Origin of the sequence: Bacillus sp. FJAT-26390, assembly GCF_001682865.1 — a bacterium.
Lineage (GTDB): Bacteria > Bacillota > Bacilli > Paenibacillales > Paenibacillaceae > Pristimantibacillus.
The window spans coordinates 286,273-401,615 of record NZ_MAQX01000011.1 but is presented as its reverse complement, the minus strand read 5'-3'; the positions used below and the strand labels follow the sequence as shown (position 1 = coordinate 401,615).

At 46.7% G+C, this 115,343-nt stretch carries 98 protein-coding genes (2 of these 98 only partly in view); 79 read left to right on the top strand and 19 right to left on the bottom strand.

The window, feature by feature from the left end; all coding sequences use genetic code 11:
• Positions 1–929: the 5' end (the start) of an MMPL family transporter gene (locus A7975_RS13450; RefSeq protein WP_065385422.1), read on the bottom strand. It extends 1,411 nt beyond the left edge of the window; only the first 929 of its 2,340 coding nucleotides appear in the window; the start codon lies at positions 927–929; its stop codon lies off the left edge, out of view.
• A gap of 47 nt (positions 930–976) precedes the next feature.
• Entirely contained in the window at positions 977–1,594 is a 618-nt protein-coding gene (locus tag A7975_RS13445) for a TetR/AcrR family transcriptional regulator (protein ID WP_255314271.1), read from the bottom strand.
• A gap of 505 nt (positions 1,595–2,099) precedes the next feature.
• On the opposite strand from A7975_RS13445, the gene A7975_RS13440 reads away from it, so the two are divergent.
• The 11 genes from A7975_RS13440 (at position 2,100) to A7975_RS13390 (ending at position 15,691) form a co-directional block, all read left to right on the top strand.
• Positions 2,100–2,852, top strand: coding sequence for a response regulator transcription factor (locus tag A7975_RS13440; RefSeq protein WP_053377201.1), 753 nt, complete (start codon positions 2,100–2,102; stop codon positions 2,850–2,852).
• Positions 2,821–4,467, top strand: a complete 1,647-nt coding sequence (locus A7975_RS13435; protein WP_053377200.1) for a sensor histidine kinase — start codon at positions 2,821–2,823, stop codon at positions 4,465–4,467. The genes A7975_RS13440 and A7975_RS13435 overlap by 32 nt, the downstream gene beginning before the upstream one ends.
• A gap of 176 nt (positions 4,468–4,643) precedes the next feature.
• Complete coding sequence (locus tag A7975_RS13430; RefSeq protein ID WP_053377199.1) at positions 4,644–6,278, top strand: extracellular solute-binding protein; 1,635 nt, start codon at positions 4,644–4,646, stop codon at positions 6,276–6,278.
• Between the two features lie 96 nt (positions 6,279–6,374).
• On the top strand, positions 6,375–7,325 hold the full coding sequence (locus A7975_RS13425; RefSeq protein WP_141680292.1) for an ABC transporter permease: 951 nt from the start codon (positions 6,375–6,377) through the stop codon (positions 7,323–7,325).
• A gap of 9 nt (positions 7,326–7,334) precedes the next feature.
• Complete coding sequence (locus tag A7975_RS13420) at positions 7,335–8,222, top strand: carbohydrate ABC transporter permease (RefSeq protein ID WP_065385421.1); 888 nt, start codon at positions 7,335–7,337, stop codon at positions 8,220–8,222.
• Positions 8,223–8,273: 51 nt separating this feature from the next.
• A complete protein-coding gene (locus A7975_RS13415) occupies positions 8,274–9,563 on the top strand; it encodes a glycoside hydrolase family 125 protein (protein WP_082198180.1) in 1,290 nt (429 codons plus the stop codon).
• A 98-nt stretch (positions 9,564–9,661) separates the two neighbouring features.
• A complete protein-coding gene (locus A7975_RS13410) occupies positions 9,662–12,979 on the top strand; it encodes a carbohydrate-binding protein (protein WP_369688921.1) in 3,318 nt (1,105 codons plus the stop codon).
• A 141-nt stretch (positions 12,980–13,120) separates the two neighbouring features.
• Positions 13,121–13,777, top strand: a complete 657-nt coding sequence (locus A7975_RS13405) for a TetR/AcrR family transcriptional regulator (RefSeq protein ID WP_065385418.1) — start codon at positions 13,121–13,123, stop codon at positions 13,775–13,777.
• 87 nt (positions 13,778–13,864) lie between these two features.
• Positions 13,865–14,233: a DUF4180 domain-containing protein gene (locus tag A7975_RS13400; protein WP_065385417.1), complete on the top strand. Its 369-nt coding sequence runs from the start codon at positions 13,865–13,867 to the stop codon at positions 14,231–14,233.
• A 59-nt stretch (positions 14,234–14,292) separates the two neighbouring features.
• Positions 14,293–14,943: a formylglycine-generating enzyme family protein gene (locus A7975_RS13395; protein ID WP_065385888.1), complete on the top strand. Its 651-nt coding sequence runs from the start codon at positions 14,293–14,295 to the stop codon at positions 14,941–14,943.
• 118 nt (positions 14,944–15,061) lie between these two features.
• Positions 15,062–15,691, top strand: coding sequence for a hypothetical protein (locus A7975_RS13390; RefSeq protein ID WP_231637561.1), 630 nt, complete (start codon positions 15,062–15,064; stop codon positions 15,689–15,691).
• Between the two features lie 85 nt (positions 15,692–15,776).
• Here A7975_RS13390 and A7975_RS13385 read toward each other — a convergent pair whose 3' ends face one another.
• A complete protein-coding gene (locus A7975_RS13385; RefSeq protein WP_065385416.1) occupies positions 15,777–17,237 on the bottom strand; it encodes an MFS transporter in 1,461 nt (486 codons plus the stop codon).
• Between the two features lie 277 nt (positions 17,238–17,514).
• On the opposite strand from A7975_RS13385, the gene A7975_RS13380 reads away from it, so the two are divergent.
• From A7975_RS13380 to A7975_RS13350, 7 genes are all read left to right on the top strand, one after another.
• Positions 17,515–18,453, top strand: coding sequence for a carbohydrate ABC transporter permease (locus A7975_RS13380; protein WP_065385415.1), 939 nt, complete (start codon positions 17,515–17,517; stop codon positions 18,451–18,453).
• An 18-nt stretch (positions 18,454–18,471) separates the two neighbouring features.
• Positions 18,472–19,308 (top strand): carbohydrate ABC transporter permease, encoded by an 837-nt coding sequence (locus A7975_RS13375; protein ID WP_065385414.1) that lies wholly within the window; start codon positions 18,472–18,474, stop codon positions 19,306–19,308.
• A gap of 122 nt (positions 19,309–19,430) precedes the next feature.
• A complete protein-coding gene (locus tag A7975_RS13370) occupies positions 19,431–20,825 on the top strand; it encodes an ABC transporter substrate-binding protein (protein WP_065385413.1) in 1,395 nt (464 codons plus the stop codon).
• A 210-nt stretch (positions 20,826–21,035) separates the two neighbouring features.
• Positions 21,036–22,787, top strand: coding sequence for a cache domain-containing sensor histidine kinase (locus A7975_RS13365; RefSeq protein WP_053377189.1), 1,752 nt, complete (start codon positions 21,036–21,038; stop codon positions 22,785–22,787).
• Positions 22,780–24,369, top strand: a complete 1,590-nt coding sequence (locus tag A7975_RS13360; protein WP_065385412.1) for a response regulator transcription factor — start codon at positions 22,780–22,782, stop codon at positions 24,367–24,369. The genes A7975_RS13365 and A7975_RS13360 overlap by 8 nt, the downstream gene beginning before the upstream one ends.
• Before the next feature lie 106 nt (positions 24,370–24,475).
• Entirely contained in the window at positions 24,476–25,597 is a 1,122-nt protein-coding gene (locus tag A7975_RS13355; RefSeq protein WP_065385411.1) for a glycoside hydrolase family 88 protein, read from the top strand.
• A gap of 115 nt (positions 25,598–25,712) precedes the next feature.
• Entirely contained in the window at positions 25,713–25,967 is a 255-nt protein-coding gene (locus A7975_RS13350) for a glycoside hydrolase family protein (protein ID WP_065385410.1), read from the top strand.
• Between the two features lie 275 nt (positions 25,968–26,242).
• Here A7975_RS13350 and A7975_RS13345 read toward each other — a convergent pair whose 3' ends face one another.
• Positions 26,243–27,262, bottom strand: a complete 1,020-nt coding sequence (locus A7975_RS13345) for an oxidoreductase (protein WP_065385409.1) — start codon at positions 27,260–27,262, stop codon at positions 26,243–26,245.
• 147 nt (positions 27,263–27,409) lie between these two features.
• Here A7975_RS13345 and A7975_RS13340 point away from each other — a divergent pair, with 147 nt between their 5' ends.
• From A7975_RS13340 to A7975_RS13305, 9 genes are all read left to right on the top strand, one after another.
• Complete coding sequence (locus A7975_RS13340) at positions 27,410–27,850, top strand: Lrp/AsnC family transcriptional regulator (RefSeq protein ID WP_053377184.1); 441 nt, start codon at positions 27,410–27,412, stop codon at positions 27,848–27,850.
• 263 nt (positions 27,851–28,113) lie between these two features.
• Positions 28,114–29,034, top strand: coding sequence for a poly(ethylene terephthalate) hydrolase family protein (locus A7975_RS13335; RefSeq protein ID WP_065385408.1), 921 nt, complete (start codon positions 28,114–28,116; stop codon positions 29,032–29,034).
• Between the two features lie 66 nt (positions 29,035–29,100).
• Positions 29,101–30,567, top strand: a complete 1,467-nt coding sequence (locus A7975_RS35410; RefSeq protein ID WP_369688920.1) for a winged helix-turn-helix domain-containing protein — start codon at positions 29,101–29,103, stop codon at positions 30,565–30,567.
• Between the two features lie 6 nt (positions 30,568–30,573).
• Complete coding sequence (locus A7975_RS35405) at positions 30,574–31,809, top strand: LuxR C-terminal-related transcriptional regulator (RefSeq protein ID WP_369688928.1); 1,236 nt, start codon at positions 30,574–30,576, stop codon at positions 31,807–31,809.
• Between the two features lie 131 nt (positions 31,810–31,940).
• Positions 31,941–32,918, top strand: coding sequence for an NAD(P)-dependent alcohol dehydrogenase (locus tag A7975_RS13325; RefSeq protein WP_065385407.1), 978 nt, complete (start codon positions 31,941–31,943; stop codon positions 32,916–32,918).
• Between the two features lie 165 nt (positions 32,919–33,083).
• Positions 33,084–33,452 carry a hypothetical protein gene (locus A7975_RS13320; protein ID WP_065385406.1) on the top strand — a complete coding sequence of 123 codons (369 nt, stop codon included), beginning with the start codon at positions 33,084–33,086 and terminating at the stop codon, positions 33,450–33,452.
• A 155-nt stretch (positions 33,453–33,607) separates the two neighbouring features.
• Positions 33,608–34,603, top strand: a complete 996-nt coding sequence (locus A7975_RS13315) for a cell wall hydrolase (RefSeq protein WP_065385405.1) — start codon at positions 33,608–33,610, stop codon at positions 34,601–34,603.
• Between the two features lie 122 nt (positions 34,604–34,725).
• A complete protein-coding gene (locus A7975_RS13310) occupies positions 34,726–35,820 on the top strand; it encodes a glycosyltransferase family 2 protein (RefSeq protein ID WP_053377178.1) in 1,095 nt (364 codons plus the stop codon).
• Positions 35,817–36,431: a glycerol-3-phosphate acyltransferase gene (locus A7975_RS13305; protein ID WP_065385404.1), complete on the top strand. Its 615-nt coding sequence runs from the start codon at positions 35,817–35,819 to the stop codon at positions 36,429–36,431. Before A7975_RS13310 ends, A7975_RS13305 begins: the two co-directional genes overlap by 4 nt.
• 100 nt (positions 36,432–36,531) lie before the next feature.
• Here the strand turns inward: A7975_RS13305 and A7975_RS13300 are convergent, their stop codons facing one another.
• A complete protein-coding gene (locus A7975_RS13300) occupies positions 36,532–37,164 on the bottom strand; it encodes a transmembrane-type terpene cyclase (protein WP_065385403.1) in 633 nt (210 codons plus the stop codon).
• 211 nt (positions 37,165–37,375) lie between these two features.
• Between A7975_RS13300 and A7975_RS13295 the strand changes: the two genes are divergently transcribed.
• Both A7975_RS13295 and A7975_RS13290 read left to right on the top strand, forming a co-directional pair.
• Positions 37,376–37,954, top strand: a complete 579-nt coding sequence (locus A7975_RS13295) for a TetR/AcrR family transcriptional regulator (RefSeq protein WP_065385402.1) — start codon at positions 37,376–37,378, stop codon at positions 37,952–37,954.
• A gap of 116 nt (positions 37,955–38,070) precedes the next feature.
• On the top strand, positions 38,071–38,835 hold the full coding sequence (locus A7975_RS13290) for an SDR family oxidoreductase (RefSeq protein ID WP_053377174.1): 765 nt from the start codon (positions 38,071–38,073) through the stop codon (positions 38,833–38,835).
• Between the two features lie 87 nt (positions 38,836–38,922).
• Here A7975_RS13290 and A7975_RS13285 read toward each other — a convergent pair whose 3' ends face one another.
• The gene (locus A7975_RS13285; RefSeq protein ID WP_053377173.1) at positions 38,923–39,804 is read right to left on the bottom strand and encodes a LysR family transcriptional regulator; all 882 of its coding nucleotides are present in this window, start codon (positions 39,802–39,804) and stop codon (positions 38,923–38,925) included.
• A 178-nt stretch (positions 39,805–39,982) separates the two neighbouring features.
• Here A7975_RS13285 and zwf point away from each other — a divergent pair, with 178 nt between their 5' ends.
• The 6 genes from zwf to A7975_RS13255 all read left to right on the top strand — a co-directional run bounded on the left by zwf (position 39,983) and on the right by A7975_RS13255 (position 49,091).
• Positions 39,983–41,506 (top strand): glucose-6-phosphate dehydrogenase, encoded by a 1,524-nt coding sequence (zwf, locus tag A7975_RS13280; RefSeq protein ID WP_053377915.1) that lies wholly within the window; start codon positions 39,983–39,985, stop codon positions 41,504–41,506.
• Positions 41,490–43,484: a transketolase gene (tkt, locus tag A7975_RS13275; RefSeq protein WP_065385887.1), complete on the top strand. Its 1,995-nt coding sequence runs from the start codon at positions 41,490–41,492 to the stop codon at positions 43,482–43,484. The genes zwf and tkt overlap by 17 nt, the downstream gene beginning before the upstream one ends.
• Before the next feature lie 20 nt (positions 43,485–43,504).
• A complete protein-coding gene (gene fsa / locus A7975_RS13270; protein ID WP_053377172.1) occupies positions 43,505–44,173 on the top strand; it encodes a fructose-6-phosphate aldolase in 669 nt (222 codons plus the stop codon).
• 45 nt (positions 44,174–44,218) lie between these two features.
• Complete coding sequence (gndA, locus tag A7975_RS13265; protein WP_065385401.1) at positions 44,219–45,628, top strand: NADP-dependent phosphogluconate dehydrogenase; 1,410 nt, start codon at positions 44,219–44,221, stop codon at positions 45,626–45,628.
• 422 nt (positions 45,629–46,050) lie between these two features.
• Complete coding sequence (locus tag A7975_RS13260; protein ID WP_065385400.1) at positions 46,051–47,745, top strand: M3 family oligoendopeptidase; 1,695 nt, start codon at positions 46,051–46,053, stop codon at positions 47,743–47,745.
• A gap of 302 nt (positions 47,746–48,047) precedes the next feature.
• Positions 48,048–49,091 carry an alpha/beta fold hydrolase gene (locus A7975_RS13255; protein WP_065385399.1) on the top strand — a complete coding sequence of 348 codons (1,044 nt, stop codon included), beginning with the start codon at positions 48,048–48,050 and terminating at the stop codon, positions 49,089–49,091.
• Between the two features lie 88 nt (positions 49,092–49,179).
• On the opposite strand, the gene A7975_RS13250 is transcribed toward A7975_RS13255, so the two are convergent.
• Complete coding sequence (locus tag A7975_RS13250) at positions 49,180–49,761, bottom strand: NAD(P)H-dependent oxidoreductase (protein WP_053377168.1); 582 nt, start codon at positions 49,759–49,761, stop codon at positions 49,180–49,182.
• 175 nt (positions 49,762–49,936) lie between these two features.
• Between A7975_RS13250 and A7975_RS13245 the strand changes: the two genes are divergently transcribed.
• The gene (locus A7975_RS13245; protein ID WP_065385398.1) at positions 49,937–50,965 is read left to right on the top strand and encodes an AraC family transcriptional regulator; all 1,029 of its coding nucleotides are present in this window, start codon (positions 49,937–49,939) and stop codon (positions 50,963–50,965) included.
• 59 nt (positions 50,966–51,024) lie between these two features.
• Here A7975_RS13245 and A7975_RS13240 read toward each other — a convergent pair whose 3' ends face one another.
• A complete protein-coding gene (locus tag A7975_RS13240; protein WP_065385397.1) occupies positions 51,025–51,249 on the bottom strand; it encodes a hypothetical protein in 225 nt (74 codons plus the stop codon).
• Positions 51,250–51,517: 268 nt separating this feature from the next.
• Here A7975_RS13240 and A7975_RS13235 point away from each other — a divergent pair, with 268 nt between their 5' ends.
• From A7975_RS13235 to A7975_RS13225, 3 genes are all read left to right on the top strand, one after another.
• On the top strand, positions 51,518–51,961 hold the full coding sequence (locus A7975_RS13235; protein ID WP_065385396.1) for a VOC family protein: 444 nt from the start codon (positions 51,518–51,520) through the stop codon (positions 51,959–51,961).
• Between the two features lie 29 nt (positions 51,962–51,990).
• The gene (locus tag A7975_RS13230) at positions 51,991–52,581 is read left to right on the top strand and encodes a TetR/AcrR family transcriptional regulator (RefSeq protein ID WP_065385395.1); all 591 of its coding nucleotides are present in this window, start codon (positions 51,991–51,993) and stop codon (positions 52,579–52,581) included.
• Positions 52,582–52,927: 346 nt separating this feature from the next.
• On the top strand, positions 52,928–53,956 hold the full coding sequence (locus A7975_RS13225) for a glycoside hydrolase family protein (RefSeq protein ID WP_082198179.1): 1,029 nt from the start codon (positions 52,928–52,930) through the stop codon (positions 53,954–53,956).
• A gap of 75 nt (positions 53,957–54,031) precedes the next feature.
• Here A7975_RS13225 and A7975_RS13220 read toward each other — a convergent pair whose 3' ends face one another.
• Positions 54,032–54,931: an SDR family oxidoreductase gene (locus A7975_RS13220; protein WP_065385394.1), complete on the bottom strand. Its 900-nt coding sequence runs from the start codon at positions 54,929–54,931 to the stop codon at positions 54,032–54,034.
• A 172-nt stretch (positions 54,932–55,103) separates the two neighbouring features.
• On the opposite strand from A7975_RS13220, the gene A7975_RS13215 reads away from it, so the two are divergent.
• The 6 genes from A7975_RS13215 to A7975_RS13190 all read left to right on the top strand — a co-directional run bounded on the left by A7975_RS13215 (position 55,104) and on the right by A7975_RS13190 (position 59,646).
• Positions 55,104–55,466: a DUF1304 domain-containing protein gene (locus A7975_RS13215; RefSeq protein ID WP_065385393.1), complete on the top strand. Its 363-nt coding sequence runs from the start codon at positions 55,104–55,106 to the stop codon at positions 55,464–55,466.
• A 164-nt stretch (positions 55,467–55,630) separates the two neighbouring features.
• Complete coding sequence (locus A7975_RS13210) at positions 55,631–56,572, top strand: AraC family transcriptional regulator (RefSeq protein ID WP_065385392.1); 942 nt, start codon at positions 55,631–55,633, stop codon at positions 56,570–56,572.
• A 16-nt stretch (positions 56,573–56,588) separates the two neighbouring features.
• The gene (locus A7975_RS13205; RefSeq protein ID WP_065385391.1) at positions 56,589–56,993 is read left to right on the top strand and encodes a DUF1761 domain-containing protein; all 405 of its coding nucleotides are present in this window, start codon (positions 56,589–56,591) and stop codon (positions 56,991–56,993) included.
• A 32-nt stretch (positions 56,994–57,025) separates the two neighbouring features.
• Positions 57,026–57,898, top strand: coding sequence for a LysR family transcriptional regulator (locus A7975_RS13200; RefSeq protein ID WP_053377158.1), 873 nt, complete (start codon positions 57,026–57,028; stop codon positions 57,896–57,898).
• Positions 57,899–58,052: 154 nt separating this feature from the next.
• The gene (locus A7975_RS13195; RefSeq protein WP_053377157.1) at positions 58,053–58,712 is read left to right on the top strand and encodes a type 1 glutamine amidotransferase domain-containing protein; all 660 of its coding nucleotides are present in this window, start codon (positions 58,053–58,055) and stop codon (positions 58,710–58,712) included.
• 34 nt (positions 58,713–58,746) lie between these two features.
• Positions 58,747–59,646 (top strand): NAD-dependent epimerase/dehydratase family protein, encoded by a 900-nt coding sequence (locus A7975_RS13190; protein WP_065385390.1) that lies wholly within the window; start codon positions 58,747–58,749, stop codon positions 59,644–59,646.
• Positions 59,647–59,786: 140 nt separating this feature from the next.
• Here the strand turns inward: A7975_RS13190 and A7975_RS13185 are convergent, their stop codons facing one another.
• Together A7975_RS13185 and A7975_RS13180 are read right to left on the bottom strand one after the other, a co-directional pair.
• A complete protein-coding gene (locus A7975_RS13185; protein ID WP_065385389.1) occupies positions 59,787–60,599 on the bottom strand; it encodes an alpha/beta fold hydrolase in 813 nt (270 codons plus the stop codon).
• Positions 60,589–61,131: a PadR family transcriptional regulator gene (locus A7975_RS13180; protein ID WP_065385388.1), complete on the bottom strand. Its 543-nt coding sequence runs from the start codon at positions 61,129–61,131 to the stop codon at positions 60,589–60,591. Before A7975_RS13180 ends, A7975_RS13185 begins: the two co-directional genes overlap by 11 nt.
• A 190-nt stretch (positions 61,132–61,321) precedes the next feature.
• Here A7975_RS13180 and A7975_RS13175 point away from each other — a divergent pair, with 190 nt between their 5' ends.
• A complete protein-coding gene (locus A7975_RS13175; RefSeq protein ID WP_053377153.1) occupies positions 61,322–62,590 on the top strand; it encodes a hypothetical protein in 1,269 nt (422 codons plus the stop codon).
• Positions 62,590–63,264: a DUF6320 domain-containing protein gene (locus A7975_RS13170; RefSeq protein ID WP_065385387.1), complete on the top strand. Its 675-nt coding sequence runs from the start codon at positions 62,590–62,592 to the stop codon at positions 63,262–63,264. Before A7975_RS13175 ends, A7975_RS13170 begins: the two co-directional genes overlap by 1 nt.
• A gap of 12 nt (positions 63,265–63,276) precedes the next feature.
• On the opposite strand, the gene A7975_RS13165 is transcribed toward A7975_RS13170, so the two are convergent.
• The gene (locus A7975_RS13165) at positions 63,277–63,873 is read right to left on the bottom strand and encodes a TetR/AcrR family transcriptional regulator (RefSeq protein WP_065385386.1); all 597 of its coding nucleotides are present in this window, start codon (positions 63,871–63,873) and stop codon (positions 63,277–63,279) included.
• 312 nt (positions 63,874–64,185) lie between these two features.
• Between A7975_RS13165 and A7975_RS13160 the strand changes: the two genes are divergently transcribed.
• The 13 genes from A7975_RS13160 (at position 64,186) to A7975_RS34875 (ending at position 79,235) form a co-directional block, all read left to right on the top strand.
• Positions 64,186–65,334 carry an MFS transporter gene (locus A7975_RS13160; RefSeq protein ID WP_255314310.1) on the top strand — a complete coding sequence of 383 codons (1,149 nt, stop codon included), beginning with the start codon at positions 64,186–64,188 and terminating at the stop codon, positions 65,332–65,334.
• Positions 65,335–65,483: 149 nt separating this feature from the next.
• Positions 65,484–65,900, top strand: a complete 417-nt coding sequence (locus A7975_RS13155; RefSeq protein WP_053377150.1) for a VOC family protein — start codon at positions 65,484–65,486, stop codon at positions 65,898–65,900.
• Between the two features lie 378 nt (positions 65,901–66,278).
• Positions 66,279–66,464, top strand: a complete 186-nt coding sequence (locus tag A7975_RS13150) for a tautomerase family protein (protein WP_065385385.1) — start codon at positions 66,279–66,281, stop codon at positions 66,462–66,464.
• Between the two features lie 5 nt (positions 66,465–66,469).
• Complete coding sequence (locus tag A7975_RS13145) at positions 66,470–67,372, top strand: ABC transporter permease (RefSeq protein ID WP_065385884.1); 903 nt, start codon at positions 66,470–66,472, stop codon at positions 67,370–67,372.
• A gap of 13 nt (positions 67,373–67,385) precedes the next feature.
• Positions 67,386–68,261 carry a carbohydrate ABC transporter permease gene (locus A7975_RS13140; protein ID WP_442950637.1) on the top strand — a complete coding sequence of 292 codons (876 nt, stop codon included), beginning with the start codon at positions 67,386–67,388 and terminating at the stop codon, positions 68,259–68,261.
• A gap of 150 nt (positions 68,262–68,411) precedes the next feature.
• Entirely contained in the window at positions 68,412–70,007 is a 1,596-nt protein-coding gene (locus tag A7975_RS13135) for an extracellular solute-binding protein (RefSeq protein ID WP_065385384.1), read from the top strand.
• 106 nt (positions 70,008–70,113) lie between these two features.
• Positions 70,114–71,148 (top strand): response regulator, encoded by a 1,035-nt coding sequence (locus tag A7975_RS13130; RefSeq protein WP_065385383.1) that lies wholly within the window; start codon positions 70,114–70,116, stop codon positions 71,146–71,148.
• Complete coding sequence (locus tag A7975_RS13125) at positions 71,145–73,004, top strand: cache domain-containing sensor histidine kinase (protein WP_065385382.1); 1,860 nt, start codon at positions 71,145–71,147, stop codon at positions 73,002–73,004. Before A7975_RS13130 ends, A7975_RS13125 begins: the two co-directional genes overlap by 4 nt.
• Positions 73,005–73,006: 2 nt before the next feature.
• Entirely contained in the window at positions 73,007–73,774 is a 768-nt protein-coding gene (locus tag A7975_RS13120; RefSeq protein WP_065385381.1) for an SDR family NAD(P)-dependent oxidoreductase, read from the top strand.
• Positions 73,771–75,849, top strand: a complete 2,079-nt coding sequence (locus A7975_RS13115) for a heparinase II/III domain-containing protein (RefSeq protein WP_065385380.1) — start codon at positions 73,771–73,773, stop codon at positions 75,847–75,849. Before A7975_RS13120 ends, A7975_RS13115 begins: the two co-directional genes overlap by 4 nt.
• Entirely contained in the window at positions 75,846–78,158 is a 2,313-nt protein-coding gene (locus A7975_RS13110; protein ID WP_065385379.1) for a DUF4962 domain-containing protein, read from the top strand. The genes A7975_RS13115 and A7975_RS13110 overlap by 4 nt, the downstream gene beginning before the upstream one ends.
• A 291-nt stretch (positions 78,159–78,449) precedes the next feature.
• Positions 78,450–78,854 (top strand): hypothetical protein, encoded by a 405-nt coding sequence (locus tag A7975_RS13105; RefSeq protein WP_065385378.1) that lies wholly within the window; start codon positions 78,450–78,452, stop codon positions 78,852–78,854.
• A 33-nt stretch (positions 78,855–78,887) separates the two neighbouring features.
• Positions 78,888–79,235 carry a hypothetical protein gene (locus tag A7975_RS34875; RefSeq protein WP_065385377.1) on the top strand — a complete coding sequence of 116 codons (348 nt, stop codon included), beginning with the start codon at positions 78,888–78,890 and terminating at the stop codon, positions 79,233–79,235.
• 3 nt (positions 79,236–79,238) lie between these two features.
• Here the strand turns inward: A7975_RS34875 and A7975_RS13095 are convergent, their stop codons facing one another.
• On the bottom strand, positions 79,239–80,585 hold the full coding sequence (locus A7975_RS13095) for a lytic polysaccharide monooxygenase (RefSeq protein ID WP_065385376.1): 1,347 nt from the start codon (positions 80,583–80,585) through the stop codon (positions 79,239–79,241).
• A gap of 821 nt (positions 80,586–81,406) precedes the next feature.
• Here A7975_RS13095 and A7975_RS13085 point away from each other — a divergent pair.
• The 3 genes from A7975_RS13085 (at position 81,407) to A7975_RS13075 (ending at position 84,610) form a co-directional block, all read left to right on the top strand.
• Positions 81,407–82,750, top strand: coding sequence for an ABC transporter substrate-binding protein (locus A7975_RS13085; protein ID WP_065385374.1), 1,344 nt, complete (start codon positions 81,407–81,409; stop codon positions 82,748–82,750).
• Between the two features lie 105 nt (positions 82,751–82,855).
• Positions 82,856–83,713: a carbohydrate ABC transporter permease gene (locus tag A7975_RS13080; RefSeq protein ID WP_053377136.1), complete on the top strand. Its 858-nt coding sequence runs from the start codon at positions 82,856–82,858 to the stop codon at positions 83,711–83,713.
• A gap of 21 nt (positions 83,714–83,734) precedes the next feature.
• Positions 83,735–84,610, top strand: coding sequence for a carbohydrate ABC transporter permease (locus A7975_RS13075; protein WP_231637560.1), 876 nt, complete (start codon positions 83,735–83,737; stop codon positions 84,608–84,610).
• Between the two features lie 74 nt (positions 84,611–84,684).
• On the opposite strand, the gene A7975_RS13070 is transcribed toward A7975_RS13075, so the two are convergent.
• Both A7975_RS13070 and A7975_RS13065 read right to left on the bottom strand, forming a co-directional pair.
• Positions 84,685–86,178 (bottom strand): response regulator transcription factor, encoded by a 1,494-nt coding sequence (locus A7975_RS13070; RefSeq protein ID WP_065385373.1) that lies wholly within the window; start codon positions 86,176–86,178, stop codon positions 84,685–84,687.
• Positions 86,175–87,917 (bottom strand): cache domain-containing sensor histidine kinase, encoded by a 1,743-nt coding sequence (locus A7975_RS13065; RefSeq protein ID WP_176707726.1) that lies wholly within the window; start codon positions 87,915–87,917, stop codon positions 86,175–86,177. The genes A7975_RS13070 and A7975_RS13065 overlap by 4 nt, the downstream gene beginning before the upstream one ends.
• A gap of 210 nt (positions 87,918–88,127) precedes the next feature.
• Between A7975_RS13065 and A7975_RS13060 the strand changes: the two genes are divergently transcribed.
• From A7975_RS13060 to A7975_RS13010, 11 genes are all read left to right on the top strand, one after another.
• The gene (locus A7975_RS13060; protein ID WP_176707725.1) at positions 88,128–89,465 is read left to right on the top strand and encodes an ABC transporter substrate-binding protein; all 1,338 of its coding nucleotides are present in this window, start codon (positions 88,128–88,130) and stop codon (positions 89,463–89,465) included.
• A gap of 255 nt (positions 89,466–89,720) precedes the next feature.
• Entirely contained in the window at positions 89,721–90,560 is an 840-nt protein-coding gene (locus tag A7975_RS13055) for a carbohydrate ABC transporter permease (RefSeq protein ID WP_141680325.1), read from the top strand.
• On the top strand, positions 90,557–91,366 hold the full coding sequence (locus A7975_RS13050; protein WP_065385372.1) for a carbohydrate ABC transporter permease: 810 nt from the start codon (positions 90,557–90,559) through the stop codon (positions 91,364–91,366). Before A7975_RS13055 ends, A7975_RS13050 begins: the two co-directional genes overlap by 4 nt.
• A 182-nt stretch (positions 91,367–91,548) precedes the next feature.
• A complete protein-coding gene (locus tag A7975_RS13045) occupies positions 91,549–96,936 on the top strand; it encodes an NPCBM/NEW2 domain-containing protein (protein WP_065385371.1) in 5,388 nt (1,795 codons plus the stop codon).
• Between the two features lie 294 nt (positions 96,937–97,230).
• Complete coding sequence (locus tag A7975_RS13040) at positions 97,231–98,592, top strand: ABC transporter substrate-binding protein (RefSeq protein WP_053377909.1); 1,362 nt, start codon at positions 97,231–97,233, stop codon at positions 98,590–98,592.
• A 92-nt stretch (positions 98,593–98,684) separates the two neighbouring features.
• Entirely contained in the window at positions 98,685–99,575 is an 891-nt protein-coding gene (locus tag A7975_RS13035; RefSeq protein WP_053377130.1) for a carbohydrate ABC transporter permease, read from the top strand.
• Between the two features lie 19 nt (positions 99,576–99,594).
• Positions 99,595–100,428 carry a carbohydrate ABC transporter permease gene (locus A7975_RS13030; protein WP_053377129.1) on the top strand — a complete coding sequence of 278 codons (834 nt, stop codon included), beginning with the start codon at positions 99,595–99,597 and terminating at the stop codon, positions 100,426–100,428.
• A gap of 298 nt (positions 100,429–100,726) precedes the next feature.
• Complete coding sequence (locus tag A7975_RS13025; RefSeq protein WP_053377128.1) at positions 100,727–101,209, top strand: tetratricopeptide repeat protein; 483 nt, start codon at positions 100,727–100,729, stop codon at positions 101,207–101,209.
• 103 nt (positions 101,210–101,312) lie between these two features.
• Entirely contained in the window at positions 101,313–101,762 is a 450-nt protein-coding gene (locus A7975_RS13020; protein ID WP_082198175.1) for a GNAT family N-acetyltransferase, read from the top strand.
• Between the two features lie 179 nt (positions 101,763–101,941).
• A complete protein-coding gene (locus tag A7975_RS13015) occupies positions 101,942–102,286 on the top strand; it encodes a DUF3243 domain-containing protein (protein WP_053377127.1) in 345 nt (114 codons plus the stop codon).
• 435 nt (positions 102,287–102,721) lie between these two features.
• Positions 102,722–103,291, top strand: coding sequence for a hypothetical protein (locus tag A7975_RS13010; protein ID WP_053377126.1), 570 nt, complete (start codon positions 102,722–102,724; stop codon positions 103,289–103,291).
• Positions 103,292–103,448: 157 nt separating this feature from the next.
• On the opposite strand, the gene A7975_RS13005 is transcribed toward A7975_RS13010, so the two are convergent.
• Positions 103,449–104,321, bottom strand: coding sequence for a carbohydrate ABC transporter permease (locus A7975_RS13005; RefSeq protein WP_053377125.1), 873 nt, complete (start codon positions 104,319–104,321; stop codon positions 103,449–103,451).
• Between the two features lie 15 nt (positions 104,322–104,336).
• Positions 104,337–105,287 carry an ABC transporter permease gene (locus tag A7975_RS13000; protein WP_053377124.1) on the bottom strand — a complete coding sequence of 317 codons (951 nt, stop codon included), beginning with the start codon at positions 105,285–105,287 and terminating at the stop codon, positions 104,337–104,339.
• 144 nt (positions 105,288–105,431) lie between these two features.
• On the opposite strand from A7975_RS13000, the gene A7975_RS12995 reads away from it, so the two are divergent.
• The 4 genes from A7975_RS12995 to A7975_RS34140 all read left to right on the top strand — a co-directional run bounded on the left by A7975_RS12995 (position 105,432) and on the right by A7975_RS34140 (position 112,003).
• The gene (locus A7975_RS12995) at positions 105,432–107,243 is read left to right on the top strand and encodes a sensor histidine kinase (RefSeq protein WP_053377123.1); all 1,812 of its coding nucleotides are present in this window, start codon (positions 105,432–105,434) and stop codon (positions 107,241–107,243) included.
• Between the two features lies 1 nt (position 107,244).
• Positions 107,245–108,879, top strand: coding sequence for a response regulator (locus A7975_RS12990; RefSeq protein ID WP_065385370.1), 1,635 nt, complete (start codon positions 107,245–107,247; stop codon positions 108,877–108,879).
• An 80-nt stretch (positions 108,880–108,959) separates the two neighbouring features.
• Positions 108,960–110,648, top strand: a complete 1,689-nt coding sequence (locus tag A7975_RS12985; RefSeq protein WP_053377121.1) for a type 2 periplasmic-binding domain-containing protein — start codon at positions 108,960–108,962, stop codon at positions 110,646–110,648.
• A 125-nt stretch (positions 110,649–110,773) separates the two neighbouring features.
• On the top strand, positions 110,774–112,003 hold the full coding sequence (locus tag A7975_RS34140; protein WP_218061014.1) for an eCIS core domain-containing protein: 1,230 nt from the start codon (positions 110,774–110,776) through the stop codon (positions 112,001–112,003).
• 606 nt (positions 112,004–112,609) lie between these two features.
• On the opposite strand, the gene A7975_RS12975 is transcribed toward A7975_RS34140, so the two are convergent.
• The gene (locus A7975_RS12975) at positions 112,610–113,215 is read right to left on the bottom strand and encodes a DUF1349 domain-containing protein (protein ID WP_141680288.1); all 606 of its coding nucleotides are present in this window, start codon (positions 113,213–113,215) and stop codon (positions 112,610–112,612) included.
• Between the two features lie 464 nt (positions 113,216–113,679).
• On the opposite strand from A7975_RS12975, the gene A7975_RS12970 reads away from it, so the two are divergent.
• Positions 113,680–114,459 (top strand): squalene/phytoene synthase family protein, encoded by a 780-nt coding sequence (locus A7975_RS12970; RefSeq protein ID WP_053377907.1) that lies wholly within the window; start codon positions 113,680–113,682, stop codon positions 114,457–114,459.
• Positions 114,460–114,515: 56 nt separating this feature from the next.
• On the opposite strand, the gene mprF is transcribed toward A7975_RS12970, so the two are convergent.
• Positions 114,516–115,343, bottom strand: partial view of a bifunctional lysylphosphatidylglycerol flippase/synthetase MprF gene (gene mprF / locus A7975_RS12965; protein WP_065385368.1) — the 3' end only. It continues 1,821 nt past the right edge of the window; 828 of the gene's 2,649 nt are visible here — the last part of the coding sequence; its start codon lies beyond the right edge, outside the window; its stop codon occupies positions 114,516–114,518.

Here is a 115,343-nt window from a genome sequence, read left to right as displayed (position 1 = left end):
CTGCTAGCAGCTTCCCGCGCGTTCAGCCCTTGATCGAGAATCATGCGTCGCTGACGGTTCACGATGAACAGCGAGTAGTCGATACCGACGGCAAGCCCGACCATAAGCGCCAGAACTGGCGTGAGATCGGTCATATGAATGAATTTCGAGAAGGCATATGCCCCTCCTACGCTTATGCCTACTCCCATTAGAGCGGTCAGAAGCGGCAAGCCCGCAGCAACAACCGAACCGAGCGTCATGAAAAGCACAACGGCGGCGACGGCAATGCCGATGGCTTCAGTCGAGCCAATGGAAGGCTTGGTCGAAAGCGAGTCGCTAGGCAATGCGGCAATGCCAGTCTGCTCTACTGCCATGACAGCATGGATTACGGAATCGGGGACCGATTCGGGAAGCGACATTTGCTGATCGGTGAATTGGAATTGGAACAAAGCGACGCTGCCGTCAGAGGCAAGCATAACGCCAGGTACCGGAACTCCATTTACCATCAGTGGGCCGTAGGGAGGCATCTCGCCTGCGGCTGCTTGCGCATTTTCGTTCCCTCGCGCAGTTTCATTGCCTTGCGTGTTTCCAGAAGCGGAAGCGCCGGCTTCCGCGGCCAATTTGGCGGGATTAATGACATAGTCAAGGTTGTATACATCATTAACAGCATTGCTAATGGAGCTCAAACGCTCCGGCGTGTCGAGACGTTCGCCCTTTGGTGCCGTAAATACGATGCTGGCTTGTCCGCCAGAAGCTTCCGGCAGCTCTGCCGACAGCTGGTCTAACACCTTTTGCGATTCCGTGCCCTCAATTTTCATATCGGAAGTGACATGTATTCCGTTGACCCCGAGTATGGCAAGCACAATTCCGAGGATCGCGATCCAACTGATAATGAAATACCAGGGTCTGGTATAGGCTGACTTGCCCAATCTGTACAGAAAAGTTGACATACGTTAATGTTTCTCCTTTGCATGTAGAAATAACGTGAGGTAAGGAACTAGAAGCCGTTTCGCAAGAAACTGAACATGGTGTCTAAATAATGATCGAACGTAATGGCTTCAGGGTTTTCGTCGGCCGATTGACCTGGAAGCAGCACGTTCAGGCTGCCGTCCAGTATGGGCAGCACAGCCCCGTAAACAGCGCCGGCGAGAAGGTGGGTGTACCCCTCGGGATAACGTCCATAGGATAACTCGCTCAATGTCTCTTGGGCGGATATTTGCAAACGGTGCAGTCCGCTGAGGATGTACGGCTCAAGAGACGGATACTGCTTCGAAAGCGATACAAGCTGCCGCAGCTTATAAATATGCTCTGCTGTCAGCTGCATCTTCATCAAATGGTAAAGGACGTCGGGCGGGGCAATGTCCTCGTTTAACTTCGTGATCCAATCCTCGACCTCTTCGGCGCCAATAAAAATAACAGCTGCTGCCGCTGCCGCTTCCTCCTTGCAGGAGTAATGGTTCGCGAACGTTCTTCTGGAGTAACCGGCGCGCTGAACGACATCCTCGACGACGAAGCCGTCCATTCCCCTTTCCAGAGCAAGAGCGAACGCTGCATCGGCAAGCGCATTCGCGGTTGCTTCCCTTTTGATATGGCGTAGGCTTTGTTTATTCATCATATAACGCCTAAGCGTTCACCTCTTTTCAGGTAGACTGACAGTTTTTATCAAAAATAATTCTATATCTATATTATTGCCCAATGGGCAATGATGCACAATGGGCAAGTTGTTACGGAATTGTGGCGTTGACGCGGCAGCTTATCAATAGCTTGGTGAAGGGAAGCTCCAATACGGAGAGACAACGTCATTCCGGATCAACCCATTGTGATGGACCGTAAGGCCATTACTTCTTTTAACCCGTCAACCGCCTTCGATGTAGCCTTTACCCTTCTTGCATGGCTTACTTCGACAGAAAATGCAAACGACGTAAAAAGGCTTTTGGGGTTTCTCGCATAATTTCTGTACGAACTGCCGCAGCTCAATAGTCTAGTCAACCGCGTCCTCTGGATGTGGTTTTCTGTTTTATTGGGGACAAAATGAAGCTTTTTACCATTGAAAGCCCTTTCCTATATTGTGATATAATGAAATCCGCTTTATAAATCGTTTCTATAGAGGAGATGAAATCATGTTTAATGTTCTCATTGTTGACGATGAACAAATAGAACGGGAAGGCATAAAAAATATAATCGCTCAGTATAAATTTCCTTTCAACGTGCTGGAAGCAGAGAATGGATTAATTGCCGAAGGCATTCTAAATAGGAAATCGATAGATATCCTCATTACGGATGTAAAGATGCCTATGATGAACGGTTTGGAATTAAGCAAGATTGCGAGGAAAACGCAGGAGGACCTGAAAATCGTAATTTGCAGCGGTTATGACGAGTTTGAGTATGCTAAAAGCGCGATCAAATTAGGGGTTGTGAATTACTTATTGAAGCCATTAGCCGTTGATGAGTTTCTGGAGGCGATGGAAGAAATTACGCAATTCAGCCCTATTCGGGACAATCCAGAGCACGAAACGCAGGAATCGAAGGTCATTAAGCAAGTGAAGGAAATCGTGAAGGATAACTTTCAGAGAGATCTCTCGCTATCGGATGTATCTAAGGAAGTTTACCTTTCTCCGGGTTATTTAAGCATATTGTTTAAGAAAGAAACGGGTGTGAATTTCTCCAAGTATTTGACGGATTACCGGCTGCGCAAGGCAAACTATATGTTAATCCATTCCAATATGAAAATTAATGATATCGCGGTTTTTGTAGGCATTGAAAATACCTCTTATTTCTGCAGATTGTTCAAAGCGAAATACAATGTCAGCCCATTACAATATAGAGAGAGCGGTATCCCTTATGATCAATCTGATAAAGAAAAAGTTCAATGATATCAGATTCCGCAACAAGCTATTGCTTTCTCACCTTATTATCGCTTTAATTCCGATCATTCTATTAGGTCTGTTTTCACTTATTCAATCGTATCGAACGCAGGTCAAAGAATTAAAAAGTGAAGCGGCTTCAAGCTTGAACCAGATTTCCAACATCCTTGATTACAAAATTAATAGATATAACACGTTATGCGAGTTTATGGTGCTTAATCGAGAGTTTTCGAACGTATTTATTAACAATTACGAAGAGAACTATTTTGCTATGTATCTCGATTTCAGGGACAAGGTCGATCCGATGATTTCGCATATCAAAATGATGGATGATAATATCGAGGAAATTACCTTTTATACGTCGGGGGATTTGCTAGGCATCCGCGAAAATATTTTGCCGCTAAGCGAGTTGAAAAATAAGCCCTGGTATGACGGGTTTAGGGGAAGACAATGGGTCGTATATGACGAAAATGTATATTTGGTCCAAGAGCTGATCAGCAATTTCAAAGACAGCAATTTTATGGTGATCTCGATTAATTATGATAGTATTTTTTCGGACCTGGACAAGCTGTCGGAATACATTTTTGTAAAGATTGAGAACGAAAAAGAGCAAATTGTTTTTAGCGAAAAAAAACCAGAGGAACGCTCATCCCCGGCCGCTATATCCGATTATCCCTTTAAAATAAGCGGCCATTTGAAAAATATCGAATGGACGATCCATTATTATCTCTCGAACGCCAACGCTTATATTAATGCTTTTGCCATTTTTAAAATTACCGTATTTGTTATTTTGCTCAGTCTAGCAATCACCTTCTTTCTTATATACATATTTTCAAACAATTTCACGAGACGGATTATCCATTTGAAAAATAAAGTCGATAAAGTGGAACAAAACAATCTAGACGTCATTATTCAAAGTACGTCCATGGATGAATTTGGCGGACTCACAAATGGAATCGGGAAAATGCTGGAGCGGATTAACAGTCTTATTTTTCAAGTGTACCAGGCCGAAATCGCCAAAAAGGAAAGTGATTATAACAAGCTCATAAGCCAGATCAATCCTCACTTTTTATACAATACCCTCTCTTTTATCCATTGGCGGGCGTTGAAGAAGAAAGATATCGAAACGAGTTATATGGTCACCACGTTGGCGAAGTTTTATCGATCAACCTTAAATAAAGGGAAAAATATGGTTACGGTTGAAAATGAAATTAAGCATATTCATGCGTATCTCGATTTGCAGTCCATCATGAATGACGGATCATTCGAAGTGGACTACCGAGTAGACGAATCGATTCTAAATCAATCGATCATTCATTTTATCTTACAGCCGATCGTGGAAAATGCCATTATACACGGATTCACCGAACCGAATCCTCAGGGCAATCAGATTATCATTTCGGTGTATCCACAGAATGAGGAAATCAAAATGATTGTAAGCGATAATGGCGTGGGGATGTCCTTGCAGCAGCAAAAGCTGCAATTAGCAGGGGATGGCGGCGGCTGCGGCGTAAGAAACGTAAATGACCGTATCAAGCTGTACTATGGCAACGAATACGGGTTGGAAATTGAAAGTGAGCCTAATAAAGGAACAACAGTTACGTTAACGATTCCGCTTTCTTGATGCAGGATATTGCTCATCTTCGAAAACCGAGGTACTTCGCGTACAGCGGTTTTTTTATTGTCGATAAAGGAAGATAGAACACTAAAAAGTGCTACAGAAAAGAAAAATGTTGCATATACGCTTTTTCTGATAGCGCATACAATTTAAATATAAATAAGCAAAGGAGCTAATAAATAATGGGGAAAAGCAGGAGATTCGCAGTAATCATGGCCGTTTGTATAAGTTTGCTGGTTGCGAGCGGTTGCAGCAGTACTAAGAATGGCGGAAATGAAGCAGCAAGTCCGGTCAACGAAAACGATTATAATCCCTACGGAAAATATGAAACGCCTGTCGAATTTACGATTGGCCGAAATACAAATCATGTAAATAATTTGCCGGAAGGGGATACGATCGAAAATAACCTTGCTACACGATATGTGGAAGACAGGGTAAACGTAAAAGCGAAGGTTGCTTGGGAGACAGATGATATGGCCCAGAAATTATCCCTTTCGATGACCACCGGTGATTTGCCTGATGTTATGCTGGTCAACCGGGAAATTTTCAATCAATTGGTCGATAATGATCTGATTGCCGATATGACGGAGGTTTATGAAAAAACAGCATCCGAGGGAATTAAGAAAATTTACGATTCTTATGGCAATTTATTATTGGATCAAGTGAAGGTAGACGGCAAAATTATGGGACTTCCAATGACGAATATTGGAAATCAGCACCAGCTATTGTGGATAAGAAAAGATTGGATTGATAAAGTTGGAGCTGAAATACCAAAAAGCTTGGATGATGTCTGGAATTTGGCTAAAACCTTTATGGAAAAAGACGCTTCCGGTACGGGGAAAACGGTAGGATTTGTCATGGATCAGAATGCTATGAATTTTTCGCCTGTTTTTGCAGCGCATCAAGCGTTTCCGGCTCAATGGATTACAGGTAAAGATGGACAAGTCGTATACGGGTCCGTTCAGCCTGAAATGAAAGAAGCGTTAGCAGATTTGAGTGAGCGCTACAAAGAGGGACTTATCGATAAACAATTCGCAGTCAGATCAAACGAAGAAAAAGAAGCTTTGGTAATTAACGGCCAAGTAGGCATGCTATTTAATCCTTGGTGGATCGGATATACGAACTATAAGGATTCCATTAAGAAAAATCCGGAAGCCGAGTGGATAGCGGTATCTGCACCAGTGGATGACAACGGGAAATTTAAGACGATTCGCCAAGATCCAATCGGCGGCGGGATCGTCGTTGTGAAAAAAGGGTTTAAGCATCCAGAAGCGATTATGAAATCTATTAATCTAACAACAGACTTTTTATATTCGATGACCGATGATGCCGTGCAATACAAAAAAGAGCATTCGGATGAATTGTTGACGGACGCAAGCAGATGGAATAATGACCCTACCCAAATTCCGATGCAAGTGGATTATGACGATGTATTAAAGCGTTACTATGAAGACATTATGGCAACAGACAAATCTGGAGACGAGTCCACGATCCAGGAAGATCGGATTGTGTCCTATCGTGCCTATCAGGCGTTTAAAGAAAAGGGAAATGATATTGACGCCAATACCTATGGTGAATATTTATCCCGGATTGAAGGCCAGCGGGAAGCGAACAATGAGAACCTTGAAGTGATTCCTGGCGGTTTTTATGGAACAACCGAAACGATGAAGATGAAATGGGCTAATCTCAAAAAAATGGAAGAAGAAGTGATTCTGAAAATTATTATGGGTGAAGCCAAGATTGACGAGTTTGATAAGTTTGTTGATACGTGGCATCGTACGGGCGGAGATGAAATCGCCAAAGAGATCAATCAATAGGCAGCAGCATCAGGTGGAGGATGACTCCACCTGAACATTTTCGTGTAGCGGAAGCGAGCGAGTTCACTAATTTAGATAAAAGGATGTGATGCGAAAATGGCGCAAGTGGATATGCCTGTAACCAGCGGGGAAAAGCCCCTCAATCACATACATAAAAAACGGAACTGGTCAAACGGTATCGTTTATCATTTCATGCTGTTGCCCGGAATGATCATGCTGTTTATTTTCTCGATCATTCCCATGTTTGGAGCCGTGATGGCGTTTCAACGATTTATCCCTGCGAAAGGGATAGGGGGTTCCGACTGGGTAGGCCTCGCCAATTTCACTTATATGTTTCAACTGCCCGACAGCAAGCAAATCTTCATCAATACGATTGTAATCGCGATAGGGAAAATTTTACTCGGCTTACTGGTACCCATTGTTTTTGCCCTGCTATTAAATGAAGTAAGGCTTAAAGTCTTTAAGAGTACGGTTCAAACCATTGTATATTTACCGCATTTTATGTCATGGGTTGTCTTGGGCAGCATGCTTTCCATGATTTTTTCATACGACGGCATGGTAAACGGTTTGTTTGAATTTTTGGGTCTGGAACGAGTTATGTTTTTGGCAAGCAACACCTGGTTTAGACCTCTGCTTATTTTAACGGATACGTGGAAGGAATTTGGTTACGGGACCATTATTTATTTGGCTGCGTTGACAGCAATTAATCCGGCATTATATGAATCGGCTGCGCTTGATGGCGCTAATCGCTGGAAGCAGATCAGAAGCATAACGCTGCCAGGAATCTTTCCAACCATCGTTTTACTAGGCACCTTGAGTCTGGGAAATGTATTGAATGCAGGGTTTGACCAAGTATTCAATCTCTATAATCCGTTGGTATATGAAACAGGCGATATCATCGATACTTTTGTGTACCGCATGGGTCTGATCAATATGCAGTATTCGTTTGCCACAGCCATAGGTTTAATGAAATCTGTCATCAGTTTTGTTTTAATCATTCTCTCCTATAGGTTAGCTGCAAAATACGCCGGGTATAAGATTTTTTAGGAGGTAAACATGGTACAATCCAAAGCCCTGGGGTCCAGGTTTGTAAGCATATTGATCATAACGGCATTGTTAATGATCACTTTTGTATCTATCGTTCCGATGGTTAATACGATCGCCATTTCGATTAGCAGCAGTACGGCTGTAAATGCAGGAGAGGTTTATTTTATCCCCGTAGATATTAATTTCTCCTCCTACGAAAAGATATTAAATGATACGAAATTTTGGAAGGCATTTCTTGTCTCGGTGGAGCGTGTCGTTCTTGGTGTCAGCCTGAATATGGTTTTGACCATATTAATGGCCTACCCGCTGTCTAGAAGCATCAAGCAGTTTAAATCAAGAAACGTTTATATGTGGGTTATCATATTTACGATGTTATTTAGCGGCGGCATTGTCCCTTGGTTTATGGTCATTAGCAATCTGGGGCTGATCAATTCCATCTGGGCTCTCGTATTACCCGGAGCGGTCCCGGTATTTAATGTCATCTTGCTGATGAATTTTTTCAAAGGGATTCCTAAGGAGCTGGAGGAAGCTGCATTTATGGATGGAGCGGGACCACTGAAAATATTGTTTCATATTTTTCTTCCTGTTTCATTGCCAAGCTTGGCTACCATTGCCTTGTTTTCCATCGTAGGCCACTGGAACAATTTTTTTGACGGGATTGTTTTAATCAACGACAGCAACAAAATTCCTTTGCAGACCTATCTTCAGCAGCTTAGCCTGACGCGGGATCAAATCCAGAATCTTACGGTTGAGCAGCTTAAGGAGTTCAACAAGATATCCAATGTCACCTTGAATTCGGCAAAAATCTTAGTATCCATGATTCCTATTTTATTAATCTATCCCTTCCTGCAGCGGTACCTTATTCACGGAATCGTCTTGGGATCGGTAAAGGAATAGGTAAACACGAAGTTCGCTGCGGATAAAATGGATAATTAACAGTACAGGAGAATGATAATGCATAACCATACGGAAGAACAGATCATTCAATATATTACCGATAAAATGTCCGATCGCCCTAAAATCATTCAAATGTTCAAAAGCTGCTATCAGAATACACTGGAAACAACCATTCACAGGCATGAAGATGATGGAACGGTATTCATGCTGACCGGAGATATTCCAGCCATGTGGCTGAGAGATTCCGTGAATCAGCTCAGGCCTTATTTAATGCTGGCGGCACAGGATGCCGACCTTAAGAAAATAATAGAAGGGGTTTTAAAAACCCAATATCAATCCATTTTAAGAGATCCGTATGCCAATGCGTTTAATGAGTTTGATAATGGCAAAGGGCACCAAAATGATAAGACTGAGATGTCGGGATGGATCTGGGAAAGAAAATATGAAATAGATTCCTTGTGTTATCCTATTCAATTAGCTTATTTATATTGGAAAAACACAGGTGAAACGGGACACTTTACTCCCGATTTTGAAAAAGCGGTGCGGTTAGTTTTGAAAGTTTGGCGGACCGAGCAATACCATATGGAGCAATCGAATTACACCTTTGAACGAGAAAATTGTCCTGCCACAGATACTTTGGAAAGAAGCGGAAAAGGCAGCGAAGTAGCATATACAGGGATGACATGGTCAGGGTTCCGGCCAAGTGATGATGCCTGCAAGTATGGTTATTTGGTGCCTTCGAATATGTTCGCCGTGGTCGTGTTGAAGTACTTGGAGGAAATAAATGATTTGTTCATTCACGATCAGAGCCTGGGTCAGGAGATTGTGTCCATTCGGAATGAAATCGAGCAAGGCATTGAGCAATTCGCAGTCCTAAATGATGAACAATTCGGCCCGGTTTATGCCTACGAGGTCGATGGTTTAGGGCAGGTCAACATCATGGACGATGCGAATGTACCGAGCTTGCTCTCCCTTCCCTATCTGGATTACTGCAAAAAAGATGATCCTGTTTATCTAAATACAAGAAGGATGATTCTAAGCCAAAGAAACCCTTATTACTATGAAGGCAAGTATGCCAAGGGGATCGGAAGTCCGCACACACCGGAGCATTACATTTGGCATATCGCTTTGTCCATTCAAGGAATGACCGCTATCGATGAATCGGAGCAGAACGAAATACTGGACATGTTTGAACGAACAGACGCTGGAACCCATTTGGTCCATGAAGGATTTCACAAGGACAATCCCGATGCATTTACGAGAGAATGGTTTTCTTGGTCAAATGCCATGTTTGTTGAGTTTATATTAAGCGTATGCGGGCTGGAAATCAGCAAATCATAATTAAATAGTATATTGACATACTAATCTAATTAATATTATATATTGACATTAGATTAGTATGAATATTATAGTATTTATGAAAGCGCTTTATATCATATATGCCCGCTGCGGTCATGCGGAGCCGAAATGGAGGCAATATTACGATTATGGCACTGAAAAAAACGAAACCATCTACGTTATTAGTGTTATGTTTGGCATTTTCACTCATTTTCGCTTCAATGTCTGCCACTGGAAGTACAAAAGCATATGCATTTACTTCATCCGATGCAGACACCGCTATGGAGGCATTTAACGCCAAGTTTTGGGATAGCAACGCAAAATATTTTTGGACGAATTCCAACCATGGTGACAGCTACCAGGGCTTCTGGGTGGAAGCGGAGCTTTGGGAGATGGTAATGGATGCGTATGTTCATACTTCTAATCCTGCTTTGAAAGCTAAGCTTAGAACGCAGATTGACGATATATTCGATGGCACAGTAGTTAAGTATGGAGATGATTGGACAAACAATCATTTTAATGATGACATCATGTGGTGGGCGATGGCGTCCGCAAGGGCTTACGAAATAACGAAGGATCCGAAATATTTGGATAAGGCCAAGTATTATTTTGACTTTGTATACGATACGCAATGGGATGACAACTTTGCAAACGGCGGCATCTGGTGGATGAATAGCGAGCATAACACAAAAAATTCATGCATTAATTTCCCAGCGGCCCAAGCAGCTGTTTTCATGTATAACATTACTCAGGATGATCATTATCTAGATGCAGCTAACCGTATCTACAAATGGGGCAAGACCATGCTTACGGACGGCAATGGCAAAGTATTTGACCGCATTGAGCTTGAAAGAGGCGCTGTTCCTGATGCAACTCATTACAACCAGGGCACATTCATTGGCGCGGCAGTAGGATTGTATCAAATAACGGGAAGCACCGTATATTTGGATGATGCAGTGAAAGCTGCTAACTTTACCAAAGATCATTTAGTTGACGCAAACCAGTTGTTGAACTATGAAGGACCGAATGGGGACTTAAAGGGCGGTAAAACGATATTAATTCGCAATTTGGCCTATCTTCAAGCTGCTTTAATGGAGAGAAGCGAAAGTGCATACAAGCAGGTTAGGAGCGAATTGAAATATTGGCTTGCGTTCAATGCGCAAATGGCATGGAACAATCGAAATGCTGACAATATTATTGATGGTAACTGGGCAGGGCAGCTGCTTGCCGGAACTTATGAATCTTGGTCATCATCCAGTGCGGTTGAAGCGCTGACTGTTCTAGAATCACAGGATGTGGCTTTACAATATGCGGTTAAAGACCCTTACAAAAAAATAGAAGCGGAAAAGTATAATATCGGTACTGGATTTGTTATGGAGGACAGCAAGGAAGGATCCATGCAGCTGGGAGGAATTCAGCCCGGAATGTATGCCGCATATAAAAATGTGGATTTTGGATCTACCGGTGCAACTGGATTTATTGCAAGAGCGGCAAGCGGAACAGGCGGGGGAAATATCGAAGTAAGGCTTGATTCCCTGAATGGACCTAAAGTCGGCACTTTAAACGTACAAGGAACTGGCGGGTGGAATAATTATTCGGATGCCGTTACTGTTCTTAAGGATGATCAAGGAAATCCAAGTGCTATAACAGGAACACATGATGTATTTCTGGTCTTCACCAAAACGAATGATCAATATTTGTTTAACTTAAACTGGTTTAAATTCACCGCGACCGATCCAACGAGAACAGATGCATACACAAGGCTTAAGGCTGGAAATTTCGACAGCAGCTCCGGTCTAAGTAAAAATGCGGACGGAGGATTTTTAGAAGGCATTCATAACAACGCTTATGCCTCTTATACAGGAATTGACTTTGGAACAGGCGCCGCTGGCATTACCGTTCATGTATCAAGCGGCAATCAAGGCGGCACGATTGAAGTTAAGCTGGACAGCCTGGACGGCCCAACCGTAGGTGAAATCAGGATTCCGGCATTAGGAGATTGGGATAACTGGGTGGACATCATGTCTAATATTGACGATACCAAAGCGGTAGGTATTCATGATCTATATCTCGTGTTCCATGGGACAGATGGAAGCGACTTCCCTAGTAATTTGGATTGGTTCTCCTTTTCAACGGTGAAAGGGCAAGCTAAGGACGCATATGGCAAGCTGGAGGCTGAAAAATATACGAGCGGCGTAGGATTCGGTACAGAAAATGGCGGAGGCCAAACCTACCTAGCTGGAATATATGGCCCTAATCAACCCTATGCCATGTATAATTACATTGATTTTGGAAGCACAAGCCCGTCTAAGTTTACCGTTAATGCAGCAACCGACACAGGCGGAGGAACGATAGAAGTAAGAGTGGACAGCATGAATGGCCCTGTTATAGCTACAAGTACGGTTTCAGGAACAGGCGGTTGGCAGAACTTCAAGGTGGTCTCTGCGGATATTACAGCTCCTGTAACGGGGAAACATATTGTTTTCCTATTATTTAAAGGAGATGACTGGTTATACAACCTTGATAAATTCACTTTCGGCGATCCTGCCGTATTTACAGAACCAACTCCCCCTATTGAACCTGTGGAGGACCATATTGCTCCGGGAGAAGTGGAAAATGTTCAGATCATTCGTGGCGATGACCAGATGAAATTGTATTGGGATGGTCCATATGATATCGATGGTCAAAAGGTGAAAATCTCTTTATTAAACAAAGGACAACAGGCTGGAGCGGCAATAGAGGTTAATAGAGGCATACAAACGGCGGTTATATCTGGAATTGAAAAGGGCGAAAGCTACACAATCTTTATAAAGACTGTAGATAAGTCAGGAAATGAATCACAGGGAATCAGGATAAATGAAAAGGATGTGCTTTCATTTTCACTTTCTGCAAACGAAAAGGTGTTAAAAGAGGGCGAATCTTTTGAAGATTATAAGGCTTTAACCTTCAAAATAGGAGGCAGCATATCCGTTATCAAATCAGCAATCATTACAATTGATGGCAAACCATACACGATTAATGCGCAGGCAAAGGACAAAATAGCCATCGATATGGCCGGAAATTTAGGAAATAAGACGGCTGCAGTTGCAATAGAGGATTACTCAGGCAACAAGCTTCAGCAAACATTTAAATTTAATGTTGCAACGAGTATAAATTCCATGCAAAAATTAATAACTCGTTTCAAGGACTCAGGCGAATTAAGTGGAGCGATGATCCCGCAGCTTACGAATGCACTTGCGCAGGCTCAGCATCAACTGGATAAAGGGAAACAGAAAAATGCGATTAAACATATGCAGGATTTTATAAAGCACTTAAATAAAAAAGCTTTAAATCATAACGTTAAAGAACATGCCAAAGCGATTCTGAATTCGGATGCTCAAGCACTAATCGCGCTCTGGGACAATATCCGTTCAAATTAGATTAAGTCTAATGAAAGAACCTCACTGTTTTCATACACAGTGAGGTTCTTCTTTGTAATTGACAACAGTGGTAATCATTTCGTATACTCTTTTTATTCCGACTGTACAGTATAAATAAAATAAGGAAAAAGGTGAACTCTTTTGCCCAAGCTAGGAATGGAACCGAAGCGCCGAGCCGATGTCATTAACGCCACGTTAACTTGCATAAGCATTCACGGGATAGATGGCATGACACTCGATAAGGTTGCAGAGTATGCCGACTGTTCAAAGGGCGTTGTCACTTATTATTTTAAGAATAAGGATAATTTGACGATTGAAGCGTTCAAGTCGTTTATGGCCTATTATGGCCTTAAGATAGAATCTGAAATTGAACATACAATGAATGCCGTGGAAATGATGGACGTTACTTTGAATCATATACTACCGCCATATAGCGACGACTCGGGAAAGCGGATTAATGTTTCGCAGCTTGATGGAATCGATAAGATGTTTATCCCGCATGAAGATCAAGCAAAGCTATTCCTGCAGTTTTTCTCAAAAGCCGTGTTGGATCGCAATTTGCAGGAAGTTGTATCCAAGAGCTATTTGGCTGATCTCCAGGGCATAGCCAAGATTTTTGATTACGGCAAAATGACAGGGCATATGCGTGTAGAAGATTCACAAAGCGCGGCATATGGTCTGTTAGCGATGGTGGTAGGTCTAAGCTTCTTTAGAGTAGCGAACATACCGCCAATAAATGGCGAGGATAACCGCTATATTTGTGATGATTATGTGAGAAGGTTTACTGATGGACGCTGACAATAAGCAAAGCGCATGCTGACGAAGCCGGATTTTGATCGAAAGGATAGTGCTTGTCTCATGTCCAAAACATAGAGGAGGATATTTATGAATATTAAGAGTATTGAAGCTGGCGGGGCAAATATTGCGATCGTGAGCAGCGGCGAGGTTTTAATAGAAGATGTGCAGTCAGCATTGGATTTTATGGCAACCGTGCATTATGAAGCAGGCACAGATCGTATTGTGATAAACAAATCGCTGCTAAGCGAGAGCTTTTTTGATTTGAAAACACGTCTTGCAGGCGATATTTTGCAGAAGTTTACCAATTATCACGTGAAGATCGCCATTGTTGGAGATTTTTCGATGTATTCCAGCAAAAGCTTGCGTGATTTCATCTATGAATGTAATAACGGAACCGATTTCTTTTTCCTGCCGACCGAACGACAAGCGATTGAAAAGTTAAGCATGTTGAAGTAGAAGACAGAACGGGAGGAAGCTAGGTGCCAAACTTGCAGCATATTCATGCTGAGTATCCCATGATCAAGATTTGTGCAGGTGAAATTGAATTAAGGGACGATCGGAAAAAGACGACATGGAAGGTCCATTTGGATTCTTTTTTGCTTGCTCCGGTTCCGGTTACGAAAGCGTTATATTTCTCGATATTGGAAAAGACGGTTGAGCCTAATGAACATCCTCAGACTCCGGCTGTGGATGTCTCATGGCGGGATGCGATTTCCTTTTGTAATACGCTATCTCAGCGTGCAGGTCTAGCGGAATGTTACTCCATAAGCGATGATGGCGAGAAGGTCATCTGTAACGAAGGGGCAAATGGCTATCGACTTCCTACGGAAGCGGAATGGCAGTATGCGTGTAAAGCAGGAACGAATGCTTATCAATACGGCGAGCTTGATGCAATAGCTTGGTATCAGGGAAACTCAGGAGGCTTGATCCATGAGGTAGGTAAAAAGCTGCCGAATGCGTGGGGTCTCTATGATATGCTGGGAAATGTGTGGGAATGGTGCTGGGATTTATACGATGTGAAAGTATACGATTCCTATAGAATTTTCCGCGGCGGCAGCTGGGCGGAAGAGGCAAGAGGCTGCGGAGCAACGTGCCGCCGCCGCAGTCACCCGACGTTTCGCATTGATGATCTTGGCTTTCGCCTTGCCAGATCGCTGTCATTATAGCCATTCAAAAATGAATAAATTTGCTAGAGTATGGTGATTGCTAGTCAGACGGACACATGCCTATAATAGATGTAAGCAATTGTGGTAATCCATAATAGATTTGCAGAAGGCGGGGACTATGAAAATGAACAATGAGACAACAAATGAAGAAGCAAACAGCAAGGAAGCTGTCATGTCCGAGGAGCAATGGACGGAGCTTCTAAAGGCTGTTCATCATAACGGTCTCGTAGCTTTAAAAATGCACTTTAACGATGTTGAAGGACAAGCGCTGAATTTGGATCCTTATGGCCCGGTTTTTATATTCCATGTGAAGGATGAACAGGATAGCGTATATTCATGCGGCTTTTTTCTGCGCGAGTTGGTCGCCAGATTCCAATCGGGCAATGATCCTGCACTCTGGATGTCTTCCTTCTTCGTCGATCTTATGGAGGTAGAGGGTGGAAAAGTACTTCCGCAACCGGCTACAAACGAAGATGAAGCTAAAGCGATCATTGACAAAATACTCGTTCCGCAGTGTATAAAAGCAGTAACGGAAGAGTTTGCACCAGAGCAGGTACATGCGGGACTTGCTTGGAACGAAGAACATGGCCCGGTTTTTGAAGCTGGATTTCCAACGATTACAGATGGAAATAATGTATGCGCGATCCCTTTGCACCTATTGTTGACCTATTTGCAGTTGAACCGCGACCCTGGAGAGCTGCTCATTCAAGGATTGTATGACATCCGAAGCGAACATGGCTTGGAATAACAGGCACGGTCAATTTTAACTAGTGAAACGGAAACAGCCACGTCCTCGGGACGTGGCTGTTTCCGTTTCCGTTTCAAATACAGCACTAGTGATTCAAAGCATGCTCTCTTTGCTTGTTATAAACAACGAAAGCAGCGAAGAGCAGCAGAATGATTCCTGTGAACATAAATCCTTCAACGATCGTAAAATTCAGCCAGCCCAGCACGGAAGATCCGGCAACAACGCCTAGCGAGAAGAAGGCGTAGAAGTAACCATAAGCTTTGCCGCGCAGCGCAGGCGGCGTGGATTTGATGAGCATCGTATTAATAGAAGGGAACAAAAAAGCAAAACCTACGCCATATAGTCCTAACACGAAGTAAAGAGCCAATGTCGTCGTTGATTGGCTGATCAGCAGCTGGCTTATTCCCATTAAACCAATGCCTAAAGCCAGCGTTTTGGACGGTTTGATCCGATCGAAAATTCGATTTGTAGGAAGTACGAATAGGAGTACGGCAATGATCCCAAAGGTGCTCATTAAGGTGCCGCTTAATCTCGAATCATAACCGAGCGTTTGAACATGCAAAGGAAGCAAATAAGCGATAACGCCTTGTGAGAACATTAAGAAAAAAGCGCCGGCGTAAGCTTTTAAAACACCGCCATTGAAGAGCGAGCCTGCTGGTTGAACGCCGGTATCGTCCTTTTCTTTTTTCGATATTTTATATTTGCCAAGAAAAATAGCGGACAGGATGGCAAGTGCAAAACCCATTATTGCAACGCATGTAAAAACGAATGGAACGGAGGTTTTGCTGGCCATAATTCCGCTGAAGGCCGGTCCGATAATGGCGGCTAGTCCTACAAATGTACCGGTGAAAGCGACTTTTTTGCCTTGCTGTTCATTTATCGTCGTATTCGCAGAAAAGGTAAAAGCAGCTGGAACAATCAAGCCGGCCACAAAACCATGGATGATTCGAACAGCGATCAAAAATAAAGGCTGATCGACGAAATGATAAAGCAGCAGGGCGCCGCTTGATAAGAGCAATCCGGCCATCAGTATTTTGAAAGGACCGATCTTGTCCGTCAGAATGCCGGATAAAATATTGCCAACCGTATTGGCTAACGAGTATAGCCCAATGACAAAACCTACAATAAACGAGCTGGCACCGACGGAAGCCGCAAATGTACTCATGACGGGCAGCTGCGAGAATAAATCAAAAAAGGAAAAAAACACGATGCTGTACACAAGCAGGGCATAGTTAAAAGGCCGAATAGGATATTGGACTTGCGCCTTCTTCAGCTTCCAGTCCAGCAAAAAGTTGCCAAACGGTACAAAAGCCGCGATTACCGCCGCAGCAGGCCAAAGAAGATTCCACTTTACCCGAATGGCCGCATAAAGGATGGTTAGCGCATATGCACTGAAAATCCCGCCGTGGATGCTGCCTACAATCGTTACGGCTTTGTCTATTCCCCAAATATATTTCAAGGGCATAGCGATACCTAGCAATACTAATAATGAAATACCATCTAAAAGACCAGTAATACGTAAAATGTAAATGGGATGTGCCTTCACTTATTATGCTCCTAAATTGTATTTTGATTGGATTGCTCTATTCTAACATGTTATGAGGCGAGTAAAGAAGGTCAGAATGGAACAAGGTTTGAACATTTCGCTCGAATCCTTCCAGCATGCACCATAAACGTATAAGAAAGCGGCAGAGATGCCGTTTTTTTTATTTTCAATGGCCAAGGTCAAAATATTACTCCTTCGATGTCATAATCGATCCTTTGAAAACACGGCAATTCCATTATGATTATGCCAACATAACAGATTGCTGAGGTGATTCGAGGTGGATGCTACAAGATCTGCTGGATTGGATGAACGGCTGAAAAGTCCAAAAAAGTTTTGGACACCGGGTCGAAAGGAAGCGCTGGTTGGCTGGCTGTTCCTCTTGCCCGAAATCGTGGGCATGCTGCTGCTCAACGTGTTTGCGCTTGTATTTTCATTGTATTTGAGTTTCTCCTCCTGGGATTTACTATCAGGACTATCCGGCATTAAATTTATCGGCATAGACAACTACGTCAAGATGTTCCAAGACATTACGATAGGCAAGGCGCTCATGAACAACCTGCTGTTCACCGTGCTGACGGTTCCCCTTTCCATAGGGATAGCGCTGGTGCTCGCCGTGCTCATTCATTCCAAGGTGTATGGCAAGGATTATTTCAAAGTCGTTTTTTTTCTGCCGTACATTTCATCTATCATTGCCATTGCGGCGGTTTGGAGCGCCCTTCTGCATCCGTCGCTGGGGCCGATTAACCAGTTCTTGATGGATATAGGCATCAACAATCCGCCGAAGTGGCTCGTCGATCCGAAGACATCGTTAGTATCAATCGCCATTATCAGCACTTGGGCAGGCATAGGCTATACGATCATTATTTACTTGGCAGGACTGACGAATATCTCCGCCGACTTATATGAAGCTGCAGATATTGACGGGGCATCCTCGTTGCAGAAGTTTTTCAAAATAACGGTACCGCTGCTGCGTCCTACGACCTTCTTCTTGTTCATAACGATGCTGATCGGCTCATTCAAAGTATTCGATCTTATTGCCTTCCTGACGGAAGGAGGCCCGCATAATTCATCGACCGTTGTCGTATTCCGAATCTATGAAGAGGGCTTCCGAAATTACAACATGGGCTATGCTTCCGCCATTTCCTGGCTGCTGTTCGCCATTATTGGCTTGATCACGGCAGCAACATGGAAAATGCGAAAAGAAGACACGGCCTAACTAAGGGGAGGGAATAAGATGCTCGTTCTGAAAAAAAACGTATCGAAGATTATTGTAACCATCCTAATGGGAGCTCTTTCTATTTTCTTCCTCGTGCCGTTCATCTGGATGCTGTCATCCGCTTTCAAATTTGAGAAAGACGTGATGCGCTTCCCGATTCAATGGATACCGGAATCGATCAATGTAGTGTACAATTTCAAAACGGTGTGGATGGGGAATGTGCCATTCTACCATTTCTACTTCAACTCGATTAAAATTGCATTGACCGTAACGCTGATTACACTCGTATTCTCATCCATGGCTGCGTATGCTTTCACGAAGCTGCGCTTCAAGGGAAGAGACATGGTTTTCCTGATGCTAATCTCTTATATGATCATACCCGCCCAAGCGACATTGATTCCGCGGTTTATGCTTATTCGCTGGATGGGGCTATATGATACGCATGCGGCGCTTATTCTTATGGACATGTTTTCCATCTATTTCACGTTCCTGCTAAGGCAGTTCATGATTAGCGTTAACAATGATTTTATTGAAGCGGCGAAAATTGACGGTGCGGGCTATTTCCGAATCTTCTGGTCGATTATGCTTCCGCTCTGTAAGCCGGTGCTTGCGACGGTCGCGATCATCAAGTTCATCTGGACTTGGAATGATTACCAGAATCCGCTTATTTTCCTGCTCGACAAGGATCTGTATACCATTCCGCTGGGCATGGCGCTATTCCGGGACGATTACACGAACAATTACGCCATTATGATGATGGCTTCGCTATCCGCGATCATACCGCTGCTCATCGTATTTATTATTTTGCAGAAGCAGGTCATTAACGGGATCGCATTAGGCGGCGTGAAAGGTTAAGCGAAAAAGTCAAATATTTTCTCCAACCACCTAAAAATTGTACACGCCGGCATCTGCGCTAAAACCTATAATTCATTTTAAGGACAGCAGTTATTACAAATGTCTACAAGGGGGAATAGCAAGTGAAGAAGAGAAGCGCCATGTTACTACTGAGCATCATGCTGGCTATCGTTACCGTATTGAGCGCCTGCGGCAATTCCGATTCCGGCAATTCGAACAAAGGTGGTTCCGCATCGCCAAATGCATCATCAGACAAGAAAGCTCCATCCGATGAGAAGGTTACGATCAAATATTACAACTGGGATAATGAATCGACATCGCCGAATACAAGGGCGCTGCTTGATCAGTTTGAGAAAGAGAATCCGAACATCAAGGTTGAGCATATCGTTCTTGTTCCCGGCAACTCGGTAGAGATGCTGAAGAAGCTGGACTTCCTCATTTCCTCCGGGGAAGCGATCGACGTAATCGGCGTCCCTAGTCTTGATGCTGTTATAGAGAGAGCCTCAAGAGGGGCGCTAGCTCCGCTGAACGATTATTATAAAGCGGAAGGACTTGTCCCTGAAGACGAATATTTCGTGAATCCGAAAATCGACGACAATTATTATGGCATGCAGAACACGACCAGCTATCAATTCATTTTGATGAACAAAAATGCGCTGGATGAGGCTGGCCTGCCGGTTCCAACTTACGGATGGACGTGGGATGATTTCCGTGAATATGCGAAAAAACTTAACAAGGGAGAAGGCGTGGACAAGCGTTACGGCAGCTACTTCCACACATGGGAGCTGTACATGAATCCGCCTGCGCAGACCGTTGTAAGAAATCCTTTCCGATACGAGGACGGCACGACGAATTATTCCGATCCAACGTACAAATATTTTTTCCAGCTTCGCAAAGACATGGAAGCGGTCGACAAGTCGGCGAAGCCATATGCTGACGTGCTTGCAGCTAAGCTGAACTATCGTACGGAGTTTTTCAACGAAGATGCGGCAATGATTTTGTCAGGCAGCTGGATGGTTCCTGATCCAGGAAACCTGGAGCAATATCCGCATGACTTTGTGACGGCATTCGCGCCGGTTCCTCTGCCGCCGGCTTCTGCAGAGCCCAAGGATTACGAGGGCGGCAAATATTTCGTTGGAGGCTCCCACTTGGCAATTGGAGCTACATCCAAAAACAAAGAAGCTTCCTTCAAGCTCATGCGTTTCTTGACGACGGTGGAATCCGAGTTTAAAACGGAATTCTCCGGCTGGAAAAAATCCGATCCGAAACCGCTGATTGATCGCTTGATCGGAGGCAATGCGAAGATGTACGATGTGGATTCGCTCAAAAACTCGTTGTTCAGCGATAAGATTGAATATTTGGAGGCCTCTCAGGTCGTAACGACTTTCGGCTCCCAGCTCGCGAAAGTACAAGCGGACTCATTCAGTAAATTTATGCTTGGAAATGAATCCATCGATGATATTCAGAAGCAAATGGTTGACGAAGCAACGAAGATCATTAAAGAGAATACGAAGTAAGAGGAACGAGAGAAAAGTGTTCAGGAGGGGTGTTTCTGCCCATCCGGAACGCTTTTTTTTTATTTTTGATAGGCGGCTTCGGAAGGAGAAGGTCAAAATATTACCCTTCAAGTCAAAAATCGTACTAACGGTAAAGGAGCTAGGTCCTTATAATGGGAGATATAGCGAGCGATAAGCGGAAATGAAATATAACCATAGACGGTGATCATCATGAAGAAGCTGCTTCGCAGCACTTATTATCGAAAGATTCAGCTTTCGTTTATTATTCTTATTTTGCTTCCTATTGTTACCGTATCCATTATTTCTTACCTGCTGAATAGAAATGCCAGCATGGAGAACATCGAGCTGACGAATAAGAGCATTTTGCAGCTTATGGAGAAGGACATTGAGGGGACGATTAGCGATTTGGCTTACGCTTCCCTTATTTTTGTTGAAAATGATCTATTAAAGCCCTATTACAAGCATTACGCGGAGCTAAGCCATATTAACAACTATGAGGATTATAAGGTTTACAACGGGATAGAAAGCCTCCTCAAGTTGGTATCCTTTAAGGCTTCTCCTAATCATATCCATCTATTTATCGCCAATGAGCAAGGAATGATCATCGCGACGCCGGGCTTTTTTGACCAAGGGAAGGACATTGGGCAGCTCAAAGAGCACTGGAGACAAATACGCTCCAATGAGAACCTGACAAATTCCGGGCATTTTCAGTGGCTTGGCGCGGTTTCGTCGGATAGGTATCCTGAAAAATTCTTTTATGGGACAAGGGCGATTCGCGAGTCGGGCACCGGACGTACGCTGGCTGTTCTCAACATCGGCATTTCGGAAAATTATTTCAGCGAGCTGTTTAAACCGTTTCCCAACGGGAAATTTGGCCTTTTTAACAGTGACGGTGAGCTGTTCGCGGGGTCGGAGGAAGTGAAGCTTCAGCCAGCGGCCGATGCCGCGACATCGATTCGGAGCAAAGCCTCCATTCCGATCGTGGATTGGGATCTTGTTTTCGAGACGCCTAAGCAGGACGTAGTCGGTCAGCTTACGAGAACGTTTTATATTAGCGGAATGATTATTGGGATCTCGATGCTGCTGTTTTTACTGTTATCCATGGTACTGGCAAGAAGACTGCATAAACCGATTCATAAGCTGCAGCGGATTGCCTTTCAGTTCGGAAGCGGCAATCGCTCGATGCGCTTTCTTGTTTCCGGCGATGACGAGATCAATGATCTGGGACGGACGCTCAACCAGATGCTGGACCAGATCGAAGAGCTGATCGCCAATATTAACCGGGAGCAGGACGAGAAGCGAAGAATGGAACTTCATACGCTGGCAAACCAGATTAGGCCCCATTTTTTGCTCAATACGCTCAACGCGATCAAGATCAGCCTCATTATGCAGTCGGATTCCCTCCATAGCGAGAAAATCAATTCGCTCATCACGCTGCTGCGGAATTACTTGAGGATGGATGAGCCTTCTACCCTGCGGGAGGAATGCGAGGTGCTCCGGCACTACGTCAGCCTTATGGAGATGAGGAGCGATATGAGCATCGGTCTCAATATGGATTATTCAGAGGATGCAGGCAGCGTCCTTATTCCGAAGCTCCTGCTGCAGCCGCTGGTCGAGAACGCGATCGTACACGGCTTTGTCGAGCGGGACAACCATTCAGCAATTGCGCTGGATGCCCAGATCCTCAGTCAGCACCTGATCATCGCCATCACGGATAACGGCGCGGGAATGACGGAGGAGTCGCTCGCCATGATGAACGACAGACTGCATGAGGAAACCATCGAGGAGAGCGAGGGCTTCGATCAAATCGGACTGCGCAATATTTTGAAACGAACGAGACTTATATACGGCCCTGAAGCGGCTATGTGGCTCGTCTCGAACAAGGATGCAGGCATTACCGTCTATCTTAGCTTTCCTATCTTAGAATCGGATAAGCTGCCGGAGGTCGAGAACGATGTATAAGGTCTTGATAATTGATGATGATGCGCTCATGCTCAAATATTTGCGTCAGCTTATTGATTGGAACGCTTTAGGCTTCAGTTCGCTGCTGGAATCGTACTCCAGCGTTAAAGCACTAGAGCTGTTCAAGCAAGAAAAGCCAGATATCGTGGTGACGGATATCGGTCTTCCGCAAATGAACGGCCTTCAGCTCGCGGATCAATTCAAAAGGCTGAAGCCGGATGTGAGAATCGTATTCTTGACCTGCTACGAGGAGTTCGAATTCGTGAAGCAGGCGCTTCATATGAATGCGGACGATTATTTGATCAAGGACAAGCTGGTGGCCGCGCAGCTTGAGCAAACGTTGAACAAGTCCATTGCGGCGATGAAGCAGCAAGCGGTTTCGGAAGCTACGGAATCGTACCAGGAGGATTTCATTCGCAACCTGGATGTACTTAAGAGCGCTTTCTTCGAGCAGTTGGCAAGCGGAGTAAGCAATGAAGAAGCTATGGTGAGGTACGCACGCAGGCTCGGCATTAAGTGGACCTATTCCTCTTTCAAGCTTGCGCTTGGATTTATTCCTTATTCTAGTCTGCGGATGCGTTACGCTCATAAGGACATTGAGCTGCTTCGGTATTCCGTATACAACATGGCTTCCGAGATTTCCAGCCGCTATGAAGGAATCAGTACATTCAAATACAAGGGTTATTTAATGGTGCTGCTCAATTATCGAAGCAGCGTTACGACGACGCCGCAAAGCTATTTGCAGAGTTACTTGATCGACGTGCAGCGGCATGTGGAACAATTTTTGAAGGTAGACCTCCATTTCATTAACTGCACGGCAGAGCTGGCTCTTAAAGACATACCGGATATGTATAAAAAGATAAATAGCAATAGGCACCAGGTTTTCTATGAAGGAGCGAGCCTGATCGAATGGCGTCCAGACCGGAACCGCCTCGTATTTTATCCTGCCAATAATAGCTTTGAAACGTTTAAAAAGTCATTGGATAGAGCTGTGCAGGATGGCGATGTAGTCGCCGTGCAAGAACGGCTTGCAGCTATGAAGGTGGAAGCTTCGGATAAGCGGTTTCAGCCGCTGGATTGGATACAAGCATGTACCGAATTGGTGCGTTCCTTAGAGATGAAGCTGAATATACGGACAAAGGACGATGCTTTCTATCAAGCGCTGGAGTCCGTCATGAACGGCGATGATCTGGTTAGTCTGATGGGCGGGAAGCTTGACGAGCTTATTGCGGGAGACAAAATACCGCTGCAATCACCCTTGCAGGAGCTGAAGCTTCAAGCAATCGATCGCTATATTGTCGACAACCTTTCGGAGAATATCAGCTCCATCGATATGGCACAGTTTTTAGAGTTGAATCCGAGCTACTTCTCGCGATTTTTCAAAAGGCTCACGGGGATCAACTTCACGGATTATGCCCACCGCTATAAGGTTGGGATCGCGGAGCAGCTCCTAAAAAACTCGGACGAGAGCGTCGAGATCGTGGCTGCCAAGCTGGGTTATTATGAGCGAAGCTATTTCTCGAAGGTATTCAAGAAATATACAGGACTTACTCCGACAGAGCTGCGGGGAAAATCGGAGTAGGGGACGAGCTTTGTTAATGAGGAAGCACAGAAGGACTAGAAACAATGCCCAAAAACCCATGCTTGCCATAAGGATTGGACGACATATAATACGGGGAGTGAATGACATGCTGCAAGAGGCGCTTAGGGATGCTGTGGCAAAAACGAAACAAAATATCGCGAGGTTCAATGGGAGATTTCCGCATGTCAGCGAGAATGGCGTCTATCACCTCAATGATAATACGGATTGGACGAATGGCTTCTGGACCGGCATGTTATGGCTATGCTACGAGAATACAAAGGATGGGGAGTTCCGGGATGCGGCGGTTGCCAATGTGGAGAGTTTTCGCCAGCGGCTGGAAGCACATACGGTATTGGACCATCATGACATCGGCTTTCTCTACTCTCTCTCCGCCAAGGCTCAGTGGATGATCGAGAAGGATGAGACGGCTAAGAAGCTAGCGCTTGCTTCCGCTGATGTGCTTATGAAACGCTGGAGACCGAATGCCGGCATCATTCAGGCTTGGGGGCCGGAAGGAGACGAGAAGAACGGCGGCCGAATTATTATCGACTGCCTAATGAATTTGCCCCTTCTGTTCTGGGCGGCCCGGCACACGGGAGATCAACGCTACGCTGAAGTGGCTGTGCAGCAAGCTGATATGAGCAGACGTTATCTCGTGCGCGGCGACGACTCCTCTTACCATACGTTCTACTTCGATCAGAGCAACGGAGTGGCCATTCGCGGCGGGACGGAGCAGGGGTATGCCGATAGCTCAACGTGGACGAGAGGACAAGCATGGGGAATCTACGGATTCGCGCTTGCTTACCACTACACGGGCAATCCGCTCTATCAGGAAACCTCGCTTCGTATGTCGCGTCACTTTCTGGAAAGATTACCGGGTGATGGCGTTGTTTACTGGGACTTCTCTGCTCCAATTCATGCAGAGACAAAGAGAGATAGCTCCGCGTCTGCTATCACGGTATGCGGCATCCATCAATTGCTGCTGTCCTTGCCAGCGGATCACCCCGACAGGGCGTTTTTGGAGAATGGCATGAAGCGATCAATGGATGGCTTGATCCATCACTATGCCACGATCGGCAAGCCGGATGCGGAGGGGCTTCTGGAGAGGGGATCATACAGCGTACGCGGCGGAGCTTCACCGGATGATTATATGATTTGGGGCGATTACTATTATATCGAGGCGCTTATGCGGATTTTGCATGGTCATAAAGGCTACTGGTATGAATAGAGTTTGTAAACATGCAGTTGATGGTTAATAGAGTCTCTGAAACGGTTTGAGATTCAAGGAGGGGATATCCATTCTTCACACGAAATTGCCGGCGTCCGTTCATGGAGGTTTCCGGATGGATGGCTACTGGGTATGGTGCGGGTCGGTCGCAAAAGGCGAGGATGGGCGATTTCATATGTTTGCGTCTCGCTGGCCTAAATCATTGCCCATGCATCCGGGCTGGATCATAGCTTCAGAAATCGTTAGAGCCGTTTCAGATACGCCTGAGGGTCCATATGATTTCCAAGAGGTTGTATTCCCTGCAAGAGGCGCGGAATACTGGGATGGCCGCAGCACGCACAACCCGCATATTGTGAAACACGAACGGTAATTTCGAACGGCCATCTTTACTGTTCCAGGACGGCAGGCCGACTCATTTATTTGGAGCCGTATCGGATGGGAAAACGGGTTTTGGCGATGCACGGCATACATGGAACATGGTGATTCCACTCGGTAATTAAATGAAAGAAACGACAGCTGCTTGGCAGGGGCTCCCTCGTTACGGTGCTGAACGAGTAAAAATGCACGGTGACGTGATAGCTGATCTGGACTGCCGAGCCGCTGCCGGCTGAAAATAGAGCTAAAAACCCGAACGGGGTTAGGGATTTAATTTGAAACAGCCTTCCTTTCACCCTTACTGCTTTGCTCCTGATTCGTCAATAATTGTTCCGCATAATCCGGGTCCTCTAAGAGAGGGCGGCCGATCGCGATGCCGTCGGCTAATTGATCCTCGAGGATGCGGTTGGCGAGGTTTCGGGTATAAATTTTGCCGACTGCAATGATTGGAATGCTGAAATGTTGTTTAAGCGCTGCCGCATGTGGCAGTTGATAAGCGGTGTATGCGTCGCTTGGCTGCACGGGAAGATTCCCGCCTGTTGAGACGTGGATAGCATCGAGTTCAGACTCGAGCGGCAGCAGCATGCGCGCCAATTCTTCAGGCGTTAGTCCTCCATCGGAATAATCAGTCGCAGATACCCGTACGATAACCGGATAATTTCTTCCGACTTCTGCCCTAATCGCGAGAAGAACTTCTTTCAAGAACCTGGCTCTGTTATCGGAAGCGCCGCCATAGGCATCCGACCGTCTATTGGATAGCGGCGATAAAAATTGATGAATTAAAAAACCATGCGCCGCATGAATTTCTATGCCATCAAACCCGGCTGCTATGCTCCTTTTTGCCGCAAGACGATATTCCTTCATAATTCCTTCAATGCCAGCAATAGACAGAGACTCGGGAGTGCCGTAATGATCGTCGAACGCAATTGCGCTCGGCGCGACTAAACGATTTGTTACTTCGGGAGAAGATTTCCGTCCCCCATGCGACAACTGGATAAAGACAGGCGTTTCGTGCGCGTGGATGGCGTCTGTAATTTTTTTTAAGGGCTCCACGTGGCGATCCGTAAATATTCCGATATCATTTGCCCACAGCCGTCCATTAGAAGAGATAGCGGTAGATTCCAAAATAACGAGGCCCACATGCTTTGCCCTTCGGCCGTAATGTTTAATGTGATGATCCGTGGCAAAAGCCTCGGAAGTTCCCTTGTACTGCTGCATTGGCGCCATAATTAGCCGGTTTTTTAAAGTTAACCCGCCCATAGCGAGGGGATCGTTTAAGGTCCATGTCATCTTATATTCTCCTTTGCGATTGAATAGTGATATTTTATGATGGATAACATATAAATTACATAGTATTCTTAAGGAAGATTGCATCTGATAACTAAATTATTTAGTTATTTTAAGTCTATAACCTTTAATATTGAGGCGGCGATGATTATGGATCAAATTGATTCCAAAATCTTATCTTTGTTGCATGAAAATGCCCGAATGCCTATTTCTGAGATGAGCAGAATGATCGCGATGTCGCAGCCTGCGGTAACGGAAAGATTGCGAAAGCTGGAAGAGCAAGGCATTATAACTGCCTATCGCGCGCAGTTTTCCCCTTCAAAATTAGGCAAGCATACTACCGCATTTGTACTGTTTAAAACAAATAGCTGCCAGGATTTTGTTGCTTTCAGTGAAACGGCTCCTGAGATTGTTGATCTTTACAGAATTAGCGGAGAATATAATTTTTTATTGAAGGTGTTAACCGAAACGACGGAATCATTGGCGAACTTTCTTGACGGCTGCAGCGCCTACGGATTTTCTACGACCTTGATTGTTCTCTCGACGGCATTTGAGGATAAAAGCCTTGCAGCAACCGCGACCAAGGTGTAATTGCGCAATGATGGAATCAAACAAATCAACCACGCCCAATGGACGTGGTTGATTTGTTTGACATGGTACGGAGTCGAACAGGGTGCCGGTTTTTTATTTTTAACTGAATTAAATAAATATGTAAATTACAAGCTATCCATTGTTATCAGCAAGTAAAGACCAGGAGCTTATAGTATAATAAATCTACTAAACAACTATGAAAATTAACAAGGCTTATCATCATGATCATCCGGCATGTAAGTGACATAGTGAGAGGAGATTGTATGCCGCAAATTAAGAGAGTTCTCAGAAGCAAATGGTTATTATGGACGACCGGTATTCTTTTAATTATGATAATCGTATTCTCCACGGTTTCCTTTCTGCTGGTGAACTCGGTTTCTGCTACTTTTAAGACGGGCAGCGTGGAAGAGAAATATGCGTCACGAGGACAATATGAAGTAGCAGTGAAGGAAATCTCGGACGTGCAAGGAAAAAAACGGTACAAAGTCTACTCTCCAGTATCGCAAGAGTCGATGCATCCGTTAATTGCTTGGGGCAACGGGACGGGCGCTCTGCCTGAGCAATACGACGAGCTATTTCGCCATTTGGCGGGCTGGGGATTTGTAGTTATCGATACGTATAGCACGACAACTGGTACGGGGAAAGAAATTGTTGCGGCCATTGATTATATGCTGGCTCAAAACGATACGTCCGGCAGCCCGTTCCATCAACGCATTCAAACTGATCAAATAGGGGCTGCGGGCCATTCTCAAGGCTCCACCGGCGTAATTAACGCCCATACTAATTTTGAGCGCGGCGCTGCTATCAAGACGGTTGTCTCGATCGCGCTCCCGGCGCTTAAATATTGCGATCCAGAGGATGTGTATGACACGTCAGCTTTGAAGGTTCCTTTTTTTGTGATGAGTGGAACCCGTGATTTTATCATATCTCCTTCAGCCTCGAACAAGCTGGCGATCAGCAGCGCAAATCCGGATATTCCGGCGATGATGGCGATGGCCAAAGGGGCAGCGCATACGGCGATCGAACAGGATGGCGGCAAGCATAGAGGGTATCTGACAGCTTGGATGAGATATCAGTTAATGGGCGATTCGGAAGCGATGTCCGCCTTTAAGGGCGAGGACGCGGAAATTTTGACGAACGATAACTGGAAAGATATCTTCTCAGCAAACATGCAGCAACAATAGCCGGCGTATAACGAAACGGTTCGATTGACGGCTTGAAGACGCGGTCCTTATAATTGAGCTATGATTATGCCAATATTATCAACTAAACTATACATCCCCCCGAACCGGCCGGAAATGGTCCTTCGTTCTCGGCTGATTGATCGCTTGAATGAAGGCAAACAACGCAAACTGACATTGATCTCTGCCTCGCCTGGCTTTGGCAAAACGACATTGGTCAGCGAATGGCTTGCCGGATGCGGTAGGCCTGCCGCATGGCTGTCGCTGGACGAAGGCGATAACGATGCTGCACGTTTTCTGACGTATCTCTTCGCTGCCCTGCAGAATATCGGAGCGAATGTTGGAGAAGGCGTGTTTGGACTGCTCCAATCTCCGCAGCCGCCGTCAATCGAATCGATTTTGACATTGCTGCTGAATGAAATGACAACGATTCCAAGCCCTTCTATCCTCGTTCTTGACGATTACCACGTGATTGACGCCACACCGGTTCAAGAGGCTGTCTCCTTTCTGGTTGAGCGGCTGCCTGTACAGATGCATTTGGTCATGATTACTCGGAAGGACCCGCACTTACCGCTTGCAAGGCTGCGCGCTCGAGGACAGCTAAACGAACTGCGCGTTGCTGATTTGCGTTTTACCGCGATTGAAGCTGCTGGATTTCTAAATGAGGCGATGGGGCTAAGTCTCTCTCCAGAGGACATCTCGCGCCTTGAGACCCGCACCGAAGGCTGGATTGCCGGCTTGCAATTAGCCGCTATCTCCATGCAGGGACATAACGATACAAAGGGCTTTATCGATTCTTTTACCGGCAGCCACCGCCACGTCATGGATTATCTAATGGAAGAAGTGCTGTGCCAGCAGCCTGAAAGCATCCAGCTTTTTTTGCTGCGCACCTCTGTTCTCGACCGGATGAGCGGTTCTCTTTGCGATGCCGTTACGAGAAGAAGTGCTCAGCATAGCAAGATGAAGGGGACGTTGGCTGCTTCAAGTTCGCTTCCTCCCGATTTCACCACTGCTTCAGGGCAAGAAGTTTTGGAATATCTCGAGCAATCCAATCTATTCCTTGTTTCGCTCGATAACGAACGGCGATGGTATCGCTATCACCATCTCTTTGCAGATTTGCTGCGGCAGCGGCTGCATCAGCACAGAACTGCATCCGCTGGTGATGAAGGCTGGGACGTCGGCGAATTGCACATGCATGCGAGCGTATGGTACGAAAAAAACGGGCTGGAGATAGAAGCCTTTCAGCATGCCGTGGCGGCTAATGATGTTCCGCGCGCTGTTCGTCTGATGGAAGGAGGGGGCATGCCCCTGCACTTTCGCGGCGGGGTAACGCCTGTAATGAGCTGGCTGGAATCACTGCCAGCCGCGACATTGAATGCTAATCCTTCCTTGTTGGTGATGCATGCTTCCGCTTTGTTGTTTGTCAGCCAAACAACCGGCGTCGAACAGAAGCTGCAAGCAGCAGAAGCAGCTCTGCAGGATGCCGTCTTAGACGACAATAACAAAAATCTGATTGGCCATATAGCTTCTGTTTAGGCAACGATAGCCGTAAGTCAGCATCAGGCAGATACGATTATTGCCGAGTCGAAGCGTGCCTTAGCGTTTTTGCATCCTAACAACTTGCCTGTCCGCTCGGCTGCAGCGTGGACGCTTGGCTACGCCTACCAGCTGAAAGGAGAACGTGCTGCAGCCAAAAAAGCATATAGCGATGCTTTAGCGGTCAGCCAGACGATTGGGCATTACATCATCCGCATTATGGCAACGTTTGGCCTTGGCAACTTGCAGGAGTCGGAAAATCAGCTTGATCAGGCGTTCCAAACATATCGGCAGGTGCTGGAGCTTGCAGGTGATCCGCCAATGCCGGTATTTTGCGAGGCGTATCTTGGTCTAGCCCGTATTTGCTGCGAATGGAATGATTTGGAGGCTGCTGAGCAGCATTTGCAACAAAGCATGCGATTAGCGAGGCAAATTGAATATACGGATAGACTCGTTACTTGTGAGATATTTCAGTCCAAGCTAATGCTGGCTAAGGGAGATCTTGCCCGGGCTTCCTCGATTCTAATAAAGGCGGGCCAGTACGTTCGCCGGCATAGCTTCGTGTACCGGATGCCTGATATTTCTGACGCCCAAGTGCTTGTTTCGCTACGAATGGGCAATATGGCTGCTGCTGAGTGGGTAGAGGCATATGGCCTTCCATTCAGTCCAGTCAGCGCTGCCCGTGTGCATTTGGCACAGGGAAACACAGCCGCAGCTTTGGCGCTGCTGGAGCCTTGGCGCCAGCAAGTGGAGGCAAAGGGCTGGGAGGACGAACGGCTTAAGACGATGGTGTTGCAAACGGTCGCTTTATTCGCGCATGGCGAGAAGAACGAAGCATTACGGCTGCTGGGAGAGACGCTCAAGCTGGCTGAGCCCGGAGGGTTCGTCCGTCTATTTGTCGACGAAGGATTACCGATGGCGAGGCTTATATCAGAAGCATCTGCCCATGGAATAATGCGGGATTATACGGCTAAGCTGCTGGCTGTATTTGAAGCGGAACAGACGCACCATGGACTTCAGTCGGAGCCGCTCCGAGCTCAGCCTCTTATTGAGCCGCTCAGCGCTCGCGAGTTAAACGTACTGCGGCTTATAGCCGAGGGGCTTTCGAATCTGGAGATTAGCGAGCGCCTTTTTCTCGCCCTTAGTACGGTTAAAGGGCATAACCGGATTATTTTTGACAAATTACAGGTGCAGAGACGAACCGAAGCAGTGGCGCGTGCACGCGAGCTCGGCTTGTTGTAATCCTTAACATAAACATACTTTAGTATCTATGCGTCAGTACCGGTTTGCCTATAAACTACTCCTAAATAGTGACGGTGGCACAGCTGTTCAAAGCCACGAGTTCATTTCATCAAACAAGGAGAGATTCCCATATGAAAGCTGTCGTTTTTCAAAGATATGGGCCGCCCGATGTCCTCGAACTAAAAGAGGTAGATAAGCCTGTTCCAAAGGATCATGAAGTACGGATAAAAATATATGCGACTACCGCATCGGCAGGAGATTGCAGAGTTCGAAGCTTTACGCCACCACCGATGTTCAGGCTCCCCATGCGATTCGTAATGGGCTTTAGAAAACCCAGAAAACAAATACTGGGCATTGAGCTCGCAGGGGAAATTGAATCCGTTGGCAAAGCGGTCAAGCGATTTCGCGCAGGCGATCACGTATTTGCGGTTACAGGTTTCGTATTCAGTGCGTATGCCGAATATGTTTGCTTGCCTGAAACGGCCGGAATAGCTTTAAAACCGGCTAATATGTCCTGGGAGGAAGCGGCCGGGGTTCCTGTCGGAGGCCTTGCGGCGCTGCATTTTCTTAGAAAAGGGAAAATTCAGAGCGGGCAAAAGGTGCTTGTATACGGCGCATCCGGCAGCATGGGCACTTATGCGGTGCAGCTTGCTAAGCACTTCGGGGCCGAAGTGACTGGGGTGTGCAGCGGCAAAAACGTCGAGATGGTAAAAGCACTAGGCGCTGATAAGGCCATTGATTACACGAAGGAGGATTTTACGAAAAGCGGCGATACGTATGATATTATTTTTGACACGGTAGGCAAATCTCCTTTTTCCGAATGCCAAAGATCACTTAAGAAAAAAGGCTACTATTTGATGGCTGTTATGATGCTGCCACATATTGTTCGGGGAACCTGGGCTTCAATGACCGGCAGCATGAAAGTCATTTCCGGCGTGTCTAGCGAACGTGCGGAAGATTTGTTGTTCCTCAAAGAGCTTATTGAAGCGGGCAGGTTAAAAGCGGTCATCGATAGAAGTTATCCGCTGGAACAAACGGCCGAGGCACATCGTTACGTCGATGCTGGGCACAAGATAGGCAATGTCGTCATTACTGTGAACCATAAATAAACGATTCTAACAGGCAAGCTGGTGCGGGGATTTTAACTGCATCAGCTTTTTTTTTGCTCGTACACCTTCATTATGGCTTGCTAGGTTTAAGCCTTGCCTTTATTGGACATTCTTGTATGGACAGGAACGTATGTTCCTTGAATCGAACAGGAATGGGATGATGATATGCTTGAAATGATAGAGGATATTGAAGCGAAAATGATTAGCCTGCAATCGCAAATTCGAAATCGTAAATCATGCGAACGGAATAATTTCAGTTATGAGTCGGATAACCAATATAAGATTTTAGTCTTAACTCTAGAGCTGGAGAAGTGGGAGGCGTTGATGGCGCTAATCGCTCAATATCAGAAAAAGAGAGGGACGCCGATCACCAGAAAGAGCAAGGATTTCGAGAGAACGATACAGCTTCAAATGAAGGATGTGCCTGGATCCATCAGAAGAGAAACCTGTTTAGCGATGATTGATTACATGAAGCAGCTGGAATGGGAAATCGAGAATAAAGACGAAGCAAATGGGCTCAGTTCACTCGGCTGAGCGGGTTGTTTTTTCACTTTTTTTCGGGTTAATGTGTCATTTGAGGCCAATTCTGTGAAAATGTTAATGCTACAACTGCAATTAGCTGTGATATAATTTTGCCCAGAAGATGAATGTTGGCAGATTACACCAACAGGAAGCGCTGGGAGGTACCTATGATCAGAAAAGGAAAGCCGGTTAGCAGGCTTATAATTGCAATGGTTTTGGGATTGCTTCTGCTTTGTATCGGACCGCTGTCCTTCGTCTCCGCAGGGGAAGCTGCTGCTGTGAATGATGTGACGATCAAGTTTAACGGCGAAAATGTAAAGTTGAAAGACCCGGCTTTTATGCTGGACGGAAGAATGTATGTGCCAGTGGCTCGCATAGCTGAAATATTCGGCGCCAAGTCAAGCTGGGATAACGTGAATGAGGAAGTAACGATACATACGGTTCTAAAAGATAAAATCGTGCTTGGAAACGGGGTGCCGGTCGTTTATTTCAACGAGGACCGTTACCGGATGGAAGCGGTTCCTTTCTTGTCGGAGGGCAGGCTGTATGCGCCGCTTCGCCAATTGTCGGAATTGCTGCATGCAAACGTGAATTTGAATACTGCTTCGGACGTTGTCGAACTCATAACGGTGAAGCCAGCCGTCATAACGGAAGAATACGGCTTGGATGAAATTAGCAAGGAAACGGGCAGCAGCAAGTCTGAGCTGTTGAAGCGGAATGGACTCGACGGCAAAGCAGCGGTCAAGCCGGGAACGAAGCTTAAGGTTGTAGTTCCTTCGATATTTGATAAAGCAGCAGCACCTTATACGGAAGCAGAATTTATGCTGCTAGCCAAGATTACGATGGTTGAAGCCGGATATGAATCGTATGAGGGGCAGCTCGGCCTAGCGAATGTCATATTAAACAGGGTGAAGGATGCAAGCTTCCCGGATTCGATCCGCGACGTTATTTATTCAGGAAAGCAATTTCCGCCAGCCCATAACGGCATGCTCGATAAGAGCAAACCGAACGAAAGCGTTCTGCGTGCCGCGAAGGATGCACTGAATGGAAAAAATAACGTTGGCAACGCGGTTTATTTTTTCAATCCCGAAGTTTCCAAAGGTTCGTTTTGGTCGAGCCTTGATGTAATTACGACAATTGGTCATCATAGTTTTGCGAGATAGGAAGTCCGCTATGGCTACAAGGCCATAGCGGGCTTTTTTTTGGACAAAGATAAGCCACTTCGCTGGGACGAATATATTACGCGTCAATCCCTCATATATACATATAGAAGGGGGATAAGTAAATGTGGATTATTTTGCTATCGCTGGTCGGATGCCTCTCCGGTTTTCTTCTGTTTCGAAAAAATACTTTGCCCGTCTATGATGAGCCTTATCAGGGGCTAAGGAAATTGTCCGTCATCATTCCCGCTAGAAATGAAGAGCTAAATTTGCCTTATTTGCTGGAATCCCTTAAGTCGCAAACATTCCGCCCCTTCGAGATTATTGTTGTGGATGATTTCTCAGAGGACCGGACGAGGGAAATAGCGGAAAGCTATGGGGTCAAGGTTATTGCGGGCAGCAGCCTCCCTGATGGGTGGACGGGTAAGAGCTGGGCGGTTTGGACGGGATACAAGCATGCCTCCGGCGATGTTTACGCCTTTTTGGATGCTGACATAAGATTGGCTCCCCATGCAATGGAATCGTTGATGAAAGCGAGAGAGCGATCCGGAGGGGTTATTTCGGTCGTTCCGTTTCACCATGCGGAGAAGCTTTATGAAAAGCTCGCCATGATGATGAATATTTTAGGCATTTTTGCGTTCACATCGGTTTTTGAGAGAAGCAACCCGAAAAAAGGGCTTTATGGCTCCTGCATCGTTGCCTTAAGAGAGGATTACGAAAAAATCAAAGGCCATGAGAGCGTCAAATCCGAGGTGCTTGACGATTTGTTATTAGGATCAAAATTTATGGCAGCGGGCATCCCTGTCACCAATTTTATCGGGTATGGCCTCGTTTCCTTTCGGATGTACCCCAAAGGCATTCAAAGCGAAATCGAAGGGTTTAGCAAAGGTGCGGTCCTAAGCACCTCACAGCTAAGCCCATGGACGATTATCCCTACAGCGATTTGGGTCGTTGGGCTCCTGCTATCTAGCACCGTGTTTATTTTCGTGGACACTTCATGGGGAGCGCCTTTAATGATCGGATACATCCTATACATGCTTCAATTCATTTATTTTATTAAATATGTCGGACACTTTGGGTTTTTGATTCCGGTTTTGCATGTTTTTTCTACGCTATTTTTTGTAGTCATTATGATTTATTCGATGTATCAGGTCGTTTTTCTGGGCCATGTAAAATGGAAAGGAAGGTACGTCCGAGTGAGGGGTAGGCGGGAGCAATGATCATTTTGTTGACGGCTTGTTTCTTTCTGTCGGGGTCGCTTATGTTCTCGTATTGGCTCGGCCTGCTGGGCAAAAAAAATCTAAAAGCCGTTGGAGACGGCAATCCGGGTGCCTTGAACCTGTGGAAGGCCAATGGTTATAAATATGGCATAGCCGGCGTTTTGCTCGATTTTTTAAAAGGTTATTTGCCGCTATTATGGATTATGGGAAGCGACTACGGGCAAGGATTTTTTATCATTCCGCTTGCGCTTGCTCCCATTGCGGGTCATGCATTCAGTCCCTTTCTGAAAGGGAAGGGCGGCAAAGCTATTGCGGTCACCTTTGGTGTGTGGAGTGCGCTTACGGGGTTCGAGGTTTCTTTGGCATATGCAGTCATCTTAGCGTTGTTCATGGCTGTGAATCGCAGTATTTTCAAAAACAGGTATAAGTCCGCGCAATCGGATGGCTTGCAGGTTGTAAGCGGGATGTTGCTGCTCTCCGTTTATGTGTCAATCAGGCCGTTCCCTGCGGCTATTTTCTGGGTCTGGTTGGGCAATTTCTCCATTCTTGTCTTTAAGCACAGATTTGAATTAAAGGCTTGGCTGAAGAGGAGCTTGGGGAAAGGTAATTAAATGGCTTTGGCAGGGCGTGAAATCATGCCGGTCCGCCGGAAAGAGAAAGGGCCGCCTCAAAAGGTCGGAATAGACCTCAGAGACAGCCCTGTTTTTCTGATTATTGATTCATAGACGGCTTGTGCACCACTTTAATTGATTGGTTATAGACGAGCACGATGTACACGATGTCCAGTATAAAGATCAAAACGTACATGATCAGCAACAACACGGATTGTGGATAAAGCATATAGCAGAGGACGGAAGCGCATACGGTACCGATCATTTTGAAATAAGCGATAGACAGCGATTGGCCTCGAAGCTCCTTGACCAGCAGCATTCTTATAAATAGAATGGACATCATCAGGTTGATGCCAAAGGCGGAATAAACCCCCATTTTATCATGAAACTCCACCGCCATTCCGTAATGCAGCAGCAAAGCGATGACAAGCAAGGAGAAGACGGAAGCATGAAGCGTGCTTTTTGGATACAAGCCTTTGGAATAATAGAGATATTGAATCAGAATGATGCAATCCAATACGAACCATATGAAGGTTACGACTTGCTGAAGCGGGTGGAATGGCATGAAAAAAGTAAATAAAAATTCCCACGTAATATTTGCGCATATGGAGGCGAGGGGCATTCCGCAGGATTGATCCTTGAACCCTTTATAAATGACAAGAATATAGACGATCGTCCAAAATAGGGCTACCCCAACTAGCAGTATTACTTTTAGCAGCAATAGATGCTCCATTTAGCAGTGATCGCATCCTTTCTTAAAAAAATTCGTCATACAAGAATATGAATTTAGCTTGTCTATGTATATGAAACAATCGATTGATGTAGACCGAAGGATAGAACGAATAAGATAAGAACCGTGATATGCCTCGCTTTTTAAGAGCTTTCTTGAAAATACTTTACCGATCGTTCTCAAAATGCTAAGATGGTTTTGGGAGGGATATGTGATGGGACGTACCAAAGCATTTGAGGAAAGCGCAGTTCTGCATAAGGCTATGCAGTTGTTTTGGGAACAAGGCTATGAGAAGACGTCTTTGAATGACCTTGTTGAACATATGGGCATCCATCGCAGAAGTATGTACGATACTTTTGGGGACAAGCATTCACTGTATTTAAAATCACTGGACCGCTATGGGCATATGGTTGGCTCCCAATTAGAAGCCGGGGCAAAAGGCGCGCAAACGGCAAGCCAAGCGATACGTTTTATTTTTGACTTTATCATTGAAGGCGGCGAGGATAGGCCGCTCGGGTGCATGTTTGTCAATTCAGCCATCGAGCTGGCAGCCCGTGATGAAGAGGTAGACGCCAAGGCCGCAAAAGGTTTTGACCATACCGAGCAGCTGCTTGTGGACATCATTCGCAGAGGACAGCAAACAGGAGAATTCACCGCTGACCACGATGCTCAGGCGCTTGCCGAACACCTGCACAATACGCTGCTGGGCTTAAGGGTCCTTGTCCGTACCACAGCCGGTAAAGAGAAGCTGCATCGCATTGCCAATTTTGCATTAGCAGCAATGGAAAAATAAAAAAATTTTTTTCAGCAAATGAGAATGATCGTTCTCAAAAAGTTGGCCGGCTTTCTCCATCGGCAATCCAGCTTTACTCCCACAAATGAAAACCTAAACTAGAGGAGACGATATACATGACAGAATCACTGAATTTAACAGGCAAAGTGGCTTTCGTAACTGGCGCCACACGGGGAATCGGATTAGAAACGGCGCGTGGACTTGGCAAGCTGGGCGCAACTGTAGTGATAGGAGCACGCGATGCGCAAAAAGGGCAGGCCACGGCAGACCAATTCAGAAAAGAAGGATTAACTGTCGAAAGCGTCAAATGTGATGTCAACAGCATAGAAGACCATGCTGCGGTATATGGCTTCTTTGAACAGAAGTATGGCAAGCTGGATATTCTCATTAACAATGCAGGCATTTTGCTGGATGAAGAGAACGTATCGGCGCAAATCATTAACCGTACAAGCACGCTGCCCGCAGAGACCCTTCGTGAAACCTTTGATGTCAATTTCTTCGCGCCAATCCAGCTGACGCAAACGTTGCTGCCGCTGATTCGCAAATCGGAGGCAGGACGAATCGTAAATCTGTCCAGCGTCTTAGGCTCGTTAACGCTGCATGCTGATCCAACGGCTCCTATTTATTCGTTCAAAACGTTTGCTTACAATGCATCGAAGACAGCATTAAACGCTTTTACGGTTCATCTGGCGCATGAGCTGAAGGATACCCCGATCAAAGTCAATTCCATTCACCCTGGTTGGGTCGTAACCGCATTAGGCGGCGACAACGCGGCAATCGATGTTGTGGAAGGCAGCCGTACCAGCATTATTGCTGCTACTTTGCCGGCTGACGGACAAACCGGTGGTTTCTTCCATCTCGATGACCAATTGCCTTGGTAATTCCTGCTTTCATATGAACTATTGCAAAAATGGTTGAACCGGCAGTCGTCGGCTCAACCATTTTTTTTATCGCGTCAAACAGGGATGTTATTTAAAACCTTCAATAAAACGGCTTGCTGCAATGGAAAGCGGCATGTTGCGCATAATCATAATACCTACTTGCGAGGGAGGTAGCTCCACTTCCAATTGGATCTCAAAAAGCGAGCCCTCCTCCAGCTCCTTGGAAACAAATTCTCGGGTGACGTAAGAGATGCCGAGTCCTTTTCGCGCAAATTCAATGAGAAGATCTACGCTTCCGACCTCAATTTCAGGCTTCAGCTCAAAGCCGTAGCCCTGGAACAATTCCGTAATGGCCATTCGTGCCCGGCTATTGCGCGAGAATAGGATGACGGGGTACTGGATTAGCTGCTCGAGCGATAGCGGCTTGTTCTTAAGCTCTGCATAACGGGCTCCGGCCACAAAACAATCCTGCAGCTGAATGCCTTCCCGCACTTCAAGCTGAGCGTCGACAATCGGCATACGAACGACGCCAAAATCAATTTTGCCTTCTTTCAAGAAAGCTATAATTTCCGGGGTAGTCCCATGAATAAGTTGAAGCTTGATGCCAGGGTGAATCTGATGAAAATCTTCTAAGTATGGCAGCAAATAATGCTTGAACAGCGAATCGCTGCCGCCGATCCTCAGCTCGCCGCTGTCCAGGTTTTTGAGCGCCGCCAGTTTTTCTTCCGCCAGCGATATTAAAATTTGCGATTTTTCAATATAAGAATAAAGGATAGCGCCTTCTTGCGTCAGGGATACGCCTTTGGAGTTCCGGTAAAACAAGGTGATGCCAAAGCTGTCCTCAAGCTGTTTGATGGCATGGCTGACGCTGGGCTGGGTGATATACAGGAATTTAGCAGCCTGAGTCAGGCTTCCCGTCTTCGCAGCCCAATAAAAAACCTTATACAGCTCATAATTGTTCATAGACATGGTCTATAGCTCCTGTGAAATATATTAATTACTTGTATAGGTGATAAAAGTATTATAGTGGAACTAAGCAAAAGAAACCAGCGCTTGCAGATTGGAACGGATAAGCGCCGCTGTTCCGGTCGCTGCAAATCGTGCTGTTAGAAATAAGAGAGAAGCTATGCTGGAAGGAGTAATGAACATGGAAGCCGCAACGTTTGTCTTGTTTGGAGCGACAGGGGATTTAGCCAAAAGAAAAATTTACCCTGCCTTGTTTAATTTATTTATCGAACAAAAGCTGCCGCAATCATTTTCTGTCATTGGTCTTGGAAGAAGAGAGCTGTCTGATGAAAAATTTCAAGCAAATGTGGAGCAATCTCTTCTTAGCTTCTCTAGACGCAAAGCAAGTGATCCTGCATTATTGAAAAGCTTCTTAAGCGCCTTTCGTTACAGTGTATTGGATGTAGGAAATAAAGAGGATTACCAGAAGCTTCTGAAGCTAATTGAACAACGCGAAGAAGAGCTGGATCTTGCGCCAAATCGAATGTTTTATTTGTCCGTTGGACCAGAGTTTTTTGAAACGATCGCATTCAACATCAAGGAAAGCGGGCTAGGAACGACAACGGGCTGGAAACGGCTGATGATCGAAAAACCATTTGGACATGATTTGCAATCTGCTCGGGATTTGAATGAAAAGCTGAGCAAAGCTTTTGCGGAGCATGAAATTTTTCGGATTGATCATTATCTCGGCAAACCTATGGTGCAGAAGCTTGAGGTGCTGCAGCAGACTAACCCCGTTCTTCAAGCATTATGGTCAAATCGTTACATTGCCAACGTTCAGATTACGGCTAATGAAACAGTGGGCGTTGAAGAAAGAGCGGGTTATTACGATCACGTAGGTGCGGTTAGAGACATGTTCCAAAACCATATGCTGCAATTGCTTATGATGCTGGCGATTCACCTTCCGAAAAACAGCAGCTCCGATGATGTTCGCTTTAAAAAGAAACTGGTGATGGAATCGCTTGAGCCGCTGCAAAAAGAGGATGTAAAATCGAGCGTGATCCGCGGCCAATACGCAGCAGGCGCAATCCAAGGGAATCCGGTAGTCGGCTATACTTCCGAACCAAGTATTCCTAAAGCATCCATGAACGATACGTTTATTGCCGCTAGGCTGCAAATCGATGATGTTTTTTGGCGGGACGTTCCTTTCTATATCCGAACCGGCAAAAGAATGAAAGAAAAATCAACACGAATCGTCATCGAGTTCAAGGAACCGTTAAAGCAGCAGTCGTCGGCAAATGACAACAAAACACCAAATCTGTTGGTGTTTGAGATTAGCCCTAATGAAGGGATAACGCTGCAATTAAATACAAGGGACCCTCAGCAAAAAGGGGAGTTCAAGCCGATAAACATCGACTTTCATACGAGCCGCAACGATGTGCCTGAAGCTTATGAAAATTTGCTGCATGATGCCTTGCACGGTGATCCTACGTTTTTTGCGCACTGGGATGAAGTGGAGCTGTCATGGAAATGGGTTCAACCGATCTTGCATGCGTTTGAAGAAAATCTTGTTCCGCTTCATCTTTATTCAGCGGGAACTTACGGACCTGCTGAGTCTGATGCATTACTGGCGAGAGACGGCTACCATTGGTGGTTCGATACGCTGACTGAACAAGAAATCGATACAATAAAAGGAGAACAATATGCCTATCACACAAACGATTGACCAGCTAGCTATTGATACGATCCGCACTTTGTCTATTGATGCCATTAACAGCGCCAATTCTGGCCATCCAGGCCTGCCGATGGGGGCTGCCCCAATGGCTTATGCCCTTTGGTCCAAATTGATGAATCACAATCCAAGCCATTCCAAATGGTTTAACCGTGACCGCTTCGTTCTTTCAGCGGGCCATGGCTCTGCATTGCTTTACAGTCTCCTGCACTTGTCAGGTTATAACGTGTCCATTGAAGATTTAAAGCAGTTCCGCAAGCTTAACAGCAAAACGCCGGGGCATCCCGAATTTGGGCACACTGATGGTGTAGAAGCAACGACGGGCCCACTTGGTCAAGGCCTTGCGATGGCTGTTGGGATGGCGATGGCCGAAGCTCATCTGGCATCTAAATTTAACCAAAGCAGCTTCCCGGTTATCGATCATTATACGTACGCGCTTGTTGGCGACGGATGTTTGATGGAAGGGGTAGCTTACGAGGCGATGTCCATGGCTGGACATATGAAGCTTGGCAAATTAGTGGTCTTGTACGATTCCAATGATATCTCACTAGATGGAGAGCTAAACCTTTCCTTCGGAGAAAATATGCAAAAAAGAGCGGAATCGGCTGGATGGGAATATTTAAGGGTTGAGGACGGCAATGACGTGGCGGCAATTGCGAAAGCGATCGAAGCCGCTAAGCAAAACGATTCGCAGCCTACCATTATTGAAATCCGGACGATTATCGGCTTTGGAAGCAAGAAGGTAGCCGGAACGAACAAGGCGCACGGCAATCCGCTTGGCAAGGACGAAGCGAGGGCTACCAAGGAAGTTTATGGCTGGCAGTATGAGGAAGAGTTCACGGTTCCAGAAGAAGTCAAAGCACACTTTGAGCAGCTTAAGCATAAAGGCGAGGCAAAAGAAGAAGACTGGAACAGATTGTTAGCTTCCTATAAAGCGCAGCATCCTTCGCTTGGCGAGGAGCTGGAGCAAGTAATCGATGGGACTGTCGTATTTGAAGCCAAAGACATCCTAACGTTTGACACGTCGAAAACCGTTTCTACCCGCATAGCAAGCGGTGCTGCTATCAATCATTACATCAAAACCGTACCATCGATTTTTGGAGGCAGCGCAGATTTATCGCATTCGACGATGACGGACATTAGCGGCGATCAAACCTTTGCCGTGGAATCCTATTCGGGACGCAACATTTACTTCGGCGTTCGCGAGCATGCGATGGGCGCTGCCGGCAACGGCATGGCGCTCCATGGCGGCGTAAAACCGTTCGTCAGCACCTTCTTCGTATTCAGCGATTATTTGAGGCCGTCCATTCGGTTGGCTGCTCTGCAAAAGCTGCCTGTCATTTATGTCTTTACGCATGATTCGATTGCCGTTGGGGAAGATGGTCCAACTCATGAGCCAGTCGAGCACTTGGCAGCGCTGCGAACGATTCCAGGCCTGACGGTCATTCGGCCATCAGACGCAAATGAAACGGCAAATGCATGGGCGTATGCCTTGCAGCAAAAGCAAGGTCCGGTAGCGCTTGTGCTAAGCCGCCAAAACCTTCCCGTTTATGAAGCGACGAAAGCAAACGTTGACGGGGTAGCAAAAGGCGCTTACGTGCTGGAGGAAACGAATGATCAACCGGATGTCATTCTTATCGGTACCGGATCAGAGGTTTCACTTGCGGTGAGCGCGAAGGAAGAGCTGGAGCGGGATAACCTCTCTGTACGTGTAGTTGCCATGCCGAGCAGAGAACTATTCGATCGCCAATCCGAAGATTACAAGCAGTCCGTTCTGCCTGCATCTGTTACGAAGCGGATAGCCATTGAAGCAGGTATTTCGCTTGGCTGGGAGCGTTATACGGGACCTACCGGAAAAGTATTGTCCATCGATACTTTCGGTGCATCAGGTCCTGGCAATGAAGTAATGGAGTACTTCGGTTTTTCAGTAAATAATGTGGTTCGCCTAACTAAACAATTGCTAAGCAATTAAAAAAATGGAGGTTGATCATTATGAAATTTTTTATCGATACGGCAAATGTGGAAGACATTAAAAAAGCGTACAAAATCGGCGTTTTATCCGGCGTAACAACGAATCCTTCTTTGGTTGCCAAAGAAGGAGTGAAATTCGAGGACCGCATTGCAGAAATTTTGCGAGAAGTGCCTGATGTAGAATCCGTGTCCGCTGAAGTAACGCCTGACGCACTTACAGCAGAGGAAATGATCGCGCAAGCGAACGAACTGATCAAAATCAATAACAATGACAAAAACATTACGATCAAGCTTCCAATGACGCTTGCAGGTTTAGAGGCTTGCCGTTATTTAACTAAAAAAGGCGTGAAAACAAACGTTACGCTGATCTTCACAGTGAACCAAGCGCTCCTTGCTGCTCGCGCTGGCGCCACCTATGTCTCGCCGTTTCTAGGCCGCTTGGATGACATATCGGAGGATGGCGTTCAACTAATCGTGAAGGTTGCGGAATTATTCCGTACGCATAACCTGGACGCGCAAATTATCGCTGCCTCTGTCCGCCATCCGGATCATGTGACTCGCGTAGCGATGGCGGGTGCGCATATCGCAACGATTCCGTTTTCGGTTATCGAACAAATATCCAAGCATCCACTTACGGATCAAGGGATGGAGAAATTCGCAGCCGATTGGAAAAAAACAGTTCAGCAATAAGATAGCTTGAAAGTTGAAGATGCAAATTGCAGGGAGGTAGTTACAATGACAAAACAGCAAATTGGCGTGGTCGGCTTAGCCGTAATGGGTAAAAACCTTGCCCTAAACATGGAGAGCAAAGGGTTCTCGGTTGCTTTATACAATCGTTCACCTGAGAAAACGAATGAGCTTTTGGCAGAAGCGCCGGGCAAAAATTTCGTCGGGGCTTACAGCATCGAACAATTTGTTCAATCGCTGGAGACGCCGCGCAAAATATTAATCATGGTTAAAGCGGGCCAACCGACTGATGATACCATTAATCAGCTTGTGCCTTACCTAAGCCAAGGTGATATACTCATTGACGGCGGCAACGCGCATTTCCCGGATACGCAAAGAAGAAATAAGGATCTGCAAGCCAAAGGCTTCCGCTTTATCGGCGCAGGCATTTCCGGCGGCGAAGAAGGAGCGCTGAATGGCCCTTCGATTATGCCAGGCGGGCAAAAAGACGCTTATGAGCTGGTTGAACCGATCTTGACAGCCATATCGGCTAAAGTTAACGGTGATCCTTGCTCCACGTATATCGGTGAAGACGGTGCCGGGCATTATGTCAAAATGGTTCATAACGGCATCGAATACGGCGACATGCAGCTCATTGGCGAGGCTTATCATTTGCTCAAGGATGTATTGCACCTTGGCACAGACGAGCTGCATGACATTTTCTCGGAATGGAACCGCGGCGAGCTGGATAGCTATCTAATCGAAATAACAGCCGACATTTTCGCTAAAACGGACCCGGAAACAGGCAAACCAATGGTCGATGTTATCCTTGATTCGGCAGGGCAAAAAGGAACAGGGAAATGGACCAGCCAAAGCGCACTGGATTTGGGCGTTCCGCTGTCCATTATTACGGAGTCGGTGTTTGCCCGGTTCATCTCCGCAATGAAAGAGGAGCGCGTAGCCGCAAGCGAGCGGTTGAACGGTCCGGCTGTACCAAGCTATGACGGCGATCCGAAGGAATTTATCGAAGCGGTACGCAAAGCGTTGTATACAAGCAAAATCGCTTCGTATGCGCAGGGCTTTGCCCAAATGCGAGCGGCCTCCGACGAGTACAAATGGAATCTCAATTATGGCAGCATTGCGATGATATTCCGCGGTGGATGTATAATCCGTGCAGCCTTCCTGCAAAATATTAAGGATGCTTATGATCGTGATCCGGCTCTGAGAAACCTGTTCTTGGACGATTATTTCAAAGGAATAGTCGAGAATTATCAAGACGCTTGGAGAAACGTTATTTCTATCGCGGTAACTAGAGGGATTCCGGTTCCTGCTTTTTCTTCCGCACTAGCTTATTATGACAGCTATCGTTCAGAGAGGCTGCCGGCTAACTTGCTGCAAGCGCAGAGGGATTATTTTGGGGCACATACCTTCGAGCGGCTTGACCAAAAGGGCAGCTTCCACTTTCAGTGGATGAAATAAGGTATGGGGGCTTCGAGCAATCATTTCAACTAGATCTCATAAGATGACAACAAACAGAAACGAATCGGATAATTATAATGTGAGGAGGGTGCCCCTTTTGGGTCACCCTCTTTTGATTTTTACAGCCATAATCTTGTGATTTATCATCTTTTGAGGGGCGTAGAGAGGACGATTGGCGGAACATTCACCTCGCTCATGCATAAACTTGGCAGCTTGCAGCCAGCCCTGTTGAAAGGAGGATACGATTTTTGCGCCGCTTACGCTGTAACTTTACCTCACCAAAAATAATCGCTGAAAGGCGTCACGTCCATTTAGCAAATTTAAGCATATAGACATGTAGGTGTTCTCCGCTGTTTAGGATATAATTGGTAAATGGCTTGGTCTACTAATTACATTCCTATTTTAAAGAGGGCAGGTGCGGTATGAAATTTAACGAATATCGTTATGAGCGTCCGGATGTAAAGGCTTTGGAGCAAAAGATCAAAGTGTTATTGGAATCGTTCCAATCAGCTGAAAGCTTCGAGGAGCAGGATGCTGCAATGGCGGCATTTAATAAGCTTCGGAGTGAATTCGATACGCAGCAGCAAATTGCAAGCATTCGCCACTCTATCGATACGAACGATGATTTTTATAAAGCGGAGCAGGATTTCTTTGACGAGAACGGGCCGGTCGTGCAAGAATATTTGACAGACTATTACCGTTTGCTTGTGACTTCGAAGTTCAGGGCTCAATTGGAAAATAAGTGGGGGCGGCAGCTGTTCCAATTGGCTGAGCTGGCGCTTAAGATTTTTAGCCCGGAGATCATAGAAGACCTTCAGCGTGAAAACAAATTGACAACGGAATACGCCAAGCTGATTGCATCGGCCAAAATTTTGTTCGAAGGCGAGGAGCGGACGCTCTCGCAGCTCGCGCCATTCCAGCAGTCCACTGATCGCGAAATGCGAAGGCGAGCTTCGGAAGCATCATCCGGCTTCATGGCTGAGAACGAAGAAACGTTTGACCGCATCTATGATGATCTTGTTAAAGTACGGACAAAGATCGCAACGAAGCTTGGTTTCAGCAATTATGTCGAGCTTGGTTATGCCAGAATGTCACGTACCGACTACAATGCGGAGATGGTAGCAAACTTCCGGAAACAAGTGCTAGAGGGAATCGTTCCGGTTGCGACGAAGCTGAGGGAGCGCCAGCAAGCCAGGATCGGCGTCAGCGAGCTGTTGTATTATGACGAGAACTTCAGCTTCAAATCCGGGAATGCGACGCCGAAGGGCGATCCGGAATGGATTGTAAGCAATGGCGCGAAGATGTACGAGCAATTATCCCCGGAGACGAACGAGTTTTTCCGCTTCATGCAGGATAATGATCTCATGGATCTCGTCAGCAAGAAGGGCAAGCAAAGCGGAGGTTACTGTACCTATATTAGCGATTACGGCGCTCCTTATATTTTTTCCAACTTTAATGGGACATCAGGCGATATCGACGTGCTAACGCATGAAGCGGGCCACGCCTTCCAAGTGTACGAAAGCAGGAGCTTCGAGGTGCCGGAATACAGCTTCCCGACTTATGAGGCTTGCGAGATTCATTCGATGAGCATGGAGTTTTTCACTTGGCCGTGGATGAACCTTTTCTTCGAGGAGGATGCGGATAAATACCGGTTTGATCATCTAGCGAGCGGCTTGATCTTCCTCCCGTACGGCGTAACGGTGGATGAATTCCAGCATTATATTTATGAGAACCCGGATGCGACACCTGCCGAGCGGAAGCAGGCATGGCGGGAAATAGAGCGCAAATATTTGCCTCACCGCAATTATGCGGATAATGCCTATTTGGAGCAGGGCGGCTTCTGGCATAAGCAAGGGCATATTTTCAACACGCCATTCTACTATATCGATTACACGCTGGCTCAGATTTGTGCCTTTCAGTTCTGGAAAAAGATGCATGAGGATCGTTCCGGGGCATGGGCAGATTATTTGAAGCTTTGCCGCCTTGGCGGAAGCTTGTCTTTCACGGAGCTGGTTAGCGTCGCGGGACTAAAATCTCCGTTTGAGGACGGCTGCGTCTCATCCGTTATCGGCAGCATTTCGAACTGGCTTGACAGCGTGGACGATAAGGCGCTTTAGAAGTCAATCTTCATTTCGGCCACAAAAACGTAAAGCAGCCTAATGAGCTGCTTTTTTTTATTCGTGTTCGAAATGATTTATAGCTTATCCAAGAAATATTAGTACTCGGTCGTTGGCATTTAAGTTGATTCGGTCAAATGGTTTACACTGTTGCTCAAGTAAAAGGATGTTTTCTATTCGTTGCTTGGAATGATAGCTCATTGCTAATAAAAGATAGTTTGGCATAGTTAAGAGAACCGTTTTGTTTTGCACCTTGTTTCATATAAAATGAAATCATGATACGACCTTAAAGGAGCCATCCATTGAGAAGAAAAAGCAAAAAAATAGCTAAAGGAAGCCTAATATTCATTGCTGTGCTGATTGCAGTCGGATTGATTTTTCCCACATGGACCCCGCAAATAAAAGGCGATAACAGCATAAGCTCATTAGAACAGGTTACGATCAATGGCACGGGCCATGAAGTCATGATCAGGGGAGCAGACCGGCGGAATCCGATTGTCATTTTTGTGCATGGCGGACCGGGGTGCTCCGAAATTCCTTATGTGAGGAAATATCAAGATTTGCTGGAGGAAAACTTTACAATCGTCCATTATGATCAGCGTGGAAGCGGGAAGTCGTATCATTTTTTTGAGGACTATTCCAATTTATCAACCGATTTGCTCGTAGATGATCTGCTCTCTTTGACAGATTACGTTGCAGAGAGGCTTGGACAAGAGAAGGTGCTGCTTATCGGCCATTCCTTTGGCACATACATCGGCTTGAAAGCGGCGGCCAAAGCGCCAGATAAATATATGGCTTATATTGGGATTGGGCAGGTTGCCGATACGGTGAAAAGCGAATTAGACAGCTTGAATTATACGATTGAGCAAGCAAAGCTTGCCGGTCATTTGAAAGATGCGAAGCGATTGGAGCTTCTTCGGGGGCGAGTCGAGCAAGGGGAGGCGACTACTCCCAGAAGCATGGTTCGAAAATACGGCGGAGCGGCAAGATTAATTAACGATAACATGGATTATTACAAAGGGTTTCTCTTTGAACCGGAATATAATCTGCTTGATGTGATTCGATATGTAAGAGGGATATGGGTGTCGCAGAAAAATTTATTGAAGGAAGAAGCCCAAAATAATATTACAACACTCGTTAATAAATTGGATATCCCCGCTTATTTTGTCATGGGACAATATGATTATATGACATCCGCAAATGCGGCAAAAGATTATTTTGATAGGCTGGACGCGCCTTTAAAGGATTTTGTCATTTTCAAAAAATCAGCTCATTATCCCCAGTTCGAGGAAAAAGCGTCGTTCGCGAAGTGGTTGAAAAAAATATGGGATCAGCTCACGGTCTAAGCATTTTCCTATGCTAGCATTCAACGGAATGGAGCAGCGCCGGCAGCCGCTTCGTTCAATTGAGGTTTTGCCAAGGCCGATATGGAGCTTAAGCTAGCTTCGAGCCTAGCTGCTTCACTTTATCTAGCCATTTGGCGCGTTTTTCCGGTGACGACGTTTTTACGGGCGTAATCTCTGTAATCCGTACGGGGGTGATACCGCTAAACTGCAAAATATTACGCTTCATAACATTATGGCCCGCACTTCTGTAAATCCATTTGTAGTACCAGGCTGGAGTATCCATAGTGACGATTAAGTGCGCAGATTTGCCAGTGAGGAGCTTATCCCAAAAGGCGGAATTTGTACGGTATTTGAAAGCATAACCGGGCAAAAAGACACGATCAATAAAACCTTTCAAAATGGCAGGCATCGCCCCCCACCAGGTAGGATATACGAATACGAGATGATCTGCCCAGCTTATTAATTTCTGAGATGCTATGAGATCATCCTCCAGCTCCGTTCTTTGGCGGTAACCATACTTTAAGTTTGGGTTAAACTCTATTTTGCTCAAATCAATGCTTCGTACCTCTGCATCACTGCCCGCTGCCCCTTCCATATAAGCCCCAGCTAAGGCAGAGCACAAGCTTTGCGAATCGGGATGTCCGTTAATAACGAGAATTTTTGATTTCATATCGATGTTCCTCCTCAATTAAATGCCGCTCTATCTCTTCATTTCTGTCCTTCGGAGCGGTTTGCGTTATAATATAGTGGTGTATGACTACAGTTAGCTTAGTACGAATTCCAATATAAATGAATGATCAATGACGCAAAAAAGGTTACTGATTTGCGCAAAGGAGGATTAAAGCTTGGACAGTCAGGGTGTGGCCATATCGATGGTTTATCCGATTATGAAAACCATTGTTCATAAAGGATTTGATACGGAGCAGTATTGCAGCTACGCTTCTTTTGACGCTGGACTCTTGAGTGATGTGGAGGCTCGTATTTCTGCTGAGGAATTAGTACGGTTAATGATCGCAGCCGCCCATTACACGCAAGACGATCATTTTGGTTTGCATCAAGGCGAAATAATGGAGTTCGGGGATTTGGGCATTCTCGGCTACGTTATGATGCATTCGCGTACGATTGCCGAATCGTTAGCTGCCTACCAAAGATATAATGTGATTTTGTCCAGCGGCTTCAATTTAGAATGGGAAGTGCAAGGCGATGATCTCCTGATTCGGCTGTTTTTAGAGCATTCCGGCCAAATGTCTCGGCACTGCGTGGAGGATATGGCGAGCTCCGTGTATCGATTGATAGGCAGATTAAGCAACCGGCGTATTTTGCTGAATGAGGTTCAGTTTTCGCATGATGCACCGTCAAATACGAGTCCCTATACGCCAGTGTTCGGGATTATTCCTAAATTCGGCGGCGAGGACAATGTTCTGCGCATGAGCAAGGATGTGCTGTCCTATTCCGTTATGTATTCCGATTCCAAGCTGCTCGGCGTGTTTGAGGCCATCGCGCAGGAAACAAAAGATGGGCTGATGCCGGCAAGCGTGTTCTCGGAGAAGGTGATAAAGTGGATGAAAAAATGTATCCCTTCTTATTTTCCGACATTACAGCAAACGGCAGAATCGTTCGGAATCAGTACGCGGACACTTCAAAATAAGTTGAAGGAAGAATTCACGACCTACAATGACCTTTCTATCCGCGTTCGCAAGGAGCTCGCTATGGGTTATTTGAAGAAATGGGAGTATTCGGTTGGCGAGATTGCTTATGTTATGCATTTTTCGGAGCCTAGCGCTTTTCAGAGCGCATTTAAGAAGTGGACGGGACTGACGCCAGGGCAATATCGGACAAAAGTAATGAAGGAGCTTACAGAAAGATCCTCCTAGCGCTCCGCAGGACTTAATTCTGCCCGAACCCCCGCTAAGATTTCATAATCTCCATTCCATTATTCCTCTTCATCGACAACTGGAATGATCACCTTATTGGAATCGGTGCTCATCGGGGAGAGCTTGCGGCTCGGATAAACCGAAACGTACGTGGAGTGAGCCTGGTTGATAATCGTGCCCGATTCAATAAGAACCCGAACCGCATAGGTCGCGCTCGCCCGCTCTCCGGGCTTTAGATTGCCGATGAGTATGTGAAGGATAGGGCCATTTGCTGGCTGCGGCACACCGTTGCGAGAACTTGGAAGGTGAACGTTACATGCCCTTTGGTTAAAGTCGTTCCAATGTTGATGCCCGCAGACGGGTTTGAGCCGGGGAACACAAAAAAGAAGCCGTCTCCTTCCATACCGGGACTGGTTATAATCAAACCGACTGCTGCGGCTAGACGCTTGAATTCGCATATAGGAAATGAACTCGTTTTATTTACATACATACTGTATGTATGTTAATATCCGAATAAGCCATAATGATCTAAAAACAAGGGAGAGTGTGAAAATGAAATGGAACAGTTTCTATCCGGTTGTCATGACACAGACGGTAGCGGAAAGCGCGGCATTTTATCAACGCTACTTTGGTTTTGAAGTTGTATACGAGTCGGATTGGTATGTGAGCTTGCGCTCAGGCGCAGGCGATAATGGATTATCGTATGAGTTGGCACTGCTTGATGCCGGGCATCCAACGATTCCTGCTGCTTATCGCAAGAAGGCAGAGGGATTGATTCTGAACATGGAAGTTGATAATGTGAATAGTAAATACCAGCGGCTAGTCATTGACGCGAAGCTGACGTTGGAGCAGGATATTCGGGATGAGGATTTTGGGCAGCGTCATTTTATACTTTCTGATCCTAGCGGCGTATTGATAGATGTAATAGAAATGATTCTGCCTACGGAGGAAGAAGCTTCCCATTATTCGGAATCGGTGTGGCAGCAAGAGCAGTAAGGAAAGGTTAGGAAGACAGGAGAAACCAGATGAGAAGAAACAAGAAGGATACCGCAGAAACCATTCAACGGCTGCTGGAAGTTGCGCGGCAGCATTTTACTGCCCATGGTTACGCTGACTGTTCACTGGAGGAAATAGCCAAAACGGCTGAGGTGACCCGAGGCGCCGTCTATCACCATTTTGGCAGCAAAAAAGGCTTGTTCAAGGAAGTGCTGGAGCTTGTGCAGCGTGAAGTGGCTCGGCGGCTGGAAGCGGAGGCTGCGCGCAGCGACGATCTGTGGGAGCAGCTTTATGTTGGCTGCCGGGCGTTTATGACTGTGGCGACAGAGCCTGAGAACAGGCGGATCATGTTAATCGATGGCCCTGCAGTGCTTGGCTGGGAGGAATGGCGGCTGATGGATGAACAGCAGTCCATGCGTCAGTTGTATGAACAACTGGAGCTCATGCAGCAGCAAGGTTATCTTAAGGACATTCGTCTCGCGGCAGCGACGCATCTGCTGTCAGGCGCACTAAATGAAGCAGCACTCTGGCTGGCACAGATCGCGAGCTCAGCAGAGGCTGCCGAAGCGATGGAAGACTGTTTGCATACGCTGCGCAAGCTGCTGGAAGGCATTCGTTAAACGATACAGCAGCCATTAAGGATACATGTTTGGTTCGGGCTTCACTCGTTTGTGCAAGTCGGGAGATCCCCCTTAGGGATTGAACGACTTTCTCTTAGCATATCAGAATTGTTCAGCCAGCTTATTCACATCCCCGACCTCACTTCTAACTTGCCCCTTTTTTATGCCTGACTATCCTTTCCGTTGGTGCCCACTTAAAATAGGTTGATTTTGACAAGCATGCGACTTACACTTTAATGGTTAAAGCTGAATTGGCCATGAATAGAATGATGCTATTTTATAATGATGCCGGTAGGCTTCTATTTTGGCGAGTTCGGTTAATGAAGTTAGAGGAGGGGAATGTGTCGTGGAAAATCCTATTTATGATAGGCTGCTTCCAGCTCCAAAAAATGGCGGCTTCCATATGGACGATTATTACATTTGGTGCGGTTCTGCGATTCAAGGAGAAGATGGGAAGTATCATTTATTTGCATCAAGATGGCGCAAGGAGCTTGGCTTTGGCCCGCAATGGCTGTTTAATTGTGAAATTGTAAGAGCAGCGAGTGACACCCCGGAAGGTCCCTATCAATTTGAAGAGGTAGTATTCAAAACTCGGGACCGTTCTTATTTTGATGCGCTTAATCAGCATAACCCTTCTATTAAATATTGGAATGGCACTTATTATCTTTATTATTTCGGAACCTCTTATGGCGGTCCAATACCTGAGCCGGGAGATGAGATTTCCTCCGATCGCGTCATTGAGGTATGGAACCGCAAAAGAATTGGACTGGCTACCAGCCAATCGGTATACGGTCCTTGGGAGCGCATGGATTCGCCTCTGCTCGAGCCGAGAACGCCTGGATATTGGGATTGTACCATTACGACAAATCCTTCGGCAGCTATTCTGCCGGACGGAACCACCTATATGATATACAAATCACGTGAGTATGCTGGGGCGCCGCTGCAGCTCGGAATTGTGAAAGCGCCTCATCCTGCGGGTCCGTTTGAACGATTGAGCGATTCTCCGATATTCAAGTTTGACAATGAGGATTTTCATGTCGAGGACCCTTACCTTTGGTACGCCGATGGGTTGTTTCACGTGATTATGAAGGATGATTACAAAAATAACAGCGGCGGACTTACCGGCGAGTGGGGAGCTGGCGTCTACGCCACAAGCGAGGATTGCATCCATTGGAGCCTGCACCCTAGTCCATTGTCTTATACGCGCAGCGTGACATGGGATGACGGGACAACAACCCTGCAATGCAATCTGGAGAGGCCGAATCTCTTATTTCACGACGGGAAACCAACCCATCTGTTTCTTGCGACCGGAAATGGCAAAGGGCCATGGGAGTTTGAAGGGGTAACCTGGAACATGGTGGTTCCTTTAAAATAATAATGATCATGCAGCTGTTCTGTTAAAATAAGCCTCCGGCAAATGACCGGAGGCTGTTTTAATTTGACATCATCTTTACGTTTCCGTCATCACACCGCCGTTGACATGAAGCACTTGCCCGGTAACGAATGAAGAATCATCGGAGGCCAAATAAATGTATGTTGGGGCGAGCTCGAACGGTTGGCCCGCTCGCTTCATAGGCGTATCTAGCCCAAACGTTTTGACATATTCAGCGGAATAGCTGGAGACGATTAGCGGCGTCCAGATCGGACCTGGCGCAACGGCATTAACCCTTATGCCGCAATCTACCAACTGAAGCGACAAAGAACGGGTGAAGGACACGACCGCTCCTTTCGTTGAGGAATAATCGACTAGAAGGGGAGCTCCGGCATAAGCGGTAACGGATGCTGTACTAATAATCGAGCTGCCCGAGCAAAGATAAGGAAGCGCCGCTTTTGTCAAATAAAAGTGGGGGAAGATGTTTGTGCGGTACGTATCCTCCAGCTGTTCATTCGATATGTCCATAATGCATCTCTGAGGAAATTGGACCCCTTGATTCAGAACCAAAATATCAATTTTCCCATAACATTCTAAGGTTCTGCGCACGATTTCAGGGGAGAACTCCGGCTTGCGCAGATCGCCTTCAATCAGCAGGCATTGCCGGCCGTATTGCTCCACCATTTGTTTGGTCGCGGCGGCATCTTCACGTTCGTACAAAAAGACGATGGCTACATCCGCGCCTTCTTTGGCGAAGCCAATAGCGACGGCACGGCCAATACCGCTGTCGCCCCCTGTAATGATAGCAATTTTGCCGGCTAATTTGCCGCTTCCTTTGTATTCGGGATTATCCGATATCGGAATCGGATTCATCAAATATTCCAGTCCGGGCTGTCGATCCTGATGCTGAGGGGGAAAAGTAATGGGCACTTCCTTGCATTTTGTTTCTTTCCCGTAGTAAGGAAATTTCGGAATCATCGTTGTTCCTCCAATTTCATAGGATGACACAGGATATTCACCTATTTGCTTTGGGGTGAGGATGGATTGAAGGAGGTTTTGCAAATAACAATAAAAAATAGTGTTCACTTTACATTATTTATGTGATAAAATTTAATTGTGCACAATTGAAAATAAAAAGGAGTTTTTCTTCATGCAAATCGTTGCGAATATCGTTGTGGGTATCGTTGCTGTCATTCATCTTTATATTTTGTATCTCGAGATGTTCGCTTGGACGACGCCAAAAGGACTTCGAGCCTTTGGGATGACGCAGCAAATCGCCGATGCCTCCAAAACTTTAGCAGCCAACCAGGGTCTGTACAACGGTTTTTTAGCTGCCGGATTAATTTGGGGTCTCGTTCATCCGAATGTTTTATTCGGCCAGCAGATTGAAATCTTTTTTCTGGCGCTTGTAATGGTAGCAGCGATTTATGGCGGGCTGACGGCAAAAAGATCGATTTTGTACATACAGGGCCTTCCGGCGTTGATCGGATTATTGCTTGTTGTGTTTGCGTAAGAATCGCATGAGAGCAAGCAGAGGGCACATTATGCGAAAAAGCTGTAGACGTGAAGTCTACGGCTTTTTTTGTTAGGTTTGCAAGCTTTGTAAACCCCGGCAACTTGACACAGGGCTTATAATTAATAAAAAAACAGTAAGCAAAGAGTAGGGGTCAAGAAGCAATGTATGGTGTGGAGCAGCATAGGCAAATCAACAAGGTGATGGAATACATAGAAGAAAATTTGAATGAGCAGCTCTCGCTTGAAAAGCTGGCAAAAGTATCTACCTATTCGGTTTATCATTTTCAGCGCACCTTTAAAGGGATCGTCGGCGAAACGCCTGCCTCTTATATCAAAAGACTTCGTTTGGAGAATGCTGCGCATTTATTAATTTATGAACAGCAAATACCGGTCACTCAAGTCGCGCTGATGAGCGGCTTTTCATCGTTGTCCTATTTTACCTACTCCTTTAATGAAAACTTTAACACGAGCCCGAAAAAATGGCGGGAAGGCGCTTATTTGGAACGGTTCCCAAGAGAATACTATAATAGCAAGAAATCTAAACAAGTTAGCAATAATGATATAGAAGATGATCAGGCGAGCACGTATACTGGGTTTAAGTGGCTGGACCTCAGCAAAGTAAAAACCGTCGATTTACCTGCTTGCAAAACGGTGAATAGGCAAAGCATCGGTCCCTATACCGAAGGAATCCCTCATGCATGGGAAGAGATTTATCATTGGTCAAAGGCTAGAGGCTTGATTCAGCCAGATACGTGGATGCTTGGCGTACCGCGCAACAATCCCTACATCACTCCGCCAGACAAAAGCCGATACGATTGCCGGATTGCTATTCGTGAAGAGGGGCACTCGGAGCATGCGGAGGAGAGCCTTTATTCGTTTAAAGGCGGGAAACATGTGGTGTATGCGTTCGATGAGCCTCTGGATTATAGGGAAAGAAGCCAAATGATTGAGTGTTATTCAGAGCTGTACAGCTTCTGGCTTCCGAAAAGCGGCTACAGATATTTAGGAAACCCAGTTGAGCTGGTTCAAATCGAACAGATAAACGGTTCGTTGGAGCTGGATTGCAAAGTCAAGGCGATCGCATTGGCGATTGAACCCAAGTAGAAAAGGAGTGATCGTCATGTCCATGGATTGGAGCGCTTTGAACGTAGTTGCTATTTTAGCTGGCGGTGTGATGTATATGCTGTATGGAACGATCTATTATTCCGTTAGGCTGTCAGATAAAAAAGGAATTAAAAACAAGGCTGTTTTAGAAAATCAAAGTGAGGGCCCGCTAAAATATATCTGTTCCGTTATCATCGCTTTCGTTAGCTCGTTCCTCGTAGCCGTGCTGATTCAATTAACCGGCGCTGAGAATGCGCTGCAGGGTTTAGGCATCGGGTTGATCATTGGCCTGCTGATAACAATCGTTTATTTGAAAAACTCGCTATTCGGGCTCATGTCCAGAAGATCTTTATTAATCGCAGTAGGCGACCACCTCATTATTTTCTTGCTGCTAGGCTGTCTGCACGGTCTTATGGCTTAAACGAATGACATATCCAGAGAGGGATGCGCATCATGGTCGATTTTGAATGGTATAGAAGCTTTTGTATCATCTATAAGCATCAATCCGTTTCCGAAGCAGCTAAGACCCGCATGATGACACAGCCCGCAATGAGTCAGCACTTAGCCGCTTTAGAAGCTGAGGTGGGGGAATCTTTATTTGTTAGAACGTCAAGAAAAATCGTTCCGACGGAGCGGGGAAAGGAATTGTATTCCCAGCTCGCTCCCCTGATCGAGTCATTAGAGGATACAACGAACAGCTTTAAATCCGCTTCACTGCCAACGTTAACCGTGATCAAGCTGGGTGCGGCACATGAATTTTTTACCGAAAAAATATTGCCTCGGCTTCATACGTACGACATTTGTACACTCACGCAATTTGGAACCGCCGAGCAATTGTTAGAGCTGCTGAAGGAAGACAAAGTGGATTTGATCATCACGTCAAAAAAGTTCCAATCGCCAGGCGTGGAATATTTGAAACTGATGGACGAGGAATTTGTGGTCGTTGCCCCTATCGATTATCAAATCCTTGAAACCGATAACGTGAAGCTGATGGAGCAATGGCTCTCCGCCCAGAGCTGGATCAGCTATGGATTGGAATTGCCGATCATCAGACGGATTTGGAGGGAGCATTTTAAGATACGCCCGTTGATTAGGCCGATCCATATCATTCCTAACCTGCATATGATCTTAAAGGCCGTCGAGAACGGTGCGGGCCTGAGCGTAATCCCGACATATTTATTGGAAAAATCGTTAAACGAGGGCAGAACAAAAGTGGTGTTTGAGCAGCTAAAGGTTACAAACGAGCTGTTTATCGCCTATCAGCTTAAGCATAAGCATTTGCCTCAAATTAAAGAGATCATGTCGCTCATTCGTGAAAATAAGTAAGGTCAGCTAGCAGATGCTAGTTGATCTTTTTTATTTCGGGTAGATGCATAAATATATTTATTAATGTATCGTCATTTCATAATTTGTTTTATGCATTGGATAGCGTTTAGAATAAAGAAGCAGCAATCATCTAAAACTACTGGAGGTTAAGCAAATGTCTAAAAAAGTGTTGATCGTAGTCACAAACCATACTGAGATTCATGAAAGCAAAAAGACAGGAATTTGGCTTTCAGAATTTGCTGAAGCATATATGGCGTTTACAGAAAAAGGGTATGAGGTTGCGGTAGCAAGCCCGCTTGGCGGAGAAGGACCCGTCGATCCTGGAAGTGTGGATGCCAGCACACCGCAAGAGATTTTAGACGCAAAAAAATATTTACAGAACACAATCAAGCTAGATGGAGTAACGGCAGACGATTATGATGCGATTTTCTTGCCGGGCGGCCACGGAACGATGTACGATCTGCCAGGTGATGCCAACCTTCAAAAGCTTCTGCGCGATTTCTATGAAGGAAATAAAATAGTTGCAGCCGTTTGCCATGGACCGGCAGGTTTAGTTGGCGCAACCTTATCGAATGGACAACCGCTTGTCGCAGGCAAAAAAGTAAATGCATTTACAGACCGGGAAGAAGCACAAACGACGCTGGATAAACATCTTCCGTTTTTGCTGGAAAGCAAGCTTCGTGACCTGGGAGCGATATTCGTGGCAGCGCCAAACTGGTCTACTCATTATGAGGTGGACGGCAATCTGATTACAGGGCAGAATCCACAGTCGACGCTAGCGGTAACGAAAGCCGTCATTGAAAAACTAGGCTAATCGGTAAGGCAGTTACGAAACGAGGAGGTAAGGCATGAAGGTATTTGTAACAGGCGCTTCAGGTTATATTGGCGGTTCAGTAGCAAAGGCTTTGCTCGAAGCGGGGCATACCGTGTATGGCTTAGTCCGCAATCCGGATAAGATGGAACCGCTCAGACAGTTGGGCATAGAGCCTGTTCTCGGAACGCTGGAGGATACGGCTGTTTTAACGGAATACGCGAAGCTGAGCGACGCGGTCATTCATACGGCTGACTCCGATCATTTGAAAGCAGTGGAAACCTTTATTGCCGCACTGCGCGGCACGGGGAAACCGTTTTTGCATACGTCGGGTTCGAGCGTCGTTGGGGATGATGCCCGCGGCGATACGACGTGCGAACAAATTTTTGACGAAGAGACGCCATTTGTCCCGATGGATATTCGTGCAGATCGTGTGGCGATTAACAACCTTGTGCGCAAGGCTGGGATAGAGGATTGGGTCAGAGGCATCGTGATCGTTCCTTCGATGATTTATGGAAATGCGCTTGGGCTGCCTGTAGAAAGCGATCAACTGCCGCAAATTATTCGCAAGTCACGAGAGCTGGGGGCAGGCGTTCATGTTGGTAAAGGCGTAAATCGCTGGTCCAATGTCCACATCAAGGATTTGGCTCAGCTGTACGTGCTGGCGCTTGAGAAAGCACCATCATCCTCTTATTTCTTCGCTGAAAGCGGCGAGGAATCGTATGGCGACATCGCCAAAGCGGTCAGTGAGGCGCTTGGATTCGGAGGCAGCACGATTAGCTGGCCAGCCGATCAAGCGATTGCGGAGCTTGGAGATTGGGCGCGGTTTGCGATTGCTTCGAACAGCCGTGTTCGCGCTGTGCACGCGAGAAACTTACTCGGATGGGCGCCAAAGGAAGAATCGATGTTCAACTGGATTAATCAAAACTTGAAATAATGTCGGTTGAAGCTGCCGAGCGTATGATTAACGGGAGCTTATCCAGTTAAATGCTCCAGCTATTTTCCTCGCGGGAAATTAGCTGGAGCTTTACCTGTTAGGTGTAAGCAACGGTTAGCATTAGCATTTAGGGAAGCTGATTAGCGATCTGCATGAGCAGTCAAAAAATGGCATGCAAGAAGGTTGAAAACATGCGGCGCATCCACATTTGCGCAGTGGCCCGCCCCGGGCATGAACACCAATTCGGAATGCAGCTCTAACCGATGCAGCTCCCTCGCGGCTGCTTGAATAAGCTCCAGATCATGTTCGCCTATAACGATCAAAAGCGGGTAAGGCATAGGGGTATTTTTTTTGATAAAAAAAGTGTTCATCCCAGCCATGGCGGAAAAAGATTTTCTATTAAAATGTTTGGCGCCTCGGGCAAACACAGCACGGCCTTGATCGGTGCAGCATGAAAACGCAGAGACATAACTTCTAAATTTCCTCATCGAAAATAAGATGTACAAGATCCATTTGAACCCTTCGCTTCGCTGTGATTTCAACACCCGCTCATTCGCCTTATGTATCGAATAACCCCCGACGATGATCACTGACTTTACCCGATCTGGATAACGGTCAGCAAACGCTTGCGCGACAAGAGATCCCATGGAGACGCTTAAAAGATGGCATGCTAAAATGCCATTTTCCGATAAGAGCTGGTTTATGATTTCTGGCATATCCTTGATCGACAGTTTAGCTCCGGCGACTTGATTTTCCCCGTGACCTGGCATGTCTAATACGATTATTTGATAGCTTTTCTGAAAATAGTCCATTTGTGCCTCAAATATATGATGGTCGGTGAATGCCGGATGCAGCATCAAAATCGTTTCTTTTTGCTGATCCCCTGTGATGTAATAGGTGAGCTGCGCGTTGTTAAACGCCAGCCTTTTGGTTATGCTATCGCTACGCTTCATCGTCCGCCTCCAATTCCGCCAATAGCCCTTTAAACCAAGCAAACATGCTTTGATGATAAAAGAGTCCCAGCTCCAACGTTTTAAGCTGAAATTTGACTACTTCCTTGAGATGGGCCGGAATTTCCTTCGGACTTACTTCTTCATAACCGGTTTCAAACGTATGAACGGAAACTTCAAGATGGGCAATGACCGCTTTTATAATCGATTGGCGATCCTGCGGCGGCATTAAGCCTAAAAAAAACAACCGTGTCGTCACATCCTGCTCCAAGCGACCCGGCGCAATGGCAGACAACATCCAGTCCATAAAATATTGCCTGCCAAGCGGATTTAACGAATAAATCTTTTTTCTCCGGCCGTTTTCGGTCACTTCCTCGAGATCGACATGCCCGTTGCTCTCGAGCTTCTTCAGCGCGGCTTGAATGCTACCAAGGCTGGCGCTAAAAAAGGGAGATACCTTTCGCTGCAACGCATTTTTTATATCGTATTGCGTTAAATGGCGAATCATAAGCAGACCCAAGATGACAAACTCCAACTCATTTACCTCCTTCGCTAAAATCCATTTGAGTATAACATACCTAATAGGTATATGTGAACCGTCAACATTCCATTACAGCATGGCTGAAAAATTAATCATTTTAGTTGTTACAACAAATGAATATAAACGTATAAACCATTTTGAAGAACAAATAGCAGGGGCAGCATAAGGAAAGAGGAAAATGCATATGGACAAATGGTACAAGCTTGATAATGCCGCAAAGCTGTTCCCTTCGGTTGCAAATACAAAAAACACGTCTGTTTATCGTATTTCAGCCGTACTGAGGGATCCAATCGAACCGGAAGCTTTGCAGCTCGCCGCCGATACGGTATTCGATAGATTTCCAATGTTTACGGTGAAATTGCGCAAGGGTGTTTTTTGGAATTACTTGGATGCCAACAACGAAAGAATCGTCATTGCGGAGGAACAGCAGTATCCATGCCCGGATATTGATCCAAAAACAAATAATGGCTATTTATTTAAAGTTTTATACTACAAAAATCGGGTGTCTATCGAGGTTTTTCATTCACTTACAGATGGCAACGGAGCAATCGAATTTTTAAAATCGCTTTTGTATTATTACCTTGCGAATACGGGCCAAGAAGTGGACCCGGAAGGAAAGATTTTGCTCGCGGATACCGGCGTGGATGCCAGCGATATGGAGGATAGCTTCCGCACGCACTTTAAGGATTGTTACGTTGAAAATTATCGCAACAGCAAATCGTACCACATTAAAGGGACACGCTTTGAAATTTTCGGCAATAACGTTGTCCATGGCATTGTTAGCGGCAATCAATTAAATCAGGCAGCCAAGCAAAAGGGCAGCACGGTAACGGCTTATTTAACGGCGCTGCTCATTTATTCCATCTATCAGACGAGGAATAAATATAGTGAGCGCAATGAACCGGTCGTGATTGCGATACCTGCTAATTTGCGCAAAATGTTTCCTTCACGCACGCTCCGCAATTTTTTTGGAGTGGTCAATATCGGAGCAAAGGTGACAGAGGATACTACTTTTGATGAATTGGTAGCAAGAACAGGCGAGATGCTAAAGCAGAAAACAAGCAAACAAAACTTGCAAAGCTTCATCTACAACAATGTGGCGCTTGAGCGCAATAAAGCTACCATGTTTGTTCCGCTTTTTCTCAAGAGCTGGTTTGTGAATTGGGGTTTTCAAACACTGGGAGAAAGCAAAAAAACGATGACACTATCCAATCTTGGCAATATTATTTTGCCGCAGCAGATGTACGAGTATATTGAACAAATCGAAGCGGTCGTCTATCCAACGAACAAAAGCCCGATAAGCTGTGGAATCTGCACGGTCAATGATCGGATGGCGATTACGTTTACGCGAAATATTGTGGAAGCAGATATTTTGCAATATTTCTTTGCTTACTTGGCGAATCAAGCCGGGCTTGAAGTGAAGGTTTACTCAAATGATTGGGGGAGGAGCTAATGACTTTATGCTCTCGTTGCAACGTGCTGGTCGATGATCAGCATGACCAGTGTCCGTTATGCTCGAAACCTCTTGGTTATAAAGGAAGCAGCCCGACAGGGTACCCCTCCTATGAGCATTACTACCAGGAAACCAAAGTGTTTACGGTTGCGAAGCTGTTCCTGTTTCTAACGATTGCGGCTATCATCCTTGCGATTACCATCAACCTGTTGACGCTGCATATCAATCCCTACCTTTGGTCTGCGATTGTGACGACAGGGCTTTTATACGCAAGCGTAGCGATTAAACATACGATTATGTCCAAAGCGCATATCGGCAGAAAAGTGTTGTTTAACTATACGGCATTATCGTTTTTCCTGCTCGTCATCGACATCTTTGCTGATTTTACGAAATGGTCAACCAATTACGCGATTCCGCTGTTCGGGATGGGAGCCACACTTGTGATGACGCTGCTAGCGATTGTCCAAAAATCGTTGTGGCGCGATGATATCGGCTATCTATTAGCGATGTTTTTCGTTAGTTTATGCCCCGCGCTGCTATTCGTATTTCAATTGTCCAATGTCATTTGGCCAAGCGTGGCGGCGATTGTGTATTCGCTTCTGACCATTATCGGAATGATTATTTTCTCCGACCGTAAATTCAAAGCGGAAATTAAGAAACGGTTCCATTATTAATCGGAGCTTCATCTACGCATGTACAGGCTTTTCGAGTAACGTAAGTGTTAAAGCAACAGAATTTTCTGCAAATGATCGGTCGGGGTTTGATTTCATTAGCACGGTAAGCCCAATTAAGGATACGACGAGTGTCTGCGCTAAGGCTGCTGCATTCGTGGATGAATCAAGCTCCCCCGATCGAATCCCCCGTTCAATCGCTTCTTGGAACAGGACAGCCAAATACATCTGATGTTCCCTCGTAAGGATTTCAAATTTGGCGTCATGAGGCGCAAGCTCTACCATCGTATTAATGCAAAAGCACCCTCGATTCCTTTCTTCCTCGTATGCACTGGCGACCAAACCTTCAAAATAGGAACGGAACGCTTCCTTTACGGATGAGCTCTTTTGCAGCTGTGTTCGAATGTGGGAAGAATGCTGCTGCGTATATTTTCGAAGCGCGGCTTCAAATAGCGCCTTTTTGTCTCCGAAAGCGGAATAAATACTTGGACGCTGAATGCCCATTTTGGCTGTCAGATCGCTTAATGAGGTTGCCTCGTAACCTTTTTCCCAAAATAATTGCATGGCTGCTTCTAATGCCTTCTGCTCATCAAATTCACGTTGCCTTGCCATTGCCACTCCTTCTTTCCATAACGATCAGTATTTTATTAGTTTATAGTTTTCAGCGTTCAATTGTCAAACCCATTGACATTATTCAGACACTGTTATATATTTCTCGCTATTATAATGTACTGATCGGTATGTAATTATGCTCAGTATTGATTTGGCGATCCATGTGATCCCCAGGAGGAGAGGAATGTTAATATGGAGAAGCATCAAGTGAAGGCGTTAGCCGATGAGAGGGAAGCAAGCGGTGTGAAACTGGATGCGGCGCAGGGTCAGCTCGTTAAGAAGGACGCTGCTCCGGGTCTTTCTCGAACCGTGATGCTGCTGTTTGCAGTCGCAAGCGGGCTGTCCGTAGCGAATATTTATTATGCCCAACCGCTGCTGGATAAAATAGCAAGCGAGTTTGGAATACATCATTCTGCCGTGGGGATGATTATTACCATTACGCAAATTTGTTATGCGCTAGGATTGCTTTTATTGGTACCGCTCGGTGATCTTCTAGACCCGCGCAAACTCGTTGTAAGTCTGCTGCTCCTATCGGTAATGGCGCTGTTCACGGTCGGCATTGCGCCTACGAGGATCGTTATGCTTGCGGGTATGGCTGTCGTCGGTTTGTTTGCCGTAGTCGTACAAGTGCTTGTGTCGTTTGCGGCGTCACTGGCAAAGCCGGCTGACCGCGGCCGGACGATCGGCTTCGTGACGAGCGGAGTAGTGATCGGAATATTGCTGGCGCGTACCGTCGCCGGCGTTTTGACTGACATCGCAGGCTGGCGCACCGTTTATTTTGTCTCGGCAGCCTTAACCTTGTTCATGGCTATCGCTATGTTCCGGGTGCTGCCGCGCCGCAAGAGGCAGAACGCGGCTATCGCTTATCCGCAGCTGCTGCGCTCGGTATTTATGCTGCTTGCTCAGGAACCGGTACTGCGCATTCGCGCGGTAATCGCTTTGCTTATTTTCATAGCGTTCAGCACATTATGGACTTCGCTGGTGCTGCCGTTAAGCGCGCCGGAGCTGTCCCTTTCGCATACGGTTATCGGATCTTTTGGCCTCGCTGGCGTCGCGGGCGCATTAGCGGCAGCGCGGGCAGGGCAGCTTGCAGACCGTGGGCTGGGGCAGCGGACTACCGGAATCGCTTTAGTTATTTTGATCGGCTCATGGCTGCCAATCAGCTTAACCGAGCACTCCTTGTGGGCTTTAGTTGTTGGAGTCATCGCGCTGGACTTTGCCGTGCAAGCCGTGCATGTGACGAACCAGAGCATGATTTTGAGCGTGCGGCCGGATGCGCGCAGTCGCCTTACGGCGGGCTATATGATTTTTTACTCCATCGGCAGCGCTCTCGGTTCGATTGCTTCAACGCTAGTCTACGCTCAAGCAGGCTGGATTGGCGTATGCTTGCTCGGTGCCTCGGTCAGCGTATTAGCTTTGCTCTTTTGGGCATTTACGCGGCATTTAATGGTAAGGTCTTGAAGCAGAAGTGTTTGTGAGGTGGTTAGTAGCTGCCAAATAATGAGTCTTGGCGCTGCGTTGCAAATTCAGCAATTCAGAAGAAATGAATGAGGATGAACTGTGCTAAGATGAATAGCAAGTAGAGAAACGAATGTGGAGGAGCAATAACGATGCCTAGAGAATTTTGGTTAAATCTTCCGGTTAAAGACCTCAAACAGTCAAAAGAGTTTTTCAGCCAGCTTGGGTTTACTTTTCATCCGAGGCATATCAACAGCGACGACATGGCGGGCTTGGTTATCGGTGAGGCGAAGGTATTGGTGATGCTTTTCCCAGAAGCCACCTTTAAGAAATTTACCGGCCAAGAAATCGCTGATACGAGGCAAGGAACCGAAGTGCTGCTTTCTATCGATGCGCAGAGCAGAGAAGAAGTAGATGAATGGATCGAGAAGGCGGTAAAAGCAGGCGGGACAGCTTTCAGCAAGCCACAGGATCAGGGAGGCTGGATGTACGGCGCCGGTTTTGCTGATCTCGACGGCCATCGGTGGAATGTGCTGTATATGGATATGAGCGAAATGCCTAAGGCGTAGTTACTGCTCGGGTAACGAGGGGCTGTCCCACAAGGTCTATGACCGTTTGGGACAGCCCCTTTCATATGGATTAGCTAACTACTATGAAAAAAAGACGTAGTTCGGCGCTCCCACGCCAAATGGCGGTCAAAACATATCCATGAGGTGAAGCCATTTGAGATTGTGAAAGAGCAGCGGAATCCCCTTTATCCAAAGGCGGGTTCCGCTGTTTTGTGCGCCGCCTGCAAAGAACGACAGCCCTTCTAAAAAGATACCAAGCGCCCGGTCTCCCGCCTAAAAAAAACACAAACCAAACAAAGCGACTCCATTGTTCGGCCTACCGATTCTTTATAGGATAAAGGCATAACTCAAAACAGCTTAGATAGGAGGGCAAAGCCAATGCCGCAAATCACGATTAAAATGTACGAGGGCCGTACAGACGAGCAGAAGGAAGAAATCACTAGAGTGTTTACGAGTGAATTGTCCAGAATTATTGAGCGGGAGCCGGAATTCATTCAAATCGAATTTAATGAGATTCCAATCGACGAGCATGCGCCTGCAAATCTGCGCAGGAAAATGGGGTGAATGCGATGCTCAAGCTGCAATATATGTGGAAGTTCAAAGCGTTATATTTTATCTCGATACCAGGCATCCTGTTCTTCCTATTGTTCAAATATGTTCCGCTGCTTGGATCGGTTATCGCTTTTCAAAATTACAATTTATTCGCGGGCTTCAAGGGCAGCCCTTGGGTGGGGCTGGCGCATTTCAAACGAATGTTCAGCCATTATGATTTCATTCGCATTCTTGGCAATACGCTTCTGCTTGGCATCTATGATTTGGTATTTGCGTTTTCAGCGCCGATCGTGCTTGCGCTCTTGCTGAATGAGGTGAGGCTGGCGCTGTATAAAAAAATTGTCCAAACGATCATCTATGCGCCGCATTTTCTTTCATGGGTAATTGTAAGCGGTATCTTTGTTGGCATTCTATCGCCTTCCTCGGGCGTCATTAACGCGATTATCGGTTGGTTTGGTTTTGAGCCTATTTACTTCATAGGGGAAGATTCGTACATTCGCACCATTCTGGTCAGCTCGGGCTTATGGCGTGACGTGGGCTGGGGAACGATCATTTACCTTGCTGCGCTGGCGGGCATCAACCCGGATCTGTACGAGGCGGCGGAGATGGACGGAGCAAGCAGATGGAGGCAGACGCTCGCGATTACGCTTCCGGCGCTGCTGCCGGTCATTACGATTTTGTTCCTGCTGAAGATCGGCGATTTTCTCGATTACGGATTTGAGCGGGTATTCGTTTTCCAAAATCCGCTTAACCTTCAGAACAGTGAAATTCTCGATACTTACATCTACAAGGCGGGACTTAATCAAATGCAGTACAGCTATGCGACCGCAATTGGATTGTTCAAGTCGGTCGTCGGCCTCACACTACTTTCCATCGCCAACTTTGTAAGCAAAAAAGCGACCGGCGAATCGTTGTATTAAGGAGGGACAGCAGTTGATCAGACGCGAATCGGCAAGCCGCAAACTATTTCTTGCTTTTAACTATACGTTCCTCACGCTTTTAGGCTTAATCATGTTCCTGCCGTTTCTTAACGTCATTGCGCAGTCGTTAAGCAGCGCCGGCGCGATCGACCGGGGAGAGGTCATGTTCTGGCCGGTTGAATTCACGACCAGATATTATGAATACGTATTCGATGACGTATCCATTTGGAGAGCGTTCAGCGTTACGGTATATATTACTGTGCTCGGCACAATCATCAACCTGCTGATGACCGCATCGCTTGCCTATCCCTTGTCGAGGCAGGAATATGTCGGCAGAACGTACATTTTGATCTTCGTGCTCATGACGATGATTTTCAGCGCGCCGCTTATCCCGCAGTTTATTCTCATGCGTGAGGTAGGTCTCGTAAATACGCTATGGGCGCTTATGATACCGACGGCAATCAGCGCCTTCAACCTGTTCGTGCTGCGCTCGTTTTTCACCCAAATTCCAACGGAGCTGGTCGATTCCTCGCGAATGGACGGCTGCAGCGAGCTGCGTATTTTATGGAGCATCATCCTGCCGCTGTCGAAGCCGGCACTCGCAACGGTAGGCATTTTCTACTCGGTGACGAACTGGAACAAATATATGGATGCCTTGTATTATATTAATGATGTTAAGAAATACCCTTTGCAGGTAAAATTAAGGCAGCTTCTTATTACGGATGACCTGACGGATACGGGCAATCTCGCATTCGAGGCGGCTTCGCAATCGGTGCAGGGCGTGCAGATGGCGGTCATTTTGGTCGCGACGATTCCCATTATTATGGTGTATCCATTTCTGCAGCGCTATTTTATTAAAGGCATGATGATTGGATCGATTAAGTCATAAGGCAGCACGGCTCTAACAGGCAGAGACTAAAAAAAAGACAAACGCAGCCAAACGGAGTCCATTGTGACGCTGCGCGCATCAACTCTACAATGGAATTGTAAGCGCTATATTTTATAGGATTTGTACCATCCAACGAAAAGAGGGGAATCGATGAAAAAGATTTTGGTTCGTGCGATGATCTTGGTTTTAACGCTTTCGGTATTTGCGGGCTGCAGCAATAACGCGGGCAAAGGCAATTCGGAAGGCAGCGCTGGCGAGAAGCCGGCAACGAATGCGCCTGGTGAGGAGAAGCCCTCCGAGCCGGTCAAGTTCTCCATCTCCATGCGTACGCTGAACGTAGCCTATGTCGAGAAAAATCCGGATATCAACAAAGACAAATACGTGCTTGAGCTGGAGAAAATGACGAATTCAGACCTCGACATCCGTCTCATTCCGCATAATGAATACCAAGATAAAATGATTCAAATGTTCGCAACGAACGACATTCCTGATGTGGTGCAAGGCAGCGGAGGCATTAGCGGCCCTGAGCTTGCGGGCGCAGTGGAGAACGGCGTGTTTCTCCCGCTTAACGACCTGCTCAAGGAATACGGCCCTGACCTGCTTAAGTTCATTCCTGAATCCGCGTGGGAGAGAATGACCGATGCGAAGACAGGCAATATTTACGGCATTCCTGAGGTGTTAACGAATCCTTCAAGGCGGGCAACTTGGATACGGACGGATCTGCTCAAGAAGGCGGGCAAGGAAATTCCGACAACGGTCGAGGAGACGCTTGATGTGCTCCGGGCGTTCAAGGAGCTGGGAGTCGAGCAGCCGTTCGCGGGCCGCCAAAACTTCAAATATGCGGATACGTTTTTTGGCGCTTATGATGTACTCGGTTATCTGAACCAATTTAAAGTGTTCCCGGACGGTCAGGTGAAGCCAAGCTTCTTCGACGTTGAAAATATGAAGAAGGCAATCGGCGTCTACAAGACGATGCATGACGAGGGATTAATCAGCAAGGAATTCGCAACGATTGAAAGTACCGATTTCAAAAGCATCGTTACGAGCGGCAAGGCGGGCATATGGTCGATGAATGCCAATGAGCTGCCGATCTGGGGCGCCCAGCTTAAGCAAAACGTGCCTGATGCGGAAGTAGCGCTTATTCCGTCACCGGTTGGTCCTGACGGCAAAGGCGGATACGCGCATTACAATCCGGTTACGCGTTCTTTCTATATCAATGCGAAGGCAAAGGATAAAGCGGCCGACATCGTTAAGTTCTTCAACTGGATGGTTAGCGAGAAGGCGGAGTTGTTCTTCAGCTTCGGCATCGAAGGCGAAGACTACCAAGTCACCAACGGCGAGCCGGTATTTGAGGTTCCAACCGATACGGCTGGCACGGATAAAATGCGTTATCTCAACTACTGGCTCTGGATGGTGCAGGATACAACCAATAATAAACGCGTATCCGAGCTTTCGGATTCCGGCAAGCAGCTTATTGATGCTTTTGACCATATGCTGGCGAAGGAAGGCCGCAGAGGGCTTGAATTTGACCCTCGTCTGGAGGCGCTCGTTCAATATCCGGATTTAAATCCGAAATCTGATGAAATGCCTCCGCTTATTCTGGAGCGCGTGCTCAAAATGGTATACGGAAGAGAACCGATCGACAATTATGAGAAGCTGCTTGATGAGTATTTGTCCAAAGGCGGCAAGGAGATTATCGAGCAGGCAACCGCGCGCTACAAAAGCGGTGAGAGCGCTTTCGAATAAGGTTTACGGAGAGGAGGCTGTTGCTTTACTATGAGGATACAAGAGGACTCTTCGCAGCCAGCTTAAGCTGGCTGAGGGAGCATCCAGTCCGAAGGGGGAAAGCTCCATGCACCGCATTCTCGTTGTCGACGATGAGCCTATGATCCGCAAAGGATTGGAAAAGCTTATTCAGCAAGCCGAACCTTCTAATATTCATACCGATACGGCCGAGAACGGCGTAGATGCTTTGGAGAAAATCCGAAGCAGCAGACCTACTATACTTTTTACCGATATTCGGATGCCGCGCATGGATGGGCTTGAGCTATGCCAGCGCATGCAGGAGCAATATGGCGATATTCCGATTGTCGTCGTCTCCGGTTACGGCGATTTCGAGTATGCGCAGAAGTGCATGTCTTACGGCGTAAAGGAATACTTATTGAAGCCTGTAACGAAGGCAGGGGTGCAGGGGGCGGTAAGCAAGCTGCTTGCAGGCCTTGCAGCAGATAGTGAACGCGCTTACATCTCGCTCTCCCAATCCGAGCAATGGCTGGAGCGGCTGGATGAAGCAATCTGGCATTTGAAGGATGAAGGGATTCGCGAGGCGATCGAAGAGATACGGCTTTACTGCAGTTCGCGGCGAATTGACGACCGGCAGCGGGAGCAGCTGCTGCATGAGCTGCTTGCCAAGCTGGTGAAGCAAATTTATCAGCGCGATATTTATAAGATGGATTGTGATGAGCTGCTTGCGGAAGCGTCGAGGCAAACGAGCTTCGACGAGTTTGAGCAATCGGTGCAGGGGCTTATGAAGCTCATTCGCGCGAAGCGCAAGGGGCTCGCGAGGGAACCGATCGAGGAAGCGAAGGCCTATATTGAGCGCAATCTCTCCAAGGAGCTGTCCTTGGAGGAGGTTGCCGATATGCTGGGCTTAAACGCTTCTTATTTCAGCCAGCTGTTTAAGCAGATGACCGGTGAGACGTTCGTCCATTACCGTATCAAGCGGCGGATGGAATTAGCGAAGAAGCTGCTTGCCGCTGCGCATCACAAAATAACGGATGTCTCGTATGAGGTAGGTTATGCGGACCATCCCCATTTTACAAAGACGTTCAAGAAGTTTACGGGTTATACGCCCTCTGAATACCGGACGACGCTGGGGATTGAATGATGCGAAGAAGCCTGTCGCGCCAAATGTTCGTTTACTTTATTATCGTTATTTTGCTGTCGCTGTCGATGGTCGGCATCTTCTCGTACATGGAGTCGTCGCGTGCCATCGATAAGCAGGTTGAGAAATATATGACGACGGTCATCGATAATGCAGCCATGCAGACCGACAACCATCTGGCTACCTTCGAGCGGGTAAGCAACTCGATCCTTTCGCAGCAGCTGGTGAAAAAATTTCTCGATATGGACCCGGCCGACAGCTATGAAAATTACCAGTTCACAAGCCAGATCCGCAAGGAAGTATTCGAGAAGGTGTTCATTACTTATCCGACGCAGATTCATATGATTTATATACTCGGGTATCATGGACGGTCTATCTTTGACCAGAATCAAAGCTTCTCGTCATTATCGCTTGATCCGTCCGCACGTCTGGCTGAGCTGAATGAGAAGACGCCAGGCAGCGGCGAGATTGCGATTCTGAAGACGAGCCTGCTGGGTAAGGATCAGAACAAGGTCATTACCCTGGCTCGCAAAATCCGGGGTTATTCGTCATACAATCCGAAGGGCGTGCTTGCCATTGAGTTTAATGAGCAGCAGCTCAGCAGCTTGTGGAATCAAGTCGAGCTTGGCGAGCAGGGCTTCTTCTTCATCCTCGACCGCCAGGGTAAGGTCATCTACGCCCCGGAGAACGACACGATGGAGGCGATGCTGCAATCGGATATTCCAGAGCGGCTCGTTGCAGGCGGCGATCAACGGTTCAACGAGCGGGTGAACGGGGAGCCGACGATGATCATCTCGCGAAAATCCGAATATTCGGGATGGAGCCTTGCGATCTCGATGCCGCTAAAGGAGCTGCGCGGTCCCATCTCGAGCATTCGTTCGACGACGATAACGGTTGGACTCGTGACGCTCGTCATCGCGCTTTTTCTTGCCATAAGGTTTGGCAGATCCATTGTGAGCCCTATTCGCATCTTGAAAAACGGGATGCGGGAGACGGAGAAGGGCAACTGGAAGAGCATCGAGACGAAGCCTAGGGCAGACGAGATCGGCGGCCTAATCCATAGCTACAACCTGATGGTAAGCCGGCTGTCGGAGATGATCGAGCGCGTATATGATACGGAGCTTCACAATCAGAAAACGCAGCTTGAGCTGCAGGATAACCAGCTTGAACGGCAGAAGGCGGAGTTTCAGGCGCTGCAGCTGCAGATCAATCCGCACTTTCTGTACAACACGCTGGAGACGATCAATTGCTACGCGATCGTTCAGGATTCTGCGGAAATATCGGAGATGGTGGAAGGGATGGCATTCATGCTCCGTTATTCGGTTCAGACGAATCTAGAGGAAATTACGATCGCAAATGAGCTTAACCATGTCCGCAACTATATGATCATCCTAAAGCATCGGATCGGGCGGGATTTTGAGATCGATGTGGCGATTCCGCCAAGGCTATTGCTCGCGAAGATGGTGCGGCTCACGCTGCAGCCGCTTATCGAAAATATTTTTCAGCATGCATTTCCAAATGGAATGGAAGCCCGGCATGCGATTCGCATTGATGCGATGGAGCAAGGGGATAAGCTGCTTGTTGTAGTAGAGGATAATGGCTGCGGCATGACGGAAGCAAAGCTTGAGGAGCTGCGGGTTCGGCTGCTTCAAAACCGGCTTGCCGACGATGGCCATGAGTTCAAGAGAAAAGGCGGAATCGGTGTCGTTAACGTGCATCGCCGCATCCAGATGGTGTTCGGGGAAGCGTATGGATTAGCGATTGAGAGCCGGCAAAATGAAGGCACAAGGATCATCATGTCCATGCCAAAACAATATAACGGCGGCGGCCTGAAAGAGACGCTGCGGGAGGAGCAATAACGATGCATATTGATCTTACGGGGAGAATAGCGCTCGTCACGGGAGCTTCGGGAGGAATCGGACGAGGGGTAGCTAGCATGCTTGCGTCAAGCGGGGCAAAAGTGGCGCTCAATTATTTGAGCAGCCGCGCGGGAGCGGAGGAAGCAGTTGCCGCTATTCGTGCTGCGGGCGGCACGGCGGAAGCGTTCCAAGCGGACGTGACGAAGCCGGAGCAGATTGAGGAGATGGTACGCGCAGTCGAAGCTTCCTTCGGGAGCAGCATCGACCTTCTCGTAAACAACGCGGGACATTTGGTCCAGCGTCTGGCGAATGAGGAAATGACGGAAGAGCTGTATGCGAAGGTCATGGACGTAAATTTAAAAAGTGCGGTATTCGTCAGTAAATTCGTCATTCCCGGCATGAAAGCGAAGGGCAGGGGGAGCATCGTCAATGTCACGTCGATCGCGGCGCATAACGGCGGCGGACCAGGCGCATCCATCTATGCAGCGAGCAAGGCAGCCGTACTTACTTATACGAAAGGGCTTGCCAAGGAGCTTGCCGCGAGCGGCATTACGGTGAATGGTGTGTCGCCGGGCTTTATCGGGCAGACGGCATTCCACGATACGTTCACGCCCGATGCCGCCCGCAAGGCTACCGTGCAGGGCATTCCGCTCGGGCGCGAAGGGACGCCGGAGGATGTTGCGGGCGCCGTGCTTTTCCTCGCATCGGAGCTTTCTTCCTATTTGACGGGAGAGACGATCGAAATAAACGGGGGCATGTTCATGCGATGAGCATCCGGGGGAAGGCTGAAATGTATGGTTGGTGCGCGGATGCGCTGAAGGAGCTGGCGGCTGAGCTGGATCAGGTTACGGCTGCCGCAGAGCATCAGCGTGAACCGGCTATTCCAATGGAGCCAGGCGGTTGGTGGCATAGCTATGTATGCCCTGCCCATCATTCGGAGCTGCTGTTCGATCCGCTTGAAGAAGATGCGGCTGTATTTACTTGTCCCCATGGGTGTGAGCTGAGCGGCGAGCCTTATCGAGGGGCATGGCTTGTGTTCAAGCATCAGTCGCTTGCAAGGCATGCGCTGCAAGCGGCCGCTGTATTTGCAGCTACCGGCGAAGGGCGTTATGCCGATCTTGGGCGATCGATCATCGTCCGGTATGCGCAGCAATTCCCGCATTATCCGGTTCATCCCGCTGCATCTCCATGGATGCTGAAGGGCAGAGCTTTCCATCAGGCGCTAACGGAAGCGATATGGGCTACGACGTTGATTAGGGCGTATTTGCTGCTCGTTGACGAAGGAATCTCCTTCCACGAGGAAGAGGAGACGCTTCATGCTTTTTTTGCGATGCTGGAGAGCAGCATGCTGGAATATCATGCGATCTTGACCAATGAGCGGGGCAATCCCGAGAACAATTACACAGCTTGGCTTAACGCTGCTTTGTCTTGCGTATACGCGGCTCGCGGCGAACGGCAAAAGCTGCTGGCGCAGCTGGATGACGAGGGCGGCTTCCGCCATCATCTCTCGATTGCGGTGAAGCCTGATCAGCTGGAGTTTGAAGGAAGCATATACTATCACGTTTTTGTGCTGCGCGCGTACTTGATTAGCGCTGAAATGGCGGCAAGGTTTGGAGAGGACTTGTACGGCTATAGCGGTGAGGCAGGGCAGTCTATTAGCGGCATGCTGGATGTGCTTGCCCAGCTTGCAGACGCGAGCGGCTCATTGCCTGCGCTGCATGACGGACCTTATTGGCGAGAGCCATATGCTAGGGAGCTGGCCGAGATTTTCGAAATCGGATTGGCGCAATACGGCAACGAGGACATTTTGCCGCTGCTGAGCAAAGTCTATGGTCAGCTAACCCCGGATGCTCCGTCTCGCAGTGGGCTGGAAGCTGTTCTATATGGAACGGGAGATTGGAAGTTAAAGCCGCGAAAAGAGCAAATGGAAACCGTTTTGCTGAAAAGCAGCGGTTTTGCCGTACTCGCGCATGAACGCAATAAGCTGTCCTGCCTGCTCGATTTTGGTTCGCATGGCGGCTCGCATGGCCACTATGACAAGCTGAATCTGATGCTCAGCCACCGCTCGTATCCGCTCACGCCAGATCGCGGCACTGTGCCTTACGGTTCCCGGCTAAAGAAGGAGTGGTATCCGCATACCGCATGCCATAATACGGTCAGCATCGGCGGGCGCTCGCAGTCCGAAGCGCAGGGCGCTTGCATAAAGCATGAAAAAGAACAGAGCCGCTCATACGCTTGGATACGTACTGGCGATGCTTATGAAGGCGCCGTTCTCGATCGCCATGTGCTCGTTAATGACTTGTGGGTGCTGGACTGGTTCGAGGTTCGGTTAGTGGAGAAGCAGCAGGTGGATTGGTGGTTTCATTATGTTGGCGTGGGGGATTCGGGCATAGGCGAAAGACATTACAAGAAAGATCCGGCTTCAATGCCGAAGCCGCTTGGCGAGCATGACGGCTACGCATATGTACAAGCGATAAGCCGCTTTGAAACGTCAGCCCCACGAGCGTATAAGGCCCGAATTGAACAGCAGACCCAGCTTAAAGAGCAATCATCCCCTGAGGCAGTATCTGTCACTCTTTGGGCTGATGCAGGTTCATCGCTTCTTCATGTGCTGACACCAGGAATAGCAGTAGATCCGTCACAGCGGTCCGAGGGACTTCTGCATCGCCAAGTTGGCGATAACGTCCGCTTTATCGCCGTGTATGCATGCGGGAATGACGCTCCGCAGCTGCGATGGACGGAAGCGGGTGAGCTAATCGTCAGCTTGGGCGGAGAAGAGAATGGGGCTGGCAGCATTTATGCGTTAACGGACGACGGTTTGAAAGAGAGAGGGATGCTGCGATGAACAAATTGTTTGAGCCGCTCAGCGGCAAGCTGTCCGTACCTTATGAGCCGAGCGAGCAAACGAAGCTGCTAGAGAATCCCCCTAGATTTACATGGATGCCGGCAAGGCTCGAAGATGACCGTTATGTGCTGCAATATGCGCCAACTGGCAGCTTCGAACAGGAGCAGACGGTTACGGTACATCAGGTTCCCTATAATTTATATACGCCGGATCACCTCTTTGCGCCCGGGCGGTATTACTGGCGTTACGCCTTGTTGGCGGAGGGGGCGGGAGCTCAGTCGAATTGGAGCAAGACAAGGTCGTTCACCGTGCCGGAAGGGCTGCCGGAGACGCCGCTCCCTGCAAGGCAAGACCGCTATCAAGAGACATCAACTGCCCGCCCTAGGCTGTGGCTAAGCCATGAGAAATTGCTGTCATTCCGCACGGAGCTTGCAAAGGACGCTTCTTATTGCGGCTGGGATGTCTTTTATGAACAGTCGGTTAAGCCATGGCTGCATAAGGAGCTCATTGCCGAGCCAGAGCGTTATCCAGGCAACAAACGTATCGCGAGGTTATGGCGCAAAATGTATATGGATTGTCAGGAGACGTTATATGCAATTCGCCATCTGAGCGTCGCAGGCGTCATCACCCAAGACGCTGGCATGATTGAGAAGGCAAAAAGCTGGCTGCTCCATGTCATTTCGTGGGATACGGAAGGGACAACTTCGCGCGATTACAACGATGAAGCGGCGTTTCGAATTGCCGGAGCGGTTGCATGGGGGTATGACTGGCTGCATGGCTATCTCTCCGATGAGGAGCGGGCTGCAGTACGAGCCAATCTGCTGCGCAGGACAGAGCAAGTAGCCCACCATGTCATTGACCGTTCCAAAATCCATCACGTACCGTATGACAGCCATGCTGTCAGGTCGTTATCCTCGGTGCTTACGCCGGCCGGCATCGCGCTGCTGCACGAGGAGCCGCAGGCGCGGGAGTGGCTCGATTACACGCTGGAATACTACTCCTGCCTCTATTCGCCTTGGGGCGGCGAGGACGGAGGCTGGGCAGAAGGACCGCTTTATTGGACGACCGGGCTTGCCTTTGTAATCGATGCGATCAATCTCATTCGAGGCTTCACAGCCGTTGATCTGTTCAAAAGGCCGTTTTTTGCAAGGACTGGCGATTTTCCGTTATATTGCGCAAGTCCGTGGACGACGCGCGCAAGCTTCGGCGACCAATCTAACCTAGGCGAGCCAACCAGCTTGAAGACCGGCTTTAACATTCGCCAGTTCGCTGGGCGAAGCGGCAACGGGCTTTATCAATGGTACTACGAGCAAACGGCTGCTTCCGACAAGGACGCGGATTCGAAATTTTATAATTACGGCTGGTGGGATTTTCGCTTCGACGAGCTGTTGTATAACCATGATTATCCGGCGGTGCGGGCGATTGCGCCTACACGGGAAGCCATTAAGCCGGTCAAATGGTTCCGCGATATCGGGTGGGTAGCGATGCATCACCGGATGGATGATCCAAGGGAGCATATTATGCTGCTAGCAAAAAGCAGCCGTTATGGCTCGATTAGCCATAGCCACGGCGACCAAAATGGGTTTCTGCTGCATGCCTATGGCGAGCCGCTCGCAATCGAGAGCGGCCATTACGTCGCATTCGGCAGTTCGATGCATGTGAATTGGCGCCGGCAGACACGGTCAACCAACAATTTGCTGATCGACGGCACCGGCCAATATGCAGGCAATAACAAAGTAGAATGCATGGAAGCAAGCGGAAATATAGAGGAAGCTTACTATTCGGAGGCGGGCGGAGGCTTCGGCTACACGCGAATGGATGCCACGGCTGCTTATAAGGTGAACGTACCTTATTTGAAGCGGTACATGCGAGAAATATACTTTTTTAATCAATCCTACGTTGTTATCGTCGATTATGTAGATTTGACACAGCCAGCTAAGCTGGACTGGCTTATGCACACGCTGAACGAGATGCAGCTATCGGGTCAAACTTTCCGTGCAAGAGGCAAAGCGGCGGATATGGATGGTCGTTTCGTTTACTGCTCATCGGGCAAAATGACGTTATCGCAGCATGATCAATTTACGGATGTAGATCCCTCCGAGCTGGAAGGGCTAGAAAATCAGTGGCATTTGAGCGCGGGTACTAACGCCGCGGCAAGCCACCGCATCGTGACGCTGCTCGTGCCGATGAAGAAGGGGGAAGAGAAATACGTCTCCTATTTCCTCGACGATCAGGATCACGGCGTCCATATTTATTTTACGAATGAGGATGGCATTACGCAGAAGATTGAAGTATCCAAAGCTTATTAAGGAGCGTTCGATTAACTCGGGGCTGCCCGTTTATAGAAGCATTGCTGCCATCAGGTGGCAGTGCTTTTTTTTGTGCTTTGCCAATTACGATTGAAAAAATCATAAAGCTGACCGATTATATCAAAATGCCTGTATAAGTATAAAAAATCGGGTTTTTGTTATATAGCTTCAACATTTTACCAGCGGTAGAATGTACATGAGCAGAACGGGATGCGGTTGCTGCTGGAGTCGAAGGCGGCTTTAGAGATATTCCGCAAGGGTTAGATGTCAATTTGTTATGGGAGGAAGAGCATGTCGCAAGCAACGACGAAACAACCGTACGCAGCGATGCCGCCGGAGCAGAAGCTGATTAGAAAAAAGAGTTTTTTCAATCGTTTATTCAAGCAACTGGATGTGAAGCTGATGGTTTGGCCAGGCGTATTGCTGGTTTTTGTATTTTCATACATTCCGATGTATGGCATTTTGACTGCGTTTATGGATTACAACATTTTTACAGGTGCCAAAATATTTGAAAATCCTTGGGTCGGATTTAAGCATTTTGAAGCGTTTTTTAACACGCCGGATTTTGGAACGATTTTTATTACTTACTTGCCGCATTTTATGTCCTGGGTCATTGTTGGGGGCTTAGTTATGGATTATATGGATTATATTACGGCGAGATGGCAAGCGAAGTTAAAACTGCTAAACGATGAGTAACGCAGCTTACGTTTATTAGGGTGGGATGTTTTCATGTTCAAGGTGCTGTTGGTCGATGACGAGGAGCTTGATCTGGAAAGAATGAAACGTTTTATTCCATGGTCTGAGCTTGGCATGGAAGTAAAGGGAAGCTTTAACAATGCATTATCTGCGTGCGAAATCATAGATGGGCATCCCAGCGTCCTTATGTCGGAGCTGTTCAACAGCATCGACTATGCGAAGCTAGGCGAAGGCAGCATATTGACCGTTATGGATTCAACCGGGAAAATTATTTTTGCATCCGGGAAAACTGCGGAAGGGCAATACGATTATTTCACACAGGGAAAGACCGGCAACGAGTCAACAGGCTCGTTGCCGGTCTTTTTTGTCATGGCTGATTAACGGCTACTTCAACAACCATAGAGCAGGAACGTTTGCTGGCTCCCAGCTCACGATTGAAGTATGCGCCTGACGACACTCGTAAACGGAACCGTTGTACGTTACGAGTGTTCCAGTCGAATAAGCCGTATTAGGTGCCCATGCAGGAGCTGTGGAAGCCGCTGCTGTTGTGCCATTGACCGTGCTGGCAGCCGACTGGTTGCCGGCAGCATCGACTGCATACACATTGAATGTGTAAGTCGTGCTTGCAGCGAGGCCTGTCACCGTATAGGAGGATGCTGTGCCTGCAACAGTTGCGACCAAAGTTGAGCCGCGGTAGATTTTGTACCCGGTCACGCCTACATTATCGGTAGATGCGTTCCACATCAGCATTAAGCTCGATGAGGTCGGTGCTCCCATCACATGCAGTGCGCCTGGCGCAGTCGGCGCTTGCGTGTCGTTGCCGACAGGCGCGTTTGTCGTTACGGAAATAGAGTTGCTCGCGCTGGAGGCATTGCCCGCTGCGTCTACCGCCTTAACATTAAAGGTATAAGCGGTATTTGCCGTTAAGCCTGTTACATTGTAGGAGAGCGTCGTGCCGGATACCGATCCAACTAGGGAAGATCCGTTGAAAATGTTATAGCCGGTAACCCCGACATTATCCGTTGAAGCATTCCAAGCGAGCGATACGCTGTTGGACGTTTTGGCTGGTGACGTTAAGGAAGATGGCGCAGTCGGCGCCTGTGTATCGCCTGGGTTCGTTCCGCTGAAATTAACGTCAATGACGTTATAGAAAGCGTTTACAGTATCGGCGATTTCCCAAACCGCTAGAATGACCTGATAGCCGGTACGGGCAGGCACGTTGCAAGTGTTCGAATAGGAGAATGGCGGTTGACCGCTGTAATTCACGGAGCAGAACGGCGTTAAATCGAAGGAATCACGAGTAAGCGCGGCATTCGGATTCCAGTTTTGTTTCGTAATATAGTACTTCCAGCTTGTTGTTGAATGATTGGCTGTAAGCTTCCAAGTAAATGTATTTTGACCGGAGGAAATGTTTACTTTCGACCAGCGGGTTGCCGATTGCTCATCAAGCTTAGGGAATGCTCCGTTTGCGCTGGCGATTTTGCCGTCTGCAGGACCTGCAGCTGGGAATCCTTTAGGCGCCTCTAGACTTTGAGGTTCATAGATTATCGATCCACAATCCGTGTTTTGTCCAGATTTACATAGAGCTGCACGACTGGCAGGCCCTTCAACATAACCGTGGGCAAAAAGCTGTTGCGAGAAAAGCGTTAATCCAAGAGCAGTAATTAGCATAATGCTGAAATAAGTACGGAAATGCTTTACTTTTAACTGAGCTAAACGAATGGTTGACAATGGGTTAACCTCCTTCAAATTGGGTATTGCCGATACGTTTAAGCGCTTAAACAAATAGCAAATAAACGTGTCGTGAAACACTACCGTTGATGGGGGAACAGAGCCTCCTTTCTTAGAAAGCTGTATATATAAACTCAAGTTTGAGTTCATATCAAGGGTGGTTAATGGAGTTTAAAGCTATGAATTGGCCATTCGCGAAGCATCGTGATTTACGGGCAGGAACATTCTCGGAGGGGGAGTGGATATATTTGTCATACCAACTGCGACTGAAATCAGTGTACTACACTTTTTTAATAATTATGAGAGTATTTTGGATTATTTAATCAAAAACATGATTTATGATGTCAATATCAAGAAATAATTGTTCAAAATAATTAAGCGTTTGTGCGCAGCTATTGACTTTTTTCGGGCAATCGGATGAGAAAATAGCGCTTCATTTTTTATAATATATGTAAAAAAGAATAGGACTTTAGTATCAAAAAAAGATAGGTGGCTCGTCCAGCTAGCTTTTTTAACCGGAGCCGTCATAACCGCTGCACCGCGCTGCAGCGGCCATAAGAGCGGTTTGAGCACGATGAATTTGCGCAATGAAGGAGCGAAGGGCGTCCGAATCTCTTAGATATCGCTTGGCCCAATCCAATAGTATTTTTTTACCCCTTGACCGCGAATAGCCACATATTTTTACCCCCGTTAAGAGAGATATTAACCCCTTATTTTACCAAATACCCCATTGAAATGAACTAAACAATCCCATAAAATTTTAGTAACAGCAGGAAACAGCATTTACTAAAATAACACTATTTTAAGGGGGATTAACAAAAATGTTTAAAAGTTCAAAATTATTTTTTTCTTTAGCTCTTATCTGCGTTTTGCTTTTGTCAGCATGCGGCAACAACGGAAATAACGGAAACAATACGGCTGGCAGCACTGCAGAGCCAAGCTCGACGCCGGCAGACGAAGCAACGAAAGCGCCTGAAGCAGCACCGGTTAAGCTTCGCGTATTTTCCACATTCGGCGGCACTGACCCTGGTAAAGTAGCGTTTGAGAAAGTTTTGAAAGAGTTCACGGATGCGAATCCTAACATTACGGTTGAAAACGACATCATGTCGGCGAATGACGACGGCTTCAGAACAAAAGTAAACACGGATATGAACAGCGGCAACGAGCCGGATCTATTGTTCTACTTTATCGGCAAAGATGCTGAAGGCTTTGTAAACGCTGGCAAAACGGTGCCGTTAAACGACATCCTGGATGCAGACCCAGAATGGAAAGGCGGCTTCATTCCTGATGCGCTTGAGCTTGCTAAACAAGCGGACGGCAAAATCTACTCCATCCCTGTAACAGGCTTCTACGAAGGCATGTTCGTAAACAAAAAGCTGTTCGCAGACAACAATGTGGAGCTTCCTACAGACTGGGAAAAGCTGAAAACAGCTGTTAAAGCTTTAGCTGCCAAAGGCATTATTCCAATCTCCGCGCCATTCGACCAATCGCACTACCTAATCGAGCATTCGATTCTGTCTGCTGCTGGTCCTGAAAGCCAAGCGAAAGGTTTGAAAGACGGAATCGATCCGAACTGGGAGCTTGGCTTGTCAGGCTTGAAAGAGCTTTATGACCTCGGCGCATTCCCTAAGGATGCTGCAACAATCGATCTTGGTATGGCTCAGAACTATTACTACGAAGGTCTTGCAGCGATGCTGATTGAAGGTTCATGGGCAATTGGCGGCATGAGCGATGAGCGCAAAGCCGAGACTACAGTACTTCCGTTCCCTGCTATCGCTGGCGGCAAAGGAAGCGGCAATGATATCGTAGGCGGATTCGGTACTGGTTTCTATCTAGCTCAAAAAACGTTTGACGACGCTAAGAAAAAAGATGCCGCAATCGCATTGTTGAAACATGTGACGTCGAAAACAAGCATTCAAACGATCGCTCAAGCGAATGGCGGAACACCTGCGGCTGACGTTGAAGTTACCGGCCACCCGCAAGTTGTGCTTGACGGATTTGCAATGGCTGCTAAGGCTGCTTCCATCAGCATGCCGGTAGACAGCAAAATGTCTCCTGAAACGTTCACAACGATCCGTTCATTCATCAAACCGATCGTAACAGGCGAGAAAACGCCAAAAGAGGCACTTGAGGCCGCTAAAAAAATCGAGGATGCGAATAAGTAATTCCCAATAATCTTGTCACGCTCCAAATGATACTCGCCGCCCCTCTGCATGCAAGGGCGGCGCTATCATTTCAAGATCAAAAAAAATGACACCGTAGGTGATTGTATGAAGGGCGATCGGAAGTATATCTTTTTATTTTTGTTTCCAGCCGCGGTTTTAATGTCCATCTTTATTTATTATCCGTTTCTTAAAAGCATATATTTGAGCTTCTTTCGGACAAATGGTTTCTTTGATAAGAAGTTCGTCGGATTTGAAAACTACAAGCGGCTTTTTTCGGATGAAATGCTGGGAGCGGCTACGCTCAACACGTTGGAGATTATGCTCTATGTCGTTATTTTCCAGGTTGGCATCGCATTGGTATTAGCCGTTATGGTGGATAGCATTAAGTGGGGAAAAACATTTTTCCGTACCGTATTCTTTTTCCCAATCGTTATCTCCGGCGCAGCCATTTCTTTGATGTTCGTGTTGATTTACAACTATCAATTCGGATTATTGAACAGCGCTTTGGCTAAGTTCGGATTGGAAAAAATATTGTGGCTAAGCGAGACGGGCGCCTTGCGGGCGATCGCGGTTCCAACCGTATGGCATTATGTTGGCTTTTATTTCATCTTGTTCCTTACGGCGATGTCCAAGATTCCTTCGGATTTCTATGAGGCAGCGAAGATGGAAGGCATCTCCGGCATTAAGAAAACCGTTTATCTAACGATTCCGCTTATTGTGAGCGATATCAAGGTCGTTTTGATCTTGGCGATTACCGGTACGCTTAAAGTATTTGATTTCATTTGGATTTTGGCTAGGGGACAGAACGGCACAGAGGTGCTCGGAACCTACATGTACAAGAAGGCGTTAATCGACTTGAACTTTGGCTATGGCTCAACGGTTGCGATTTTTATCGTCGTATTCGGCGTTGTGCTGTCGGTTATTACGAACCGTCTGCTCAAAAGAGAAGAAATTACCTACTAACTGTGGAAGGGGGGGCCGGAAATGCAACAAATGAATATGGAGACGCGCACAGTGAAAAAAGCAACGACGGAAAAACGTTTTTCAGCGAGTGGTTTTTTTGTATATCTTTGCTTGAGCTTATGGGCTTTAACGACCATTTATCCGTTGTTCTGGGTCGTAAACAATTCGTTTAAAGTGTCCAGAGAGGTTATGAACAACTCCTTTGGCTTCGCATCAAAACCTGTCATGAGCAACTACGAGAATGCGTTTGACCGCATCAATATGGGGCAGAGTTATATGAACAGCTTGATTATGTCCATAAGCGGCGTGTTGCTCGTATTGGTATTCGGCGGTTTGGCGGCATATGTTATCGCAAGATTCCGATTTCGGGGCAGAAACATTATTTTCTCCCTGCTTGTCGCAACCCTATTGATTCCGACGTTCGCGACGATTGTACCGGTTTATGAAATACTTATCAAATGGAAGCTGGTTAATACTTACTTAGGACTGATTCTTCCTCAAACCTCAGGCAATCTAGCTTTTGCAACGTTGGTAATTGCCGGATTCATGGCCACCATTCCGAAGGATTTAGAGGAAGCGGCATTTATAGATGGATGTAATCGCTTCTCCATGTTTACGAAAATATTTTTACCGATATCAAGACCAGTATTTGCATCTGCAAGCATTTTCGTGTTCCTATGGTCCTACAACGATTTGTTCTCCTCGTTAATTTTCGTAAACAAGGAAAATGTACGTCCGATCGTTGCTCTGCTTAATGAGATTAGTTCACAATACGGAACCGATTTTGGACTTATGGCGAGCGCCGTTTCCCTTACGGTCATTCCAGTGTTAATTATATACTTGTTTATCCAGCGGTTTATTGAGAAAGGCTTGACTGAGGGCGCAATTAAAGGTTAATGGATCGAAAAACTCCCGCAATGGCTCATTGCGGGAGTTTTTGCGTCGCGGGTCTGCTGCAACAAAATCCGAAGCTATTTGAACTGCTCACGCACTTCAGAAGGGTAATTACCAAAGTATTGGGTAAATAGCTTCGTGAAATGGCGCGGGCTGTAATAGCCGACTTGTTCGGCTATTTTCTGAATCTGCAGGTTCGGCTGGGAAAGCAGCAGCTCTTTCGCCTTAAGCATACGGGTTTCAATTAAATATTTGGTGAAGGTGGTGCCGTATTTTTTGTGGAAAATCGCGCTTAAATAGTTCGGGCTCATCCCGATCTCATCCGCGATTTGGGCAATTCCGATGTCATTCATATAATGCTGGTCGACATAAGCGATCACCTTTGCGATCAAATCCCCTTGTTCTCTGTTCGCATCAGACATGACATGCAGCATATTAGTTCCGCATGCCTGCAGCTTTGGCATCCAATCCCGCAAGCTCTCCCCAGTAAGGGAGGAAGGGAGCTGACGGTCTAAGCAAGCGGCGGCGCAAGTCCAATCGGCAGGTTTGCTTGGGACAAAGCTTTTTAATTCTTTCTCAAATGCAGCAAGCGCCTTCGCATAGTTCAAATAGTCTTTTTGCAAATAGAGCTGTGATACCCGGTTCAGGCAATTGCCTACTCTCAGATGACCTTCGAGATTGTCGAGCTGCAGCAGCTCCTCACATTGATGCAGCTGCCCAAGCGGCAGCAGCGAGAGCAAAGGCATCATATGGTGAAGCTGGACGACTGCCTCTTTGACCGTACCTGCATCCTTGCATACGGGAGCCTGCAGCGCATAAACCGATAACGATTCTGTGCTTGAAGCTTTGAAGCTAAATGCAAGCTGGCGGTTATATAAGGCAAGAGGCGATTCGCCGTCCGTTTCGCTATGCGGGTCCCAAGCTATGCAGGAGAGGGACGACCCTTGGGGCATTCTGATCAAGCAGCAGCGAATATCACTGCGGGCGAGCAGCGGTTTCATATTCTGCTGATGATACAGCATGAGCTGTGAGCCGGTATCCTCCTGTGATTGATTCGCCGCTGCTTTAAGCAAGGTGATGGAAAAACGGTATCGCTTCATTTTCTCAGGCAGCCGTAAATCGGAATGATCCCGCTCGCTTGTGCTGTGAATGACGGACAGCAGATCGTACTCGAACTGCCGGTTTAACCGCAGCATCACTTCGGTACGCTCCGCCAATACTTGCCTGACTGCCTGCTCCAGTTCAGAGTGATGCACCGGCTTAACCAAATAATCGGTGATCCCTAGCTGCAGCGCTTCTCTCGCATAAGCAAAATCATTAAACCCTGATATAATGACCCATTTTGTGTGCGGAGAAACGTTTTTCCCCATTCGTATCGCTTCAATGCCGTTAAGCTTGGGCATGCGGATATCGACGAATACAAGGTCTGGAAGATACTGCTCGACTAGCTTGAGTAATTCTTCGCCGTTTTTGGCTTCGCCTTTTATTTGAAGAGGGAGGTCCATCTCACTGAGCATGCTCACCAAAACGCGTCGCGCGAGCTTCTCATCGTCTGCTAGTATAATATTCATTTGTAATGGTCCTCCTTGATAGGGATATAAATATGGATCGTCGTCCCCATACCGACGCGGCTTTTGATCATAAGCTCGGAATCCGGGTGGGTGAGCTGAAGCCGGCTTCTCACATTCGCGATACCGATATGCTTCGATTCATTATTTGGCTTAATTTCAAAACCAACGCCGTTATCGGCAATCTCAATAGCGAGCAGCCGTCCTTCTTTTCCAATAACGATGCTGGCTATGACACGCACTTCATTCGGTTTATCGTCCGGCTCCGTGCCGTGAATGATTGCGTTCTCGACTAGCGGCTGCAAAATCAGCTTCGGCAGCTTGAAATTAGCAAGCTCATGATCATAATGAATGGATATAGTCAGATCATCCTCAAAGCGCAGCTGCTGCAGTTCGAGGTATTGGGATAAGAATGCGAATTCCCTCTCTATAGTTGACAGCGCATGATCCCGTAATATATAGCGGAGCATTCCACTCAAGGAGAATATGGCATTTTCCAGCTTCTTATTATCGCCGTTCCTGTTCAACGCGATAAACCCATTAAGTGTGTTATAGAGAAAATGAGGCTGAATTTGCGCCTGCAAAGCCTGGTATTCAGCATCCCGCTGTGCCAGCACAGCTTTATATTGCGAATTGATGAGCTCGTTGATCTGAGAGATCATGCTGTTAAGCGCCCCGCCTAGCTGAGCGATTTCATCTTTTCCTTTGCTCTCATATTGGACCTTCATATTTCCGCGTTTGACTTCCTTCATGACATGGAACATTCGTTTGAACGGTTCGACAATCCACTGCGATAAGTATAGGAAAAGAAGGAAAGTCACAAACAAACCGCCGAAAGATAGCAGAACCCCGATTTCGTAAATCCATCTTGTTTTTTCGTTGATTTCTGATTTATTCAATAAAGCGACGATGTTCCATCCAGCTGAATCAATCTGATTGTATACGGCCGCATATTCATCGTGGTTGTCTTTAATGGATTGCGGCTTCATTTTTATTTTTTGTATGATATTGGCTGATAAAGGCTTGTTGGCATAAATGATTTGATTGTTCTCATCCATAATAGCGACAATTGAGCTGACGTTAAAGTGAATATTTGCAGTTATCTTGCGCAAAACATTAGTAGCGGCGTCGGACATAATGACGCCAAGCGGCTGACCGGACTCTGGATCTTTGAGAAGCCGTGCAACTGAAAACACTTGAGCGGGTGATTCGCTGCTTAGATAAGATTGCGGATGCGAGTTGATGAAGGCCGCTTTGCCGTTCGCAGCTTCCGCTTTTTTGTACCAATCCTCCTCTTCGAAGGGATAATGGTCTATGAGGCTTAAAGTATGATCGCGGGAATTCAAGTAGGCTTGTCCAGTAATTGGGATGACAAGCGTGCTTATAATGTCTTCTCTCGTATTGCTGAAAAATGCAGATAGCGTACTCGTCAGAGCGCGATCGGTTTGCAGCCGGACATAATCATTGGCGGTATCGTATTGATTGCTTGCTTTAATTTTGAGAGCCTGAAGGATATTGTCATTCAAATAAGGAGAGGCGGTCAACCGCTCTAAATCATCGAAGTAGGTTTCAATATTTGCAGCAACTGCTGCCAATGTATTCGCTGACAACTGCTGCGTATCCTTCGTTAATAAGCCTTGGAAATAGTAGGGCAGGACGAAGGCCAGCACAATAAATGGTGTAACGATGCTGAGCGTATAGATGAGCGTTAATTTAAAGCGCATGGTATGAATAAAGTTCAACCGCAGCCCCTCCGATAATAAAATAGGTTGCCAATTCTCATGCATAGCATATGAAATCGCATTCAGGGATGTCAACCAGTTTGTCAGCGTTTTCAATATTTGGTGTAGAAATCAGCGCAGACTTCGTAGATCTTTAGCATATGGATGCATATGTCAGCCATGCTATTATGAAAGCGTAGTCAGACAACAAACATGAGGGGATTGAAAGAGATGAAAATGAAACAATCGAAAAAAATGATGTTGTTTCTAAGCGTGATTCTAGTATTTTTACTGACGGCTTGCGGATCACAAGGTTCGAATGAAAATGGAAGCGCTACAAATGCTACAAATGCTACTAATGCACCAACAACTAACAATTCTGAAAACAACAAAAGTGAGAAGCCGGTAACGATTACGGCATCAACTAACGTAGTAGGCGAGCAAGCGGCGCTGCTGCAAGAGATGACTAATAAATTTATGGAAGAAAACCCGAACATTAAAGTAGAGTTTTCCGCGCCGGGAAGCGAATACGAGAACATTATGAAGTTGAAGATGGCTTCCAACGAGCTTCCTGATGTATTCGCGACACACGGCTGGTCGCAAATTCGATACGGCGAGTATTTGGCGGATCTCAGGGATGAAGAATGGGTAAGCCGGTTGCATGAGGCGATCAAGCCAGCGGTAACGGATGCTGACGGCAAAGTGTATGCGCTGCCAATGGATCAAGATAAGTCTGGTATCGCATACAACGTCGAAGTGCTTGAAAAGTACGGTATTGAAGTTCCTAAAACGTATGACGAGCTCATGGCTGCGGCTGAGAAAATTAAAACAGAATCCAAAGGCGAAGTTATTCCGTTCCACATGGGAGGAGCAGACAGCTGGCCGATCGGACAGTTTTTCGATTACTTCGCGACTCCGCTCTATACAAGCGCAGAAGTGAATGATGGCGCGCAATTGAGCGATGGTACGTTTGATTGGAAAAAATGGGATCAAATGGCCCAAATGTTTTTGAATTTGAAAAAAGACGGCTATTTGAATCCGAATGTTCTGACAGCAAAATACAGCGACGATGCGCAAGCTCTGGCTGAAGGCAAAGCAGCATTCGCGTTTTACGGTTCTTATGTTATTGAGGAAGCAAAAACGTTTAACCCGAATTTCAAAGGCGGATTTATGCCGATTCCATCGATTCACGAAGGCGATACGCCAACCTTTGCAGGCGGCGAAAAAACGACGTTTGGCGTATGGAAGGATTCCCCGAACATCGACGCGGCTAAGAAATACGTAGCCTATTTCGCAAAACCGGAAAATATCGCAGCAATGGCTTCCTCGTTTGCGCTTCCTCCTGGTCTTGACGGCATTGAGGTTGAAGCGGGGGATCTAACTGGCTTCTACGAGAAATACAACGATATTCGTATCCTTCCTTATTTTGACCGCGTATTCCTGCCAAGCGGAATGTGGGATGTTATGTGCAAAAACGGCGCAGATCTGCTTGCGGGCGGTATTTCAATTGAAGAATTCTCTAAAAACATGCAGCAGGAATATGAGCGTCTTAGAGCAGTCAGCAAATAATTAACATTCGAATACGGTTATTAATGAGCAACATAGAAATCGGCATATGAAGATAGCTGCGGCCGCAATCGGCTAAGCCATTACGGCCGCAGATCATTTTCGAAAGAAAAGGCCGTATTTGTGGAAGGAGGTTTGGGGATGTCTGCTGATAAAGTTGCTGCTAAAGAGACAAATTACGTGCCTGGTCATGCGAATAAAACAAAATCAAACGGGCTCGGAGCAAAATTGTTTCGTTTTCCAGGCCTGTTGAATTTAATGTATGTGCCTGCACTGGTTTTATTTTCGATATTTATTTTTTATCCGCTCCTTAAAGGTGTTCAGGTATCCTTTTATAACTGGAACGGTTTTTCGCAAAACATGATTTGGGTGGGCCTCGAGAAATACAAAATGATGTTTTCAGATCCCAAAATGATCACAACATTCAAGAATACGCTGATTTATGGTTTGGGAAGCACATTGTTCCAAAACATACTCGGTCTAGCTTATGCGCTGTTTCTTGATCGCCAGATTAGAGCAAAGTCGCTTATACGTACCGTTGTATACCTGCCGGTAATTATAAGTCCACTCATTATGGGTTATATCTGGTATTTCATCTTTCAGTACAACAATGGCGCTTTAAATGATTTGACTGCATTGTTCGGACATGCGCCGGCTGATTGGCTCTCGAACGGACCGATGGCAGTGTGGATTATCACATTTGTGAATACCTACCAATATATGGGCGTTGCAATGATTATCTTTTTAGCCGGTTTGCAATCTATTCCAAAAGACTATTACGAAGCGGCGGAGATCGACGGTGCTCGTTGGTTCGCTCGTTTCAAAAATATAACTTTACCTCTGTTGATGCCTGCTATTACGGTTAATATTGTAGTCAATATAATTGGAGGTTTGAAGCTGTTCGACGTCATTATTTCGATGACCAACGGAGGTCCCGGCTATGCTTCAATGTCGCTGTCCACGATGATGTACAACCTGATGTTTGCAAGGCAAGATGCTGGCTACGCTGCTGCGCTTGGTAATGTCATGTTTCTGATGATCTGCGTCATTAGCTTAACGGCGCTTTGGCTGCTGCGCAGGAAGGAGGTTCAGGCATGATCAGATTACCGAAATACATCGCCGCCCTTCTGATCGTCATTGTGCATATCATTCCATTTTATTTGCTGGTCAACATGGCCTTTAAGCCTTCGAGTGATTTGAGCTCGAAGTGGGCTCCATCCTCTACTCTTTATTTCGGAAATTTCGTCGATGCTTGGGAGCGAGCCGGCCTTGATACGGCTTTAATAAACAACATGATTATTACGGTATGTACGATGCTGCTTGGCATTCTGATCGGTTCGATGGCCTCTTACCCGTTATCAAGGTATAAGTCTAAATTGAACCAGGTCGTTTATATGGTTTGCGTATCCTGCTTAGTCGTTCCGGGGCTTACGATTCTTGTGCCTTTGTATAGGCTGGTCGTCGATGTCGGAGGCGTCAATACCCATTGGGCGATTATATTGGTTCATGTTACCTTTATTTTGCCAATGACGATATTTTTATATGCCGGGTTTGTAAGTTCCATTCCGAAGGAACTTGATGAGGCTGCTTTAATTGACGGCTGCAATCATTTTGAAATTTTTTACCGCATCATTTTTCCGTTATTGAAACCGATTACCGCAACGGTCGTCATTATTTTGGGCATGCAGGTATGGAATGATTACCAGTTCTCCGTGTTCTTCCTGCAAAACGTGCACTACCGCACGATTCCGGTTGCGCTGTCGTCCTTTATCTCGCAATTTCAAAGCAATATTAGCTGGGTTGCAGCCGGTTGCTTGATTGCGATGATGCCGATGACGATCATTTATATGTTTTTTCAGAAATATTTCATTAAAGGTATGGCAGACGGTGCGATAAAAGGCTAACCTACATCCAATGATTCATTCACCCCAGAGCAACGCGAGGCCTATGCATAGTCATAGGTCTTCTTGTTTTAGGGGTATTTTTTTAATGTAAATGTTAAAATTACACTATTTTGTTTAAAAATGATATTTATTTTCGGACAACGTTCAACAAACTAATCAAATACAATTATGGAGGAATGGTAATGAATGACAGCAGAAGGCCATTATGGCTAATAAACAAGTTCACGATGCTGGCAATGGCTTTGATCATCGTATTTAGTGGGCTTGGAATAACGGCGGCTCCAGTAGCACAAGCGGCTGAACCGGAAGAAGCAACTTATTTAAGCGATTTGAATTGGGTATCAGCCGTTAGCGGCTGGAAAACGGTCCAGCGAGACAAAAACGTGGATGGCAAGCCGATTTTAATGAACGGAACAACCTATACCAAAGGGCTCGGCCTTCATGCCAACTCGGATATTGTATACCAGCTGGATGGGCAATATTCGACATTTCGATCGATCATAGGTCCCGATGACAAGCACATTAACAATAGTGCCCGCGCAACGTCGGTAATCTTTTCGGTTTACGGCGACGGCGTCAAGCTGTTTGACAGCGGAGTTATGAGAATGTATCCCGAATCGCAGCCTACACCGATCAGCGTTGGAATAGCAGGCGTTCACGAGCTGCGATTGGTTGTGGATGGAGCTGGTGATCCTACCTCGAATCCGATACACAGCGACTGGGCGAACTGGGCGGAAGCGCGGGTCGTACGAACGATCGATCCTAGCACGATGCTGTCGGGCATTACGCTGGATAATGTAGGGTTAGCTGATTTTGCGAAAGAAAAATTGTGGTACGAGGTTGGACTTGCGGAGGACGCACCGATTCCGGTTGTTAAAGCGGCAGCGTTGGACGAAAATGCAGCGATAACCGTTAGCCAAGCGCAGAGCTTGCCCGGAGCAGCAACGATTTCTGTAACCAACAACTCTCATACAACAACCTATACGATCCAGTTTAAACTGAAGGATGTTGTGTTTCTCAGCGATTTGAATTGGACGGCAGCCTCAAGCGGCTGGCAGACCGTGCAGAAAGACAAAAGCGTAGGCGGAACAGCGATTAATTTACTTGGACATTCCTATGCGAAGGGGTTGGGTACGCATGCAAATTCGGTTATCAAGTATGAGCTGAATGGGAAATATACGAGGTTTAAATCGGATATCGGCTTCGACCACTCCCGGACGGGGAAAGAACCTTTTGCGTCAGTAAACTTCACCGTTAAAGCGGACGGTGTAACAAGATTCAATAGCGGCGTGCTCTCATCCGATCATCCTGTTGAATCATCCGTTGACATCTCCATAGAAGGTGTGAATTTACTTGAGCTTGTCGTATTGGATGCGGATGACGGCAATTCGAACGACTGGGCAAACTGGGCGAATGCAAGATTGATAACCGGGGAGCCTACCGGAACGCTGCTCAATCAAATTAAAGCAGATGGCGTACCGCTTGCGGATTTTTCAAAGGGACAGCTCGAATATATGCTTGTTTTGCCCGCTGGTTCGACAGTAGTACCGCAACTTACGGTTGAGAAGGAGAACGCGGAAGCAACGGTTCAAATCGAGCAGGCTGCTTCCATTCCAGGAACAACCGTCATTAAAGTGACGAAAGGCGCGAATGTTACGGAATACAAAATCCATTTCTCCCTCAAAGATCCGGGTTTGGACGTAGTGGAGCTATCAGCCGACAAATTGGACATCAATCCGCTGCTGACTCCAACTGAAGTTATTCAAACTCATGTAAGGGCTTTCAATGGTGATGGCACGGAAGTGGATTTCGATGACCCGAACGTTAAGGTCAACTACTCCATCGTTTCTCTCTATAAGAGCAGCAAGTTTGAGGTTGCCACAATCGACGATAACGGCGTAGTGCATCCGGTGAAAGATAACGACAATCATTGGGTGGGCGGCTCTGCGCGCGTTAAAGTTACCGTCATTTCAGGAGGTCGAACGAAAGAGGATGAAATGACGGTTGTCGTTCGGCCCTTCTATATTGATTACAGCAAGACGCTGGTCATGAAATATTTTTTAGCCAGAAACGGAAATGTAGAGTTGAACCTTGAAGAAGCGCTGGAAGCAACCAAGAAGATCGACATCTTGACGAGAGGAATTCCGAAAGTTGTTTATTTGGTCGGTTGGCAGTTCGAAGGCCATGACTCCAAATATCCTTCATGGGATCAAGTTAACGTTAAGCTTAAGCGGCCGCAAGACGAAACTGCGGAGCAGAGCTTGATCTGGTTAATGGAAGAAGCGAAGAAATACAATACTACGATAAGCCTTCATTTAAATATGACAACTGCCTTTCCGGATAGTCCGCTGTGGGACGAATATGTTGCTGCCGATCTGATTGGCAAGGTGAAAGGCTCCGCGGGTACTTATAACGGTGTAGAAGTAAAAGAAGGCGATTATTCCGTTTATGGCGGAAGCTATGCGATAACTTATTATAGAGATTGGAGATCAGGGCTGCTTCAGCAGCGAATTCAAAGGCTGCTTGAAATGCTTCCTCCGCTCAAGGATGGTGCTACCATTCATACGGATGCATTTCATCTTCAAGTTCCGCAATCAGCGAATCCGACAGGCCGGGCGTTAAATTTAAGCGAGTGGCATCAGCAGCTCGAAGGGTATACGAATGCCGACGAAGTAGAAACGATGAGGAATATTTTCCAGTATTGGCGTGACCAAGGGCTTGATTTAACTTCAGAGTTTGTAGATAGCTACCGCCAAGGCGAAGCGTTTGTGGGGCTGCAGCCGATGGCATGGCATTTCCGAGGCGTCGTTGCTCAAAAAAATTGGCTGATGAACGTTCCGGCTAATTTATATGTAGGCGGAAGAGGCGGCGATTTGCGCTATGGGTCCTCCATGCTTGGGGAAGGGCGCGTAAAACGAAACAATTTGCAAAACATGAACGGTTTTCTTGAAGATTTTGCACTTAACACACTGCCGTGGTATTACCTCAACCGTTTAGATCGAATATCCGACGACGGCGTGGTTGCACATTTCTCGAACGATGTAACAAGCTTTTACAACGGGGACAAATTAACGATTAAGCAAGGAGATAAAGTGCTGCAGAGCGGTGGAGATTTGTTTGTGCCATCGTTATGGACGAACAACGAGAAAGAAATCATGGCTTATAGCCTGAATGGCTATTCGAACGTGACCTGGTCGTTTCCTGATCAATGGGAAAATGTTCATGCCGTTGACACGTACAAAATAACGGCCGATGGCTTAGTTCCCGACCAATCCAATGTACCAATTACAAGCGGCACTATAACGCTTACGCTTGCTGCCAATACGGGACTTACCATTGTTCCGTCTGGAACGAATTTAAATGAAGTAAGCGGTGTCGTAATTAATAAAGAGCATTTAAGGCTTACGACCGGGCAAGAAGGAAACCTTGTGGCCACGGTACAGCCTGAACAAGCAACGAATAAAGGCGTCGTTTGGACATCCGGTGATCCAACCATTGCATCGATCGACCAAAACGGGAAAGTCACGGGTCTGTCTAATGGCACGACGGTAATAACCGTCCAAACGCAGGATGGAAAATACAGCCGCAGCAGCATCATCCAAGTTGCGCCGGAGAAGGTACAGCTGGTAAAAACTGACCTGCCCTCGAAGGTGTATTCCGGTGCACGAAGCATTTCATTGAGTACAGATACACCCGGAGCTTCTATTTACTATACCATTGGCGGATCAGAACCGAGTGAAGACAGTACCTTGTATACGGAACCGATTGTTTTGCCGCTTGGCGTTACCGTTATCCGAATGATTGCCATCAAAGATGGAATGAGCAGCAGCGACGTAACGGCTAATGCTTACACTATCTTGGAAGCGGATATCGAATATTTGAATAGTCTGATAGCGACAGCACAAGAGCTGCATCATATATCCGTTGAAGGCGATCAAATCGGACAGTACCCTGTCGGCGCAAAAACAGCGTTCCAAGCGGCAATTGACGCAGCGAAAGCGGCGGGAAGCAATGCGGAGATATCAACGGAGCAGATCAAGCAGACAGCTGCGCAATTAGAGTCTGCTATTCTAACCTTTAAGCAATCCATCATTAAGGAGCAGCCAAATCCTGGCGTTGCAGATCTTTGGTCGGTGAATCGACTCGTCACTGCCTCGGAGATTAGATCGGATCGGATCACTTTAACGTGGTCTGGCATGAAAGAGGGAGCAGCAGCTACCGGCTTCAAGGTTACTTGGGGCTCGAATGAAAAAGCGGTTGATGGTGACAAGTTGTCAACAACGATAACAGGGCTTACCGAAAGTACCAGCTATGCCTTTAAAGTGGAAGCAAGAGACACGGAAGGACTTTGGACGGTAAATGGCCCGAGCGTTTCAGCCAGCACAGGTAAAGTGCCGACTAATCCTGAGCCGAGTCCGAGCCCGAGCCCTACTCCGAGTACCGGGACGGGTAACGTAACGAACCCGCCAGTGGAAACGATACGTCAAGTAGAGGCGTCGGAATTGAATCCGAAGGACGGAAAAGTGGCATTAGCGCTGACAACGAACCAAACCATAGTGTCGTTGCCTGCTGCCGCCGGTCAGCTTGATGGAAATGTATTGGAGTTAAGCCGGACGGATGTGGTTATGTCGATTCCGCCTTCCGTTCTGAAAGCTCTTGCTGAGAAGGCAGGCGCTGCGGCTCAATCAACGCTGCGAGTGAAGCTGGAGCCGGTAAGCGTTTCAGCTTCAGCAGCTAAAGCAGGCGAGTCTTCTCATTTGAAGCTAGGCGATCATATCTATGAATTTGATTTATACCTGCTGACTGGTAATCAACAGGTTCGTCTCACCGAGTTTCCGGAACCGGTTCAATTAACGCTTCATTATGACCCATCACTTGTGGACTCGGAATTAGTCGGCGTGTACCATTTTGATGAAACATCGCATGAATGGGAATATATCGGTGGTCAAATCGATAAAAATAACAGACAAATCGAGGTGAAGCTGAACCATTTTAGCCAATATGCCCTGCTGGAAATGAACAAGCGGTTTAACGATGTACCAGAGAGCCACTGGAGTTACCGTGCGCTGCAGGTGCTTACAGCCAAACATATTGTAAAAGGTAAGTCGGATGATCAATTCAGCCCTGATTCGGATATCACTAGAGCTGAGTTTACTTCGCTTCTAGCGAGAGCCCTCGGCCTATCCACTAACTTGGAACCTGATGCATTTGTCGATGTTGCAGCGGATGCATGGTACGCGAAAGAGGTGAATGCTGCTTATGAGGCTGGCATTGTAACCGGTATGTCAGCAACGGAGTTTAAGCCTGACGGGCGATTGACCCGGGAGCAGATGGCGGCGTTACTGGTCCGGGCTTATGAGTATAAGTCAGGCCAAAGCATCGAATTTGGCGCTGAATTGCAGCGGTTCGCCGATGCTGACCAACTGTCGGAATGGGCAAAGGATGAAGCTTCCAAAGCGGTTGCGGCCGGTCTGATGCAAGGGAAAAGCGAAAATCTATTTGATGCCGGCTCAAAAGCGCAGCGAGCGGAAACGGTTCAAGCGATTTACAATTGGTTGAACGCCTTATAACGATAGCTGGCGAAACAAACCGGCTTGTAAGCTTATCCATAAAACAACAAAAACCGCTTCCTTTGGGAGTGGTTTTTGTTGTTTTAATGGATAAGCTTATGTCTAAAATTACGGATTGTCCGTGGGCAGGTGAAAAGTTCGAATATTAATCCGGTTATTTAAATAAGCATAAACCATACATCTAGAAAGCGCGTACATATAATTCCTTTTACGGTCAACTAGCAGTAAACAAACGAAGGAGGGGAAAAAGTGAGAACGAGTAAAAGAAAATTTATTCTGATCACAGCAGCTATCATGTGCGTTACTTTGTTATTCGGTTGTACGAGTAATAAGGAAACGACAAACGAACCCGCTAATACACAGACAGGGGAAGGGAATACCCAGACGACAAAGAAAACGATAACGATTACGTATAGAGATGACGGTATCGGTGAGGAAGGCGTGCTTTATAAATGGATTAAGGAAATATCCGCCAGTTATCCGAACAAAAATGTGGAAATCAAGCCAACGCCGATTCAAGCTTCTGAAGGCGATTATTTTGCCAAAATTGCTCTAGCGCTAAAATCCAAGGATACGGCGCCTGATATTGTAACGGAGGATACGTTTATTTTGAATTCCGATGCAAGCGCAGGATTTTTGGAGCCTTTAGATGAGAGATTAAAAGGTTGGGAAGACTGGACCAACGGTTCTTTCATTGAAGCGATGAAAAAAGGGGTTACGGCAAGCGACGGGAAAGTGTACGGCGTACCTTACAACACCGATTCCCGGGGTCTCTGGTACAACAAAGACATTTTCAAAAATGCAGGTTTACCTGAGGATTGGCAGCCCAAATCATGGGATGATGTCCTGAGTGCTGCAAGAACGATTAAGGAAAAAGCCGGTGAAGGCGTTGTTCCGATCTGGATGAACCTTGGCAAAGCTACCGGGGAAGCAACATCCATGCAAACCTATGAAATGCTCCTCTACGGAACAGGAGAGAGACTCTACGATAATGACAGCAGTAAATGGATCATTAAGAGTCAAGGCATATTGGATGCGCTGAGCTTCATTGAGACGGTTAACAAGGAGAAGCTTGGACCGCCGCTTTCTAAAGTATTGAATGGTCAGGCAGGCAATACTTCCTCACGTGAATATTTGCCGCAGGGCAAGCTTGGTATTTCGTTGGACGGCTCATGGATTACGGGCAACTATTTTGATACGGGCGCTTCACCGTGGCCGGAATATAAAGATGTGTTAGGCTTTGCGCCAATGCCGACGAGCAAAGGGCAAGCGCCTGGATCGATTACGCTTGCTGGCGGCTGGGCGTTATCTATCCCTAGCAATGCGCAGCACAAAGACGAGGCATGGGACTTTATCAAATATGCATTAGGCAAAGAGAATACCCAAAAGCTCGTTATTGCTTCAGGCAACATCACCGTCCGTGCCGACGTGGCCAAGGATCCTGGGTATACGAAAATGCCGTTTAATGAAATCGCGACGGAGTATTTGAAAAATGCGGAATTTAGACCGGCACAGGATAAATATCCTGAGGTTTCTACCCAAATCCAAACGATGGTTGAATCTGTGACTACGGGAACGTCTCCGGCAGATGCGCTGAAAAAGTATGCGCAGGATGTAACCAGAATTGTAGGCAAAGATCATGTAATCGAAAAATAAAAGTGAAAAGCTTGCTCAAGCAGATCCAATTAAGCGGGTTTGCTTGAGCATCCGCTTTTTTTGATTTTCAGCATGCGGGAGGAGAACGATGCATGAGCAGCTTGACGGGTAATGTTCTCATGAAGAAAAGAAAATCATATGCGTGGCTCTATTTTTTACTTCCATCGATTGCGATTATGCTCGTTTTTTTCATCTATCCGATTCTGTTGACGTTCTTTTATTCCTTCACGAATTTAGCCTTAACAGGGGAAGCGGCTAGAGAGCTTAAATTTATCGGGATCGATAACTATACGCGCATGTTTGAAGATCCGACGGTCAGAGTCAGCATTTGGAATACGCTTATTTTTTTGATAGGGTCTGCTGTTATAGGCCAACAGGTGTTAGGATTTCTGATTGCGCTTCTAATGAAACAGAAAAATAAGCTGTTCCGGCGCGTCGTTGGAACGATCGTGTTAGCAGGATGGGTTACACCTGAAATCGTATGCGCATTGTGCCTGTACAGCTTTTTTGGGGATGAAGGCACGCTTAATGCAATCATTACTTCATTTGGGCTTCCGGAAGTGCTCTGGCTGTATACGGTTCCGATGGTCACGATTATACTGGCTAACATTTGGCACGGTACTGCATTCTCCATGTTAGTGTTTCAAGCAGCGCTGGATGATGTGCCTACGGAGATTGAAGAAGCGGCAGTTGTGGACGGGGCATCGGGGTGGCAGATTTTAACGAAAATTACGATTCCCTACATAAAAGATACGATCACGACAAACATGATGCTTGTGACGCTGCAGACGCTCGGGGTATTCGGTCTCATCTACGCGATGACCGGCGGCGGGCCGGGAACTTCAACCACGACGCTGCCGATCTTTATGTATAATCAAGCCTTTGTTAACTATCAGCTTGGCTATGGAACAGCCATATCCTTATTGCTGCTCTTAATAGGTATTATACTTAGCTTGTTCTATATTCGCTCGATGAAAGAGTAAATGTACAAGGAGACTTCGTATGAATGCGAAACATCGCAAATTGATTTATCGAGTCCTGCCGTATACGATTCTTACTTTGATCGGGGTTTGTTTCTTACTGCCGCTTTTATGGGTTTTTGTCGCGTCAATCGATACCAATGCCATGCAATCGCTCAAAATGCCAAATAAGTTCACCGGAGGAAACTATTGGGATGTCATCACTAACCGTGTCAATCAGCGCGCATATGTGATTGGCTTGATCATGTCGGTTGGCCAAGCTATCCTCGTCGTCCTATTGGCGCTGCTTGCGGCATATCCGTTGTCTCGTTATCAAATGAAATATAAGAAGTCTTTTATGCTGACGATATTATTTATGACGTCCTTGCCGATTACGGCTGTTATGGTACCGGTTTATCAATTGTTTCTGAGCCTTAAATTGTATGATAATATTTTTGGCGTCATTTTATTTTATGTCGCTTCCTCGATGCCGTATGGCATTTGGATGCTGAAAAACTTTATGGATTCGGTGCCGAATGATTTGGAAGAAGCGGCATGGGTCGACGGAGCTTCTGTTTTCGTTGGCATTCGCAAGGTGGTTGCGCCATTAATGGTTCCGGGCATTTGCACGGTAGCCATTTTCACCTTTTCGGGGAGCTGGGGCAATTTCTTTGTCCCGTATATTTTGTTGCAAACACCTGAGAATTTCCCGGCTTCATTGAAGCTGTATCAGTTTTTTGGACAATACGGCATGGTGGAGTATGGGCAGTTAGCGGCGTTTTCTGTGCTGTACGCAATTCCTTCGGTTGTGATGTATATTCTCTCCCAGCAGTTTATGTCGAAAGGGTTTGGCCTGCAAGGCGGGACGAAAGGGTAAGCGAGTAAGGATAACATGCGATATCATAATTAAACATGCCTGCTTGGGCATGTTTTTTTGTGTGCTTTGATGCGCCTAGGGCGAGCGGGAATTTGGAAGCAGTTGCATAGAAATAAGCGCCTGCATTATAGTTTTAGACCAATAGCCAGATAGGTAAAAACCCTTTAAAATTAGATGTAGAATGATTAATAAATCGTAAACGATGCTCCGATAATGATCAGCAGAGAGTAAAAAATGATTGGCGTAAGGAAAGGCTTGAAATAGTTGCGTTCAATCTTAGTGCAAAGGAGTGATCGGTATGGATCTTTTAACGAAAGCGATAAAATTACGGGAAGCAGGACGGCTTGAGGAAGCGAAAACGATACTGTTTGATTTGGCAAGAGATGAGCCGCGTAACCCATCGGTATGGTATCAGCTCGCTTGGGTGCATGATGTAATGACTTTAGAGCGAGGCGCAGTATCCTATTACATTATCGCCATTGAACTAGGTTTGTCCGGTGAAGAAAGGCAAGGAGCGTTTTTAGGATTAGGAAGCACTTATCGTACTCTTGGCATGTATGAAAATGCGTTAAGCGTCTTTGAGGATGCGATAAAACAATATCCGGAGCGAAGAGAGTTTCAAGTTTTCTACGCGATGACCTTATATAATATGAAGGATTACGGACGAGCTATGGAGATTTTGCTCAAGCAATTAGCGGATACGAGTGATGATGAAGGCATTCAAGCTTATAAGAAAGCTATTCACTTTTATGCGGACAAGCTCGATCAGACCTGGAATTAATCGATTGCAATGGGGAGCAGCAAACGAGTATAAGCATTTATTCCCAGAAAAACGATGCTTCGTATGATACGATTGGTTTATTATTTTTCGGGAGGAATGCGTATTGCCTATTCGTTTGAAAACAGTGAGCGAGGAAAATTGGTTTGCTTGCACGAACCTTAAGGTAACTGAAGAGCAGCTTGCTGTGTTTCCGGCACCTGTCGTTTACTGGATAGCGGAGTCCAAATACGTTAAGAATTTTGAATTGCGTGCTGTTTATTTGGAGGATACCGTGATCGGTTTTATCGTTTATTGCGTTACGGCTGACGAGAACGGAAACTTCTGGATTCCGGCCCTTATGATTGACGAGAACGATCAGGGCAAAGGTTATGGCCGGGCAGCGATGGAGAAGTTGGTTGCTTATATGACTGATTCTTTGAATTGTAAAAGACTGATGATTGGCCACAGACCCCATAACGATATTGCGGCAAGGTTGTATGAGTCATTGGGATTCAAAAAAGTGAGTGATGACGCAATCGATGGCGAAATCGTACGTTTGCTGCAATTGCCGTGAGGAACCAATCGAAGGTATGTTATGGATTCAAGCTTGAGAGGGAGACCGCTGTTAGCGGTCTTTTTTTATGCGGAAAATGCCAAAAAAAGCATAGCTGGACATAGAAGTGATTGGTTAGTGGCAGGATAGGGTATAAGAATAACAAACCAATACCAATACATAAACAAGGAGGAACCATTATGTCGGAGTATAATCATGTGGTGGATAAAGACGGCGAGCTGTCGCTCGGCAAAATCGATCAAACGCTGGACCGTATGGACTCGGGGAAAAAGGATGAAATTTTACAAAACTTCGGAGAATTTAAAAGCTATCTCGCCAAGCGAATCGAGCTGGCTGAGAATGTGGGATTAAACGAGGAGCAGCTAGCCTTAGTTGCGCAGAAGGTTGCAGGTTATTTAGCGAAGCATGAAGATCCTCGCAATCGGGAGGAAAAGCTTCTGCAGGAGCTTTGGAAAGTCGGTACCGAAGAGGAGCAGCATAAGCTGGCTCACTTGTTGGTGAAGCTGGCGCAGTCAGAAGGGTAAGGCATTATCAAGGGGCAGTAGCGAAGGGGTAAGAACCTTTGCGACTGCCTCTTTTTTTATGGTTGGAGGTGGTGGTTTTGCAACATTAATTGGCAATGCATCGTTATGTTAATTATTGGAGCGGGGGGCTGAACTCTCCATATTAGAGGCCCCTTGATGCTTGGCTGCTTCGAGGAAACAGCAGCCTTATTCCGGCCGGCGCGCGGCAATTCATAATGGCGACGATAACAAGAAAAAGTCCCGTTATTTTCCAATAAAACATAGGTTTCAGAAGTTGTGGTAAAATGGGTTTTGGGAATAGGAAGCTACCTCGCATAAACGGATGGGTTGGACCCATTGCCTAGAGGTGATGAAGTTAAAGGGTTAGCATTGCGCAGCAAAAGTCTCCCAGCTTCGTCTTATCTTTCGCATGTGAATAATTAGGGAGGCATAATATTGAAGCGATTATACGCTATTTTGTTTATATTGCTGTGGGTGAGTGGTTGCAGCGTTGAAAAAGACTCGGAAAATGATGGGGAAGCTGCAACGATAATCAAACAGCAGACAGCTATAAAGGTGAATGAAGCAAATAAGATGCCCAAAGATATGCCCGGCAACTTTGATTTTATGGTTCGGTTTGGTTATGGCGAGGTTAATAAAAATGAGATTAATACGTTCCAAGGTACGGTAACAAAGGATTTAATCATGAACGGGACGGCATCTGCAAAAGTTACGTTTACGTTGGAAGAGAAGCGCAGCATCTATGCGAAAATGAGAGAAATAAACATTATGGGAGCGAAAGAGCTAATGCCCGCCAGCGTAGGCTGTGAGGTTGTCCCCTATAGTGAAGACAGCTGGGAAATCAATGTGAATGGTGAAACGAAAATATTTACATGGACGGACAAGCACTGCGAAATAACGAACGATGCCAAGCAAATGTTGGAGCTGCGCAGCTTCATCCAGCAAATCGTTGAGGCAAAAGAGGAATACAAAAAGCTGCCCGAATCCGAGGGTGGCTATGAATAGATTTTTTTGGTCATATACGCATTTCGGACCCGGATGGATGGCGAATCGTTTTGCAAAATTCAAGCGGATTAACCTAATTCGTGTGAATGGGCTGTAAAATCAGAATAGACAAAACCCGCAGGCTGCGTGATCGCAACATGCGGGTTTTGTTTATTTCCTATTCCTTAACCGCACCAATCGTTATGCCTTTAACAAAGTAACGCTGCAGGAAAGGGTAAACGAGCAGGATGGGCAAAGCACCGATAAAAATTTGCGATGCGCGAATGGTACGCTGAGACATATTAGCTACCATTGCAGGATCAAACTTCGTCAAATCGGCTTGCACGATAATCGTCTGCATGAAGCTGGCGAGCGGCAGCCTTTCAGCTTCTTTAATATAGATCAAACCGTCAAAATAAGCGTTCCAATGGCCGACCATCGTAAATAAGGAAACCGTCGCAATGGCTGGCAAGGAGATGGGCAAATAGATGGTGAAGAATGAGCGGAAATGGCCTGCACCATCCATAAAGGCAGCTTCTTCAAGATCCTTAGGTACGGTGCGGAAGAAGTTAAGCAGCAAAATGATATTAAACACCGCTACCATGCCCGGAAGAATAAGCGCGAACAGTGAATTCATAAGGCCAAGCTTCAGGATCAGGATATAACCCGGGATCAAGCCTCCGCTGAACAACATCGTAATGACAAAATACCAGAGATAAATGTTGCGAGCACGGAATACGCGGGTATCCTTGGAGAGGGCGTATGCCGCTATGAGATTGACGAACATCGCCATCGCCGTTCCGAGTACGGTCCGCTGCACGGATACCCAAAGGGACGAGAGGAAGTTGGCGTTGTCAAACGTTTTGGCATAGGCCTCAAATGTAAAGCCGATCGGCCAAAACGTAACCAAGCCAGCGTTGGCAGGCGCGGTTGAGCTTAAGGAGACCATCAGCAAGTGGTAGAGCGGCAGCAAGCAGAGAACAGATATCGTAGCCAAAAAGACATTGTTGAAAATCGTGAAAATACGATAAGATAACGTTTTGTGGTACATAGGTGGTCCCCCTTTCTAGAAGATGCGATAGCCGGCCAATTTATAGGCAAGTCGGTAGGATATGATAATTAGAATAAGGCTGATTAATGATTTGAACAGGCCAACCGCTGTAGCGAAGCTGAATTGCCCGCTCAGCAGACCTTCACGATAAACGAAAGTATCGATAATATCTCCCTGCTTATAAATCAGTGGGCTGTATAAGTTGAACACCTGGTCAAAGTTCGCATTCAGTACGTTGCCTAGCGCCAAAGTCGCAACAACGATAGCGATCGGTATAAGAGAAGGTATGGTCAGATGCATCGTTTGCTTCCAGCGGCTCGCCCCATCAACCTCAGCGGCTTCGTAAAGCGCGGGATTAATGCCTGCCAGCGCAGCTAGAAAAATAATGGTATTGAAGCCAAATTCCTTCCATACGTCGCTTGATATGATTACAAATCGGAACCAATTGCCATCGCCTAAGAAGAAGATGGGCTTGATGCCGAATACATTCGATAGAAATTGATTGATGAGACCGGTCTGGGCAAGCACATCAATGAGAATACCTGCAAGCGTGACCCAGGACAGAAAGTGAGGCAGGTAAACGAGCGTTTGAATGCCCCGTTTCAGCCCTGAATTTCTAACCTCGTTCAGCAATAAGGCGAAAATAAACGGAATAAACAAATTCATTACAATTTTGCTGCAAGCAAAGAGAAGGGTATTCCATGTAATCTGTAAAAAATATTCATTTTCCAGCATATAGCGAAAATGTTTAAGGCCGACCCACGGGGAACCGGAAATGCCGAGCCCTGCTTTATAATCTTGAAATGCCATGACGATGCCCGTCATGGGCAAATAAGAAAAGACGAAAACCAATAGGACAGCCGGCAAAACCATAAAATGAAGCATCCAAGGCTGCTTGTAGCCGCCTTTTGTTTTCTCACGCCGAGTGCTCTTAAGGCTCAGTTGTTTAGTCGTATTTGTGTCCATAGCTCTCTCCTGTTCCATAAAAACTCATTTGTGTATTCTGAGAAACCCTGATATATATAGTATCAACAAGATCAGCCATCGAACTATAGGATATTGTTAGGATCGATAGGGTTTTGTTAGGGATATTTGATGGAGGGGTCAGTTATGGTACTGAGTAGAGGGATTTCGTTTATCCGTAGAAAAATGGGTGCAAGATTCAGCTTGTTTGCCAAAATGAACGGGTTGATCATCATTTTGTTCATTCCGATTATTATCATGTTTACATATTCGAACCAGATCGCATTAGATGTGATCAGCAAGGAGCTTCAGGTTTCAAACACGAAACAGCTATCCTTCTTATCTAGTCAAATCGATTCACGGATTAATCAAACGATGGACTTTATCATTACCTTCTCGAGAGACCCGAACGTTGAGAAGTTCAATGGCTTAAATATTTGGGATGATGGCTACGATCAGATGCAAACCAGATATGTTGTGCAGGAGAAGATGGCTTTGCAGTCTGGGGTTATGAACATTTGGCCGGTTAAATATACGGTATATTCGCAGCAAAACAAAGAGATTATTTCCAACTACAATAACCCTGCCTCCTATGACGAGGAGTATCTCAAAAGGAATATGACGGGAAAATGGACATACGGCGATGGCGAGATCGTACCTGAAGGCGAGCATAAATCGTTTCATTGGTTTTATACCGATACCTTCGGTCAACAGGGGACGCTTAGAGGAAGCAATCTAGTCGTAGAAGCCAGCTTCGGCCATGAGAATATTCAAAACATGCTGGATACGTATAAAGCGGGCGGGCAAGGCGATCCGTTATTTTACCATCAGGGTGAAGCTCCGATTTTAAATCGAAGCGCTTCCAAATCGTTGTCAGCCGAGCTCATTGCATATTTAGACAAGCATAGGCTAGAGGATACGATGCAGAAGGTCGTGAGGCTGGAGGGCGAAAATTATTTGGTCAGCGCCGTAAAATCGCCGCAACTCGATTGGTATCTTGTTGATATCGTTCCGCTGGATCAAATCATGGGGCCTATTTCGTTCAGCCGCAATTTATTTTATGTATCGATGGTACTGTTATTTGTCGTCGGCATTTCTGCATCCGTATTGCTGTACCGGAACGTCCAACGTCCGATCAGAAAGCTCATTCAAGGCTTGCAAAGCGTACAGCGCGGGGATTTCTCGGTGCAGATCAAGTCCAACGTCAACAACGAGTTTTCCTTCTTGTTTTATCGGTTTAACGACATGTCGAGGCAAATCCAAAGCTTAATTGAGAACGTGCTTAATGAAAAGCTGCGTGTCAGGGAAGCAACCTTAAAGCAGCTGCAGGCGCAAATAAATCCCCATTTCCTTTATAACTGCCTCGGATATATTATTAATATGGCGCAGATGAAGGACGAGGAAGCCGTTGTGTCGATGGCGTATAATTTGAGCTCCTATTACCGTTATACAACCCGAATGGAGCGGCAAACGTCTACTTTAAGCGAGGAAATCAAACTTATCGTCAACTATTTGGAAATCCAAAAGCTTCGTAACGGGAGAATCCATTACACGATCGATATCCCCGAGGAGATGCACAGCCAACAGGTTCCGCGACTGATGCTGCAGCCAATCGTGGAAAATGCCGTCATCCATGGCGTGGGGAAATCTTATTCATCAGGTGAAATTCGAATTACCGGCGAAAGGTTAGACGGCTACTGCAGAATTTATATCGATGACGATGGGCCCGGTATGGGTGCCGAGCCGCAGGAGGCGCTGAATCGTAAAATGCATGAGCCTTTGCAAGAGGAAATGGGCTGCGGTCTTTGGAATACCAATCAACGTATTATCCATCTATTTGGTGAAAATTCTTATGTATATTTCTCGAAATCACTTCTAGGCGGTTTTCGGACAGAGATCAAATGGGAGACGGCCTCTGGACAACAACTACAACATCCAACGATAAAAGGGGACATATGACATGCAGATGATCATAGTAGACGATGAAGCTCACTGGGTAGATAACTTATCCATGCACAAGCCATGGCATAAGCTTGGGATTGAACAGGTCCATAAAGCTTATTCTGGCCGCGAGGCGCTGCAAATTTTGGAGACGCATCCGATTGATATTGTCATTTCGGATATTATTATGCCGGAGATGACGGGCATTGAACTTATAGAGCGTATTCGCTTGCGTGATAAAAAAATAAAATGCATTATTTTATCGGGCCATTCCGATTTTGAATTTACGAAGGAAGCGCTCCGCAACCAAGCGGTGGACTATTTGCTTAAACCGCCTACCGATACTGAACTGTTTGGCGCAGTAAAAACAGCAATTGATCAGTTGACGGCGGAGTGGGAGAGCATCAGCTCCTTCGAGCGGACCGAGAACACGCTGCGGGAAAATTTGCCGCTGCTTCGCGGCCAGCTTCTTCTGGATGCGCTGCACGGTCAACGGATGTCCATTGAGGAATGGAACCGAAAGCTTGTGAGTTACGGCTTGCCTTTTAGCTGCGGCGACAGCGCCTTGCTGCTGGTTCGGATGGAAGAGGAATTTGAGCAATATAAAAACAATGGGCAGCAGCTGATGGAATATGCGATCGTCAACATGGCCGAGGAGATCATTGGGGAATTTGCCGAAGTATGGGGCGTTAAGGAGGAGCATGGTTATCTTGCTTTTCTTATTCAGCTCAAGGCAGGCCACTCCGAGGTAGGGAAAGAGACGATTTTGGAGAAGCTTGCCATCCAGCTTCAGTATAAGGTCAAGCAATTTCTGAAAGGATCGTTGTCGATTGTCATGACGGAGTGGTTCAAGCTTCCGGAGCAGCTTTCGGAGCGTTATCGGCAGGCGTCGGCTTATTTTATGCAAATCGTAGGGGACGAGCGCGAGTTTGTTATGCGTGTTGGCGAGCTGGAGCAAAATGATTCCCAAGGGGCTCTGGATGCGATCTATCAGCCGCCTACCTTGATTAATCTGCTGGAGGCTGGGCGCTGGGATGCAGCCGAAGAGAAGCTTTCCGCCGTATTTACTGAGCTCGACGAGCGCTGGTCCGAATCGTTGGAGCACTGCATGGAGGCTGGATTTTTAATCGCGTCATCCTTCACCCATCTTGCGCATCGGAACGGCCGTACGCTAACTAAACTGCTGGGGGAAGAGATTCAGCCCTTGCAAAGCGGCGAGGCTTTCAGTTCGATCAACAAGCTTCGCAAATGGTCGATCGGCGTGCTTGGCAAGCTGAAGGAGGGGACATCGAATGAAATTAAAGATTTCCGTTCCCTTTATGTGATGAAGACCCAGCAGTTTGTGGAGAAAAACTTGCATCTGGACGTATCTTTGCGTACGCTGGCTGATCACGTAAACCTTCATCCTACCCATTTGTCGAAAATTTATAAGATCGAAACGGGGGAAGGGATAAGCAATTACGTCGCCTCGCTCCGTATGGACCGTGCCTGCCATTTGCTTAGGGCGACCGAAAAAAAGGTATATGAAATAAGCATGGAGGTTGGTTATTTGGACCCGGCTTACTTTATCAAAGTGTTTAAACGCCAGTTCGGCGTAACGCCCCAAGATTATCGGGACGGAAATAACAGCCTAACAGATTCTTATGAAAACTAACATAATCCTATAGATCCCCTGCCCGGCTAATTGGTAGAGTTACACTTGTAGTGATCTTACATCGTAGGGGGAAATGAAAAATGAGTACATTCAGAAAACCATGGCTGTTGCTCGTGGTTATGGCACTTGTTGTGATCACCGCTTGCAGCGGAAATAATGCGGGGAACGGAAATGGGAAAAAGGAAGAAGCGGCAACGAATGAAGCGAGCACATCGCCAACCGCAGCCGCGTCGGGATTTGACCTTGGTAAATACGATCCGCCAATTGAAATTAGCACGGTATTAATGCCGAAGAAGTATATCAAGGACGAAACAAAGGAAAACAACGTTCATGACCGCTGGATGTTGGAGCAATTTGGCTTGAAATATAAAGACAACTGGTATCCGGCAGGCAGTGACCAATATAAACAAAAGCTGCAGCTGGCGATCGCATCCGGCGAGAAGCTGCCTGATTTTGTACCTGTACCAACGGACGCTGTCCTCACTAACCAACTGATCGATTCCGGTCAATTTATTGCGATTGATGAGCTGTTCGCGAAATACGCCAACAAAATTTGGAAGGACCATACGGAGCAAAACCCGGAACTATGGTATCCTTTCACGAGAGACGGCAAGAAATACAACCTTCCGATCCTAGAGTATACGGACAATGACGATACGGTGTTGTGGTTCCGTGAAGACTGGATGGAGAAGCTGAACCTGAAAGCGCCTACGACGATTGCAGAACTGGAAGTCGTTTTGGACAAATTCAAAAACGAGAACCCTGACGGGTTGGCTCCAAAAGACGTATATCCGCTTGCTGTTTCTTTGAAAAATAATACAAACACATGGATGGGCTCGCTGGATTGGTTATTCGGAGCATATGGCACGGTAGAGGAGCAATGGAACAAGGACGCAAACGGCAATCTTGAATATGGTTCCATTAATCCAGGCGCTAAAAACGCGCTTGCGAAGCTGCAAGAATGGATGAACAAAGGGTATATCCACCCTGACGCCGCTTTGTGGGATGAAGGCAAATCCGCTGAAATTTGGACAAAAGGCAACGCGGGCATTTTGCCTGGCGCGAACTGGGTACCGGACTGGCCAGCTCCAGACTTGTTGAAAAACGTACCGGGATCAAAATACAAAGCTTATCCGGTTCCTGCCGGCCCAGACGGCTTGATGGGCACCAAATGGCAAAACTCAGGTGTTAACAGCAGTATCATGATCAATAAGGACGCTAAACATCCGGAAGCGATTTTCCTTTATTACAACTTCCTGCTTGATAACCTAGCGAATCCGGCTGTCGGCAGCAAATTTGAATATGGCTTTGCCCAAGGCTATGACTGGGATATCGTGGACGGACAGCCTACGAGCAACAAAGACAAAATCAAAGATTTCTTTAATGATTTCCCTTACATTACGGGACCTGCCCGCATACCAACCCTTTATATGCAAACGCTAGTTAAGCTTGCGGAAGGCAATAAACCGGAAACACCTTACGAGAAGCAGCTTGCTGAGTTCCGTAAACCGGAAAACTGGTATGCAGCAAAAGTGGTTATGTCGCAAATCGACATCCGCAAACAAAACTATTTCACGGGTGCGGCAACGCCAACGATGATTTCGAAATGGAATCTATTGCGCCAGTCTGAAATGGAGACGTTCAACAAAATCATCTATGGCAAATTGCCAATCGATGCTTATGACGAGTTCGTTGCTAGCTGGAAGTCCAACGGCGGCGACCAAGTTACGAAGGAAGTTAATGATTGGTTCAAGTCCGTTACAAAATAATGGAATAGTCAAAACGAACCGCAAGGAACACGCCGGATTTGGCGTGTTTTTTTGCGCTTTATGGAATTATCCGTATATGATACTATGAATTTATTATTCCATTTATTAGAAAGCTGGTGCCTGATGTGACATCTCGCATTACGGATAAAAATACATCTGCGAAGCCGCGCACCGAGACCGCTTCTCCGGCTTCCTTACATGTTTCGGCATCTGCTGAAGCTAATCTGTCACAACCATCCGCCATGCAGCCGCATAACTTGCTGCAGCTGCAAAGCAAGATAGGGAACCGCGCAGTCACGCAGCTTCTTCGGTCTGGAGCGGGAAGCAAGCGGCCAGAGCCGATTCAGCGGGAAAGAAACCAAACGGGCCTGCCCGATCAATTAAAAACAGGCGTCGAGAGCCTCTCCGGGCTTGCGATGGACGATGTCAAAGTACACTATAATTCCTCCAAGCCGTCTGAAGTGAACGCACTGGCATACGCGCAGGGCACGGATATTCATATCGGTCCCGGGCAGGAGCGGCATTTGCCGCATGAGGCATGGCATGTAGCGCAGCAGAAGCAAGGCCGCGTCAAGCCGACGGTTCAGCTGAAGGATGCTTCCATAAACGACGATGCCGGCTTGGAGCATGAAGCTGATGTGATGGGGATGAAGGCAAACCAAGCTGCCGGAGGACCGGAGCAGCTTGAGCAATCTTCGGTCGCTTCCGCAGCGATCCAAATGAAAGCTGATGCGCCAATGCAGTTTATCGGCGGCGATGTTTTGAAGTTTATTCAAAAAGCATGGCGCGGACCGGAGGGAGAGGTTAGTGAATGGTACTCCCAAATCGCGATAATTTTGAAAAGTACGAGGTTCGAGGGCCGTGCGGAGGAAGTGTTTCAATATTACAAGGAGAACCCCGGCTTAGCGAGGCCGAGGCCGACGGATGAGGCATCGAGTAGCAGCAGTAGCAGCAGCAGCAGCAGCAGTAGCAGCAGCAGCAGCAGCAGCAGCAGTAGTGGTAGTGGAAGCAGTATGGAAAATGAGGAAAAGGAGTCCCGTTCAGACGACGTTTCGGTGCCGGAGAACCGTCCTACCTCAGGCGGAATGGTGGAAGGCGATGCCGCAACTATTGCGGATCTCAATGAGTGGGAAGAGGATACCGCGGAGTACGATTGCACCGATCGCGCTCATTCGCCAAAGGGCAAAGTATATTATGACAGCCGAACGAAAAGATATTATGGAGCGGATAATACGGGCCATGTCGGCTGGGGCTTTAAAATATGGGTGAAGAAGGATAAGACGACGCTGATTTACAAAGGCAATCTGATTTGGAGCGGAACGGAATGGGTAGAGAATGCTAGAGGGACGAAGTAATGCTTCGGCGGCCGGATGCTGTTATTGCGCTTAGTGCGGCAGTCTGGAACGATGGGCCCTGACCTGTCCTGAATACTGAACCATGCGATATGGTTTTGCAGCCGCTTGCCTTAATCGGGCAAGCGAAGGGCGCATACAGTCCTGTGAACTTATCCCCTTTATGTAGGACACTCAAAAATAACGTCATGTTATCATGGCGGTAGGAGTGACACGTGGAGGAGATATTTTACGGTTAAAAAGGCGATTGCAGGAATGCCCAAGATCCAGCCATTACAAATGGCGAACCACGCAACCGAAGCGAGACGCGAATGACTCACAGCTCGTGCTGGATACGATAGAGCAAATGACAACCAGTCAGTGAAGTTGTGCTTTCATCAGCGCAACTCAGAAGAAGACATTCATCAAGCCTTCGATGATTACATTTATTTCTATGAATACCAGCGGTTTTAAGCCAAACGAAACCAACGCGCACCGATTGAATGCCGGTACGCGCCGGCTTCTTAGCTTTTTCATTTTTCTGCTTGGCGGAGGTAAGACCATGCCAGCATAGATCAAGTTTTTTTGATTTGCGGATCAGAACGGCATTGGCTAATCAGAAGCTAAGCGCTACTCCATATGTAGATCTTTAAAAAAGGCTAGGACGGTTTCGTCTGGATGATGAGCCGTAACGGCCAAACCTAGCTCAAGCGAAGCGTTAAGCTCCAAATGCTGCGAGGCAAACAACTTCCATTGTTCCTCACCCGCACGGCCAAAGGCTTCAAAGTTGTTTCCCGTACGCTTCAGCCTAATCCATGTCTCGGGAAAAAACACGGGAAACTCCGGTGTTTCTGATGTGTAATCGGAAGGATAGACCGCTGCGCTGTCACCGTCTGGTTTTACGCGGAACTGAAGCTCATATCCGCCGTTGTTCTTATTTCTGGCGCTGTTATCGGGAAATACCATATGGTAAATATGAGGGCTGCCGGCATCCAAAGTCTCGCGTGCCATAATCCCAGCTTTCGTATATAAGTCCGCACTGCTCAGTGACTCCAAACGGACCGTAAAATCAAAATCGCCTGTATGGGTTGTATATGCAAAATGAAATTGGTCGGACGTTCCCCAAATATCTGTGCCGCCAGCCGTCACTAGATACCCATCTGGATACTTCTTCGTCGATCCCTGTCTAGCCGGGTTTCCTACGTCCGTTCCTATTAATGCAAAGTCTTGCATCATGTTATCCCCCTCAAGTAAACAGCATTGTTCTGAGTATAATCGATAGACGAAGGGAGGAAAAGTAGTTATCTTAAGGTGAGTTAGTAACCAAAAGGTTATCAGCTAGTTCCGGACGCATCGCTTTCTATTGAAGGACGGTTTCTTTTGGTTCCATTGATTACCTCGGTGCAATAAGACTAGTTTATAGATTTGTTTTTGCGATATTGGCTATTTTGGGTTCTAAAAAACTGGGAAAATTTGATACATAATCCTTCGGATTAAAGGCAAAATATAAATCATCGATCGGAAATGCCTCCTAGATTAAAGCTGAGGTTACAGATGCTCCCAGACAAGAGGCGGCTGGCGGCAGGAAATCGCAGTAACGGTGCACATCTAAATCCATGTATGGTATTATAATAGTAACGATTAAAACAAGCCAAAAGCAAAGCTGCCATAATGAAGGAGTTTTTATTTTGAATGATGCTATGATCATGTTGAAGAAAACAAGCCGTACTTTTTATATTCCCATTAATCGTTTAAAAGAAGGATTAAAAGAAGCAGTTGCAGCTGCCTATTTGTGCATGCGTGCGATTGACGAAATTGAGGACCATGAGACGCTTGAGGACGATGTGAAAGTAGAGCTATTGAATGGCATTCATGATGCATTCGAGTCCAAAGATGTCGTTAATGAATCCCAAAAGCTGTTGTCCCCCTATCGTGGCGTGCTGCCCGACGTGACGATGCGAATTCATGAATGGGCTCTATTATGTCCCCCCACTGTAACCGAGGTCGTATATCGCAACACTTCAAAAATGGCCAAGCAGATGGCTGAATGGGTTCATGTAAGCTGGAACATCCGGACGGAAGAGGATTTGGACGGTTATACGTATAGCGTAGCAGGCATGGTAGGGGAAATGTTATCTGAAATTTGGTTCTGGTACGACGGCACAAAATCAGACCAAGAGAAAGCGGTTGCCTTCGGCAGAGGTTTGCAGGCTGTTAATATTTTGCGCAATCGCAAAGAAGATTTGGAACGCGGCGTAGACTTTTTTCCGGATGGCTGGGGCACGAAGGAAATGATCAAGTACACGCGGCGCAACCTAAAGCTCGCTGATTCTTACATCGTAGATTTGAAGGGCGGACCCGCTTTGGATTTCTGTAAAATCCCGCTTACGCTAGCGCATGCGACCGTTAATCTTATTGCTGCAGGCGGCAACAAGCTCACAAGGGATGCCGTAATGAAGCTTGTAGGCAGCATCAATTAAGCAGTTGATCAAATAGATAAAAGCCAAGCCCATGATCGAAAACATGGGCTTGGCTTTTATTTGTGTTTGCTTGGTTTTCTTGCAATTAAACGGACCAGCTCGATCAGCAGTAACGGAAGCGATACCGAGGCTGGATAAGCGAGGTAGCGAGGCTCCCAATTCGGCGAAAATTTCTCCTTATACCGCCTAAGACCGACAAAACCATACCAGCTTCCCCCATATTGAAATAGGATGCGGGCGAGCTTCTCTTCCTTGATAGCGGATTGGCTTTGGCCGACGCTTGAGAGAGGAGCCATGCCTAGGTTAAAGCGGGCGTAGCCCTGCGCCTTGGCCCACTCCAATAAACAAATGAAGAGCTGATCCATCGTTCCATTAGGCGTAGCTTTCAAATACCGCATTAGATCGACGGATATCGAAGCGCCGTCATAGCCCGGTGCGATCGAAGCGAAAGCTACGACATCATTGTCGGGATTCCGGAGCAGCGCTACAGGCGCTTTTTGCAAATAGCTTTCCTCGAACCAGCCAAGCGAGTAGCCCTTTTCAGCTTTCCCACCCAGCCACTGGTTTGAAATAAAGGCTAGCCTCTCCATTAATGCATGATCATGCGGAGGCTGAGCAATCTCGAAATGGAAGCCTTCGCGTTCAAAACGGTTTTTAACCGTACGCAAGCTTGCATTTTGTTTGCCGACAAGCGTAAAGCTTTCCAAATGAACCAAAGCTTCCTCGCCAAGCTTGAAAAAACGGTAGCCGTTCTCATGATAGAATGGCAAATAATCGGGTGAAGCCTGGTAAAATACGACCTCTAACGCAAATTGGTCCGAGAATTGCTGGAACTGCTGAATAGCTCCGCTGATCAAGCTTTTAGGACCTAAGGGATCGCCTAG

Bases quoted from the DNA above. Each gene is read 5' to 3' on its own strand.
- A7975_RS34875 (WP_065385377.1), top strand. From the start codon at position 78,888: ATGTTCAAGGTGCTGTTGGTCGATGACGAGGAGCTTGATCTGGAAAGA.
- A7975_RS13215 (WP_065385393.1), top strand. From the start codon at position 55,104: ATGCAAATCGTTGCGAATATCGTTGTGGGTATCGTTGCTGTCATTCAT.
- A7975_RS13190 (WP_065385390.1), top strand. From the start codon at position 58,747: ATGAAGGTATTTGTAACAGGCGCTTCAGGTTATATTGGCGGTTCAGTA.
- A7975_RS13060 (WP_176707725.1), top strand. From the start codon at position 88,128: ATGAAAATGAAACAATCGAAAAAAATGATGTTGTTTCTAAGCGTGATT.
- A7975_RS12975 (WP_141680288.1), bottom strand. From the start codon at position 113,215: ATGATGCAAGACTTTGCATTAATAGGAACGGACGTAGGAAACCCGGCT.
- A7975_RS13430 (WP_053377199.1), top strand. From the start codon at position 4,644: ATGGGGAAAAGCAGGAGATTCGCAGTAATCATGGCCGTTTGTATAAGT.
- A7975_RS13325 (WP_065385407.1), top strand. From the start codon at position 31,941: ATGAAAGCTGTCGTTTTTCAAAGATATGGGCCGCCCGATGTCCTCGAA.
- A7975_RS13440 (WP_053377201.1), top strand. From the start codon at position 2,100: ATGTTTAATGTTCTCATTGTTGACGATGAACAAATAGAACGGGAAGGC.
- A7975_RS13185 (WP_065385389.1), bottom strand. From the start codon at position 60,599: ATGAAGCGTAGCGATAGCATAACCAAAAGGCTGGCGTTTAACAACGCG.
- A7975_RS13110 (WP_065385379.1), top strand. From the start codon at position 75,846: ATGAACAAATTGTTTGAGCCGCTCAGCGGCAAGCTGTCCGTACCTTAT.
- A7975_RS13130 (WP_065385383.1), top strand. From the start codon at position 70,114: ATGCACCGCATTCTCGTTGTCGACGATGAGCCTATGATCCGCAAAGGA.
- A7975_RS13080 (WP_053377136.1), top strand. From the start codon at position 82,856: ATGAAGGGCGATCGGAAGTATATCTTTTTATTTTTGTTTCCAGCCGCG.
- A7975_RS13335 (WP_065385408.1), top strand. From the start codon at position 28,114: ATGCCGCAAATTAAGAGAGTTCTCAGAAGCAAATGGTTATTATGGACG.
- A7975_RS13035 (WP_053377130.1), top strand. From the start codon at position 98,685: ATGAGCAGCTTGACGGGTAATGTTCTCATGAAGAAAAGAAAATCATAT.
- fsa (WP_053377172.1), top strand. From the start codon at position 43,505: ATGAAATTTTTTATCGATACGGCAAATGTGGAAGACATTAAAAAAGCG.
- A7975_RS13085 (WP_065385374.1), top strand. From the start codon at position 81,407: ATGTTTAAAAGTTCAAAATTATTTTTTTCTTTAGCTCTTATCTGCGTT.
- A7975_RS13000 (WP_053377124.1), bottom strand. From the start codon at position 105,287: ATGGACACAAATACGACTAAACAACTGAGCCTTAAGAGCACTCGGCGT.
- A7975_RS13070 (WP_065385373.1), bottom strand. From the start codon at position 86,178: ATGAATATTATACTAGCAGACGATGAGAAGCTCGCGCGACGCGTTTTG.
- A7975_RS12970 (WP_053377907.1), top strand. From the start codon at position 113,680: ATGATCATGTTGAAGAAAACAAGCCGTACTTTTTATATTCCCATTAAT.
- A7975_RS13320 (WP_065385406.1), top strand. From the start codon at position 33,084: ATGCTTGAAATGATAGAGGATATTGAAGCGAAAATGATTAGCCTGCAA.
- A7975_RS13155 (WP_053377150.1), top strand. From the start codon at position 65,484: ATGCCTAGAGAATTTTGGTTAAATCTTCCGGTTAAAGACCTCAAACAG.
- A7975_RS13360 (WP_065385412.1), top strand. From the start codon at position 22,780: ATGTATAAGGTCTTGATAATTGATGATGATGCGCTCATGCTCAAATAT.
- A7975_RS13400 (WP_065385417.1), top strand. From the start codon at position 13,865: ATGAATATTAAGAGTATTGAAGCTGGCGGGGCAAATATTGCGATCGTG.
- A7975_RS13105 (WP_065385378.1), top strand. From the start codon at position 78,450: ATGTCGCAAGCAACGACGAAACAACCGTACGCAGCGATGCCGCCGGAG.
- A7975_RS13365 (WP_053377189.1), top strand. From the start codon at position 21,036: ATGAAGAAGCTGCTTCGCAGCACTTATTATCGAAAGATTCAGCTTTCG.
- A7975_RS13375 (WP_065385414.1), top strand. From the start codon at position 18,472: ATGCTCGTTCTGAAAAAAAACGTATCGAAGATTATTGTAACCATCCTA.
- A7975_RS13305 (WP_065385404.1), top strand. From the start codon at position 35,817: ATGATCATTTTGTTGACGGCTTGTTTCTTTCTGTCGGGGTCGCTTATG.
- A7975_RS13200 (WP_053377158.1), top strand. From the start codon at position 57,026: ATGGTCGATTTTGAATGGTATAGAAGCTTTTGTATCATCTATAAGCAT.
- A7975_RS13195 (WP_053377157.1), top strand. From the start codon at position 58,053: ATGTCTAAAAAAGTGTTGATCGTAGTCACAAACCATACTGAGATTCAT.
- A7975_RS13425 (WP_141680292.1), top strand. From the start codon at position 6,375: ATGGCGCAAGTGGATATGCCTGTAACCAGCGGGGAAAAGCCCCTCAAT.
- A7975_RS13055 (WP_141680325.1), top strand. From the start codon at position 89,721: ATGTATGTGCCTGCACTGGTTTTATTTTCGATATTTATTTTTTATCCG.
- A7975_RS13115 (WP_065385380.1), top strand. From the start codon at position 73,771: ATGAGCATCCGGGGGAAGGCTGAAATGTATGGTTGGTGCGCGGATGCG.
- A7975_RS13205 (WP_065385391.1), top strand. From the start codon at position 56,589: ATGTCCATGGATTGGAGCGCTTTGAACGTAGTTGCTATTTTAGCTGGC.
- A7975_RS13045 (WP_065385371.1), top strand. From the start codon at position 91,549: ATGAATGACAGCAGAAGGCCATTATGGCTAATAAACAAGTTCACGATG.
- A7975_RS13015 (WP_053377127.1), top strand. From the start codon at position 101,942: ATGTCGGAGTATAATCATGTGGTGGATAAAGACGGCGAGCTGTCGCTC.
- A7975_RS13120 (WP_065385381.1), top strand. From the start codon at position 73,007: ATGCATATTGATCTTACGGGGAGAATAGCGCTCGTCACGGGAGCTTCG.
- A7975_RS13175 (WP_053377153.1), top strand. From the start codon at position 61,322: ATGGACAAATGGTACAAGCTTGATAATGCCGCAAAGCTGTTCCCTTCG.
- A7975_RS12990 (WP_065385370.1), top strand. From the start codon at position 107,245: ATGCAGATGATCATAGTAGACGATGAAGCTCACTGGGTAGATAACTTA.
- zwf (WP_053377915.1), top strand. From the start codon at position 39,983: ATGGAAGCCGCAACGTTTGTCTTGTTTGGAGCGACAGGGGATTTAGCC.
- A7975_RS13260 (WP_065385400.1), top strand. From the start codon at position 46,051: ATGAAATTTAACGAATATCGTTATGAGCGTCCGGATGTAAAGGCTTTG.
- A7975_RS13395 (WP_065385888.1), top strand. From the start codon at position 14,293: ATGATCAAGATTTGTGCAGGTGAAATTGAATTAAGGGACGATCGGAAA.
- A7975_RS13290 (WP_053377174.1), top strand. From the start codon at position 38,071: ATGACAGAATCACTGAATTTAACAGGCAAAGTGGCTTTCGTAACTGGC.
- A7975_RS13295 (WP_065385402.1), top strand. From the start codon at position 37,376: ATGGGACGTACCAAAGCATTTGAGGAAAGCGCAGTTCTGCATAAGGCT.
- A7975_RS13030 (WP_053377129.1), top strand. From the start codon at position 99,595: ATGAATGCGAAACATCGCAAATTGATTTATCGAGTCCTGCCGTATACG.
- A7975_RS12985 (WP_053377121.1), top strand. From the start codon at position 108,960: ATGAGTACATTCAGAAAACCATGGCTGTTGCTCGTGGTTATGGCACTT.
- A7975_RS12995 (WP_053377123.1), top strand. From the start codon at position 105,432: ATGGTACTGAGTAGAGGGATTTCGTTTATCCGTAGAAAAATGGGTGCA.
- A7975_RS13300 (WP_065385403.1), bottom strand. From the start codon at position 37,164: ATGGAGCATCTATTGCTGCTAAAAGTAATACTGCTAGTTGGGGTAGCC.
- A7975_RS35410 (WP_369688920.1), top strand. From the start codon at position 29,101: ATGCCAATATTATCAACTAAACTATACATCCCCCCGAACCGGCCGGAA.
- A7975_RS13230 (WP_065385395.1), top strand. From the start codon at position 51,991: ATGAGAAGAAACAAGAAGGATACCGCAGAAACCATTCAACGGCTGCTG.
- A7975_RS13415 (WP_082198180.1), top strand. From the start codon at position 8,274: ATGATAATGCATAACCATACGGAAGAACAGATCATTCAATATATTACC.
- A7975_RS13040 (WP_053377909.1), top strand. From the start codon at position 97,231: ATGTGCGTTACTTTGTTATTCGGTTGTACGAGTAATAAGGAAACGACA.
- A7975_RS13160 (WP_255314310.1), top strand. From the start codon at position 64,186: ATGCTGCTGTTTGCAGTCGCAAGCGGGCTGTCCGTAGCGAATATTTAT.
- A7975_RS13125 (WP_065385382.1), top strand. From the start codon at position 71,145: ATGATGCGAAGAAGCCTGTCGCGCCAAATGTTCGTTTACTTTATTATC.
- A7975_RS13390 (WP_231637561.1), top strand. From the start codon at position 15,062: ATGAAAATGAACAATGAGACAACAAATGAAGAAGCAAACAGCAAGGAA.
- A7975_RS13350 (WP_065385410.1), top strand. From the start codon at position 25,713: ATGGATGGCTACTGGGTATGGTGCGGGTCGGTCGCAAAAGGCGAGGAT.
- A7975_RS13170 (WP_065385387.1), top strand. From the start codon at position 62,590: ATGACTTTATGCTCTCGTTGCAACGTGCTGGTCGATGATCAGCATGAC.
- A7975_RS13340 (WP_053377184.1), top strand. From the start codon at position 27,410: ATGGATCAAATTGATTCCAAAATCTTATCTTTGTTGCATGAAAATGCC.
- A7975_RS13025 (WP_053377128.1), top strand. From the start codon at position 100,727: ATGGATCTTTTAACGAAAGCGATAAAATTACGGGAAGCAGGACGGCTT.
- A7975_RS13445 (WP_255314271.1), bottom strand. From the start codon at position 1,594: ATGATGAATAAACAAAGCCTACGCCATATCAAAAGGGAAGCAACCGCG.
- A7975_RS13250 (WP_053377168.1), bottom strand. From the start codon at position 49,761: ATGAAATCAAAAATTCTCGTTATTAACGGACATCCCGATTCGCAAAGC.
- A7975_RS13210 (WP_065385392.1), top strand. From the start codon at position 55,631: ATGTATGGTGTGGAGCAGCATAGGCAAATCAACAAGGTGATGGAATAC.
- A7975_RS13410 (WP_369688921.1), top strand. From the start codon at position 9,662: ATGCCCGCTGCGGTCATGCGGAGCCGAAATGGAGGCAATATTACGATT.
- gndA (WP_065385401.1), top strand. From the start codon at position 44,219: ATGACAAAACAGCAAATTGGCGTGGTCGGCTTAGCCGTAATGGGTAAA.
- A7975_RS13135 (WP_065385384.1), top strand. From the start codon at position 68,412: ATGAAAAAGATTTTGGTTCGTGCGATGATCTTGGTTTTAACGCTTTCG.
- A7975_RS13315 (WP_065385405.1), top strand. From the start codon at position 33,608: ATGATCAGAAAAGGAAAGCCGGTTAGCAGGCTTATAATTGCAATGGTT.
- A7975_RS13235 (WP_065385396.1), top strand. From the start codon at position 51,518: ATGAAATGGAACAGTTTCTATCCGGTTGTCATGACACAGACGGTAGCG.
- A7975_RS13345 (WP_065385409.1), bottom strand. From the start codon at position 27,262: ATGACATGGACCTTAAACGATCCCCTCGCTATGGGCGGGTTAACTTTA.
- A7975_RS13075 (WP_231637560.1), top strand. From the start codon at position 83,735: ATGCAACAAATGAATATGGAGACGCGCACAGTGAAAAAAGCAACGACG.
- A7975_RS13050 (WP_065385372.1), top strand. From the start codon at position 90,557: ATGATCAGATTACCGAAATACATCGCCGCCCTTCTGATCGTCATTGTG.
- A7975_RS13435 (WP_053377200.1), top strand. From the start codon at position 2,821: ATGATCAATCTGATAAAGAAAAAGTTCAATGATATCAGATTCCGCAAC.
- A7975_RS13145 (WP_065385884.1), top strand. From the start codon at position 66,470: ATGCTCAAGCTGCAATATATGTGGAAGTTCAAAGCGTTATATTTTATC.
- A7975_RS13285 (WP_053377173.1), bottom strand. From the start codon at position 39,804: ATGTCTATGAACAATTATGAGCTGTATAAGGTTTTTTATTGGGCTGCG.
- A7975_RS13165 (WP_065385386.1), bottom strand. From the start codon at position 63,873: ATGGCAAGGCAACGTGAATTTGATGAGCAGAAGGCATTAGAAGCAGCC.
- A7975_RS13355 (WP_065385411.1), top strand. From the start codon at position 24,476: ATGCTGCAAGAGGCGCTTAGGGATGCTGTGGCAAAAACGAAACAAAAT.
- A7975_RS13310 (WP_053377178.1), top strand. From the start codon at position 34,726: ATGTGGATTATTTTGCTATCGCTGGTCGGATGCCTCTCCGGTTTTCTT.
- A7975_RS13150 (WP_065385385.1), top strand. From the start codon at position 66,279: ATGCCGCAAATCACGATTAAAATGTACGAGGGCCGTACAGACGAGCAG.
- A7975_RS13005 (WP_053377125.1), bottom strand. From the start codon at position 104,321: ATGTACCACAAAACGTTATCTTATCGTATTTTCACGATTTTCAACAAT.
- A7975_RS13220 (WP_065385394.1), bottom strand. From the start codon at position 54,931: ATGATTCCGAAATTTCCTTACTACGGGAAAGAAACAAAATGCAAGGAA.
- A7975_RS13420 (WP_065385421.1), top strand. From the start codon at position 7,335: ATGGTACAATCCAAAGCCCTGGGGTCCAGGTTTGTAAGCATATTGATC.